At 57.7% G+C, this 115,343-nt stretch carries 105 protein-coding genes and 1 tRNA gene (2 of these 106 cut by a window edge); 52 read left to right on the plus strand and 54 right to left on the minus strand.

All coding sequences use genetic code 11. From position 1 onward, the window contains the following. Positions 1–920, minus strand: partial view of an urea ABC transporter substrate-binding protein gene (gene urtA / locus ACR0JX_RS13050; protein ID WP_480544236.1) — the 5' portion only. It extends 361 nt beyond the left edge of the window; only the first 920 of its 1,281 coding nucleotides appear in the window; the start codon lies at positions 918–920; its stop codon lies beyond the left edge, outside the window. 403 nt (positions 921–1,323) lie between these two features. Here urtA and ACR0JX_RS13055 point away from each other — a divergent pair, with 403 nt between their 5' ends. The 9 genes from ACR0JX_RS13055 to ureG all read left to right on the plus strand — a co-directional run bounded on the left by ACR0JX_RS13055 (position 1,324) and on the right by ureG (position 6,793). Beyond that, on the plus strand, positions 1,324–2,133 hold the full coding sequence (locus tag ACR0JX_RS13055) for an urease accessory protein UreD (RefSeq protein WP_480544237.1): 810 nt from the start codon (positions 1,324–1,326) through the stop codon (positions 2,131–2,133). 1 nt (position 2,134) lies between these two features. Continuing rightward, positions 2,135–2,437 (plus strand): urease subunit gamma, encoded by a 303-nt coding sequence (locus ACR0JX_RS13060; RefSeq protein WP_480499696.1) that lies wholly within the window; start codon positions 2,135–2,137, stop codon positions 2,435–2,437. Positions 2,438–2,452: 15 nt separating this feature from the next. After that, entirely contained in the window at positions 2,453–2,614 is a 162-nt protein-coding gene (locus ACR0JX_RS13065; RefSeq protein WP_480544238.1) for a hypothetical protein, read from the plus strand. After that, entirely contained in the window at positions 2,611–2,916 is a 306-nt protein-coding gene (locus ACR0JX_RS13070) for an urease subunit beta (RefSeq protein ID WP_480544239.1), read from the plus strand. The genes ACR0JX_RS13065 and ACR0JX_RS13070 overlap by 4 nt, the downstream gene beginning before the upstream one ends. Next, entirely contained in the window at positions 2,916–4,676 is a 1,761-nt protein-coding gene (ureC, locus tag ACR0JX_RS13075) for an urease subunit alpha (RefSeq protein WP_480544240.1), read from the plus strand. The genes ACR0JX_RS13070 and ureC overlap by 1 nt, the downstream gene beginning before the upstream one ends. 130 nt (positions 4,677–4,806) lie before the next feature. Next, a complete protein-coding gene (locus ACR0JX_RS13080) occupies positions 4,807–5,031 on the plus strand; it encodes a DUF1127 domain-containing protein (RefSeq protein ID WP_480544241.1) in 225 nt (74 codons plus the stop codon). A gap of 28 nt (positions 5,032–5,059) precedes the next feature. Further along, positions 5,060–5,512 carry an urease accessory protein UreE gene (locus ACR0JX_RS13085; protein ID WP_170536142.1) on the plus strand — a complete coding sequence of 151 codons (453 nt, stop codon included), beginning with the start codon at positions 5,060–5,062 and terminating at the stop codon, positions 5,510–5,512. Continuing rightward, entirely contained in the window at positions 5,496–6,149 is a 654-nt protein-coding gene (locus ACR0JX_RS13090; protein ID WP_480544242.1) for an urease accessory protein UreF, read from the plus strand. The genes ACR0JX_RS13085 and ACR0JX_RS13090 overlap by 17 nt, the downstream gene beginning before the upstream one ends. After that, a complete protein-coding gene (gene ureG / locus ACR0JX_RS13095) occupies positions 6,146–6,793 on the plus strand; it encodes an urease accessory protein UreG (protein ID WP_480544243.1) in 648 nt (215 codons plus the stop codon). The genes ACR0JX_RS13090 and ureG overlap by 4 nt, the downstream gene beginning before the upstream one ends. Before the next feature lie 143 nt (positions 6,794–6,936). Here ureG and ACR0JX_RS13100 read toward each other — a convergent pair whose 3' ends face one another. Next, positions 6,937–9,219: an adenosylcobalamin-dependent ribonucleoside-diphosphate reductase gene (locus ACR0JX_RS13100; protein ID WP_480544244.1), complete on the minus strand. Its 2,283-nt coding sequence runs from the start codon at positions 9,217–9,219 to the stop codon at positions 6,937–6,939. A 113-nt stretch (positions 9,220–9,332) separates the two neighbouring features. On the opposite strand from ACR0JX_RS13100, the gene ACR0JX_RS13105 reads away from it, so the two are divergent. Then, positions 9,333–9,764: a DUF1489 family protein gene (locus ACR0JX_RS13105; protein ID WP_480544245.1), complete on the plus strand. Its 432-nt coding sequence runs from the start codon at positions 9,333–9,335 to the stop codon at positions 9,762–9,764. Here ACR0JX_RS13105 and hisG read toward each other — a convergent pair whose 3' ends face one another. From hisG to hisS, 3 genes are read right to left on the minus strand one after another with little or no spacing between them, the layout of a single operon-like run. Beyond that, positions 9,765–10,454, minus strand: coding sequence for an ATP phosphoribosyltransferase (gene hisG / locus ACR0JX_RS13110; protein ID WP_480544246.1), 690 nt, complete (start codon positions 10,452–10,454; stop codon positions 9,765–9,767). It lies immediately after the preceding gene. Then, positions 10,451–11,539, minus strand: a complete 1,089-nt coding sequence (locus ACR0JX_RS13115; protein WP_480544247.1) for an ATP phosphoribosyltransferase regulatory subunit — start codon at positions 11,537–11,539, stop codon at positions 10,451–10,453. The genes hisG and ACR0JX_RS13115 overlap by 4 nt, the downstream gene beginning before the upstream one ends. 3 nt (positions 11,540–11,542) lie before the next feature. After that, complete coding sequence (gene hisS / locus ACR0JX_RS13120; RefSeq protein WP_480544248.1) at positions 11,543–13,030, minus strand: histidine--tRNA ligase; 1,488 nt, start codon at positions 13,028–13,030, stop codon at positions 11,543–11,545. Positions 13,031–13,155: 125 nt separating this feature from the next. Here hisS and ACR0JX_RS13125 point away from each other — a divergent pair, with 125 nt between their 5' ends. Beyond that, positions 13,156–13,350, plus strand: coding sequence for a SlyX family protein (locus ACR0JX_RS13125; RefSeq protein WP_170536130.1), 195 nt, complete (start codon positions 13,156–13,158; stop codon positions 13,348–13,350). 77 nt (positions 13,351–13,427) lie between these two features. Next, complete coding sequence (locus ACR0JX_RS13130) at positions 13,428–14,186, plus strand: SDR family NAD(P)-dependent oxidoreductase (RefSeq protein ID WP_480544249.1); 759 nt, start codon at positions 13,428–13,430, stop codon at positions 14,184–14,186. Positions 14,187–14,202: 16 nt separating this feature from the next. Here ACR0JX_RS13130 and ACR0JX_RS13135 read toward each other — a convergent pair whose 3' ends face one another. The 3 genes from ACR0JX_RS13135 to dnaE form a co-directional block, all read right to left on the minus strand. Further along, a complete protein-coding gene (locus tag ACR0JX_RS13135) occupies positions 14,203–14,571 on the minus strand; it encodes a hypothetical protein (protein ID WP_480544250.1) in 369 nt (122 codons plus the stop codon). Between the two features lie 5 nt (positions 14,572–14,576). Beyond that, positions 14,577–14,684 carry a hypothetical protein gene (locus ACR0JX_RS13140; RefSeq protein ID WP_480544491.1) on the minus strand — a complete coding sequence of 36 codons (108 nt, stop codon included), beginning with the start codon at positions 14,682–14,684 and terminating at the stop codon, positions 14,577–14,579. Between the two features lie 188 nt (positions 14,685–14,872). Further along, positions 14,873–18,373, minus strand: coding sequence for a DNA polymerase III subunit alpha (dnaE, locus tag ACR0JX_RS13145; RefSeq protein ID WP_480544251.1), 3,501 nt, complete (start codon positions 18,371–18,373; stop codon positions 14,873–14,875). Between the two features lie 343 nt (positions 18,374–18,716). On the opposite strand from dnaE, the gene xdhA reads away from it, so the two are divergent. The 7 genes from xdhA to ACR0JX_RS13180 all read left to right on the plus strand — a co-directional run bounded on the left by xdhA (position 18,717) and on the right by ACR0JX_RS13180 (position 28,097). Beyond that, positions 18,717–20,078: a xanthine dehydrogenase small subunit gene (gene xdhA / locus ACR0JX_RS13150; protein ID WP_480544252.1), complete on the plus strand. Its 1,362-nt coding sequence runs from the start codon at positions 18,717–18,719 to the stop codon at positions 20,076–20,078. After that, positions 20,075–22,477 (plus strand): xanthine dehydrogenase molybdopterin binding subunit, encoded by a 2,403-nt coding sequence (gene xdhB / locus ACR0JX_RS13155; RefSeq protein ID WP_480544253.1) that lies wholly within the window; start codon positions 20,075–20,077, stop codon positions 22,475–22,477. Before xdhA ends, xdhB begins: the two co-directional genes overlap by 4 nt. Beyond that, positions 22,477–23,412: a xanthine dehydrogenase accessory protein XdhC gene (xdhC, locus tag ACR0JX_RS13160; protein WP_480544254.1), complete on the plus strand. Its 936-nt coding sequence runs from the start codon at positions 22,477–22,479 to the stop codon at positions 23,410–23,412. Before xdhB ends, xdhC begins: the two co-directional genes overlap by 1 nt. Further along, positions 23,409–24,926: an ABC transporter ATP-binding protein gene (locus tag ACR0JX_RS13165; RefSeq protein WP_170536122.1), complete on the plus strand. Its 1,518-nt coding sequence runs from the start codon at positions 23,409–23,411 to the stop codon at positions 24,924–24,926. Before xdhC ends, ACR0JX_RS13165 begins: the two co-directional genes overlap by 4 nt. 63 nt (positions 24,927–24,989) lie before the next feature. Further along, positions 24,990–26,072: an ABC transporter permease gene (locus ACR0JX_RS13170; RefSeq protein ID WP_170536120.1), complete on the plus strand. Its 1,083-nt coding sequence runs from the start codon at positions 24,990–24,992 to the stop codon at positions 26,070–26,072. Further along, entirely contained in the window at positions 26,072–26,992 is a 921-nt protein-coding gene (locus tag ACR0JX_RS13175; protein ID WP_170536118.1) for an ABC transporter permease, read from the plus strand. The genes ACR0JX_RS13170 and ACR0JX_RS13175 overlap by 1 nt, the downstream gene beginning before the upstream one ends. Positions 26,993–27,023: 31 nt before the next feature. Then, positions 27,024–28,097, plus strand: coding sequence for a BMP family ABC transporter substrate-binding protein (locus ACR0JX_RS13180; RefSeq protein WP_480544255.1), 1,074 nt, complete (start codon positions 27,024–27,026; stop codon positions 28,095–28,097). 85 nt (positions 28,098–28,182) lie between these two features. Here the strand turns inward: ACR0JX_RS13180 and ACR0JX_RS13185 are convergent, their stop codons facing one another. The 7 genes from ACR0JX_RS13185 to ACR0JX_RS13215 all read right to left on the minus strand — a co-directional run bounded on the left by ACR0JX_RS13185 (position 28,183) and on the right by ACR0JX_RS13215 (position 41,730). Then, positions 28,183–32,010, minus strand: coding sequence for an amino acid adenylation domain-containing protein (locus tag ACR0JX_RS13185; RefSeq protein WP_480544256.1), 3,828 nt, complete (start codon positions 32,008–32,010; stop codon positions 28,183–28,185). A 1-nt stretch (position 32,011) separates the two neighbouring features. Then, positions 32,012–36,130, minus strand: coding sequence for an amino acid adenylation domain-containing protein (locus ACR0JX_RS13190; RefSeq protein WP_480544257.1), 4,119 nt, complete (start codon positions 36,128–36,130; stop codon positions 32,012–32,014). Positions 36,131–36,134: 4 nt separating this feature from the next. Next, entirely contained in the window at positions 36,135–36,398 is a 264-nt protein-coding gene (locus ACR0JX_RS13195) for an acyl carrier protein (RefSeq protein ID WP_480544258.1), read from the minus strand. Beyond that, positions 36,379–37,884, minus strand: coding sequence for an amino acid adenylation domain-containing protein (locus ACR0JX_RS13200; RefSeq protein ID WP_480544259.1), 1,506 nt, complete (start codon positions 37,882–37,884; stop codon positions 36,379–36,381). The genes ACR0JX_RS13195 and ACR0JX_RS13200 overlap by 20 nt, the downstream gene beginning before the upstream one ends. A gap of 12 nt (positions 37,885–37,896) precedes the next feature. Next, positions 37,897–39,123: a HupE/UreJ family protein gene (locus ACR0JX_RS13205; RefSeq protein WP_480544260.1), complete on the minus strand. Its 1,227-nt coding sequence runs from the start codon at positions 39,121–39,123 to the stop codon at positions 37,897–37,899. Continuing rightward, entirely contained in the window at positions 39,120–40,271 is a 1,152-nt protein-coding gene (locus ACR0JX_RS13210; RefSeq protein ID WP_480544261.1) for an acyl-CoA dehydrogenase family protein, read from the minus strand. The genes ACR0JX_RS13205 and ACR0JX_RS13210 overlap by 4 nt, the downstream gene beginning before the upstream one ends. Positions 40,272–40,410: 139 nt before the next feature. Beyond that, positions 40,411–41,730 (minus strand): glycosyltransferase, encoded by a 1,320-nt coding sequence (locus ACR0JX_RS13215; protein ID WP_480544262.1) that lies wholly within the window; start codon positions 41,728–41,730, stop codon positions 40,411–40,413. Between the two features lie 156 nt (positions 41,731–41,886). On the opposite strand from ACR0JX_RS13215, the gene ACR0JX_RS13220 reads away from it, so the two are divergent. Then, complete coding sequence (locus tag ACR0JX_RS13220; protein WP_480544263.1) at positions 41,887–42,885, plus strand: LacI family DNA-binding transcriptional regulator; 999 nt, start codon at positions 41,887–41,889, stop codon at positions 42,883–42,885. On the opposite strand, the gene ACR0JX_RS13225 is transcribed toward ACR0JX_RS13220, so the two are convergent. Together ACR0JX_RS13225 and ACR0JX_RS13230 are read right to left on the minus strand one after the other, a co-directional pair. After that, positions 42,886–44,019 carry a Gfo/Idh/MocA family protein gene (locus tag ACR0JX_RS13225; RefSeq protein WP_480544264.1) on the minus strand — a complete coding sequence of 378 codons (1,134 nt, stop codon included), beginning with the start codon at positions 44,017–44,019 and terminating at the stop codon, positions 42,886–42,888. It lies immediately after the preceding gene. 37 nt (positions 44,020–44,056) lie between these two features. Further along, positions 44,057–45,160 carry a Gfo/Idh/MocA family protein gene (locus ACR0JX_RS13230; protein ID WP_480544265.1) on the minus strand — a complete coding sequence of 368 codons (1,104 nt, stop codon included), beginning with the start codon at positions 45,158–45,160 and terminating at the stop codon, positions 44,057–44,059. A gap of 112 nt (positions 45,161–45,272) precedes the next feature. Between ACR0JX_RS13230 and iolC the strand changes: the two genes are divergently transcribed. Genes iolC through ACR0JX_RS13250 form a run of 4 tightly spaced genes read left to right on the plus strand, consistent with a single transcriptional unit; the run spans position 45,273 to position 48,824 of the window. Further along, complete coding sequence (gene iolC / locus ACR0JX_RS13235) at positions 45,273–46,253, plus strand: 5-dehydro-2-deoxygluconokinase (protein WP_480544266.1); 981 nt, start codon at positions 45,273–45,275, stop codon at positions 46,251–46,253. Between the two features lie 9 nt (positions 46,254–46,262). Next, on the plus strand, positions 46,263–47,099 hold the full coding sequence (locus ACR0JX_RS13240) for a 5-deoxy-glucuronate isomerase (RefSeq protein WP_480544267.1): 837 nt from the start codon (positions 46,263–46,265) through the stop codon (positions 47,097–47,099). Continuing rightward, a complete protein-coding gene (locus tag ACR0JX_RS13245; protein ID WP_480544268.1) occupies positions 47,096–47,959 on the plus strand; it encodes a class II fructose-bisphosphate aldolase in 864 nt (287 codons plus the stop codon). The genes ACR0JX_RS13240 and ACR0JX_RS13245 overlap by 4 nt, the downstream gene beginning before the upstream one ends. Before the next feature lie 52 nt (positions 47,960–48,011). Then, positions 48,012–48,824, plus strand: coding sequence for an ImmA/IrrE family metallo-endopeptidase (locus ACR0JX_RS13250; RefSeq protein ID WP_480544269.1), 813 nt, complete (start codon positions 48,012–48,014; stop codon positions 48,822–48,824). A gap of 33 nt (positions 48,825–48,857) precedes the next feature. On the opposite strand, the gene iolB is transcribed toward ACR0JX_RS13250, so the two are convergent. From iolB to ACR0JX_RS13305, 11 genes are all read right to left on the minus strand, one after another. Continuing rightward, positions 48,858–49,664 (minus strand): 5-deoxy-glucuronate isomerase, encoded by an 807-nt coding sequence (gene iolB, locus ACR0JX_RS13255; RefSeq protein ID WP_480544270.1) that lies wholly within the window; start codon positions 49,662–49,664, stop codon positions 48,858–48,860. 45 nt (positions 49,665–49,709) lie between these two features. Next, on the minus strand, positions 49,710–50,891 hold the full coding sequence (locus ACR0JX_RS13260) for a phytanoyl-CoA dioxygenase family protein (RefSeq protein WP_480544271.1): 1,182 nt from the start codon (positions 50,889–50,891) through the stop codon (positions 49,710–49,712). Between the two features lie 49 nt (positions 50,892–50,940). After that, complete coding sequence (iolE, locus tag ACR0JX_RS13265; protein ID WP_480544272.1) at positions 50,941–51,840, minus strand: myo-inosose-2 dehydratase; 900 nt, start codon at positions 51,838–51,840, stop codon at positions 50,941–50,943. Then, complete coding sequence (gene iolD / locus ACR0JX_RS13270) at positions 51,837–53,669, minus strand: 3D-(3,5/4)-trihydroxycyclohexane-1,2-dione acylhydrolase (decyclizing) (RefSeq protein ID WP_480544273.1); 1,833 nt, start codon at positions 53,667–53,669, stop codon at positions 51,837–51,839. The genes iolE and iolD overlap by 4 nt, the downstream gene beginning before the upstream one ends. Before the next feature lie 149 nt (positions 53,670–53,818). Next, entirely contained in the window at positions 53,819–54,637 is an 819-nt protein-coding gene (locus tag ACR0JX_RS13275) for an ATP-binding cassette domain-containing protein (protein WP_170536080.1), read from the minus strand. 1 nt (position 54,638) lies between these two features. Beyond that, positions 54,639–55,763 carry an ABC transporter permease gene (locus ACR0JX_RS13280; RefSeq protein ID WP_480544274.1) on the minus strand — a complete coding sequence of 375 codons (1,125 nt, stop codon included), beginning with the start codon at positions 55,761–55,763 and terminating at the stop codon, positions 54,639–54,641. An 86-nt stretch (positions 55,764–55,849) separates the two neighbouring features. After that, entirely contained in the window at positions 55,850–56,791 is a 942-nt protein-coding gene (locus ACR0JX_RS13285; RefSeq protein ID WP_170536076.1) for a sugar ABC transporter substrate-binding protein, read from the minus strand. Positions 56,792–56,914: 123 nt separating this feature from the next. After that, positions 56,915–57,928 carry an inositol 2-dehydrogenase gene (gene iolG / locus ACR0JX_RS13290; RefSeq protein WP_480544275.1) on the minus strand — a complete coding sequence of 338 codons (1,014 nt, stop codon included), beginning with the start codon at positions 57,926–57,928 and terminating at the stop codon, positions 56,915–56,917. Positions 57,929–58,401: 473 nt separating this feature from the next. Further along, a tRNA-Arg gene (locus ACR0JX_RS13295) sits at positions 58,402–58,478 on the minus strand. A 21-nt stretch (positions 58,479–58,499) separates the two neighbouring features. Then, positions 58,500–58,976 carry a GNAT family N-acetyltransferase gene (locus ACR0JX_RS13300; protein WP_480544276.1) on the minus strand — a complete coding sequence of 159 codons (477 nt, stop codon included), beginning with the start codon at positions 58,974–58,976 and terminating at the stop codon, positions 58,500–58,502. Beyond that, positions 58,977–59,288, minus strand: coding sequence for an ETC complex I subunit (locus ACR0JX_RS13305; protein ID WP_480544277.1), 312 nt, complete (start codon positions 59,286–59,288; stop codon positions 58,977–58,979). It lies immediately after the preceding gene. Between the two features lie 142 nt (positions 59,289–59,430). On the opposite strand from ACR0JX_RS13305, the gene ACR0JX_RS13310 reads away from it, so the two are divergent. Both ACR0JX_RS13310 and uvrB read left to right on the plus strand, forming a co-directional pair. Beyond that, positions 59,431–60,387, plus strand: coding sequence for a thermonuclease family protein (locus ACR0JX_RS13310; RefSeq protein ID WP_480544278.1), 957 nt, complete (start codon positions 59,431–59,433; stop codon positions 60,385–60,387). A 282-nt stretch (positions 60,388–60,669) separates the two neighbouring features. Beyond that, on the plus strand, positions 60,670–62,856 hold the full coding sequence (gene uvrB / locus ACR0JX_RS13315) for an excinuclease ABC subunit UvrB (protein WP_480544279.1): 2,187 nt from the start codon (positions 60,670–60,672) through the stop codon (positions 62,854–62,856). Between the two features lie 290 nt (positions 62,857–63,146). Here uvrB and ACR0JX_RS13320 read toward each other — a convergent pair whose 3' ends face one another. Next, positions 63,147–63,674, minus strand: a complete 528-nt coding sequence (locus ACR0JX_RS13320; RefSeq protein ID WP_480544280.1) for a hypothetical protein — start codon at positions 63,672–63,674, stop codon at positions 63,147–63,149. A gap of 487 nt (positions 63,675–64,161) precedes the next feature. Between ACR0JX_RS13320 and ACR0JX_RS13325 the strand changes: the two genes are divergently transcribed. Then, positions 64,162–64,590 carry a hypothetical protein gene (locus tag ACR0JX_RS13325; protein ID WP_480544281.1) on the plus strand — a complete coding sequence of 143 codons (429 nt, stop codon included), beginning with the start codon at positions 64,162–64,164 and terminating at the stop codon, positions 64,588–64,590. 27 nt (positions 64,591–64,617) lie between these two features. Here the strand turns inward: ACR0JX_RS13325 and ACR0JX_RS13330 are convergent, their stop codons facing one another. The 6 genes from ACR0JX_RS13330 to ACR0JX_RS13355 all read right to left on the minus strand — a co-directional run bounded on the left by ACR0JX_RS13330 (position 64,618) and on the right by ACR0JX_RS13355 (position 71,460). Continuing rightward, a complete protein-coding gene (locus tag ACR0JX_RS13330; RefSeq protein WP_480544282.1) occupies positions 64,618–65,043 on the minus strand; it encodes an excalibur calcium-binding domain-containing protein in 426 nt (141 codons plus the stop codon). 101 nt (positions 65,044–65,144) lie between these two features. After that, positions 65,145–65,471, minus strand: coding sequence for an antibiotic biosynthesis monooxygenase family protein (locus ACR0JX_RS13335; RefSeq protein WP_170535997.1), 327 nt, complete (start codon positions 65,469–65,471; stop codon positions 65,145–65,147). Positions 65,472–65,593: 122 nt separating this feature from the next. Beyond that, positions 65,594–67,879 carry a glycosyl hydrolase family 28-related protein gene (locus tag ACR0JX_RS13340; RefSeq protein ID WP_480544283.1) on the minus strand — a complete coding sequence of 762 codons (2,286 nt, stop codon included), beginning with the start codon at positions 67,877–67,879 and terminating at the stop codon, positions 65,594–65,596. 137 nt (positions 67,880–68,016) lie between these two features. Continuing rightward, complete coding sequence (locus ACR0JX_RS13345; protein ID WP_480544284.1) at positions 68,017–68,418, minus strand: DUF4864 domain-containing protein; 402 nt, start codon at positions 68,416–68,418, stop codon at positions 68,017–68,019. A gap of 47 nt (positions 68,419–68,465) precedes the next feature. After that, a complete protein-coding gene (locus ACR0JX_RS13350; protein WP_480544285.1) occupies positions 68,466–70,040 on the minus strand; it encodes a lysine--tRNA ligase in 1,575 nt (524 codons plus the stop codon). 265 nt (positions 70,041–70,305) lie between these two features. Continuing rightward, on the minus strand, positions 70,306–71,460 hold the full coding sequence (locus tag ACR0JX_RS13355; protein WP_480544286.1) for a zinc ABC transporter substrate-binding protein: 1,155 nt from the start codon (positions 71,458–71,460) through the stop codon (positions 70,306–70,308). A gap of 56 nt (positions 71,461–71,516) precedes the next feature. On the opposite strand from ACR0JX_RS13355, the gene ACR0JX_RS13360 reads away from it, so the two are divergent. From ACR0JX_RS13360 to ACR0JX_RS13375, 4 genes are all read left to right on the plus strand, one after another. Further along, complete coding sequence (locus tag ACR0JX_RS13360) at positions 71,517–72,029, plus strand: Fur family transcriptional regulator (protein ID WP_480544287.1); 513 nt, start codon at positions 71,517–71,519, stop codon at positions 72,027–72,029. 2 nt (positions 72,030–72,031) lie between these two features. Continuing rightward, complete coding sequence (locus ACR0JX_RS13365; protein WP_480544288.1) at positions 72,032–72,787, plus strand: ATP-binding cassette domain-containing protein; 756 nt, start codon at positions 72,032–72,034, stop codon at positions 72,785–72,787. Next, positions 72,787–73,581, plus strand: a complete 795-nt coding sequence (locus ACR0JX_RS13370) for an iron chelate uptake ABC transporter family permease subunit (RefSeq protein ID WP_480544289.1) — start codon at positions 72,787–72,789, stop codon at positions 73,579–73,581. The genes ACR0JX_RS13365 and ACR0JX_RS13370 overlap by 1 nt, the downstream gene beginning before the upstream one ends. A 94-nt stretch (positions 73,582–73,675) precedes the next feature. Next, a complete protein-coding gene (locus ACR0JX_RS13375; RefSeq protein ID WP_480544290.1) occupies positions 73,676–74,098 on the plus strand; it encodes a tellurite resistance TerB family protein in 423 nt (140 codons plus the stop codon). 13 nt (positions 74,099–74,111) lie between these two features. On the opposite strand, the gene dacB is transcribed toward ACR0JX_RS13375, so the two are convergent. The 3 genes from dacB to ACR0JX_RS13390 all read right to left on the minus strand — a co-directional run bounded on the left by dacB (position 74,112) and on the right by ACR0JX_RS13390 (position 76,780). After that, a complete protein-coding gene (dacB, locus tag ACR0JX_RS13380; protein WP_480544291.1) occupies positions 74,112–75,590 on the minus strand; it encodes a D-alanyl-D-alanine carboxypeptidase/D-alanyl-D-alanine endopeptidase in 1,479 nt (492 codons plus the stop codon). 66 nt (positions 75,591–75,656) lie between these two features. Beyond that, positions 75,657–76,277, minus strand: coding sequence for a nicotinate-nucleotide adenylyltransferase (locus tag ACR0JX_RS13385; protein ID WP_480544292.1), 621 nt, complete (start codon positions 76,275–76,277; stop codon positions 75,657–75,659). A gap of 32 nt (positions 76,278–76,309) precedes the next feature. After that, positions 76,310–76,780, minus strand: coding sequence for an MOSC domain-containing protein (locus tag ACR0JX_RS13390; protein WP_480544293.1), 471 nt, complete (start codon positions 76,778–76,780; stop codon positions 76,310–76,312). A gap of 138 nt (positions 76,781–76,918) precedes the next feature. Between ACR0JX_RS13390 and ettA the strand changes: the two genes are divergently transcribed. From ettA to ACR0JX_RS13410, 4 genes are all read left to right on the plus strand, one after another. Continuing rightward, positions 76,919–78,586: an energy-dependent translational throttle protein EttA gene (gene ettA, locus ACR0JX_RS13395; RefSeq protein ID WP_480544294.1), complete on the plus strand. Its 1,668-nt coding sequence runs from the start codon at positions 76,919–76,921 to the stop codon at positions 78,584–78,586. A gap of 56 nt (positions 78,587–78,642) precedes the next feature. Beyond that, on the plus strand, positions 78,643–79,230 hold the full coding sequence (locus tag ACR0JX_RS13400; protein WP_480544295.1) for a hypothetical protein: 588 nt from the start codon (positions 78,643–78,645) through the stop codon (positions 79,228–79,230). Between the two features lie 655 nt (positions 79,231–79,885). Beyond that, on the plus strand, positions 79,886–80,092 hold the full coding sequence (locus ACR0JX_RS13405) for a cold-shock protein (protein ID WP_170350547.1): 207 nt from the start codon (positions 79,886–79,888) through the stop codon (positions 80,090–80,092). Between the two features lie 166 nt (positions 80,093–80,258). Then, complete coding sequence (locus ACR0JX_RS13410; protein ID WP_480544296.1) at positions 80,259–80,813, plus strand: L,D-transpeptidase; 555 nt, start codon at positions 80,259–80,261, stop codon at positions 80,811–80,813. Positions 80,814–80,817: 4 nt separating this feature from the next. Here ACR0JX_RS13410 and ACR0JX_RS13415 read toward each other — a convergent pair whose 3' ends face one another. Both ACR0JX_RS13415 and ACR0JX_RS13420 read right to left on the minus strand, forming a co-directional pair. Next, positions 80,818–81,432, minus strand: coding sequence for an SOS response-associated peptidase (locus tag ACR0JX_RS13415; RefSeq protein ID WP_480544297.1), 615 nt, complete (start codon positions 81,430–81,432; stop codon positions 80,818–80,820). 9 nt (positions 81,433–81,441) lie between these two features. Continuing rightward, on the minus strand, positions 81,442–82,077 hold the full coding sequence (locus tag ACR0JX_RS13420) for an arylesterase (protein WP_480544298.1): 636 nt from the start codon (positions 82,075–82,077) through the stop codon (positions 81,442–81,444). Positions 82,078–82,127: 50 nt separating this feature from the next. Between ACR0JX_RS13420 and ACR0JX_RS13425 the strand changes: the two genes are divergently transcribed. Next, complete coding sequence (locus ACR0JX_RS13425; protein WP_480544299.1) at positions 82,128–82,823, plus strand: ABC transporter ATP-binding protein; 696 nt, start codon at positions 82,128–82,130, stop codon at positions 82,821–82,823. After that, positions 82,820–85,348, plus strand: a complete 2,529-nt coding sequence (locus ACR0JX_RS13430) for an ABC transporter permease (protein ID WP_480544300.1) — start codon at positions 82,820–82,822, stop codon at positions 85,346–85,348. Before ACR0JX_RS13425 ends, ACR0JX_RS13430 begins: the two co-directional genes overlap by 4 nt. A 2-nt stretch (positions 85,349–85,350) precedes the next feature. Here the strand turns inward: ACR0JX_RS13430 and ACR0JX_RS13435 are convergent, their stop codons facing one another. Continuing rightward, positions 85,351–85,797, minus strand: coding sequence for an RrF2 family transcriptional regulator (locus tag ACR0JX_RS13435; RefSeq protein ID WP_480544301.1), 447 nt, complete (start codon positions 85,795–85,797; stop codon positions 85,351–85,353). 92 nt (positions 85,798–85,889) lie between these two features. Here ACR0JX_RS13435 and ACR0JX_RS13440 point away from each other — a divergent pair, with 92 nt between their 5' ends. Further along, entirely contained in the window at positions 85,890–86,501 is a 612-nt protein-coding gene (locus tag ACR0JX_RS13440; protein WP_480544302.1) for a gamma-glutamylcyclotransferase family protein, read from the plus strand. 21 nt (positions 86,502–86,522) lie between these two features. Here the strand turns inward: ACR0JX_RS13440 and gltX are convergent, their stop codons facing one another. Next, positions 86,523–87,848: a glutamate--tRNA ligase gene (gene gltX / locus ACR0JX_RS13445; RefSeq protein WP_480544303.1), complete on the minus strand. Its 1,326-nt coding sequence runs from the start codon at positions 87,846–87,848 to the stop codon at positions 86,523–86,525. A gap of 216 nt (positions 87,849–88,064) precedes the next feature. Between gltX and ACR0JX_RS13450 the strand changes: the two genes are divergently transcribed. Further along, on the plus strand, positions 88,065–88,997 hold the full coding sequence (locus ACR0JX_RS13450; RefSeq protein ID WP_480544304.1) for an MBL fold metallo-hydrolase: 933 nt from the start codon (positions 88,065–88,067) through the stop codon (positions 88,995–88,997). A gap of 4 nt (positions 88,998–89,001) precedes the next feature. Here the strand turns inward: ACR0JX_RS13450 and ACR0JX_RS13455 are convergent, their stop codons facing one another. From ACR0JX_RS13455 to ACR0JX_RS13465, 3 genes are all read right to left on the minus strand, one after another. Beyond that, positions 89,002–90,333 carry an NAD(P)/FAD-dependent oxidoreductase gene (locus ACR0JX_RS13455; protein WP_480544305.1) on the minus strand — a complete coding sequence of 444 codons (1,332 nt, stop codon included), beginning with the start codon at positions 90,331–90,333 and terminating at the stop codon, positions 89,002–89,004. 144 nt (positions 90,334–90,477) lie between these two features. After that, positions 90,478–90,738: a hypothetical protein gene (locus ACR0JX_RS13460; RefSeq protein WP_480544306.1), complete on the minus strand. Its 261-nt coding sequence runs from the start codon at positions 90,736–90,738 to the stop codon at positions 90,478–90,480. 263 nt (positions 90,739–91,001) lie between these two features. Further along, positions 91,002–92,660, minus strand: a complete 1,659-nt coding sequence (locus ACR0JX_RS13465) for an NAD+ synthase (protein ID WP_480544307.1) — start codon at positions 92,658–92,660, stop codon at positions 91,002–91,004. 153 nt (positions 92,661–92,813) lie between these two features. Between ACR0JX_RS13465 and ACR0JX_RS13470 the strand changes: the two genes are divergently transcribed. Beyond that, positions 92,814–94,292, plus strand: a complete 1,479-nt coding sequence (locus ACR0JX_RS13470) for an MORN repeat-containing protein (RefSeq protein ID WP_480544308.1) — start codon at positions 92,814–92,816, stop codon at positions 94,290–94,292. Positions 94,293–94,296: 4 nt separating this feature from the next. On the opposite strand, the gene ACR0JX_RS13475 is transcribed toward ACR0JX_RS13470, so the two are convergent. Beyond that, positions 94,297–94,962, minus strand: coding sequence for an SDR family NAD(P)-dependent oxidoreductase (locus tag ACR0JX_RS13475; protein ID WP_480544309.1), 666 nt, complete (start codon positions 94,960–94,962; stop codon positions 94,297–94,299). A gap of 274 nt (positions 94,963–95,236) precedes the next feature. Here ACR0JX_RS13475 and ACR0JX_RS13480 point away from each other — a divergent pair, with 274 nt between their 5' ends. Continuing rightward, positions 95,237–96,805 carry a 2-isopropylmalate synthase gene (locus ACR0JX_RS13480; protein WP_480544310.1) on the plus strand — a complete coding sequence of 523 codons (1,569 nt, stop codon included), beginning with the start codon at positions 95,237–95,239 and terminating at the stop codon, positions 96,803–96,805. Positions 96,806–96,889: 84 nt separating this feature from the next. On the opposite strand, the gene ACR0JX_RS13485 is transcribed toward ACR0JX_RS13480, so the two are convergent. Then, on the minus strand, positions 96,890–97,762 hold the full coding sequence (locus ACR0JX_RS13485) for a LysR family transcriptional regulator (protein WP_480544311.1): 873 nt from the start codon (positions 97,760–97,762) through the stop codon (positions 96,890–96,892). 90 nt (positions 97,763–97,852) lie between these two features. Between ACR0JX_RS13485 and ACR0JX_RS13490 the strand changes: the two genes are divergently transcribed. Next, entirely contained in the window at positions 97,853–98,158 is a 306-nt protein-coding gene (locus ACR0JX_RS13490) for a YciI family protein (protein WP_480544312.1), read from the plus strand. Positions 98,159–98,237: 79 nt separating this feature from the next. Here the strand turns inward: ACR0JX_RS13490 and ACR0JX_RS13495 are convergent, their stop codons facing one another. Continuing rightward, positions 98,238–99,023 carry a 23S rRNA (adenine(2030)-N(6))-methyltransferase RlmJ gene (locus tag ACR0JX_RS13495; protein ID WP_480544313.1) on the minus strand — a complete coding sequence of 262 codons (786 nt, stop codon included), beginning with the start codon at positions 99,021–99,023 and terminating at the stop codon, positions 98,238–98,240. A 155-nt stretch (positions 99,024–99,178) separates the two neighbouring features. Here ACR0JX_RS13495 and ACR0JX_RS13500 point away from each other — a divergent pair, with 155 nt between their 5' ends. The 6 genes from ACR0JX_RS13500 to ACR0JX_RS13525 are packed head-to-tail and all read left to right on the plus strand — an operon-like array spanning position 99,179 to position 105,745. Next, positions 99,179–100,225 (plus strand): rod shape-determining protein, encoded by a 1,047-nt coding sequence (locus tag ACR0JX_RS13500; RefSeq protein WP_170535929.1) that lies wholly within the window; start codon positions 99,179–99,181, stop codon positions 100,223–100,225. Positions 100,226–100,283: 58 nt separating this feature from the next. After that, complete coding sequence (gene mreC, locus ACR0JX_RS13505) at positions 100,284–101,186, plus strand: rod shape-determining protein MreC (protein ID WP_480544314.1); 903 nt, start codon at positions 100,284–100,286, stop codon at positions 101,184–101,186. Continuing rightward, positions 101,179–101,715 (plus strand): rod shape-determining protein MreD, encoded by a 537-nt coding sequence (locus tag ACR0JX_RS13510; RefSeq protein WP_480544315.1) that lies wholly within the window; start codon positions 101,179–101,181, stop codon positions 101,713–101,715. Before mreC ends, ACR0JX_RS13510 begins: the two co-directional genes overlap by 8 nt. Continuing rightward, positions 101,712–103,661 carry a penicillin-binding protein 2 gene (gene mrdA / locus ACR0JX_RS13515; RefSeq protein ID WP_480544316.1) on the plus strand — a complete coding sequence of 650 codons (1,950 nt, stop codon included), beginning with the start codon at positions 101,712–101,714 and terminating at the stop codon, positions 103,659–103,661. The genes ACR0JX_RS13510 and mrdA overlap by 4 nt, the downstream gene beginning before the upstream one ends. Then, on the plus strand, positions 103,658–104,797 hold the full coding sequence (rodA, locus tag ACR0JX_RS13520) for a rod shape-determining protein RodA (RefSeq protein WP_480544317.1): 1,140 nt from the start codon (positions 103,658–103,660) through the stop codon (positions 104,795–104,797). Before mrdA ends, rodA begins: the two co-directional genes overlap by 4 nt. A gap of 15 nt (positions 104,798–104,812) precedes the next feature. Then, positions 104,813–105,745, plus strand: coding sequence for a 2-hydroxyacid dehydrogenase (locus ACR0JX_RS13525; RefSeq protein ID WP_480544318.1), 933 nt, complete (start codon positions 104,813–104,815; stop codon positions 105,743–105,745). Between the two features lie 13 nt (positions 105,746–105,758). Here the strand turns inward: ACR0JX_RS13525 and ACR0JX_RS13530 are convergent, their stop codons facing one another. From ACR0JX_RS13530 to ACR0JX_RS13555, 6 genes are all read right to left on the minus strand, one after another. Beyond that, on the minus strand, positions 105,759–107,774 hold the full coding sequence (locus ACR0JX_RS13530) for a M3 family metallopeptidase (RefSeq protein WP_480544319.1): 2,016 nt from the start codon (positions 107,772–107,774) through the stop codon (positions 105,759–105,761). Between the two features lie 77 nt (positions 107,775–107,851). After that, on the minus strand, positions 107,852–108,889 hold the full coding sequence (locus tag ACR0JX_RS13535) for a HesA/MoeB/ThiF family protein (RefSeq protein WP_480544320.1): 1,038 nt from the start codon (positions 108,887–108,889) through the stop codon (positions 107,852–107,854). Beyond that, positions 108,889–109,344, minus strand: coding sequence for a dUTP diphosphatase (dut, locus tag ACR0JX_RS13540; RefSeq protein ID WP_480544492.1), 456 nt, complete (start codon positions 109,342–109,344; stop codon positions 108,889–108,891). Before dut ends, ACR0JX_RS13535 begins: the two co-directional genes overlap by 1 nt. A 31-nt stretch (positions 109,345–109,375) precedes the next feature. Further along, positions 109,376–110,572, minus strand: a complete 1,197-nt coding sequence (coaBC, locus tag ACR0JX_RS13545; protein WP_480544321.1) for a bifunctional phosphopantothenoylcysteine decarboxylase/phosphopantothenate--cysteine ligase CoaBC — start codon at positions 110,570–110,572, stop codon at positions 109,376–109,378. Between the two features lie 63 nt (positions 110,573–110,635). After that, the gene (locus ACR0JX_RS13550) at positions 110,636–111,460 is read right to left on the minus strand and encodes a ChaN family lipoprotein (RefSeq protein ID WP_480544322.1); all 825 of its coding nucleotides are present in this window, start codon (positions 111,458–111,460) and stop codon (positions 110,636–110,638) included. Next, entirely contained in the window at positions 111,457–112,335 is an 879-nt protein-coding gene (locus ACR0JX_RS13555) for an RNA polymerase factor sigma-32 (RefSeq protein ID WP_170535908.1), read from the minus strand. The genes ACR0JX_RS13550 and ACR0JX_RS13555 overlap by 4 nt, the downstream gene beginning before the upstream one ends. A 100-nt stretch (positions 112,336–112,435) precedes the next feature. On the opposite strand from ACR0JX_RS13555, the gene cobU reads away from it, so the two are divergent. The 4 genes in view from cobU to ACR0JX_RS13575 are tightly spaced (at most 58 nt apart) and all read left to right on the plus strand, a layout consistent with a single transcriptional unit that may run on beyond the window. Further along, positions 112,436–112,957: a bifunctional adenosylcobinamide kinase/adenosylcobinamide-phosphate guanylyltransferase gene (gene cobU / locus ACR0JX_RS13560; protein ID WP_480544323.1), complete on the plus strand. Its 522-nt coding sequence runs from the start codon at positions 112,436–112,438 to the stop codon at positions 112,955–112,957. After that, on the plus strand, positions 112,954–113,532 hold the full coding sequence (locus ACR0JX_RS13565) for a histidine phosphatase family protein (RefSeq protein WP_480544324.1): 579 nt from the start codon (positions 112,954–112,956) through the stop codon (positions 113,530–113,532). The genes cobU and ACR0JX_RS13565 overlap by 4 nt, the downstream gene beginning before the upstream one ends. Before the next feature lie 58 nt (positions 113,533–113,590). Further along, positions 113,591–114,475, plus strand: coding sequence for a glutathione S-transferase (locus tag ACR0JX_RS13570; RefSeq protein ID WP_480544325.1), 885 nt, complete (start codon positions 113,591–113,593; stop codon positions 114,473–114,475). Between the two features lie 47 nt (positions 114,476–114,522). Beyond that, positions 114,523–115,343: the 5' portion of a YifB family Mg chelatase-like AAA ATPase gene (locus tag ACR0JX_RS13575; protein ID WP_480544326.1), read on the plus strand. It continues 694 nt past the right edge of the window; the window shows 821 of its 1,515 coding nt (coding positions 1–821); it begins with the start codon at positions 114,523–114,525; the stop codon falls past the right edge of the window.

Genomic DNA, 115,343 nt, shown 5'->3' on the forward strand with positions numbered 1-115,343 from the left:
GTCACGCGGTCTTCACCCATGGTGGCTTTCCACGTCTCAACGAATTCGGCGTTCACGTCGGTATCTGCCGACTGGAAATAGTTCCACGCGGCCAGGTGACCGACGAGGTTGGTCGTATCCAGACCCGAGAGTTCTTCCTCACCGACCGAGAAGGCTACGACCGGGATGTCATCCGCCGAAACGCCCGCAGCCGCCAGTTCTTTATAGAACCCGATATTCGCGTCACCATTGATGGTCGAGATCACGCCCACTTTCTTACCGTCGGCGCCCAACGCAACAACGTCCGCGACGATCTTGGACCAATCGGAATGGCCGAAGGGGGTGTAGTTGACGAAGATATCCTCGTCCGCGATGCCTTTACCCTTCAGGTAGCTTTCCAGAATATTGTTGGTGGTACGCGGGTACACATAGTCAGTGCCCAGCAGCGCGAATTTCTCAACACCCAGCTCGTCCAGGAAGTAGTCAGTCGCAGGGATCGCCTGCTGGTTCGGGGCGGCACCTGTGTAGAATACGTTTTTCGAAGATTCTTCGCCCTCGTACTGAACCGGGTAGAACAGAAGGCCGTTCAGCTCTTCGATCACAGGCAGAACCGATTTCCGACTGACCGAGGTCCAGTTGCCAAAGATCACGTCCACCTCATGCACAGTCAGCAGTTCGCGCGCTTTTTCAGCAAATAGCGGCCAGTCAGACGCCGGGTCGACCACAACCGCTTCAAGCTGTTTGCCCAGCAGGCCGCCCTTGGCGTTTTGCTGGTCGATCAGCATCAGCATCGTGTCTTTCAGCGTGGTTTCCGAGATTGCCATCGTGCCGGACAGCGAATGCAGAACGCCAACCTTGATGGTCTCTTCATCCGCCAACGCAGCGGTCGCCATAGCTGCAAAAACAACCGATCCGGCAAACGTGGATTTGAGCGATTTCATGTAATCCTCCTGACGGGGCCGGGAGAGAGGGCTTGCACAGAGGCGCGCTTCTCTTCTACCTGATCCCCGCAACTGTTGTTGCGTTACGTGTGGCGGTTGTGTTCGAGGTCCAATTCGCGCAGCCGTCACACACCCTTGGTTTTTCCCAAGTGGGCACGCTTACGGTTTCTGCATTGCAGCATCATTATCAATTCGTGGATTGATCATTTCCGTAGATCAGTCCTATCTGGCTATTTTTTAATCAGTCAGGCGGCGTGAAGCCCAAAATTTAGACACCCCTTCAGGAAACGCTTCGAATTCTGACCCTTGGAATAGAGTCCCGGCGCTCAAAAGGGAAAACAGACGACACAGTTCTTTGCGTTGCAGGTCCGCTATCACACATCACGCTCCGATACCGCCCCCTATGACCGCCGCGCCGCCGCGCGCGCAGGGATCGGTTCGTCTCAGCACAAAGCGTTTGGGCAAAACCTCGGTTCTGAATGCATTTCGCCAATCCGGTTCATTCAAGTGTCTTTTCCCCCGGACAGATGGGGATGGGCTGGATGCAGTCCTTTTGAACACCGCCGGAGGGATCACCGGCGGGGATGTGTTCAAATTTCAGGGTCACGCAACCGAGGGCACGGCGCTGTCGCTTACGACACAAGCCTGCGAACGCGCCTATCAGGCTAAACCGGGGCCGCCGGGCCAGATATCAAACCTGTTGAAGGTCGATGCTGGCGCCCGGCTCACTTGGTTACCGCAAGAGACAATTTTGTTCGAAGGCAGCGCGCTCGATCGTCATCTGAATATCGATCTGACCTCGGGGGCCTCGGTTTTGATGGCAGAATCCTGGGTCTTTGGGCGCGCAGCCATGGGCGAGGTACTGACCGACATTCGCCTGCGCGACAGGATCGAAATTCGAAGGAACGGCAAACCCATCTTTCTGGATGCGATGCAGTTCAACTGCGATCTGAATGCTCATTTGGCCAGACCCAACATCGCCAACGGCGCCGGCGCAATGGCGCTGGTCGTCTTTGTTTCGTCAGCTGCCGAAGGTCAGCTGGATGCGATCCGAAAGATGCTGCCGGAAACGGTTGCGGGGGCCACGCTGGTAAAAAATGACCTGATGGTCGTCAGGATACTGGCGCCAAACAGTTTTGAGTTACGCCGCGTGCTGATCCCGATCCTGCGGCGATTGAGCGACGATACCTTACCCCGATGCTGGATGATCTGAGATGAATCTGACCCCTCGTGAAAAAGACAAGCTGCTGGTTGCCATGGCTGCCGAAATTGCCCGCAAACGGCTGGCGCGCGGCGTCAAGCTGAACCACCCCGAGGCGATTGCCCTGATCACTGACGCAGTGGTCGAAGGGGCGCGCGACGGTCGGTCCGTCGCCGATATGATGCAGGCCGGGGCCGAGGTGATCAGCCGGGCGCAATGCATGGAAGGCGTGCCCGAAATGATCCACGAAGTTCAGGTCGAGGCCACCTTTCCCGACGGCACCAAGCTGGTGACTGTCCACAACCCTATTCGCTGACAAAGGAACCCTGATATGACCCGTATGCTCTTTCCCGCCTTCATACTCGCTGGCCCTGCAGCGGCACATACCGACACGCATATTCACGCCCATGGCACGGACTATATCGCTCTGGGCGTTGGCCTGGCTCTCATCGCGCTGGCCGCCATCGCGGTGATTGCAAAGCTGAACAAATGATCCCCGGCGAGCTGTTCCCGGCCGAAGGCCAGATTACTCTGAACGCAAGCACAACGGCGCTGACGCTGATGGTGGCCAATACCGGTGACCGACCGGTTCAGGTCGGCTCGCACTATCATTTCGCCGAGACCAACCCAGCGCTCGACTTCGACCGCGCCGCCGCGCACGGGACGCGCCTGGACATCGCCCCAGGCACCGCCGTGCGGTTCGAACCGGGCCAATCGCGCGAGGTTTCGCTGATCCCGATAGGTGGTGCGCGGAAGATCTATGGGTTCAACCAAAAAGTCATGGGGTCGCTTTAATGCCCGCAACAATCCAACGCTCTGACTATGCCGCGATGTTCGGCCCCACCACAGGCGACAGGCTGCGGTTGGCTGATACCGATCTGGTGATTGAGGTCGAACGTGACCTGACCGCCGAGCGCGCCGGGGCGGCCGCGACCGGAGGGACCGGTGACAACGCGCTGCTCTACGGAGAACAGGTCAAGTTCGGCGGTGGCAAGGTGATCCGCGACGGGATGGGGCAATCTCAGGTTACGCGCGCCGCAGGGGCCGTGGATACAGTCATCACCAATGCTTTGATCGTCGACCACTCGGGCATCTACAAGGCTGATGTGGGCCTCAAAGACGGGCGCATCGAAAAGATCGGAAAGGCAGGAAACCCGGATACGCAGCCGGGCGTCGATATCATCATCGGCCCGGGAACCGAAGCCATTGCTGGCGAGGGGCGCATCCTAACAGCAGGCGGGTTCGACAGCCACATCCATTTCATCTGCCCGCAACAGATTGAGGACGCGCTGCATTCCGGCCTGACCACGATGCTGGGCGGCGGCACCGGTCCGGCGCATGGCACCTTGGCCACCACCTGCACACCCGGCCCCTGGCACATCGGACGGATGCTGCAAGCAGCAGATGCGTTTCCCATGAACCTGGCATTTGCGGGCAAAGGCAACGCCTCTCTACCCGCCGCTCTTGAGGAACAGGTCAAAGCCGGGGCTTGTGCGCTGAAACTGCACGAGGATTGGGGCACAACCCCTGCCGCCATCGACTGCTGCCTCTCGGTCGCGGATGCGATGGACGTACAGGTGATGATCCACACCGACACGCTCAATGAATCCGGCTTTGTCGAAAACACAGTGGCCGCCATGAAAGGCCGCACGATCCACGCGTTTCACACCGAAGGTGCAGGTGGGGGCCACGCACCAGATATTATCAAGATCTGCGGCGAGAACCACGTGCTGCCCTCATCCACCAACCCCACGCGCCCCTTCACCGTGAACACGGTCGAGGAACATCTGGATATGTTGATGGTTTGCCATCACCTCGACAAATCCATCCCTGAAGATGTGGCCTTTGCCGAAAGTCGCATCCGGCGCGAGACCATCGCCGCCGAGGATATCCTGCATGACATGGGCGCCTTCAGCATCATCGCCTCGGACAGCCAGGCTATGGGCCGGGTCGGAGAAGTTCTGATCCGCACCTGGCAAACAGCCGACAAAATGAAAAAGCAACGCGGCCGTCTGCCAGAAGAAACCGGCGAGAACGACAATTTGCGTGTCCGGCGTTACATCGCCAAATACACCATCAACCCCGCCATTGCGCATGGGTTAAGCCACGAGATCGGCAGTATCGAAGAAGGCAAACGCGCCGATCTGGTGCTGTGGAACCCGGCCTTCTTTGGCGTGAAGCCCGAGATGGTATTGCTGGGCGGCACCATTGCGTGTGCGCAGATGGGGGATCCCAATGCTTCGATCCCGACACCGCAGCCAGTTTACAGCCGCCCTATGTTCGGGGCTTATGGCAGGTCGGTTGAGAACTCTGCCATCACCTTCGTCTCTCAAGCGGCTCAGGCCGACGGGATTGGCGATACGCTGGGATTGGCAAAGCAAACCGTTGCCGTTCAAAACACGCGGGAGATCAGCAAACAGGATCTTCTGCTAAACAACGCGACCCCGCATGTCGAAGTCGATCCGGAAACCTACGAGGTCCGCGCGGATGGCGAGTTGCTGATCTGCCAGCCAGCCGAAAGTCTACCTATGGCACAGCGATACTTTCTATTCTGATCAATATTTGCGCTGCAATGCAGCATGTGCAACGCGGCCATGACAAAAGGCCCTCTACTCACCGAGGACGAAATGACCAAGTATGAAAACCAAGGGAGGACCAACTTAGACCAGTTTACTGGAGGTCCTGATGGCACATTCAACAACCAACCCACGCACTGGCTTTTCGATTGCTGGCTTCTTCCGCTCTGTTGGCGAGGCATTTTACAACGGGATGATAGCCTTGGCCGAAGCGCGATCACGCTCGAAGCAAATCGAGTTTCTGCAATCGCTCAGCGACGAAGCTTTGAAAAAGCGCGGCATCTCTCGCGACCAAATCGTGTATCACGTCTTTTCGGACTCCGTCTGGCGCTGAACACCGCAACTGCAGATGGGGCGTTGCTATGACCGCCCTGTTCTGCACTGCCCACCGATATTCGGATCATCTTCACGGTGATCCCACTGATGAACTGTCGCTAACATATGACGACAGGTTCTTGCGCCGTAAAATGCTGACCTGCGAAAGCGGTATGCAAGTTCTGGTGGATCTGGCACAGACCACCTCTCTGAACCATGGCGGCGCGCTGGTTCTGGACGATGGTCGCCAAGTGAAAATACAGGCGGCACCCGAAGCCCTGCTGGAGGTTACAGCCCCGGACCTGGCGCGCATTGCATGGCATATTGGCAATCGCCATACACCCTGTCAGATCGAAGCCGAACGTCTGCTGATCCAGATCGATCACGTTATCCGCGACATGTTGCTGAAAATCGGCGCAACGGTGCGAGAAGTGCGAGAACCCTTCACACCCGAAGGCGGCGCCTATGGTCATGGCAGGACACATGGCCACGCCCACTGACGCCGATATCCTGACGCTGACCCAATGGCTATCCCCGGCCTATCCGGTAGGCGGCTTTGCCTATTCGCATGGGTTGGAGTCCGCTATCGACGCTGGCACCGTTGCATCTGTGCAGGATGCCAAGGCCTGGATTTGGGATGTGCTGGAACATGGGTCCGGTTGGAACGATGCCTTGTTCCTTTTGGCGGCCTACAACGCGCAAGACGTCGACGCGTTGGGTGATATCGATTCGATGGCCCGGGCCTTTTGCGCATCGTCCGAACGGGTCATGGAAACCGATCTGCTGGGTCAGTCGTTCGGGCAAGTAACAGGGGACGTGTGGGCAGTAGAGCTTACCCGACTCTCCTACCCTGTCGCGGTTGGACGCGCCGCACATTTGCAGGGTCTGCCGATCCTGCTAACGGCCAAAATGTTTCTGCAGGCTTTCGCCAGTAATCTGGTCGCTTGCGCGACGCGGCTGGTGCCTCTGGGTCAGACGGATGCACAAAAGCTGATCCGCGACCTGACACCACTTTGTGAACAGATCGCCCAGAATGCATACTTGGCTGGCTTGGACCAGCTGACCTCAACCGCGTTTCTGTCGGACATCGCGTCGATGACACATGAAACCCAATATTCAAGGATGTTTCGCACATGACACAGATGAACGGCCCTTTGCGCGTCGGGATCGGCGGCCCTGTTGGCGCTGGCAAGACCACTTTGACCGCCGCCCTATCCGAAGCGCTGCGTGATGTCTGTTCAATCGGCGTCATCACCAATGACATCTACACTCAGGAAGATGCCGAAGCGCTGATGCGCATGCAGGTCTTGCCACGGGATCGGATCATCGGTGTTGAAACAGGAGGTTGCCCGCATACAGCGATCCGCGAGGATGCCTCGATCAATCTGGCGGCCGTTGCCGAAATGCGAACGCGTCATCCTGATCTCGACGTGGTTTTGATCGAAAGCGGTGGCGACAATCTCTCAGCCACGTTCAGCCCGGAGCTTGCAGATCTGACCATTTATGTCATCGACGTTGCCGCTGGCGAGGAGATCCCCCGCAAAGGAGGTCCCGCGATTACAAAGTCAGACATCTTGGTGATCAATAAAACCGACCTTGCACCTCATGTTGGCGCGTCGCTGGACGTAATGGAGCGGGATGCCGACAGAATGCGCAACGGGCGGCCATTTTTATTCTCATCACTTCGTCACAGGCAAGGAGTGGACGCAATAGTCGATCATTTGGTCAAGATCGGCGGATTGAGGACAACTGAATCGCAAGATATCTCGCTGCCTGCCTGAGAAGGATTGGTCCCTGCGAGAGATTCAAACAGCTTTTGAAGAACGCTGCCGCCGTTTCTGATAACCACCCGCTAAGACAGTCTTATTGGGCCGCTTAGCTCATGTCGCGTGACACGTCGCTCGATGGTTGGCTTCTGCACAGCCTATCCGCATTTGGAGTGCCCGCAACTTCTGCAGGTCATGCACCCCTCAATCATCACCATGTCAAACTGCCCGCAAGAAGGGCAGGCCTTGCCGCGTGGGGCATCCATGTTGACAACCTGCGCCTGAGGGTCGGATTTCAGCCCCATCCCCTCGCCTTCCAGAAAGCCGATATTAACCATATGCTGTTCGATGACACCGCCAATAGCGGCCAAAATCGAAGGGATATACTTGCCTTTCACCCAGGCCCCGCCACGGGGATCGAAGACGGCCTTTAACTCTTCCACAACGAATGACACATCCCCGCCTCGGCGGAACACGGCCGAGATCATTCGAGTCAGGGCAAGGGTCCAGGCGTAGTGCTCCATATTCTTCGAGTTGATGAACACCTCAAACGGCCGGCGACGCCCAGCGATTACGATATCGTTGATCGTCAGATAGATCGCGTGTTCGCTGTCGGGCCATTTTAGCTTGTAGGTCGACCCTTCCAGAGATTGCGGGCGGTCCAGTGGCTCGGACATGTAAATCACATCGCCGCCATCCACCTCATGCGGTGCGCTGGCGCTTTCACCCGGTGCAGTGTCTTCGCTCTCGGAAACGGTAAGAACCGAGCCAGTCACATCGTTGGGTCGATAGGTAGTGCAGCCTTTGCAACCCTGATCCCAGGCCTGCATGTAGACGTCCTTAAAGGCGTCAAAGCTGATATCTTGCGGGCAGTTGATCGTCTTGGAAATTGAACTGTCGATCCATTTCTGCGCCGCCGCCTGCATTTTCACATGATCAGACGGCGACAGAGTCTGCGCGTTGACGAAGTAATCCGGCAGTTCGGTATCACCAAACTTGTCGCGCCACATCTGGACGGCATAATCCACCACTTCTTCCTCGGTGCGTGAGCCATCTTTCTGCAGCACCTTGCGGGTGTAGGCATAGGCAAAGACCGGTTCGATCCCTGACGACACGTTGCCAGCGTAAAGAGAAATCGTCCCCGTCGGCGCGATCGAGGTCAGCAGCGCGTTTCGGATACCGTGTTCGCGGATCGCATCCCGCACATCTGCGTCCATCTGCAGCATCGTGCCACTGGACAGATACTTCTCAGCATCGAACAAGGGGAAGGCCCCTTTTTCCTTTGCCAAATCCACTGACGCCAGATACGCGGCGCGGGCGATCGCGTGCAACCAGCGTTCGGTCTGACGCGCCGCCTCGTCCGAGCCATAGCGCAGGCCCAGCATCAACAGTGCATCGGCCAGCCCGGTGACGCCCAATCCGATGCGGCGTTTATCCTGCGCTTCAGCCTCTTGCTCGACCAATGGAAACTTCGATGCGTCCACCACGTTGTCCATCATGCGGACAGCGGTGGCGACCAACTCTTGCAGGGCCGCTTCATCCAGATGCGCCGCCCCCTCAAACGGCTCTGCAACCAATCGGGCCAGATTGATCGAACCCAGCAGGCACGCACCGTAGGGCGGCAGAGGCTGTTCACCACAGGGGTTGGTCGCGGCGATGGTTTCGACATAGCTGAGGTTATTGGCCTGATTGATCCGGTCGATGAAGATGACACCAGGCTCGGCATAGTCATAGGTGGCCTGCATGATCTTGTTCCACAGATCACGCGCTTGCACGGTATGATAGACCTTGCCATCGAACACCAACTCCCATGGTCCATCGGTCTTGACGGCTTCCATGAAGGGATCAGTCACCAGAACGGACATGTTGAACATGCGCAAGCGCGCGGGGTCAGATTTGGCGGTGATGAACTGCTCAATATCCGGATGATCGCAGCGCATGGTGGCCATCATCGCCCCGCGGCGCGAGCCTGCAGACATGATGGTCCGACACATAGCATCCCAGACATCCATGAATGACAGTGGGCCAGAGGCATCCGCAGCCACCCCATGCACATCCGCGCCACGCGGGCGAATGGTCGAGAAATCGTACCCGATCCCGCCACCCTGCTGCATGGTCAGGGCCGCCTCTCTCAGCATGTCGAAGATACCGCCCATGCTGTCCGGTATCGTGCCCATGACAAAGCAGTTGAACAGGGTCACCTGACGCGCGGTGCCTGCCCCAGCAGTGATGCGGCCGGCGGGCAGATATTTAAAGTCCTCCAACGCCTCGTAGAACTTGCCTTCCCATTGCGCGGGGTCTTTTTCCACCCGGGCCAGATCGCGGGCGATGCGCCGCCAGCTGTCTTCGACCGTCTGATCGATGGGCGTGCCATCCGCTTGTTTAAAGCGGTATTTCATATCCCAGATTTGCTCGGCGATGGGGGCGGCAAAGCGGCTCATTGGTGATTCCCTATCTGAAAGAGGTATTCAGAGTACCATCCACAACACCTTGATGACAATCGTACATGAGCTACAATGGCTTGATAGTCGATGGACGACTCTGTGGGCAAGCTGTGGATAAATACGTTAACCTCATCAAACTTTCGGTCGGGTCGGAGAGTGTCGACACGTTGATCGCGTGGCAGGACAGTCGCAAACCGCTGTATGAGGATGGCTGCCCGCGCCATGTCACCCGAATGTGGCCCAAGCGCGAAGCCGAGATTCTGAACGGTGGGTCCATCTACTGGGTCATCAAGGGTGTCGTTCAGTGCCGCCAACGTATCCTTCGGCTGGATGAAGTGCGCGGCGAGGATGGTATCCGTCGCTGCGCCATAGTGCTGGACCCCGAGCTACATCGCACCCAAAACGCCCTGAAACGTCCGTTTCAAGGCTGGCGTTATCTCAAACCGGAAGACACACCCGCCGACCTACCCAAAAACCGCGCGCAGGAGGACGCCCTGCCCGACGATCTGAACCGCGCGCTCGCTGAAATCGGCGTTCTGTAGCTACTGCAACCGCTCCAGCAATTCGCTCAGAACCGCTTTGTCGGCCGCATCAAGCTTGGCCACTCGGCTGCGCCACAACGTCGCCTGCGATTGCAAGATCAGCCCATCCGACAGAACCTTGAGGTGGTTGGCCCGCAGTGTTTCTCCGGTGGAGGTTATATCGGCGATTGCTTCCGCGGTTTCGTTCATCACCGTGCCTTCGGTCGCGCCCTGACTATCAACCAGAGTGTAATCCGCGACGCCCGCATCGGTCAGAAACTCGCGCACCAGCCGGTGGAACTTGGTGGCAATCCGCAGCCGGTGGCCATGCACTTTGCGGAATGCGGCTGCCGCCGCGTCCAGATCATCCAACGTATCTACATCGACCCAGCAGGCAGGCGTCGCAATGATCAGATCGGCCCGGCCAAAGCCCAGCGCTGAAACCTCGGCAACCTGCTGTTCCCAGCGCGGCAGCTTTTCTTGCACCAGATCGTTGCCGGTCACGCCTAGATGAATACGGCCCGAAGCCAGTTCGCGCGGGATTTCACCGGCAGAGAGTAGGATCAGAGAAACCCCTTCGATGCCGCCCACCGTTCCGGCATATTCCCGATCCGATCCACTGCGCGACAGGGCAATGCCACGCTTTTTGAACCACGAGAATGTCTTGTCCATCAACCGGCCCTTCGAGGGAACGCCCAGCTTCACACTCATTGCGCGGCCCCCTCGATTTCCAGCATCAGGTCGGGTCGGATCACGCCACCAATCGCTGGAATTTCAGACCCGTCACCCAATTGCCGTGTCAGCGCATCATAGCGCCCGCCCGTGGCAATCGGCGGCAGATCAGGTCGACCCTCGGCATAGAAGCCAAAAACAAACCCATCGTAGTATTCCATCGATGTCCGGCCATAGGACGCCTCGAAATCCAGCCGTTCGACATCCACGCCGCGCGCCTGCAGGGCTGCAATCCGCACCTCAAGTCGGTCCAGCGCCGGGGTGATCTGCGGCAGATCGACCGCCACATCCCGCAGCTGTTCCAGCGCGAAGGGCATCGTCTCGCGTACATTCAACAAGGTCTCCAGCCCGACCAACTCATTGTCAGAAATGGGCGGGGTATCGCGATCCTCGCGCAGCGCTTCGATCCGTTCGGCAATCTCAGGCGCTCGGCGCTTTCCGATCATCGGAAAATCGAACGACAGCGGGTCAGTGGAATCTAGCAGAGCATCGCGCCCTTCAGACCCAGACTTGCGGCCCGCGTACCGATCCAGCAGAGCGCGGAACCGGCGCGGCCGCCACAGATGGCGCATCAACGCAGCCTTTCGCCGATCAGTTGTGCGCAGCCCTTCGACAGCGGCAATCAGTATCCCGATATCCCCGGTGGCAGCCCGCAAAGGCAACCCGCGCAATTGCAAAGCGATAAGCGAGAACACCTCGGCATCCGCCCCGGCCGGATCGTTGCGGTCAAACACCTCATAGCCGACCTGAATATATTCATTGGATCGATCCGGATCGTGTTCCTGCCTGCGAAACACTTCACCCGAATAGGTATACCGCGCAGGTTCAGCGCCGTCGCGCATGTGCATTTGCACCACCGGCAAGGTAAAGTCCGGGCGCAACATCTGTTCGCCCCGCAGCGCATCCGAAGTGATGTAAGCGCGTCCGCGAATATCCTCACCGTAAAGGTCCAGCAGCGTGTCTGCCGGTTGCAACAGAGGCGTATCCACCACCTGAGCGCCCGCAGCCTCAAAACGGACACGCATCATCGCAGCGCGGGCCTGTATCTGGGAACGGTTGGCCATGGGTCAGTCCTGACTGTCCAAAATTTCACGCACCTTGGCGACCAGATCAGTACGCGGCACTTCGAACTGGCTGGGCCTTTCTTTCCATTCCTCAAGCGTGGCGCTTTCGGCGATCTTGGCCCCGAGGATCAGGTCCTTGATCTGGACGATCCCATTGGCCTTTTCGTCGCCACCTTCGATCACTGCAATCGGAGAGTTCCGCTTGTCCGCATACTTTAGCTGATTGCCGAAGTTCTTGGGGTTGCCCAGGTAGACTTCGGCCCGGATACCCGCGTTGCGCAGCTCGGCAACCATCGCCTGATAGTCGGCCATGCGGTCACGATCCATGACGGTTACGACCACGGGACCGGTGGCCTGCGCACTTATCCGACCCTTCTCACGCAGAGCGGCCAGCAGACGGTCGACGCCGATAGAGATACCGGTCGCAGGCACTTCCTGTCCGGTGAACCGCTTGACCAGGTCGTCATAGCGCCCGCCGCCTGCAACTGACCCGAATTGGCGCTTTCGACCTTTCTCGTCGAAAATCTCGAAGGTCAGTTCAGCTTCGTAGACCGGACCTGTGTAATAGCCGAGACCGCGTACGACCGAAGGATCGATCACGATGCGATCACGTCCGTAGCCACCTGCATCCAGCAGCGCACCAATCTGTTCCAGTTCGGCAATACCGTCTGCACCGATCGTGCTGTCGCCTACAGCGGCGCGCAAGTTGGCCAGCGTACCGGATGTATCTTCAGCTTTGGACGTCAGGAAGGCAATGACCGGCTCAGCCTGGTCTTCGCTGAGACCTACACCATCAATAAACGCACCAGAGGCATCCAGTCGCCCTTTGGTCAGCAGCTCGCGGACGCCCGCCTCCCCCACCTTGTCGAACTTGTCGATGGTGCGCAGGACATTGTCGCGGGCAGTAACATCTTCGCCCAATCCCATCGCCTCCAGCACACCGTTCAGCACCTTGCGATTGTTCACGCGCACCAGATAGTCGCCGCGCGGGATGCCGACTTCTTCCAACGTATCCGACAGCATCGCACAGATCTCGGCGTCGGCAGCCATCGAGGCCGTGCCAACCGTATCCGCATCGCACTGATAAAACTGACGATACCGCCCCGGCCCCGGCTTTTCGTTGCGCCAAACCGGACCCATCGCATAGCGGCGATAAGGCGTCGGCAGGTCGTTACGGTGCTGCGCATAGACGCGGGCCAAAGGCGCGGTCAGGTCATAGCGCAGAGCCATCCAATCGCCATTGCCGCCTTCGTCGACTTCCTGCCACGCGAAGACGCCTTCGTTCGGACGGTCCACGTCGGGCAGGAACTTGCCCAGCGCCTCAACCGTCTCAACCGCGCTGCTCTCCAAGGCGTCGAACCCGTAACGATGGTACACGCCCGCAATCGTCCGCAGCATCTCGGTGCGCTGCGTGACTTCCTCGCCGAAATAGTCACGGAACCCTTTTGGCGTTACGGCCTTGGGGCGGGGCTGTTTCTTGGGCTTGGCCATGTGGGGCGTCCTTGGGGCATAGTGTTCCGCGCGCGGTCTATCTCATGGCCCGCATCGGGGCAAGGCGGGGTTTCGCTGGCATTGGGTCTTGCGGAGGGCTATGACCAACCCCGAAGGAGACCACAATGCAGCATCTGGAAGAACAGATCGCCCATCTGTCGCGCACGGTTGAGGAGTTGAATACGGTTGTCACCCGGCAGCAAAGCGAGATCGACCGCCTGACAAGACGGGTTGAGATGCTGTTACAGCGCGAGGCGGAACGAGCACAGGAAGGCTCGGGTGGGGTCGTGTTCGGAGATGAGCGGCCCCCGCATTATTGACCCTTGATTGAGCGTCAAACAGTGCGCTTGCCCACATCCCAATGAACCCGCCGCGCTTCACTGACAGGAGAGACCCCATGGTACAGAAACTCGCGTTGGTAACGGGTGCCGCACGTGGCATCGGTCTGGCAACCACCAAACTGTTTCTGGCGGACGGGTGGAATGTTGCGATGATCGACCGGGACGCAGAAACATTGGCTCTGGCAGCACGCGATCTTGAGGGCGCAATGCCCATTGTTGCCGATATTTCGGACCCCGATCAGGTCGACGATATGATACAAACCGTCATGGCGGAATTCGGTCGAATAGACGCCGTGGTGAATAATGCCGGGGTTGCGGATTTCGGACCGATCGAACAACACGGCTTTGAGATGTGGCGCCGGGTTATGGAAACAAATCTGGACGGGGTCTTTTTGGTGTCTCAGGCCGCGATACCCGCACTGAAAGAAAGTCGAGGCGCAATCGTCAACATCGCGTCAATCTCGGGCCTGCGGGCCAGCACCCTGCGCGTTGCTTACGGAACCTCAAAGGCCGGCGTGATCCATCTGACCAAGCAGCAAGCCGCTGAATTGGGCGAATATGGCATTCGCGCCAACTGCGTCTGTCCCGGTCCGGTCCGCACCAAGCTTGCCATGGCCGTTCACACGCCCGAAATCATCGCTGCCTATCATGACGCCATACCACTGAACCGCTACGGCTCGGAAGACGAGATCGCGCAGGTGATCTTTTTCCTATGCTCAGACAGAGCCAGCTATGTGACAGGTCAAGTGATTGCATCAGATGGTGGCTTCGACAGTACAGGCGTCGGCTTGCCTGCCTTACGAGCGACCGACTGAACGGCCGGCCCCAAGTTTACAACCCCAACGTCGTTTTTACCGCATTGTCGACCACACCGCCGAGCAAAGCATCCTTATCCTCGGCACATCCTTCTCTCAAAGCAGCAATGAACGTCTCTCGCAGCTGGGCTTTGTCCTCATCCGAACCGGCGTGATCATTGATATCGATCTGACGGTTATAGATCGACAGAGCTGTCATCTTTTCGACGATCCCATAGATAATCGTCTCATCGCCATCCGCCTCTTCCACCACAGTGGCGCAGGTGTGATACATCAGAGGCAGCGCATCCTGCACCATCTGTTCCGCGGCTTCGTCGGCAAGGGTCATAGACGGCAAAGACAAGCAAAAGCTGGCCAACACGTACTTTGATAGGTTCAAACGCATAGCTCTCATTTCCAGTTATGCCCGATGAAGGCCCCGGCCACGCCACCAATCGCCGCGCCCTTGCCATCACCCAGCAACGCGCCAACGCCCGCGCCGATCAAGGCGCCTTCGATGGTGTTCTTTTTCTACTTATCATCCGCCACTGCCGTCGAAGCCAGCGCCAGCGACGCCACAACTGCCAGTGCAAGTGATCGAATCATCAGGCCTGAAACCGCCATGAGGATGCCCTCCTGTATAACTTCAAAATCAATCTGCAATTCAGCCTAGCGGGGCGGGTCTTCTCTGGCAACAAAAGCCGAGGTCAGAATTCCTCGACTGACATCACGCCTTCCAGGGATTTGATCGCGCCTTTGATCTGTGGATTGATCGGGAAAACCTGCCCCAGGTCCATTTCAACTTCGCCCGGCAGGCCGGGATCCAGAAGGCACAGTTGAATTGGCCCCTTCGTGGCCCCTTTGGCTGCGCTTGCTGCATCCTCAAGCACTTTGGCAACAGTGGGCAACACCTGAGGCTGATCCACGAAGATACGCAACCCGGTTGCACCAGCATCGGCCACGACAGAGTCGACTGGCCCAACAGACCTGCCCAGCAGCTTCAACTGATCGGCCTCCATCGTCGCTTCGGCTGTCAGCACCACTTGCGCCCCGGTTTCCAGAAACTCGCGACATTTTTCCAGCGTGTCTGAAAACAGCGTAACCTCGTAGGCTCCGGTCGGATCGGAGAGTTGAGCAAAGGCAAAGCGATTGCCGCGCGCAGACTTCCGTTCCTGCCGCCCGGCAACGACACCGGCCATCTTGGCGATCAACGGCCCCGAACGCGCCTTTTCAGCGACCTCGTCCAAGGTCAACACCTGCTTGCGCTTCAAAGCAGGCATATAGTCATCCAGCGGATGGCCCGAAAGGTAGAAGCCAATCGCCTTGAATTCTTCACTCAAGCGTTCCGCAGGCAACCAATCCGGCGTCGGGGACAGGCGCGGTTCGGGCAAGTCATCCCCCGCCTCGCCAAACAACGACACCTGGTTCGAGTTCTTCTGTTCGTGGATCGCCGCTGAGTACTGCACCAGCGGGTCGAGGCTTTCGAACACGCGGCGGCGGTTTTTATCAAGCTCATCGAAGGCCCCGGCGCGCGCCAGCATTTCAAGCGGGCGTTTGCCAACCCGTTTCAGATCGACCCGACGCGCAAAATCAAACAGGTTCACGAACGGTTTCTCGCGCCGCCCTTCGACCACCAAGTTCATCGCCTCGACGCCCACGTTTTTCAACGCGCCCAGCGCATACACCAAATGCCCATCCACAACATCGAAGGTCGACTGAGACCGATTCACGCAGGGCGGCACATAAGGCAGTTCCAACCCCTTGCGGACCTCTTCGAAATAGACGGCCAGTTTATCGGTCAGATGGATATCGCAGTTCATGACACCGGCCATGAACTCAACCGGATGGTTCGCCTTCAGCCAGCCTGTCTGATAGCTGACCACCGCATAGGCGGCGGCGTGGGATTTGTTGAAGCCATAGTTGGCAAACTTGTCCAGCAGGTTCCAAACCTCGGTCGCCTTGGCCTCATCCACGTTATTCTCGGCGGCACCTTTGAGGAATTTGGGCCGCTCAGCGTCCATCGCCTCTTGAATTTTCTTGCCCATCGCGCGCCGCAACAAGTCCGCGCCGCCAAGGCTGTAACCCGCCATTTCCTGCGCGATCTGCATCACCTGTTCCTGGTAGACGATGATGCCTTGGGTTTCGTCCAGGATATGATCAATCGACGGGTGCAGCGTGTCCCGTTCACTGAGTTTGTTCTTGACCTCACAGAACTTGGGGATGTTCTCCATCGGGCCAGGGCGATACAGCGCGACAAGGGCGATGATGTCCTCGATACAGTCCGGTTTCATCCGCTTCAGCGCGTCCATCATGCCCGAGGATTCCACCTGGAACACCGCCACCGTCTTGGCTGCGGAGTAGAGCTTGTACGTCGCCTCATCATCCAGCGGGATCGCGTTGATCTGATTCACGGCTCCTTCCGCCGGCTCGTACAATTCCGTGCCATCCGGCGCGATGTGCAAATCCCGCCCGGATTTGAAGATCAAATCCATCGCGTTCTGGATCACGGTCAGCGTTTTCAAACCCAGAAAGTCAAACTTCACCAGCCCGGCCTGTTCCACCCATTTCATGTTGAATTGGGTGGCCGGCATATCCGAACGCGGATCCTGATAAAGCGGCACCAGCGCGTCCAAAGACCGATCTCCGATCACGACCCCCGCAGCGTGGGTCGAGGCGTTGCGCAAAAGCCCTTCGACCTGCTGGCCGTAATTCAGCAGGCGGTCCACGACCTCCTCGCTGCGCGCCTCTTCGCGCAGGCGGGGTTCGTCTTTCAGCGCCTTTTCGATCGAGACGGGTTTGACCCCTTCAACCGGGATCATCTTGGACAGGCGGTCGACCTGCCCATAAGGCATCTGCAGCACCCGCCCGATATCGCGCACAGCGGCCTTGGACAGCAGCGCACCAAAAGTGATGATCTGCCCCACCTTGTCGCGGCCGTATTTCTGCTGCACATAGCGGATCACCTCTTCACGTCGGTCCATGCAGAAGTCGATATCGAAGTCGGGCATCGAGACCCGCTCGGGGTTCAAGAACCGCTCGAACAGCAGTGAATAGCGCAGCGGGTCAAGGTCGGTGATCGTCAACGCATAAGCCACGAGCGATCCAGCACCCGAGCCCCGCCCTGGTCCCACCGGAATGTCCTGGTCCTTGGCCCATTGGATGAAATCTGCAACGATTAGGAAGTAGCCCGGAAAACCCATGCCTTCGATGATGTCCAACTCGAAATCCAGCCGTTCCTGATATTCCTCAGGCGTCACCGCATGGGGGATCACGGCCAGACGTTTCTGCAAACCCTCATTGGCAATGCGGCGCAGTTCGGCCACTTCATCATCCGCGAATTTCGGCAGGATTGGATCGCGGCGATAGGCCATAAAGGCGCAACGGCACGCGATCTCGACCGTGTTCTCGATGGCCTCAGGAAGGTCGGCGAACAAGGTCGCCATCTCCTGCTGCGATTTGAAGTAATGCTGCGCGGTCAGTCGGCGGCGACCATCCTGCTGATCGACATAAGCGCCCTCGGCGATACAGATCAGCGCATCATGCGCCTCATACATATCCGAAGTCGGGAAATAGACATCATTGGTGGCGACCAAGGGCAGATTTTTGGCATAGGCCATTTCCACGTGACCACGTTCGGTCAGGCGCTCGGCCTCGGGTTGGCCGTCCTCGCCGGGATGGCGCTGTAATTCGACATACAAACGGCCGGGGAACATCCCCGCAAGCCGGTCTACCAGTACCTCAGCCGCAGGGCGCTGCCCTTGCTGCAACAGCCTGCCCACCGGCCCTTCAGGGCCACCGGTCAGGCAGATCAGGCCATCAGCCCGCTCTGCCAGCTCGTCCAACGTCACTTGTGGCAACTGCCCGCCCTTGTCCACGTATAGACAAGAACTGAGCTTCATCAGGTTCTCATACCCCGCTTCGGATTGCGCCAGCAGCACCAGCGGTGCAGGCGCCTTGGGCTTTTCGCCTGGCTGCGCCTGAAGATAGGTCAGATCGACCTGACAGCCCATGATCGGCTGTATCCCGGCCCCGCTGGCCGAGACCGAGAACTCCAAAGCCGAGAACATGCTGTTCGTGTCAGTGACGGCGACCGCGGGCATCTCCATTTTCTCGCACAAGGCGGGCAGCTTTTTCAGCCGCACGGCCCCTTCCAGCAGAGAATATTCGGTGTGAACGCGGAGATGAATGAATCGAGGGGTACTGCTCATACCCTCTACGCTATCGCAGCCAGCAGTCGCACAAAAGCGGGAACCGACGCTTTGGGATGCCTAAAAAATCAGCGCGGATTATTCGGCTTTTTCAGAAGGTGCTTCGGGGATGGCGACAAGTTAAGCGCAGAAAACGGTTTAATATCAACGGTCTGAACACTACTGAGCACCGATGTTTTCACACTGTTCGGCTGCAATGGTACATTATATAGGCAGTTTTTCTTGCCAGATAAGCCACGCTGTTTCTAACATCACACGGCAAGCACTCCGCCCGCCACTCTTTCTACGTCGCATCGAAGGAGGGCCGAAAGGGCGCAACTGGGTAAGGCGACGGGTTTCTCGAATGAATATCACGTTTCTTCTGAACGGAGAGACAGTGGAATTGGCGGATGTCGATCCGACAGCCACCCTGCTGGACTGGCTGCGCGAAGATCGCGGCCTGACCGGCACCAAAGAGGGCTGCAACGAAGGTGACTGCGGCGCCTGCACCGTTATGGTGACGGATGCGGATGGCCACAGGGCGCTCAATTCCTGCATTCTGTTCCTGCCCCAGTTGCACGGCAAAGCGGTCCGCACCGTCGAAGGGGCAAGCGGCCCGAACGGCGAGACGCACCCGGTGCAACAGGCCATGGTCGACCTGCATGGCTCGCAATGCGGCTTCTGTACGCCGGGCTTTGTGATGTCCATGGTAACAAGTCACGCCACCGGCGCCACGGACCACGACACGCAACTGGCTGGAAACCTCTGCCGCTGCACCGGCTATGCGCCAATTATCCGCGCAGCGAAGGCAGCCGAGGAGCAGCCTGTACCGGTCTGGGTCAAAGACAAACCCGTAGCTACGCCAGCCGCGTCGCCGATGCTGCCCGCATCGTCCGACGAACTGGCGGCTGTCTATGCCGAGAACCCTGATGCCACTCTGGTTGCAGGCGCTACCGATGTTGGCCTTTGGGTCACCAAGCAGTTGCGTGATCTGGATCCAGTGATCTTTCTCAATCGTTGTGACGACCTGAAGAGAATCTCCATCACCGAGAGCGAAATCCGTTTCGGAGCTATGGTCGACATGAACCGCATGGGCGAAGCGCTGGCGGACCTGCACCCCTCGTATGCCGAGATGATCCGGCGCTATGCCAGCGTTCAGGTGCGCCACGCGGCGACCGTCGGCGGCAATATCGCCAACGGCTCGCCCATCGGGGACAACCCGCCCGCCCTGATCGCTTTGGGTGCAACTTTGCATCTGCGCAAGAGCGGCGAACGGCGCTCGATCCCGCTTGAGGATTTCTTCATCGAATACAGCAAGCAAGACCGCGCCCCTGGCGAGTTCGTCGAGGCCGTGAGCTTCCCGCGTCAGCCCGACAGGCTCAAGGCATACAAACTCAGCAAACGGTTCGATCAGGACATCTCGGCCGTGTGCGGCTGTTTCAATATCACCGTTACGGACGGCACCGTAACGCAGGCACGTATTGCCTTTGGTGGCATGGCAGGAACTCCGAAACGGGCAACCCATGTCGAGGCCGCACTGATCGGCAAACCCTGGTCGCGCGCGGTGATTGACGCCGCGCTGCCCAGCTTTGCGGACGATTATTCACCACTCACGGACATGCGCGCCTCGGCCACCTATCGTCTGGAGACCGCCAAAGCGATGCTGGAACGGTATTTCCTGGAAGATCAGGGCGAAGTGACCGACGTGCTGAAGGTGACGGCATGAGCGTGACCAAACCCCTCCCCCATGACACGGCCCCGCTGCATGTGGCCGGTGCCGCGCGTTATGTGGATGACATCCCGACGCCGAAAGGCACCCTCCATCTGGCCTTTGGTCTGAGCCCGATTGCCAAAGGCACGATCAACGCGATGGACCTGTCGGCCGTGAAAGCTGCGGATGGCGTGATGCAGGTGGTGACGGCCGAGGATCTGCCCTTCGCCAACGATGTCTCGCCCTCGATCCACGACGAGCCACTACTGTCGGATGGAACGGTGCACTATATCGGTCAGCCCGTGTTTCTGGTCGTCGCCACCAGCCATCTCGCCGCCCGCAAGGCCGCGCGGTTGGGCAAGATCGACTATGCCGAAGACACCCCGATCCTGACCATCGAAGACGCTCTGGCTGCCGACAGCCGGTTCGAGGATGGCCCCCGCATATACTCCAAGGGCGACGCTGACGCCGCGATCGCTAGCGCGCCCCATATAATCGAAGGAAGCTTCGAGCTTGGCGGGCAAGAGCATTTCTACCTCGAAGGTCAAGCGGCGCTTGCCGTGCCGAATGAAGGCGCGGATATGCTGGTCCACAGTTCCACCCAGCACCCGACCGAGATTCAGCACAAAGTAGCCGATGCGCTGGGCGTTCCCATGCACGCGGTCCGGGTCGAGACCCGCCGGATGGGCGGAGGGTTCGGCGGCAAGGAAAGTCAAGGCAACGCTCTAGCAGTGGCTTGTGCTATTGCCGCGCGCGCCACCGGCAAGGCTTGCAAGATGCGCTATGATCGTGATGACGACATGATCATTACCGGCAAACGCCATGCCTTCCGCATCTCCTACAAAGCCGGGTTTGATGAGAACGGCCACATTCAAGGCGTCTCGTTCCTACACCACGCGATTTGTGGCTGGGCGCAGGACCTGTCTCTGCCCGTCGCCGACCGAGCGATGCTGCATTCGGACAACGCCTACCTGCTGCCCAATGCTCGGATCGAGAGCCACCGGCTGAAAACCAACACCCAATCCGCCACCGCCTATCGCGGGTTCGGCGGCCCTCAGGGCATGGTCGGCATCGAGCGCGTCATGGATCACGCCGCGCATGAATTGGGCCTGGACCCGGTCGAGCTGCGTCGCCGGAACTACTATGAACCGGCACATAAAGTCGCCGAGACGCGGCCAGAAGAGAAACCACTGGGTCACCCCGATCCGCACGAAGACCTGACAAGCCGGGGCGCAGTTGAGATGGGCGACGCACCCGTGCGCCCTCTGCCCGCAGGCGGCAACACCACGCCCTACGGCATGGAGGTCAGCGATTTCGAACTGCATGGCATGACCGAAGCGCTGCTGAAATCCAGCAACTACGCTGCGCGTAGAGCCGCCGTCGAAAAGTGGAATGCCGAGAATAGCGTAGTCAAAAAGGGCATCGCCTTTTCCCCCGTCAAGTTCGGGATTTCCTTCACGCTCACCCACCTCAATCAAGCAGGTGCGTTGGTGCATGTGTATCAGGACGGCTCGGTTCATCTGAATCATGGCGGCACCGAGATGGGTCAGGGCCTGTTCCAGAAAGTCGCACAGGTCGCTGCGTCGCGCTTTGGCATTCCGCTGGAGATGGTCAAGATCACCGCAACCGACACGGCCAAAGTACCGAACACATCGGCCACCGCGGCGTCTTCGGGCAGTGACCTGAACGGCATGGCGGTCAAGGCGGCCTGCGACACGATCCGCGACCGCATGGCCGACTATCTGGCCGAGCGTCATCAGGCGGACCCGTCGACTGTTACTTTCTCGGATGGTCACGTCTCGGTAGGTGCCGAACGCTATACCTTCGCAGAAGCCACCGCTTTGGCCTATCAGGGGCGCATCAGCCTTTCGGCAACCGGGTTTTATAAGACACCCAAAATCGAATGGGACCGGATCGCAGGCCGTGGGCGGCCGTTCTTTTACTTCGCCTATGGGGCCTCGGTGACCGAAGTGGCGATCGACACGCTGACCGGCGAGAACCGCATTCTGCGCACTGATATCCTGCACGACGCGGGCGCATCGCTGAACCCGGCACTTGATATCGGTCAGGTCGAAGGCGGCTATGTGCAAGGCGCGGGCTGGCTGACGACCGAAGAACTGGTCTGGGACGGCAAGGGCAACCTGCGCACACACGCACCCTCGACCTACAAAATCCCCGCCTGCTCGGACCGGCCCGATATCTTCAATGTCGCGCTTTGGGATGGCGAAAACCGCGAGGATACGATCTATCGCTCAAAAGCGGTAGGTGAGCCACCTTTCATGCTGGGAATATCGGCATGGTTGGCCCTGTCGAATGCGGTCGCAGCTTGTGGCGACAGCTATCCGGCGTTGGATGCACCCGCCACGGCCGAGGAAGTCTGGCGCGGCGTCCAGCGGATGAAGGGAGGCATCTGATGGGCTTTGACCTGGAGGCTTTGAGGGAGGCGGTTAAAACCCACGGTAAGGTGACTCGGGTCGTCATCGCGGCGATCAAGGGCTCGTCCCCACGCGAGGTTGGCGCCGCGATGTTGGTCTGGCCGGATGGCCAGAGCGGAACGATCGGCGGCGGCACGTTGGAGTTTCAGGCCGCAGAAGCCGCGCGGTCCCAATCCCTCCCCACCCGTCTGACCCAACACGCGCTTGGACCCGATATGGGCCAATGCTGCGGCGGTGCAGTCTCGCTGTTCAGCGAGGTCTTTGATCTAAAGGCACTAGAAGCACTCGACGACACGGTCATAGCGCGATCTGCTTCTGAAGACGAAATGCCTCTGTCAGTGAAACGGTTGCTGGCAACTGCGCGCGGTCAGGGGATTGCCCCCGAACCGCAGCTGATCGACGGTTGGATGGTGGAACCCATTCACAAGCCAAAGCGGGACCTGTGGATCTGGGGTGCTGGCCATGTAGGCCGAGCACTGGTGGACGTTCTTTCCCCCTTGCCCGACATCGCGATCACCTGGGTCGATACCGGACCCGAGCGCTTCCCGGCCTCGCTGCCGACAGGTGTCACCACAGTTCCAGCGGCCAAACCAGCCGAGCTGGTTCGCCATTCACCGCCCGATGCCGAGCATCTTGTGCTCACTTATTCACACAATCTGGATTTAGAGCTGTGCAACCGGCTGCTTTCGCATGATTTCCGCTTTGCGGGGCTGATCGGCTCGGCTACGAAATGGGCGCGATTCCGGTCGCGGCTGGCAGCTCTTGGGCATTCGCCTGAACACATCAGCCGGATCACCTGTCCAATCGGCGATCCCGCTCTGGGCAAACACCCGCAAATGATCGCCGTTGGCGTCGCCGCGCAGCTTCTGCGCCCGGCCCGACAGACTGAGTTGAAGAAGGACCTGAGCGCGTGACCACTCCACTCTTAAGCCTGCAAGGGCTAACCAAAGCCTATCCCGGTGTCGTGGCCAATGATCAGGTGTCGTTCGACATCGGCGAAGGCGAAGTACATGCCCTGTTGGGCGAAAACGGCGCGGGGAAATCCACGCTGGTCAAGATGATCTATGGGCTGGTGAAGCCAGACAGCGGCACTATGATGCTGCGTGGCCAGCCCTTCGCCCCTGCGGAACCCCGCGCGGCGCGGGCGGATGGGATTGCGATGGTGTTCCAGCACTTCTCGCTGTTCGATGCGCTGAACGTGGCTGAAAATATTGCGTTGGGGATGGAAAACCCTCCGCCCATGGGCGATCTGGCATCGCGTATCCGAGAGGTGTCTGAAACTTACGGCCTGCCGCTGGACCCGTACCGCACGGTCGGCGACCTGTCCGCGGGAGAGCGTCAGCGGGTCGAGATCATCCGCTGCCTGCTGCAGGACCCCAAGCTGCTGATCATGGACGAACCAACCAGCGTGCTGACCCCACAAGAGGTCGAAATCCTGTTTGAGACGCTGAACAAGCTGCGGTCTGAGGGCACCTCGATCCTTTATATCTCGCATAAACTCGAAGAGATCCGCACGCTTTGCGACCACGCCACGATCCTGCGTTTGGGCAAGAATGTGGGGGAATGCGTGCCTGCTGAGACGTCGGCTCGTGATATGGCCGAGATGATGGTGGGATCAACGCTGCAAACTCCGGAACGGTCGGGCCGCGCCTTCGGTGAAGTTGCGTTGGATGTCAGCGGTCTGTCGGTGCCTTCCCCTTCGGAATTCGGAACTGCGCTGAAGAACGTTCATATGACCGTCCGCAAAGGCGAGGTTCTGGGGATCGGCGGCGTCGCTGGGAATGGGCAGGATGAATTGCTGGGCGTGTTGTCTGGTGAAATCCAAACCGCCGCTGATGCGATCAAGTTCAACGGCCAACCGATTGGTAAGCTCGGCCCCACCGCGCGCCGCAAGCTGGGCGTACTGACCGCGCCCGAGGAACGGCTGGGTCATGCCGCCGCACCCGATATGAGCCTGACGGAAAACGCCCTGCTTACTGGATCGGTAAGGGAGGGGCTGGAAAGCAACGGCTTTCTGAAATGGGCCGATACCAAAAGCTTTGCCGAGAAAATCATCAGCGCGTTCGATGTGCGCACGCCGGGGCCCGAAAACGCCGCACGATCGCTGTCGGGCGGAAACCTGCAGAAATTCGTGATCGGCCGTGAGGTGCTGCAGAACCCAGATGTTCTGGTGGTGAACCAACCGACATGGGGTGTGGATGCGGCGGCTGCGGCCTCGATCCGGCAAGCCATTTTGGACCTGGCGGCCAAAGGAACTGCGGTCATATGCATCAGCCAGGATTTGGATGAGCTGATGGAAATCTCGGACAGTTTCGCCGCACTGAATGAAGGCCGCCTGAGCGCGCCGCGCGAGACCACAGGCCTGACGGTGGATGAGATCGGCCTGATGATGGGCGGCGCGCATGGCATGGAGGTGGCCCATGTGTGATCCGATGCCCGCCTTCGGCAAAAGAGACAAAAAACAAACGAGAATGCGCAGGGGGATGGGCAGATGATTGTGTTGGAGAAACGGCCACAGCCGTCCAAGGCGTGGTCTTATGCGACCCCACTGGTGGCTGTCTTGGCGACGATGGTGTTTGGCGGTGTCCTGTTCGCCATTCTGGGAAAGAACCCGGTCGAAGCGATCGGCACGATCTTCTGGGAACCGCTGTTCGGTGAGTTCGCGTTCTACTACCGTCCACAGCTTTTGGTGAAAGGCGCGCCTTTGGTGCTGATCGCCATCGGCCTGTCGCTGGGTTTTCGCGCCGGCATCTGGAACATCGGGGCCGAGGGGCAGTACATCATGGGGGCCATTTTCGGCGCGGGTGCAGGATTGGCTTTCTACCCGATGGAAGCGTTCTACATCTTTCCGATCATGGTACTTGCCGGGGCGTTTGGTGGCTGGCTCTGGGCGATGATCCCAGCCTTTCTGAAGGTTCGTTTCGGGACAAATGAAATCCTTGTGTCGCTGATGCTGGTCTATGTGGCCGAGCAGATGCTGGCCTCGGTCTCGCTGGGTCTGCTGAAAAACCCCGAAGGGTTCGGCTTTCCCGGTTCGCGCAACCTGCAATCCTATGACAGCGCGCATAATGCCGAGTTGATCGCAGGGTCGGGGATGCATTGGGGTGTTGTCGCGGCCTTCGTTGCGGTGATCTTCTCCTATGTGCTGCTGAACCGACATATGCTGGGGTTTCACATTCGACTTACCGGCGAAGCACCACGCGCTGCGAAATTCGCAGGGGTAAACCCGGCTCGTCTGATCCTGTTCTGCCTTGGCATGTCTGGTGCATTGGCCGGGCTGGCGGGGATGTTCGAAGTGTCTGGACCTTCTGGGCAGGTCAGCATCGATTTCAACGTCGGCTATGGCTTTACGGCGATCATCGTGGCCTTTCTGGGCCGCCTGCATCCGGTGGGTATACTGCTGGCCGGAGGTCTGATGGCACTGACATATATCGGCGGTGAGATCGCGCAGTCTCAGCTGGGTCTGCCTGCCGCCGCCATTCAGGTATTCCAGGGAATGCTTTTGTTCTTCCTGCTGGCGTTCGATCTTTTGACAAACTACCGCATCCGTGCGGCCCGTAGCGAGGTGGCATAATGGACCTTGGTGAAATCAATCCCGTCCTTCTGATCGCCTCGCTGATGGTGGCAGCAACCCCGCTACTGCTGGCCGCGATCGGAGAATTGGTTGTCGAAAAGGCGGGCGTTCTGAACCTCGGCGTCGAGGGGATGATGATTGTCGGTGCGATCAGCGGCTTTGCGATCTCGGTCGAAACCGGCTCTCCGTGGCTCGGCTTTATCGCTGCAGCGATTGGAGGTGCGGTGCTATCCCTTTTGTTTGTTTTGCTGACGCAAGTGGCGCTGGCCAACCAGGTGGCCAGCGGACTGGCGCTGACCCTGTTCGGCCTCGGCTTCAGCGCGCTGATGGGACAAAGCTATGTGGGCATCAAGCCGCCCAGCATGGGGGATATCCATATCCCAATACTCAGCGATATTCCTGTCATTGGCCCGATCCTGTTCCAGCATGACCCGATCCTCTATGTTGGCATCGCGCTTACGGCGGCGGTCTGGGCCACGTTGAAATACACCCGTGTGGGTTTGATCCTGCGCGCGGTGGGTGAAAACCACGATGCAGCCCATGCCTTGGGCTACAAAGTCATAAAGATCCGCATTCTGGCGATCCTGTTCGGGGGTGCCTGTGCGGGTCTCGGTGGCGCCTATATCAGTCTGATCCGAGTACCACAGTGGACCGAAGGCATGACCGCCGGTGTGGGATGGATTGCCCTGGCGCTGGTGGTCTTTGCCAGCTGGAAACCATGGCGCGCCTTGCTGGGTGCCTATTTGTTCGGCGGCATCACCGTGTTGCAGCTTAATTTGCAGGCAGCGGGCGTTGCCATCCCGGTCGAGTATCTGGCAATGTCGCCCTACATCATCACGATCCTTGTGCTTGTGATCCTTTCGGCCGACAAGAGCAGCGCACCTGCCTCACTGGGCCGAATATTCCATGCCTCACACTAGGGGCCAACTGAACCAACTTGGGGAGTAACACATGAAATTCACTACACTTCTGGCAAGCGCCGCCATGGCGCTGGGTCTGGCCTCGGGGGTCATGGCCGAAGACAAGACAAAGGTCGGCTTTGTCTATGTTGGTCCCGTGGGCGACGGTGGCTGGACCTATGAGCACAACAAGGGTCGGCTGGCAGTTGAAGAACACTTTGGCGACAAGGTCGAAACCGTGTTTGTTGAATCAGTACCCGAAGGCCCGGATTCCGAACGCGTCATGACCCAGATGGCACTGGAAGGGGCCGATCTGATTTTCACCACCTCGTTCGGCTATATGGACCCAACCATCAACGTGGCCAAGAAGTTCCCGGACGTGAAGTTCGAGCATGCAACTGGCTATAAGACCGCCGACAACGTCTCGGTCTATTCGGCACGTTTCTATGAAGGTCGCGCCGTTCAGGGTCACATCGCGGGCAACATGACCAAGTCGAACATCATCGGCTATATCGGTTCTTATCCGATCCCCGAAGTGATCCGAGGTATCAACTCGGCCTTTATTCACGCGCAACGGGTCAACCCGGATGTCGAGTTTAAAATCGTCTGGGCTTACACTTGGTTTGATCCCGCGAAAGAAGCTGACGCTGCGAAGGTTCTGATCGAACAGGGCGCCGATGTGATCCTGCAGCACACGGATTCGACTGCGCCGCAGGCGGCTGCGCAAGAGGCGGGTAATGTTGTCACCTTTGGCCAGGCCTCGGACATGAGCGAATATGCCCCGTTCCCGCGCGTCTCATCAATCATCGACGACTGGGCGCCCTACTACATCGCGCGCACACAGGCCGTGATGGACGGCACCTGGGAATCTGTGAACACCTGGGACGGTATCCGCGAAGGTATGGTCGCCATTGGCGAAATCTCTGACGCCGTTCCGGCGGATGTCAAAGAAGAAGCGCTGGCAATGAAAGCGGCCATGGCTGCGGGCGAGTACCACCCCTTCACTGGCCCGATCAAAAAGCAGGATGGCAGCGATTGGTTGGCTGACGGTGAAGTGGCCGATGATGGCACTCTGGCAGGCATGAACTTCTATGTCGAAGGTCTGGAAGGCGAGATTCCGCAATAAGCCACTGGCGTAGAACCAAAATGAAAGCCCGCGCTTGGCCGCGGGCTTTTTTCATGTCCACGGCGCACCTGTGCTTAAAAACACTTCAGCCTTGATTGCCAGTCTCTAAGTCAGAACACTCTTTGAGAGCCGCCGCAATCGGCGCAAAGGCATCCGGCCGCCCCATCAGCTCGATATGTTTCATATCCAGATTGTGCAGCGTTTTGTGTCGCAGATGCGTATCCAGTACATCCCCTGTCTCAAGCGAGGGGTTGCCACGGGACAAAAACACATGCGCTGGTCGGTCGAAGCGCGGGACGCGAAACGCGCTGATCGCCAGTTCATGTGCAATCTCCACCCCGCGAATGCGCAAGGCTTCAGCATCCGGGTTTTGCGACAACGTTTTCTTGATCTCGGGCAGTGTCTTTCGGGCTCTAAAACGACGTTTCCAACCTTTGATGATGTATCTCAATCGCTTGTATGTGCGATAGTAAATCGGCTGCAAGCCCGGTTCCGCCCCCACCATCTTGAACGGCGGATCCAGAAGAACCATCCCTTTGATTTTATCCTCGCCAATTTGCCTGGCCATCTCCATGACCATCGGCGCTCCGGCCGAGTATCCGCATAGAACAAAGGGGCCATCGATTTCTGACTGCTCAAGTTGCGAGATCGCAGCAGACGCAAGTTCCGGATAGGATTTGTCGAGTGGAATTGGTGTGCCCTGCGCACGATGGCTGGGAATATGAACCACCGAATGATCCGGACCAAGGTAGCGGGCCATGTACCTGCAAAACTGTATCGAACAATGTGCAATGAGTACTGTGGTTTTGCCCGAGCCCGGATTAGAAATTTGAAACGTGCTTTCAGGTTCGGAAAACGAAGCTTCTGACCGGCGATCTGAGACGCGTTGGGCAAGTTCTGCGACAGTCGGACAGCTGAACAAATCAGTGGGTTCAAAGTGAACACCCCTTTCCTGACCCATCGCATAGGCTTTGATGGTCGACAGGCTGTCCCCGCCCAGATCAAAGAAATTCGCATCGCGCGACTGGCACGGCGTATCTAGAACCTCTGCAAAAAGCTCAGCGACTTGTGCCTCAAGCCCCGCGCTAGGAGCTTCGCCCCGTTGGGATCCGAAGTTCCGCATAAGGTCTGATGCCAATGTCTTTTGGTCCAGCTTCCCGTTAGGCAATTCTGGAAAGGCCGCAACACCGACAACCAAGCTCGGATGGAATGGCTTCGGCAGGCTCGCCACTAGGTGGCTTTGCACCCGCGCACAGAGCATATCGCCGGACGGGCACTCAAGTGCCAGAGCGATCTGCTTTGATCCACCTGTGTCGAGTACAAGCGCTGCAACCCTCACGTCACCCGCAATACTCTGCGCTACCGCCTCGATCTCGGATAATTCAACGCGATGACCGCGAATTTTGACCTGTCTGTCCCTTCGACCCAGAAACGAGATACAACCGGTTTCATCGGCAACCCCAAGATCCCCGGTTCGATAAGCGCGTAAACGGTGTGGGCCCAGTTCGAAGAAATGAGCCTGGGATTGTTCCGGGTCGCGGAAATACCCCTCTGCCACCGTCGGACCAGCAACCACAACTTCCCCAACCACGCCTGGGGCTGCGGGGTGTCCATCGCGGTCGAGGATACCGACCCAAGCCCCGGGAATTTCCCTGCCAATCGGCACGTCCTGCCCGGCGCCGATCTCGGTCGCGTCGAAAGAGGTGCACCAGACCGTACCCTCGGTCGGGCCGTACTCATTGATCAACCGACAACCGGGCAAAAGCGCCCTCAGCTCCTGTGGCAAGGATGTGTTCAGCGACTCACCGGCGGCAATCAAAACCCTGAGGCTGCGCAAATCGCGTTTCGGAACAGAGGCCAGCAAAACACGCGCAAGTCCGGGCAAGCACAGCGTATGTGTCACCCCATGTCGGGCCATTAGAGCTCCGAGCTTGGCGGGCTCCTGTTCAAGGTTCTTGGTGGCGATGACGAGGTGACCGCCTGTGCAGAGCGTCCAATAAAGACCGGCGACCGAACTATCAAATGCCAGTGAGGACAGCAGGAGGTAGGCCCCTGGTTTATCTCGATAAACAGTGTCGCGCGCGGAAGTCGATACTGCCAAGGCCCCCTGCGAGATCACTACCCCTTTGGGTCTGTTTTCTGAGCCGGATGTAAACATGACATATGCAGTGTCTCCTGTGGTGACGTCATCCGGATCAACGGCCTCTGTCAGCGTGTCTATAAACACTGGTCGCGCCTGTGTATTCGGCAGGGTTGATAAGCAGGCTTCTGTTGTCACAATCAGTTTCGGCTGAATTGTGTCCAGTACATGCGCGATGCGGTCAGCAGGGTAGTCCAGATCAAATGGCACATATGCCGCGCCCGACATCATCACACCTAGGAACGCCGACACCGCATCTGACCCGCGAGGCAACGCAACAGGGACGACATCACCACTCCGGGCACCGGCCTGTCGCAGGGCATATGCAATCTGACGCGCGCGCAATGACACCTCAGAATAAGTCAGGGTTTTTGCGTCATCAGTAAGCGCGATGGACTGAGGTGTCGTTCGCGCGCAATGCAGAAAGCGCGTCACAACATGCTCTGCCATCGGGCTCGCAATACGAGGCACAATATCGCTCTGAGGTTTCAACAAGTCTCGGACAAGGCAATCGGGGTCTTTTGTGATCTCTGACAGTATCCGCTCGTAGTCAGAAACAACCCCTCGAACAGCTGCATCGGATATGCGACCCGAATCGAAGTAGATCTCTATCCCAAGATCGGATTTTGGTGTGACCAGAAACGACAACGGATAATTGCTGTATTGCATGCTGGTCAGGTCGGATATCCGGATCTCATCAAAATCGTAACTTGTCTCAGAGACGCCTTCATTGACGAACAAAGTGTCAAACAGGGCGGTTCCGCTTGGAAAAGGGGCGCAGTTCTGAACCTCGGCCAGCGCGGCAAATTCGTGCTTGCGGCGTTCGATCTCGGCCTGTCCGTGCTTTCGCAGGAAGGCACCGACAGAAATTGATGGGTCAATCCTGCACCGAACCGGCAAAGTGTTTACAAAAGCTCCGATGGCGCTGGCGATGTTGGGAATCTCCGGTGGCCGCCCAGCGGTTGTTGTGCCGTAGACTATGTCGTCCTGCTGTAGCAACCGCCGTAGCGAGAGCGCCCATGCCCCGGACAGAACGGTATTTGGTGTGATTTTCAACTGTACGGCAACGCGTTCGATCTGTCGCATCAGGTCTTGGCCGAGTGACGCAGATAACGATGTCTGTGTTTGCGCAGACTCCATATCGGCATCGGGCAGCAAGCTGGGCTCTTTCAGACCGTCGAATTGATCCGTCCAAAACTCCGTTTCCGTCAGCTGGCCCTGCGTGCGCAGCCAAGCTAAATGGCTTTTGAAACTCGGAATATCCTTCGGCACGTCTTTCCCGCTGTACCGATCAAAGAGGTCCCGCAAGGCAACGCCAGTGGACCAGCCATCGCTGATCAGGTGGTGAACCGTCCAGACCAGCCGCCACTGCGTGTCAGAGAGTTTGATCAGCGTGGCGGCCATCAATGGTGGTGTTTTCAGATCGAATTGGCGGGTTTGTTCCAACTTGATCAGGTCTTTCAGGCTCTGCTCAACATCTGTTCGGGCAGTCCAATCCAACTCATTCCACGGCAGAGATACATTTTCGCGCAGTACTTGAACTGGTTGTTTGACGCCTTGCCATAGAAACCCGGCACGAAATGCATCGCGTGTATTCAGCACAGCGTCCATTGCCGCCATCAGACGCTTAGTATCCAACGGGCCGTTCAACACGCAGCTGATAACCGCAACATATTGCCCGCGCACTTCATTCTCGCCCTCAGAATGAAACAGCATGCCCCGCTGTGCAGAGGTCAAAGGAAGTATATCAGCGACGCCCTCCGGATACCCCATCTCAACCTAACGCCTTTGCGATGCTTGAGAGGTCGTCTTCATCCAGCTCAATCAAAGCGTCGTCAGCATCTCCGACGGAGTTTTCTTCGGGCAGGGTTTCCGCATATCCGGCCAACGATCTGAGCGTTCTGTATTCGAACAAAGCCGTGGCGGGCAAAGGGACCCGGCATTCATTGGCTTTGATCGCGATTTCGATCGCCGCCAAACTATCGAGACCCAGATCAAAGAAATCTGCTGTCACACTGATCCGCGAAGTTTTCAAAACCTCGGCCACGATCCCAGACAGGCGCTGTTCCATGTCTGTCTCGGGGGCAACTAACTGAATAGGCTGGCCCGTCCGACCGCGCCGCCCGGTGGGTAACCGTGCCACATCAACCTTGCCATTGTTGGTCAGAGGCATCTCGTCAAGCACCACCACATGTTCTGGCAACACACTGCGTGAAAAATGCGCCTGCAGGGTTTGCCAGACCTTCTGTTCGCCCACGCCCTGACCTGCGACATAGACAGTTAGTTTTGTCGGCGGCTCAATCGGCTCGTCAAATCCGATCTCGTTCAGGATTGATTGAACCCGATCTGTGTCAATCTGATCATCCAGTTCGTCCAAAGCCTGTGCACGCGTTTTGTGGCCCATACGCACATCCCACGCATAGGGAAGTGCGTAGTTATGATACCCTTTACGGGTTTTGTGCACGTGAATGCCTGCATCGTTGATCAGGCAATTGGTGGACCGTCCGGTATCCGAGGGTCGCCGCCAAGCGGTATGGTGTTCGAGGAACGCGTAAATCTCGGAAACGGGTACATCTATATAGCGATAGATATCCAAGACGGCGACCTGATCTAGAAACTGCCCGTCCTTCAAGTCGTCCGTTTCAAGCAGGCGTGACAGCGCGTCATCCTCGGCGTGGTAGGCCTTGCGTGCTTTGGTGACCATATCATCCAGCTGCGCGCAGGTAGGGGCGGCGTTGCGAAACAGATCAGGGGTTAGGCGGGTTTCAAAAAACTGTCCCCGGGACAGGCCGGTCACAATCAATGGTGCGCCTTCAGCAAGTGCGGTTCGGAAGGCCAACGTATAAAGCGCTTTGAAGCATCCCTGACACACGTTTGAATGCATCTTCAGGCTGTCGACAAAGATCTGGTTCATCTTATCTGTACTGAGATAACGATGCGACCAGCCCAGATCAGCGGCAACCCTTTGGATGTTGTCCTTGGACTGATCCGAGATATAGCCATTGTCCAGGGTCACCGCCAAAACGCGCGAAGTATACCCTGCTAGGCGATATGCGGCATATGTACTGTCCTTGCCGCCACTTAGCATCATCACGGCGTCGTATGGGCCGGTGCTGGATCGGGTGGCCTTTGCGATCTCGGCCCTAAGATCGGGTTCATCCCGGAAGTAGACGGCGGCGCGGTCTTTGTAGCGATCGAACTCAGCGCAAATCCCGCAAAGATCGCGTTCCGAAAACGCGATCCCTGGAACAGCGCTGGTTACACCGCAGTCGCTGCATCTTTGCTCGTTGGCATCAGACTTGCGCACAGATCCGGTGGCCACATGTACCGCGCTTACGGTTGGCAATTGGCGTAAGACATGATCAATCTCGGCCACTTCGAAACGAACGCCGCCGATCTTGATCTGTTGGTCAAGGCGACCAAGATATTCGCAACGCCCGTCACGTGTGATCCGGCCCAGATCGCCGCTGCGATAGGCCCGGCCTTGCAGCTCGACAGGGTCGTCGCAGAATTTTGCAGCAGTTTCCGCAGGCGATGCCAGATATCCTTCTGCCAATCGGCCGCCAATCACAATTTCCCCAGTCACACCCAGTGGACAGATGTTCATTCCTTTGTCGCGGATGCTGATCGACATACCGCTGGCGGGCTGGCCGATCTGAACCGAAGTCGCGGTATCAGCGCGCGCATCGAACTTGTGATACATAGCCCCAACCACAGCCTCGGTCGGCCCGTATTCGTTGATCAGCGCAAGACTTGGTGAAAGCACCTGTTTAGCCGTCCGACACAACTGCGATGTCAGGTTCTCGCCCCCTAGGACAAGCGTCCGAATACGCTGGACTGCCCGCCCCTGTTTGCACACCAGCGCCAGATGAGACGGGGTGAGTTTCACAAGATCGACCGCATCTTCTGCGAACACATCCAGAACCGCCAAATCTGGATCGGTTCGTTCTGGATAGATGCGGATAGACCCCCCGCTTATCAGGGGTACAAACAGTGAGGTCAGCGTCAGATCAAAAGAAACAGACGAGAAAAACGCATAATGTGCTGGTTCGGGGCCACTGAACGTATCTGTCGCCCATTGGGTATAGCGTGATAGGCTTTCGTGGCTTACCTCGACACCCTTTGGGGTTCCAGTCGAACCTGATGTAAACAGAATATAGGCCAAATCGGTGCGGTCCGGCGCGTGAACGATCGGATCAGACTCTTTGGCAATGTGCGCGACATCTAAGCTCTGACACGCAAAGCTACGGGTGTCACCTGACACCAGGACCACAGCACGCGCACCCGAAAGGCTGATGATTTCATCGGCACGCACGAAGGGTGTATTGGCCGCAATGGGCACAAAGCTGCACCCCGCCTTTAGAATTCCTAGCAAGGCAAAAACAAACTCAAACGACCGCGGCATATGGATCGCAATGCTTGATCCGGGGGTGATGCCTTGACGGGCGATATACGCGGCAATCTGATCGCTGCGCAGATCAAGTTCCCCGTAGGTCATGCGCGCCTCGGCCTGAGACAGCGCGACCGAGCCAGGGGAGTTTTCGACCTGCGCGGCAAAGGCCTGCAACACTGTTTGCCGAGGCGGGCATTCGACCGGGCCAAACAGGATCGCTCTGTCGTTATCATCGGTAGCGAGATCAAGCGCCGCGATCTTAGTTTCAGGCGTCTTCAAAGCTGCATCCAATATCGCAAGGAAATGCGATTGCAGCGCGTCTGGTGAAACAGCGTCCAGTACCTCTGATTGTACATCCAGTTGTAGATCGGGCCTGCCGCTGGCCGAAAAATCCATGACATGCAGGCGCATGACGTGGGCCGCGTCATGAGCGCCGCTGTGGAGCCACTGAACATCTGCAGGATGGCCTGCAAACTCTCCGAATTCGGCCTGAATGTAGTTCAGGACCGCACTGATGGCGGATGTGTTCCCGGCTGCGGCTGCCCCCGGCTTTGCGCGCCTCAGAAACACGCCCAGCTCAGATTTAACCTTCGTATGCAGATCCAGAAATGTGTCATCTGCACCGAACTCGATCTCAAAAGGAAGCACCTCGACAAAGGGACCCAGTGTCGCCTTGTCGACATCTGACAACCTGTTGTGGGACGGCAGGCCAATTGTGATCCGATCGTCGCCTGTCACCCGATGGAGATAGGCAATGTAAGCAGTCAGGTAGCAGGCCAAGCGGGATAAATCTGGCGTAAACAACCGGAACGCAGGGCGCGTGATGGCGTTTTCCATTTGCTCGGTAAGTGACGGTTCTGCGGCGATGCTCAGCCGTTTGGAAAAGGACGAGCGCTTCGGCACGCTGCCATAAGGTGGCGTTGCCGACTGCGCAGGTGAAGTGGGCTCGGTACCGGCTGTCTGCGCCTTCATCGGAGCGCCATCAAAAAAGCTTGGCGAAGGGTCGACCTTTGTCACCTCACCGCTTTCAAGCGCTGCGTATCTGCGCGACATCTGGTCGAACAACAACGCACCGGATTGGGCGTCACACACGATATGATGTTGGCACACAGCCCAAACCCAATGATGGTCTGAAAGCTTATGCAGTTGGCTACGTAAAGTGCTGTGCGACAGATCAAACGGAGACCGGATTAACTCGTCCAACTGCTGATCCAGTAGACCCTTGGCGTCGGGCTGCGTGCTAAGGTCGAAACACTCAAGCAACTGCATGTTCGGCTCAGCCGCAAACTGAACGGGACTATCATGCGGGCCCTGGAATACCGTTCTCAGGACCGCGTTTTCCTGCACGGTCTCGGCAAAGGCTTGTTGAAACAAATCTGCGTTCAGATCAAAGCGCAGATCAAAGCGCCACGCCATGTTGTAAAGCGGCACATCCGGCTGTAGCTGATGACCTTTCCAAAATCGCTGCTGGCTATCTGACAACGGGTAGGACATGGTCATTCCCTCAGCACCGCGCCGCTTGCCGGGCATCGGCATAGCGCAGGATGGCGTCGATTGAGCTGAGGTTCTCAAGCGTCACATCTTCGAACGGTATGTCGATGCCATAGGTCTCTTCGACAAAACCCACCAACGACATTACGCCCAGCGAGTCGATCATCCCGCTGAGCAGTAGCTCATCCGTATCAGTGATAAGGCGCCCTCCCAACAGCGTCTGCTGCACGTAGTTGCGCAGCGCGTCGGTTTGGCGTTCAGGCTGCACGGTCTTCATCGGCTTTCCTCACAAGCTTCGCCCGGTCGATCTTACCTGTCGACGTGCGAGGCATACTCTCTAACCATTCAATGTGTTGCGGCACCGCGTAGGGGGGCAACACAGCTTCTAATTGACGTTTCACCTGCCCAAGATCGCACTTGGATGCGCCCGTGACAAAAGCCCGGAGTGCCTGATCCCTGGCAATCACAACCGCTTCGGTCACAAAAGGCGCGTTCACCAAGGCAAGCTCGACCTCGTCCAGTTCAATCCGGTAGCCGCGCAGCTTGATCTGCCGGTCCTTGCGCCCGATCAGCATCAAGGCTCCGGTTTCGGTTCTACGCACGATGTCACCTGTGCAATAAAAACGCAGCATCTGCCCTGAGGAATCAGGCAAGGTACAAAAGGCCGCCGCGGTTTGATCCGGAGCATTCCAATACTGAGACATGACCTGGTCGCCGGCGATCAGAAGCTCTCCGTTAGTTGCGTCTGCAGAATCAGGCCCGATCCGCGCGGTTACACCCACATCCGGAAGGCCAATAGGCAGAGGGCTGGTTCCATCCAGATCGTCATGCTTCAGAACTGACGTGCTACAATGGTTGGTTTCTGTCGGCCCATAGGCGTTCAGAAACACTGCATTTGGCGCATGGTTGGAAAACGCCTTCAGCGCAGCAGGGGGCATTTTCTCACCCGCAAACATGACAATGCGTAAAGCGCTCAGATCACGTTCGGCCAAGGCGCCACGTTCGACCATTTGGATCAATGCGTAAGGAACTGAATACCAGACGGTGATACCCTCGCTCTGCGTCAGCTCCGACAGGCTGGCAGGCAGCTTTGCATGCATTTCTGGAATGATGACCACGCAAGCCCCAGCCAAGGCAGTGCTGAACATGTCAAAAATCGACATGTCGAAATGTGCGGGCGTGTGGTGGCTGACGCGATCAGAGGAACGCAGCGCGCACAGGTTTGCCGCCATCTGTGCGTAGGCCAAACCGCTTTTGTGGGTATGCACAATACCCTTGGGGGAACCCGTCGTGCCGGATGTCATCAGAATATATGCAGGGTCATCAGCGGAGCGTTTTGCGCTCCGATCACGCAATTTGTCGGGTGATGTTTTGCCCGTCATTGGTTGCCCAAGGTCCAGAAGAGGAACATTGTACGCGCTATCCGCAAACGCCCCTAACCGCGTTGCGTCGGCGATAATCAGCACCGGAGATACGTTAGCAATCTGCGCCGCCAGACGCTCGACCGGGGCGGCGGGATCAATTGGCACATATATCGCCCCAATACGCAGGACTGCATAAATCGCAGCAATCGCCATCGGGCTTTTGGCTGCGCAGATAATGACGCGGTCGCCCTTTGCGACAGACCGTTCCAGCAGTGCGGTGGCGATCTGATCAACCTGCTCGTTCAACGCGGCATAGGTTATGCCTTGGCCAAGCATACATAGGGCCTGAGCATCTGGCGATGCTTGCGCGTTGTGAGTTATCGGGTCGTCCAGAAACACAGCCTCGACTCCCTAGTTCACAATCATCACGACCGATTGGCTAAACTTTGGAAACCAATCAACCGTACGCTCAAAAAACCAAAGCACCGTCATTGCCACAAGCGCCACTGACCCAAATTGCAGTGCTACGGTACGATAGGCTGGCAAACGACGCAGGGCGAAGAAGATCGGAAACAGCACAAGCACAATAGCAAGCTGTCCAATCTCAATCCCAACATTGAAAGTCGCCAGTCCAAGCATTTTGCGCTCTGGATCCAACCCCAAAGGCTCCAGAACAATTGCAAAGCCTAGGCCGTGGGAAATGCCGAAGATGACGACTGCGATCCAGACCTGCGCATGATAGCGAGGTAAAAGGTTGCCTATGGCAACGGCAACGATCGACAAAGCTATGACCGCTTCAACAAAAGTAACCGGCAACGTGATCACTTCGAACGTCGCCAAACAAAAAGCAACAGTGTTCGCGATGGTAAAGAGAGTCACGATCTTGACAATGTACCAAAGGCTTTGGCGGATGCTTTCAGATGGGACCCAGCGCTGGTTGTCGATCCGCATAACTGCGCCCAACAGCAGGGTCACAAGAAACAGGATGTGGTCAAAACCCAACCAGATGTGCCAGACCCCGCGCTCAAAAAAGGCGCGTGCAATGTCTTTGGACGGCTCATCATTCAGATACAGGTCTTTCGTGCCATCACCCGGTGCAAAGACTAGCGAGATATAGGCCTCATTCTCGTCCATCCCGTTGCGCGCGTTGCTGGCAATCAATGCATATCCGCGATGTTCTGGATCGATATCCGAGAACACCCCGTCATAGTACATCTGGATGGTCGTCGGCGTTGTTTCGACCCCTGGAATGTCAAAATGCAACTGAGCAAACGTGTCGACCGAGGTGTCAAAAAACGTGATCTGTTCAAACTCCACCTGATACGGCGCGTCCTCAAAGGACAACTGCAGGTGCTTCTCGAAATAGTCGAAGAACGCGTCCTTACCGGCAAGAACTTCAGCCTGATCCAGGCTTTCTGAAACCTTTTCTTGACCTCGCTGTATGCGCGTAAGGTCGGTCAGCGTGACTTCGATCCGCCCGCCCAAACTGTCTTTGGTGACATCAAAATAGACGTAACTTTCGTTCACGCGATGCGCGTTGGCCGTTGTCGCAAAGAATAGCAGACCGAGCCAAAGAACGGCGTTAAGCGTTACGGCCGAGCGCCCAGAAATTAGATTTGCACCAGACCAGAGATTCATTGGGGTCGCTCCCTCAATGCGCGCGCCTGTTGAAGCTCCATCTTGGAAATGATCTCACGTTGGATGTCCGATGTTCCGGAGTAGATCACGCCGCCGATTGCATCGGCGACATCCGACCCAGCGGTTGATTCCGCTAAATACCCCTGCCCTCCCATCAAGCGCATGGCATCCATGCCCGAACTTAGTAGTGCCTCTGAGATATGAAGGTTGGCCATCGCAGCAAATTGGGTCAAAGGCTGCCCGGTGTCGTACAACTGTGCCGCGCGCCTTAGCATCAACTGGCATGTTTCCAACCGGGTCCGCATATCTGCCAGACGATTGGAGACCGACTGGAACGCGGCAATAGGTTTACCGAATTGAATGCGCGTCGCTGCATGCTCAGCGCAGTCTCGCAATTGACGCCGCATAGCACCAACTTGCGCGGACAGAATAAAGCAACGCTCCAAATCCAATGTCGACTGGATAATTGAAGCACCCGCACCTTCGGGACCCAGCCTACGGGTTTCGGGCACCCAACACCCATTGAATTCCAATTGACCAAACGGCGCCGAATTCAACCCCAGTTTCATTTGCCCTGGATGGCGGGTAAAACCTTCGTCGTTAGCATGAACCAAAAAAGCAGATAGTCCCCAGCGCCCTTTATCCGGCGCGGTTCTGGCGAATACGATCGCCAGATCGCAAACCGGGCCCATGCCGACATACGCTTTGGCCCCGTTGATCAGATACCCTCCATCCGCATACTCGGCCCGGGTCTTCAGCGACAGCGCATCAGAGCCCGCTTCGTGCTCGGTCAACGCAAAGGCGGCCAACAGCTCTCCGGCAAGCAAGCGCGGCAGATAGGTTGTCTTCTGGTCAGGCGATGCGAATTGATGCAGCGGATTTTGCACAGTCAGGACTTGCGAGATGATCGCCATCGCGAAACCGTTATCAGAACAGTTCTCTCCAAATGACAACATCGCTTCGACGAAGGTTTCGGCAGAGCCGCTGTAATCTTGCTGATCCGACATGAGATAAGCAAAAGCACCATGCTGACCGACCAAAGACCATACATTCCGGAAGTTTTGTGAGGTCACATCCGGAAGACTGCTCGCCAGGCCAGCCAGATCGCTGGGCCGAGCGTGATCCATGAGTTTGGGCGTTTCGTCCACTGGTTCTTTTTCTTTGTTGTCTTGCAGATTCTACGGGCGCGCCTGCCGTATGGATCAAACAAACTGATTGCCCGCCTGAAACGGCGGACGTTTTGGATGAACGCATCACTCTCGTTTCAGCCACAACCTGTTGAATTTTCTAGTCGCGCGACATCAATCCTCGCAGATAGCCTGCCAGATGACCCTCGCTATGCTCACCCCGGCATCGTGCTTGCATTTGGATACAGTTTTGCTTGACCTTCGCAGAGTTCAGCAAGCTCCGGATGTCATCTTCGATCTTTTCGACTGGATCATTCCGATCCCCAGCGCGGCCGATTTCATGAAACACGACGCGTGCTGCGCTACCGTGTTGGTCATTTACATGCGGATACAGCAACATCGGCGTGCCTGCATCCACAGCTTCGACCAAGCCGCCCGTTCCACCATGCATGATCGCCAGATCGGCGTGTTTCAAAACATGTTGCTGCGGAGCCCAGGCCACGACATCGACATTTGCGGGTAACTGTGTCTCAGCCATGCTGTCCCAGTTCGGCCCCGCCGCAAAAAGAAACCTCCAGTCGGGATGATTGGCGGCGACTGCCCACAGGTTTGGCAGCAGACCACTGTCTAACTTCATGATCGTTCCGAACCCCACGAAGATTCGTTTTTCCCAAGCGCTGGCCTTGCAGAACTGTGTGATCTTATCGTGGTCATGCGGGTGTTCAGGGCGATCTTGCAATATCGTTGGGCCCAAATAGGTCAGATCGACCCGCGAAGATGTGGGCAAATCCAACGCACGGGGCAACAGCAGCAGGGTCGGTAACCGATAGGTCCAGGGCATCTGCCAACAGACCAGGCGCAACACTCGAGACAGCGGAACATCATGACGCCTGGCAAGTTCGATTAGGGTCGAGGCATAATCCACCCCGCGCTCGGACAGTCTTTTGCGCACTATCTTTGACAGTTTCCAAAGCAGGAACCGACACCACAGCAGCGCGATGCCCAGTCTGCTGCCCCGCAGCCCGCGACCAGGAAACGCGCGTTTGTTCAGCGGTGGAGCCTGTGTGCCCGGTGGGGACAGGAACATGTTACTGTACTGCACAACCGGAATGTTCAAAGACATTGCAACGATGATCTGCGCATGCATCTCGCAATCGATAAACACGATATCCGGCCGTGCATTTAGCAACGCTTCTGCAAACTCGTCGACCCCGAACGCCTTGATCGCGGCATCCATCCAACCTTCGCGCTGCAAACTGCGCCTGTTCTCTTTCGAAATCAGCGCGTCGAATGCATTTACACGCGGGTTTGGGATGACGTGATAGGCAAAACCACAGTGTTCAATCAGATCGTGCGCCGAGGCCGGAGCAAAGATCGATACCTCATAACCCAAAGCCTTGATGCGTTTGGCAAATTCCAACGCACTGTTGAGAGGGCTTGAAATGCCACTCGATACGATTGCCACGCGTTTTGCGGTCATGATCCAAACCTGAAGCAGCGAAGAAATTCGTCAAGCCCAACGCAAGCGATCTCAGATCCTGCACCCCCATTGCAATCGGTTGCAAAACCGTCGCTTAGCTGCATAATAGCCTGCAATGACAATCCCAACGCCTGCACGGCACAGACGGTATCAATTTTGAGCGTTACACTGAAAGACGTCGCCGCACTGGCAGGCGTATCCCGGTCCGCAGTTTCGCGAACCTTTACCGAAGGCGCCTCGGTCTCGGCCAAGACCCGCAGCAAGGTCGAAAAAGCCGCGCAAGAGCTGGGGTACAGTCCAAACGCGCTGGCCTCATCGCTGACAACCGGGCGGACCAAGCTGATTGGTTTGATTTCCAACAACTTTCACAACCCTATTTTCCTTGAAGTGTTCGACCAGTTCACCCGCGCGTTGCAGGAACGCGGGCTGCGACCGCTGATCGTGAACCTGACTGATGAGACTGAGCCGGCCAATTCCGTCCGCATGCTGCGCCAGTATTCAGTCGATGCGGTCATCGTGGCCTCTTCGACCCTACCCCCCAGCTTTGCCAAAGCGTTCCACGATGCTGGTGTGCCCGTGGTGCACACGTTTGGGCGTTCAGCAACGTCGCCTGAGGTGCATGTGGTTGGTATCGACAATGTCGAATGTGGGCGCATGGCGGCGCGCGAGCTTGTCGCGCGCGGATACAAGCATATCGGATATCTGGGCGGGCCAAAAAGCGCGACCTCGGCTTTGGATCGATACCGCGGGTTCATTGAGGAAGCCGAGCAGCATCCCGAGCTGCAGATTTCGTATTCCTTCGCAGACAACTATTCGTTTGAGGCCGGACGGGCCGAGATGCTGCGCTTGCTAAGTGGCGCTCCGGCAGACGGGTATTTCTGCGGTGACGATATCCTGTCTGTCGGTGCGTTGTCCGCCCTTTCAGATCATGCGCTGGAACCGGGCCAGGATATTGGCATCATCGGCCTGAATGACATGGAAATGGCACGCTGGGAAAGCGTTGATCTGACGACTATTCATCAGCCAATCAAGCAGATCATTACGTCCTCGGTCGACCTGGTCGAAGAGATGCTGAAAGAGCCTCAAAGATACCCTGAGGCGCGGATATTCCCCTGCCGCGTGATCGAACGGGGCACGTTGCGGCCCCGCCCCTGATTAGCGGAACATTGGCGGACGCGCGTCTTTCCACGCGCCGTCCTCTTTGCCCGACGCAACAGCAGCATGAACGGCGGCTATCGAACGCACACCGTCTGAGGCGCCTGGCAGACCATTCCGAACCTCACCGCGGATCGCGTCTGCCAGATCGCAATAGATATTGGCCACGGCCAGCGGGAAACCTTCAGGATGGGCGATGGCGACGCGTGACAGACGCCGCGCTTCGTCATGCAGTCCACCTTCACCCTTTTCGATGATCTGAGTGCGCCCGCCGACCGGTGTATAAATCAACTGGTTCGGCTGCTCGGACGCCCAGCGCAGACCGCCGGTTTCGCCAAAAACCTGAATATCAAACCCGTGCTGCCGCCCAATCGCCACCGACGAGGTCCAGAGCCGCCCAACCGTGCCACCTTCCATCCGGAAATTGACCATTGCGTCGTCTTCCAGTTCCCGGCTGGAGATGGTCGAGGCCATATCGGCGGACAAGGACTTTACCTCGTCGTCGCAGATGAAGCTGGCCATATGCAGCGCGTGAATGCCACAGTCCGCGAATTGGCCCGAGACACCCGCCATCGCCGGATCATAGCGCCAGCGCACGCGCGGATTGTCGGCATCCGTGGCATCGCCGTGGTGCCCATGGCTGAAATTGGTGACAACCAGACGGACCTTGCCAATATCACCCGCCCGCACCATGGCACGGGCCTGGCGCACCATCGGATAGGCCGAATAGCAATAGTTCACTGCACATATCTTGCCGGACGCCTCGGCCACGCGCACGATCTCTTCGCCTTCTTCCACCGTCATGGTCATCGGCTTTTCGCACAGAACGTTGAACCCGGCCTCCAGATAGGCTTTGGCAATCTCGAAATGAGTGGAGTTGGGCGTGGCTATCGTGACCAGATCGATCCGGTCGGGGCGATCTTTTTCACCTGCCAGCATGTCCTGCCAGCTGCCATAGGCACGATCAGCAGCGATCCCGAGCCTTTTAGCATATTCCCTGCCCACATCCGGGCGATGATCCAGCGCACCTGCGGCGAATTCGAACATCCCGTCTGCTTGCGCACCCAACCGGTGGGCAGGCCCGATCTGGCTGCCTTCGCCGCCACCAATCATGCCCCATTTCAGCTTTGCCATGGTCTTAAGTCTTTCTTCAGAACGTGTCGTTGAGCGATCAGAAATCGCTGATGTCTTTCCACTGTCGCTGGTCCGAGGATGCCAGCGCCGCCGCCAGTACCCGGTTCACCTCATGCCCGTCGCGGAAGGTTGGCCAGATCGCCTCGCCGGTGTGGATGGCATGCAGGAAATCCTTGGCCTCGATGATAATCTGGTCCTGATATCCGGTGCCGTGACCGGGGCCCTGGCAGAAGGGTTCATAATCCGGGTGGGCCGGGCCGGTCAGGATCTTGGTGAACCCCCGCTGCGCCTCAGGGCCTTCGCGTCGATACAGCCACAGGGCATTCTGATCTTCCTGGTCAAAGCGGATCGCCCCTTTTGTGCCAGATATTTCATAGGCATAACCCATCTTGCGGCCCGTTGCGACACGGCTGAAATAGAGGTTGCCCATCACATCGTTTTCGAACCGGCACATCATCTGAGCGTGATCGTCGTTTGTGACCTCACCACCCGGACGCGTGCGATGAACAGTTTCGACATCGGCCATGACCTGTGCAATCGGCCCAATCAGGGCCAACGCGCCATTCACCATATGTGGGGCCAGATCTCCGATGGTGCCGTTTGCCATACCTGTTGTCCGCCAGGTGGCTGGGGCCTGCGGGTCGGCATAGAAATCCTCGGTGTGCTCTCCGCGAAACCAGGTGACATCACCGATCTCACCATCGGTGATCAGCTTGCGCGCGTATTGGCTGGCAGGGGTGCGGATATAGTTGAAGCCGACCATGTTGACGACACCCGCTGCTTCAGCGGCATTGACCATCGCCTGACTATCCTCCAGCGAGGCGCCCAAAGGCTTTTCGCACAAAACCGGCTTCCCCAAAGCAAAGGCCGCTTCGGCAATGTGACGATGGGTTTCCTGGGGCGACGCGATGGCTATGGCCCCGACTTTCGGGTCATCGACCAAGACCCGCCAATCGTCGGTTGCGCGCTGGAAGCCGTATGCTACGCGGTAGCGCTCGGCGCTTTCGGGGGTTGAGGCGCAGATCACCTCAAGCCGTGGTCTGAGTGCTGTGTTGAACACCGCGCCCACTGCAGACATAGCGACGGAATGCGCCTTGCCCATATAGCCGCCACCCACAATTCCAATTCCGATCTCAGGCATCTTTTGCGGCTCCGAACATTGTATTTGCAACCGGTTGCAAAATGAGTATCGTGTGAATCGATTCAGCGCAAGGTCCAAACTTTGCCATTATCTCTGTCGGAGGACTAAAGACGTGAGCGCCCTGATCGACGGCATCAAAGGAAACCGATTTGCCATTCTGGGGCGCGCGGGTATGGATTTGACCGCAGCGCCCATTGGCGCAAAAAGCGAAGAAGCCGATACCTTTCACGCCGACCTGGGCGGATCATCTGCCAATATCGCGGCCGGCCTGGTCAAGCTGGGCAGTCAGGCGGCGCTGATCACTTCAATCTCGGATGATGCGATCGGACGGTTCTGCATGAATCGCCTGCACCACTACGGCGTAGACACGTCTTGCATTCGCACCATCGGCGGTGAGCATCGCATGTCGCTTGCGATCTATGAAAGCCGGACGGACGATTTCCAGAACGTCATCTACAGAAACAACGCGGTCGATTTTCAGGTCACCGAAGAGGATATGGATCGCGTTGATTTCAGCAGATTCACCGCTGTGGTGTCCGCCGGTACTGTTTTCGCTGCCGAACCCTCGCGCAGTGCGACGTTCCGCGGGTTTGAAAACGCGCGAAAGGCCGGTCTGCCCATCATCTTCGATATCGATTATCGGCCCTATAGCTGGCCCTCGCCCAAAGTTGCCGCAGAAGTTCTTTCGCGCGCAGGTGAAGCAAGCGATCTGATCGTAGGCAATGATGAAGAGTTCGGCTTTATGGCGGGCGGTATCGAAAAGGGTTTTGCCAAAGCTCAAGAACTCGCAAAAAAACCGGGCCGGGTCGTCATCTACAAGATGGGTGAAAAAGGTGCCGTAACGCTGGCAGATGGGCAAGAAACCCAAACCGGTATCTACCCGGTCGACGCGATCAAGCCGGTGGGCGCGGGTGACAGCTTTATGGCCGGGCTCTTGGCCTCAATCGCGGCAGGGTATCCGCTGAAAGACGCCGTGATGCGCGGATCGGCCTGCGCATCTATCGTGGTCTCAAAACCCGGTTGCGCCCCGGCCATGCCTACGACTGCCGAACTCGACGCATTTCTGGCCGATCATCCCGGCCCGACCACATAGGAATATCCCATGCATATTGCGCCATATGACAACAAGAACACCGCCATCGTTGATATCGATGACCCGATGGTTCCCCTGAACTATTTCAACATCGTGAAATTGCGAAAAGGTGAAGCGTTCGAATATCAGGTTCCCGGCTACGAAACCTGCATCGTGCCCGCAACTGGCACCGTAGATATCTCTGTCGAAGGGGTGCAGTTCCTCCAGCTTGGCAACCGGGGGGAGGATGTCTGGGACGGTGATCCAGAGGGTGTTTATATCCCCGTTGGTGCAAAGGTGCAGATGGTCTGTGTCTCGGACGCAACCGAAGTTTTCGTTGCAGGGGCGAAGTATAACAAGGTACTGGACCCTTTTGACGTGCGTGAACACGATCTTGTGCAATATGGCAGCGACGACACCAAAACGCACCGCAAGATCAAGCACATCCTCGGACAGAAACAACATGACAAAGTTGGGCGTCTGCTGGTCAGTGAGCTGTTCACCGTGGGTCAGGGCGGCTGGTCCGGCTTTCCCAGCCACAAGCACGACACCAACCGGCTGCCAGATGAAACGCGCCACGACGAGACCTATAATTTCCGCTTCAAACCCAACTGGGGCTCGGGCTTGCAAATGCTTCAGCGTGAAGACAATGAACCGGGGGATGCCTATCACATCGTCGATGGATCGACCGTTTGCATCGACAAGGGGTATCATCCCTGCTGCGTATTGCCGGGGTATGAGATGTACTATTTCACCATCCTTGGCGGGCTGACGCAGCGCTCTCTGGTACAGTATTTCCAACCCACCCATGCCTATCAGGTCGAGACGATCCCGGGCATCAAAGACATGATTGCAAAGTTCATATGACGCTCGTGACATTGAAAGACGTGCTGCAACCCGCCTATCGGCAGGGCTATGCGGTAGGCGGGCTTGTGACCCTGGGCTGGGAAGATATGCGCGCCTATGTGGCCGCTGCCGAGGCCGAGAACGCGCCCGTTATCTTGCAAGCGGGGCCCAGCTGCCGCGAGCACACGCCTCTGCCCATTCTGGGCAAGATGTTCCGCCATCTGGCCGAAGGGGCCTCTGTCCCCGTCGTCGCTCATCTGGATCACGGCTATACGTTTGAAGAGTGCAAGATCGCGCTGGACAGCGGCTTTACCTCACTGATGTTCGATGGCTCGCGCAAGCCGCTGCAACAGAACATAGACGAGACCGCAGCCATTGCTGAAATGGCCCACGCGGCAGGGATCTCCTGCGAAGGCGAGATCGGGTTCGTGGGCTATGCTGGCGGCGAAGGATCCAACGGAACCGACCCGTCCGAAGCCGCACAATTCGCCCGCGACAGCGGTGTGGACGCAATGGCGATCTCGGTTGGCAATGTCCATTTGCAGCAGGACAAAGAGGGCGGTCTGGACGAGGACCGTATCGCTCAGATCGATGCCAAGACCGATGTGCCTTTGGTCATTCACGGGGGCTCGGGTGTGCCGGTCGAACAGCGCGCACGCCTTGCCCGCGAAACATCCATCTGCAAGTTCAACATCGGAACCGAGTTGCGCATGGCATTCGGTCAAGCGCTGCGCGAGGCCGTGAACGCTGACCCCGAGAGGTTCGACCGTGTGACCATCCTGAAAGAAACGCACGACCCGGTTGAGGCCGCCGCCCGCGTGGTTATCCGCGCATTCGGTGCGCCGCCGCAGGATGGGTGGGCAGGCGTTTCAGCTCGTTAAACATCCGGAAGCACATCAAAATTCTGGCACAAACCCGCACTAGTCATAGGATATGACCCAAAACACCAGCCAACTTGTCGATAAGTTCCTGCGGGGAATTTCGACGCACCATATCGAGACCATCCGAGATACTTGGCGGGCGCTCATGCAATGTCGTGAAAGCGCGGTGCCTGAAGTTCAAAAAAGGCTCTCGTCCAATGCCTGGAAAGACAACCCACGCGGGCCTTCACCCAGATACTTCGGCGCGCTCCTTGCACTTCTTGACGAATTGGACCCCGTTGTTTTCAGACAAGAAATCTGTCGTCTTAAGGGGGTAAAATTACATCCCATCCATCGTCGGACGCTGAACATTCTGGCAAAACGTCTTGATGACCAACCAGCCATTGTCCTAAGCGACAATACCCCGGTATTCATCAGCGATGACATCGTAGATCGCGCGCAGGTCATTAAAAACCTGACGAAATGGAGTAGGACCAAAGGCGTCACCCTTGAACAGGTAACCCGGATAGATGTGATCGCCCGGCGGGCCGACATGGACTATCTCGGCAAGTACAATCTGTTTTTCTCTTACATTGTCCTGACCTGGCCATCTCCATCCCCCAAGGGCCTGCGCTTGTGGTGGGCGCGCATCACGGCAGAGTTCACCTTCTACCATGAAGTCGGGCATCACATTCTGGGGCACGGCGAAGGCGGTCAGGTGGCTAAGCAAGAAAAGGAAGCCAACGAATTTGCAAGTTCGATGCTACGCAATTCGAGGCCTGTTTTCGTTCTGAGCGGGCGCGCGATCATTTGGCCGTTCAAACCTCTGCTCCGACGCCTATTGAAGCGACCGGCGCGCGATAGAGCAGAAAACACTCGGGTATAGAACAATTTCATCCGGCTTTGGACGCATTGGGGCCTATCCATCACGCTCCATGATCCATTCGACCTCCGGGGCCGGGACGAACCGCCATTTCCGCAGGGGTCCGGCCATGACGTTAAGGTAGTACATCTCAAACCCATAGGGCGCACCGCAAGGGTGATGTCCACGCGGCACGATCACAACATCGCCATCCGAAACCGCCATCGTTTCATCCAACTGACCGTCATCGGTATAGACCCGCTGTACGCCAAACCCGTTGGCCGGGTTGAGACGGTGGAAATAGGTTTCTTCCAGATAAGTGATCCGAGGGTAATCGTCTTCATCATGGCGGTGGCTGGGATAGGAGGACCAGTGGCCGTTCGGCGTGAAGACCTCGGTCACCAGCAGGCTGTCGGCGTAGTCTTCATTTTCCATCGCGATGTTGTTGATATAGCGCGTGTTCACGCCCTTGCCGCGTTCAGTCAGGGTAATACCATCGGGACCGATCCGCCGTGCCTCGTGCCCGCCATTGCCCGGTGCCGAACACACAGCGATGACGCAATCGGTTTCTGCGACAGCCTCCCATTCGGTTCCGTTAGGCAGATAAAGGCAATGCGGCGGTGTCTTCTCGAACACATCCATCCGGTCACCCAGAACGCCCCATTCCTGCCCCGCCCCGGTGATCTGCGCCTTGCCCTCGACCATCACCAGAATGACCTCTCGATCCCCGGTGAGTTCTGCCGCCTTGTCACCTGCGCGCAGGTGATAAAGACCGAAACCCACATAACGCCACCCGGCGCTGGCCGGGGTGATATCGTGAACTTTCCCGTGCGTGCCGAGGGGTTTTTTGTGCAAATCCGCCATCTTGTTCTCCTTGCGGGCGACCCCATAGGCCGCCCGGCTATTGTTTCAGGCAGCTTGCCTTTGGGTCAGGGCCGAGAGTGTTTGGACCAGTTGCGCCTTGGTCCATCCTTCTGCAACCGCACGTCGCAGGATATCCGCCTGACTTTCCGGCGCGTTGCCGCCGACCGGAGGGTCCGTGTCCAGATTGGTTGGGAACGGATAACCCTCTGCAGTGGCCGCTATCGCGGCCTCCAACTGCGCCGTATCCAACGCCCCACGCTGTTTCAAGGAAACCAGCGATGGGAAAACCGCCAGAGACATCGCCTGGCGATCCACAGCCTCCATCGCGCGCCCGAAAGCTGATGAGATTTGCAGCAGGTTCGCCATTCGGTGAATATCAGCGCTGCTGTTCTCCCCCGCAGCATGGAACAGCGCCGGATTGAAGAACACCGCGTCGCCCTTCTCCAGCGGTAACTGGATATAGCTGTCCTCGAAATGCGCCCTGTGGGCTTCGTCATGGAACGCCAGATAGCCCGGCTGATAAAGCTGCGAGAAGGGTAGTAGTTTGGTTGGGCCGCTTTCCACAGGCATATCGCAATGGGCCACTGCGCCCTGCAAGGTCAGCGAGGCTGTTACCAGATGCGCATGGGCCGGATACTGCGCCGCACTGTCCGCGCTTTGAAACCCTAGGTGATAGTCCCGATGCGCCTGCTGCGCCTTGCCTCCGGGTCGCACCTGATTGACTTGGGCAGTCATCTGATAATTCGGACCTAGCCATGCCTCACAAGCCGCAGCGATAGCCGTGTTCCCAAAGTAAAGCGCGAAGCCCTCGGGATCACACAGGCACTGTTTTTGCAGCGCATTCCAAATCCGGTCGTTGGCGCCTGAGGCAGCGAAGTGGTCGCCTTCGCCAGATCCGCTTTGACGTTCCTCGTCAATAATCTGGCGAAACACATCCGTCGCTCGGTCGATAACAGCGGTATCCGGATAGGCCCTTTTCAGCGCGATCACCCCGGCGGATTTGTCCAACACCCAGCCCCATTCCGCCAGCAATGCTTGCCGCGCGTCGGGCCGCTCCAGCATCGGGCGTAGTACCTGCATGTCATAGACCGGCACGTTCTTTTTGACCGTTGCCGCGTGGGGCACCGCATCAACCAAAAGGTTCTGAGAAGTCAACACCTTGAATTCATCCAGATCACAGGATTCCCGGTCGAAATAGCCGACATATCCGAGGTCTTGAGTTACCATGACAGACTCCTTTCTCATGGCCTTCGGTGTTGCCCCTTGGGGCGGTGTACTACGCGGTTATCTCCAATCCTGCCTTGCCGCAGACATCAACGATGTGGTCGTAACCCAGTTTGGAGTATTCACAGGGCGGAGCTTTGGCCGGGTCCTGTTCCGCCTCGACCACGATCCAGCCGCTATAGTCCATCGCCTTCAGCGCGTTTGCGACGGCCTGAAAGTCGATGCAGCCGTCACTAGGCACGGTGAAGGCCCCAGCGATGACCGCATCCAAAAAGCTGCGATTATTCTCGCGCACATCCTGCACAACAGCAGGGCGGATATCCTTGAAGTGTACGTGACGCACTCGGTCGCCCCAACGGTTCAAGGTTGCCATCACATCGCCGCCGCCAAACAACAGATGACCGGTGTCAAAACACAATCCCACCTCGGGACCTGACCCTTCCATCAGCCAGTTCACATCATCTTCGCTTTCGATGATGGTGCCCATGTGATGGTGATAAGCCATGGGCATGCCCTGATCGGCCATCCATTTTGCCAGTTCGGTGATCTTGGCGGCGTAGGCCAGCACCTCATCTTTTGACAGTTTGGGCCGGTGATTGACCGGCGTACCTGCCTCCGTCTGGATGGTGTTGGAACATTCCGCATAGACAATGCACGGGCTGTCCAGCGCCACGAACTGCTCGACCTGTTCGCGGACGGCTTCACGCTCGGTTGCGAAGTCATTGAGCAACGATGCGCCGGAACACCAGCCGCCACACAGGGCAATATCGCTGGCATCCAGATAAGCCCGCAACCCTTCGGTATCGCCGGGCATCCGTTGGCCGCGCTCGACGCCCGTATAGCCAATCTCTCGCGCCTCTTTCAGCGCCTGTTCCATAGTGTAGGCCGCCGTCAGGTCGGGTAAATCATCATTCTGCCACGCAATCGGAGAGATGCCGATCTTCACGCTCATTTCGTGTTTCTTTCCTTGATCGCAACTTCATAGGCTGCGCGTTTTTCATTGACTTCGGGACGGATCGAGACCTCGGGCACGGCGACCTCCCACCACGTGCCGCCAAATTCGGTGGACGGGTATGGATCGGTGTCGATGACAACCACGTAGGGCCCTTTGATGTCGGCGCGTTTGGCCAGCGCATCCTCCAATTCCGCAATCGAACTGACCTTGACCGAGGTCGCCCCCATCGCCGCCGCGTGGGCGGCAAAATCAATGGCCGAGGGCGTTTCGTGCACCGCGTGATCCAGAAGGTTGTTAAACTCAGCCCCGCCAGTGCCCATCTGCAAGCGGTTGATACAGCCAAATCCACGGTTGTCGGTGATCACCACGGTGAACGAGATACCCATCATCGCGGCAGAGGCCATTTCCGAGTTCGCCATCATATAGGTGCCGTCGCCGGTAAAGCAGATCACGTCGCGATCCGGCTGGGCCATCTTGATGCCCATCGCACCGGCGATCTCATACCCCATACAGCTGAATCCGTATTCCATGTGATAGGCCCCGGGGCGCGGGGCTTTCCACAGCTTGTGCAGCTCACCCGGCATGGTGCCTGCCGCACACATCACCACCGTGTCGTCATGCGAGGCACGCTGAACCGCGCCGACCACTTGCATGTCGGTAGGCAGTGCATTCCCGTCTCCGGGCGCGTCGGTCAGCTTGTCGACCTTGCCAAACCAATCCGCTTTGAGCGTGTCAGCCACAGGGTCAGCGCTGTAACCCTGTAGGCTTGCGCCAAGTTCTTCCAAACCAACCCGAGCGTCGGTTTGCAGGGGCATTGCCCCGTGCTTTTCGGCGTCATAGGCGGCTGTATTCAGGCACACCATCTCGCGCTCGGGGTTCGAAAACAGGCCCCAGGATCCGGTGGTGAAATCCTGCAACCGCGTACCGACCGCTAGGACCAGATCAGCCTCGGCGCAGACGTCGTTGGCAGGCTCTCCACCGGTCACGCCAATGGGGCCCAGATTTAATGGATGGTCCCAGGCCAAGGCCGACTTGCCCGCCTGCGTTTCAGCGACGGGTATATTGTGGGTTTCAACAAAGCTTTGCAGCGCATCGGTCGCACCCGAGTAATGCACCCCGCCTCCGGCCACAATAACGGGACGCTTGGCGGCTTTGATCGCGGCGACAGCGCGCACCAGTTCGCCCTCATCCGGGCGAATGCGGCGCTGATACCAGACGCGTGTTTCAAAGAAGCTTTCAGGATAGTCATAAGCCTCGGCCTGCACGTCCTGACAGAAGGCCAGCGTCACCGGGCCGCAATCAGCCGGGTCCGTCATGGTGCGGAAGGCGCGCGGCAGCGCGGTCAACAGATGTTCGGGGCGCGAGATACGGTCATAGTACCGGCTGACCGGGCGGAAACAGTCATTGGCGCTGACGGTACCATCGCCGAAGTTTTCGATCTGTTGCAGCACCGGATCGGGCCCGCGCGTGGCGAACACGTCACCGGGGATGATCAGAACTGGCAAGCGGTTGGCATGGGCTAAAGCCGCCGCTGTCACCATATTCGTGGCCCCAGGCCCAATGGACGACGTCACCGCCATCGCCCGCGTGCGGCGCATCTGTTTGGCATAGGCAATCGCACAATGGGCCATCGTTTGTTCGTTGTGACCACGATAGGTAGGCAGGCTGTCTCTGACGGCATGCAAAGCTTCACCCAACCCCGCCACATTGCCATGGCCAAAGATGGCCCAGACACCTGCGATATAGGGCTCCCCGGCCTCATTTAACTGCGCCCCGATATAGCGCACCAGAGCCTGCGCCGCGGTCAGTCGGACTGTCTTGCTCATCATGATCCCTTTCCACACGAAGCCGCCATCGGCATTCCGTCGGTATTCACATTTTTGAAGGTTCCAGGCCAACCGAATGGACCTGACGATTTGTGGTTTTGCACCACCACTTAGTTCGATACTCCGCATGTCTGCGGAGCATCGGTGGTTTAAACTGTTCCGCCCAGCGAGCCTTCCAGCTGGGCCAGCTCCTGACCCCCTGCCATCAGGTCCTGAAGCTCTTCTGGCGTGATCTCACCCCGTTTCGCAGTGCCCAGTGTTTGGCCCCGGTTCAAAACGGTAAATCTGTCGCCGACAGCCAGCGCGTGACGCACGTTGTGACTGATGAACACGACGCCTACGCCCTGACTTCGCACCTTATCGATAGTCGCCAACACGTTCGAGGTTTGACGCACCCCAAGGGCCGAGGTCGGCTCGTCCAAAATCAGGATCTTCGCTCCGAAATGCACCGCGCGCGCGATCGCAACGGTCTGGCGTTCGCCGCCCGACAATGTGCCAACCGCCTGATCCGGTCCCCGCAGGTTGATGCCCATCTTGCGCATCTCTTCCATGGTGATCTCATCCGCCAGCTTCTTGTCGAAGAAGTTGATACCGGCCACCTTGCGCGTGGGCTCATTACCCATGAAGAAGTTGCGGCTGACGCTCATCAACGGGATCATGGCCAGATGCTGGTGCACCGTGGCGATGCCCGCAGAAATCGCGTCTCGCGGATCTTCGAAATGCATAGGCTTGTCTTCGAAGAAAATCTCACCCGCAGTTGGCTTGTGCACACCGGACATCGTTTTGATGAATGTCGACTTGCCCGCGCCATTGTCGCCCAGCAGGCAGTGGCATTCGCCCGGCTTGAGGTCGAAACTGACACCGGCCAGCGCAATCACAGACCCAAAGTGTTTTTGAATATCGACCATACGGATGATCGGCTTTCGCTCTTGTGCGTCGCCATGGTGGAATTTGGTGTCTTCAGTCATCTCAGTGTTCTCCTGTGATGATGCGACGAATATAGGTGTTCAATATCACCGCACCCAGCAGGATCACACCCAGGAACACCCGGAACAGCGAGCTTTCGACCCCGGCAAAGAACAGCCCCTGCTGCACTACGCCAAAGATCAGCGCGCCGAGCGCCGCGCCCAGAACCGAGCCATAGCCGCCGGTTAGCAGCGCACCGCCAATGACCACCGCGATGATCGCCTCGAACTCTTTCAGCAAACCACGATCCGCACCAGCCGAGCCGAACTCCATCACCTGACAGGTGGCGAAAACAGTGGCGCAAAAGGCAGTGAACATGAACATCAGGATTTTCACCTTGTTCACAGGCACACCCGAATTCCGTGCGGCCTCGGCGTCTCCACCTGCGGCAAAGATCCAGTTTCCGAACTTGGTTTTAGTCAGCAAAACATGGCCAAAAATGATGATGCCGATGGCCCAGATGATCAGCATCGGAATGCCGTCCACCACTGGTTCGCCTAGGCGCGATCCGCGCTCGAACGTGGCAATAATCCCATTGTCACCCAGCCAAACGAATAGGCCCTGAAACACCTTGCCGCCAAAGACCGAGGCGAGCCAATCGCCTTCTGCTGCATCCTTGATGCCGCCGATGATGGTCTTGCGTTCAATCGTCTGCGGCAGAAAGATCGTAAAGCCGCGCAGAATGAACAAGAACGCCAACGTTACAATAAAACTGGGCAATCCGGTGCGCACGACGATAAAGCCATTGAGTGCACCGATAGAGACACACAGAACAAACGTGACGATGATCGCCATCCAGACCGGCCAAGTCAGCGTGACCGAGAAGATGGCAATCATCATCCCGGCAAAACCAATCATCGACCCGACGGACAGGTCAAACTCACCCGCGATCATCAACAGGCAAGCCCCTACAGCGATGATCATGAACTGAGCCGAAACGATCGACCAGTTCATCACGCCCTGCGAGTTGAACATGCCGCTGTCAAAAGCGAACAGCAGGAAAAAGGTGAAAACGGCGACGGTCCCGACCATGCCACCCAGTTCCGGGCGGATCAGGGCGCGGCGCAACGGCGAGATCTCTTTGATCCGTTCGTCGCTGCCTGCCGTGGATTGAGCTGACTCTGACATAAAGGTCCTCCCCTCGCGGGTGATCCCGAAGAATAAGAAATTTGGGTTGAGCGGGCGTCAGATCACGCCCGCTCGACTATTGAAGATCAGCGGTATTCGCCCGCGAATTCTTCGATTTTCTCAAGGCCGTCAGCAGTTACAAAACCGGGGCCCGAGTTGATGTTGTTGCCGGGCAGAACGCCATAGCGGTGGTAGTTGGTCATCACAACAACCGGCAGGTAGGCCTGCAAGAAGGGCTGCTGGTCGATCCCCCACTGAATGGTGCCGTCCTTGATGCCTTTGACAATTTCACCACCCAGATCGAAGGTGCCGAAATAGATGTCACCGGCCATGCCGTTTTCCTGCAGGGCTAGGATGGTCGGGTCAGCCGATGTCGGACCAAGCGTCAACACGGCATCCGTATCCGGATTGGCCGACAGATAGGCCAGTACGCGGTTCTTGATTTCTGCCGGGTCCTGACCCGCATCGATCATCTGCTCGCCCAGCTCAATACCCAGACCATCTGCGAAACCCTGGCAGCGCTCTTGGCTGGACGGCTGAACGATATAGTGGTTCACGCACAGGAACGACCCGATGCCATCGCCTTTGGCACGTAGGCCAGCGGCATACCCCGCATCATATTCGGGCTGCCCGACATACATCAGCGCACCCACTTCGCGCGCCTTTTCGGGCGTGCCGGTGTTCATAATGATCACGTCGATACCGGAATCCACAGCGGCCTTGATGGGGCCTTCCAGAATATCCGGGTCAGCCAGAGTGGTGATGATCCCGTTCGGACCCGAGGCTGCCGCCTGATCGATGATCCGCGCCATGTCGGCAAGGTCTCCGGTGGGCGGGTTGCGGTATTCAACCTCAACACCCATCTGATCACCCGCAAGCGCGATCCCGTTTTTGATCGTGTTCCACCAGCTGTCACTGTCAGGCGCGTGGCTGACCAGAATGTACTTCTCGCCTTCTGCGGCAGCACCTGTCGCGGCTGCAACCGCAAGCGCGCTGGCCGCAAGAACACTTTTTACAAATTTGTTCATTTGGTTTCCTCCCATAAAAACCGTCGATTTTTGCTCTGGGCGTTTACCCCTGTTCATCCGGCCAGGCCGAATCTCCGAGGCTCGGGTTAGGTTCCGAGCTGCGTTCAGTTTGAATAAATTCACTCATTTTGCAACCGGTTTCAAAATATCGCTAAGTTGAACCGACCTTCCGGACCGGGCGGACTGGGTCGCTGCCTCGGCCATGGCCAGCGCCGCGACACCGTCTTCCAGCGTGACTGGCACAGCTTGACCTGCCGTGATCGCATCGACAAAAGCGGCCCATTCAGCCTTGTAGGCAGTCATGTACCGCTCAAGGAAAAAATAGGTTGGCTTTGCACCAACAACGCCATCGGCGGTGGATTTGATCACGGTATTTTCCAGCACGTTCTGGGCCTGCAACAGACCTTCAGACCCCAGCATCTCGACCCGCTGATCATAGCCATAGGCTGCGCGGCGCGAATTCTTGATGACCGCGATCCGACCATCCGAATAGGTCAGTGTCGCGACAGCTGTATCAACATCCCCGGCCTGTCCGATTTCGGGATCAACCACCGCAGAGCCAACGGCGGAAATCGCCAAGGGCAAGTCACCCATAAGGTAGTTCGCCATATCAAAATCGTGGATCATCATATCCCGAAACAACCCACCAGACACTTTGATGTAGCTTACAGGTGGCGGTGCCGGATCGAAGGATGTGATCGAAAGCAGCTCGGTCTTGCCGATCTCTCCGGCGTCTGAAGCGGCTTTCATCGCTGAAAAATTCGGGTCAAACCGGCGGTTGAACCCAATCATGATGGGCTTTTGATGATCCGCCACGTTGGCCTGACACGCCATCGCTCGCTGCAAGTCCAGATCCACCGGCTTTTCGCACAAAACCGCCTTGCCGGCTTGCGTCGCCGCCTCAATCAGGTCCGAATGCGTATCAGTTGGGGTCGCGATCAGAACGGCATCAATCGCAGGATCTGCGATGATGTCATCCGAACTGCGTACCTGCGCGCTATATTCGCCCGCAAGCTGGCTGGCAGCGTCGGCGACTGCGTCTGATATCGCAGAGAGGGTGCTGTCGGGATGCGCCGTAATCGCCTGCGCATGAACGCGCCCAATCCGACCGGCCCCAAGCAGTCCAACACTCAGCATGCATCTCTCCCGAATCCTGTTGCGCTTCACAATGTGAATTTTTGCAACCGGTTGCAAGATGTTTTTTAACAGCTGTCTCTACATATCAACAAAACGCCGGAACCACTTGGAAATTTCAGGCCTTTGGGGCGCGACAGCCTGTTGGATTCTCGATGTTTTCCCACAGGATTTTCGAGAGATCACACAAAAATCGTCTGTTCTACGGGAATCCCCCAATTTCGCGGATCGTCGGCTTTCGCTAGATTGTGAATCAGCGGTTAACATTACCACTGAATAACCCCCTTGCGAGGGGCTGGCCCAAACCCCCTCACCCAGCCCCTCGAACCCTCACCTGATTTTTCGTTCTTTTTGGCCTTTCGAGATGTGCCGCCGCTTAGCCCCGCACCTTTGTGCGACCGTAGGAATGAAAAAGCGTTTTGAGGCCGTGCCCCTGTCCCGTAAGAAAAACGGGCGATTTCATAGAGTTTTGGAAATGGCGATCCCTGAAGGACTCGAACCCTCAACCTGCTGATTAGAAGTCAGCTGCTCTATCCAGTTGAGCTAAGGGACCGCTGCGCCCTTCTTGCGGTTTTTATAAGCGGGGTTCAAGGGCCAAGCGCATGAACGCGCTGTTGGGATCTTCTTCATAGCCAAAGATCGGGCCGCAATAAGAATATCCCAGCGCCTCATAGAGTTTGCGTGCCGCGTCGTATTCGGAAAGATGGGCCGCGCCGGTTTCCAGTACAAGCGCGGAAACTCGCTCGGCTTTGGCCAAGTCAGCCAGATAGGTCATGATCTCACGTGCAAGGCCACGACCGCGTGCCGCCGACACGACATGGACCGATTTCACCTCGGCCGTGCCATCGGGAAGAGTTTTGAGCGCACCGCACCCAAGCGCCACATCATCTTCGAAAACGCCCCAAAACCGAATCTCGGGCGCGCGCAGAGCCTCGACGTCCAGAGTGTGATTTGAGGTCTGCGGCGTTGCCTCCCAACTATGGGCAAGATGGGCCTCAATAATCGGGCGCAGAGCCTCTGATCCGGGATCAGCGGCGCGAATCTCGATCATTTAGTGGGTCCAGGGCGAGCGGCGGTCGGTGGCAAAATTCTCACCATAACCGCGTTGCCGCAGGTTGGGTTTGCGCTTGTGCGGCTCGCTTACCTGTGCGTCGATGCCATTGTCTTTGGCATAATCCAACGCCTCTTCCTTGGTGTCGAACTTCAGACGCACCTGGGTCTGGGTATCGTTGGATGAGGTCCAGCCCATCAGCGGATCAACCTCGCGCGCTGAGGCGGGCGCATATTCCAGCACCCATTTGCGGGTCTTGGCCATGCCCGAGGTCATCGCATTTCTGGCGGGCTGGTAAATCCGTGCGCGCATATCGCCTCTCCGTACTCACTTGGCTGGCGTGTTTATGCGCCAGTGCGGCGTCAGGGGCAAGACTGCACGCACAGCAGTTAACAAACTGTCGCGCAAACATGGTATGCTGGGCGTGTTTGTTTCAATTGATTGGAGAAGCCCGATGTCAGGGACATCTTTTACCGCCCGTGTAGACCGAGTTGTTGATGGGGATACCGTTCGTGTCTTTCTTGAGGACGATGCCGATAAAAGCGAAAGCTTGCGCATTCTGGCGCTTGATACCGAAGAAGTATTTGCTGGCAGTAAACCGGTTACCCCGCTTGGTCACGCCGCCTCCGACCGTGCCAAGGAACTGATTACGCCCGGGGATACGGTCAAACTGATCCTGCCCGGAAACGAGCCACGTGCCGAAGCCTTGCAGAAGTACCGAGGCAATTTTGGTCGGGTTCTGTGCTATCTCGAACTGGAAGACGGCACCGATTTTCAGCAGGTGATGATTCAGGAAGGTCTTTCACCCTATTTCCAGAAATACGGCTATGCCGAATTTGCCCATTTGCATGACCGGTATCGCGAGGCCGAACGCATGGCGCAATCCGGAACGTTGGGCATTTGGGACCAGGTGGCCAACAATGGCTCGGTCATGCGCAACTACGCCGCCCTGACAACCTGGTGGGACCTGCGGGCACGCATCATTGAAGGCTACCGCGAAATCAAGCGCAGGAACCCCGAGATCAACATGTTCAACACCCGTCTGGACTATGATCGCCTGGTTGAGATCGCCAAAGCAGGCCAGGAAACCACAGTGTTCATAGAACTGCGTGACTTCACACCCACCTCTGGCGATCATATCCTGTTTCACACCGGCAGCCTGACCCAGCCGTATCAGTTGTTCATTCCAAATGGGAACGTGGGCGGTGGCGAAGATGTAATGAACCTGATCCTGAACCGCTACCGCGCGGATGGAGAGGAGCAACCGCGCCGCTCCTATGCGTATGTCACAGGCCCCACCAAGATGTTCCCCGACAATGACACCGGGCGGCCCGAGATTATCGTGACCGATCCCGCACAGATTACGGATTGGCCTGATCAGGCTTTGGAACGCGCTGGCGTATCCGGGTAGATCCGCGTCAGCATATTGGCCCGCCCGTTTCGATAGGGCCGACACTTTTCGACCGCCGGAAACTTCGGATTCATCTGATGACAAAATATGTCATCAGATGAGTCTATACGATCACGCGAACCCAGTTTTCAAGATCAATCCAGTCTATCCCTGAATACGATATGGGCATCGCTACACCGCAGCAGCCTGATTTCAGCCGCATAAGTCCACATCATACTCGGATCAGCCCTTGCAGATGGACAAAATAAGAACAAATGTAGGGACCTGACCCGGAGCCTACCCATGCCATACGCCCATTCCGACAAGACCCAACTGACCGCAGAAGACGTGCGCGCCCGCCTGAAACTGGAAGGCGGCAAGCAGTTTGTCATGCACACTGAATTTGCGCCTGCAGGTGATCAACCAACAGCCATCAAAGAACTGGCAGGTGGGGTTCAGGACGGAGAGCGAGATCAGGTTCTGCTGGGTGCCACAGGCACGGGCAAGACCTTCACCATGGCAAAAGTGATCGAGGAAACGCAGCGCCCTGCCATCATCCTTGCACCCAACAAGACGCTGGCGGCGCAGCTCTATGGTGAGTTCAAGGGCTTCTTCCCCGAGAACTCAGTCGAGTATTTCGTGTCTTACTACGATTACTACCAGCCCGAAGCCTACGTGCCGCGCTCGGACACCTACATAGAAAAAGAATCGCAGATCAACGAACAGATCGACCGGATGCGCCACTCGGCCACGCGCGCGCTGCTGGAGCGGGATGACGTAATCATTGTCGCCTCGGTCTCGTGCATCTATGGTATCGGCTCGGTCGAGACCTACGGGGCGATGACGCAGGACCTGAAGGTGGGCAATGAGTACGACCAGAGGCAGGTGATGGCCGATCTGGTCGCCCAGCAATACCGCCGCAACGATCAGGCGTTTCAACGCGGTTCTTTCCGGGTGCGCGGAGATTCCTTGGAAATCTGGCCTGCCCACCTTGAGGATCGCGCGTGGAAGTTCTCGTTCTTCGGTGAGGAGTTGGAAACCATCACCGAGTTTGACCCGCTAACCGGCGAACGCGCCGCCACGATGGAGCAGGTGCGGGTCTATGCGAACTCCCATTACGTCACGCCGAAGCCGACGATGAATCAGGCAATCATCGGCATCAAAAAGGAACTGCGCATTCGGCTGGACCAACTGGTCGGCGAGGGCAAGCTACTGGAAGCGCAGCGCCTTGAGCAACGCACCAACTTCGATCTGGAAATGCTGGAGGCCACGGGCGTTTGTAACGGGATCGAGAACTATTCGCGCTATCTGACCGGTCGCGCGCCGGGTGAACCGCCCCCAACCCTGTTCGAATTCATCCCCGACAACGCCATTGTGTTCGCCGACGAATCCCATGTCAGCGTCCCGCAGATCGGCGGCATGTACCGGGGCGATTATCGACGCAAATTTACGCTGGCCGAACACGGGTTCCGCCTGCCGTCGTGCATGGACAACCGCCCGCTTAAGTTCGAGGAATGGGACGCCATGCGCCCGCAATCCGTCTTTGTCTCGGCCACCCCCGCGAAGTGGGAGATTGAACAGACCGGCGGCGTTTTCACCGAACAGGTGATCCGCCCCACCGGCCTGCTGGACCCCGAGGTCGAAATCCGCCCCGTCTCGATGCAGGTGGACGACCTGCTGGACGAGGTACGCAAGGTCGCCGCCGATGGGTATCGCACGCTGGTCACCACGCTGACAAAGCGCATGGCCGAGGATCTGACCGAATACCTGCACGAACAGGGAATAAAAGTCCGTTACATGCACTCGGACATCGACACGCTGGAACGCATCGAAATCCTGCGCGACCTGCGGCTGGGCGCGTTCGACGTGCTGGTCGGCATCAACCTGCTGCGCGAAGGGCTCGACATCCCCGAATGCGGGCTGGTCGCCATTCTGGACGCGGACAAGGAAGGTTTTCTGCGCTCTGAAACATCCCTGATCCAGACCATCGGCCGTGCCGCGCGTAACTCTGATGGCCGTGTAATCATGTATGCCGACAAGATCACCGGTTCCATGGAGCGTGCCTTGGGCGAGACCAACCGCCGCCGCGCCAAACAGCTCGCCTATAATCAGGAACATGGCATCACCCCCGAAACGGTGAAGAAGAACGTCGAGGACGTTCTGGCCGGTCTCTACGAAGGCGACGTAGACATGAACCGCGTCACCGCCACCATCGACAAACCGATGCACGGCGCGAACCTCGAGGCGCACTTGGACGGGCTGCGCGACCAGATGCGCAAAGCGGCCGAGAACCTGGAATTCGAAGAGGCCGCCAATATCCGGGATGAGATCAAACGTCTGGAAGCGGTCGATCTGGCCGTCGCCGACGACCCTATGGCACGCCAATGGGCGGTCGAGAAAGCCTCGGAGGTTGCGGTGAAATCGCGCGGACGATCAACGGCAGGCCGACCGGGGCAGCGGGGCGGGAATGTGAAGCGGCGGAGAAGGTAGCGTCAATGCCGGGCAAAGCTTTCAACTACAACCAAGTCATTTACCGTCTTTATTTCGCACTCAAATAGTATTCCGCAGGGCAGTTGAAATCTGCGCCTTGCACCAAAGCCTGCGACTACTTGGTAGCCAGCCTTGTGCAACGAAACAACAACATTTGCTACAACCTCCAGTGCCAGCTCACAAACATCGCAAAAGTCTTCGACTTGATCGGAAATTTCTGAACACAAATTTTGAGTTTCAGCAGGGAGGCACAATGATCCCGGCCTAGGTCTTCTTACTACAACAGACAATCAACTCTCCCGGGTCAAAACTACCAATTTGCGAGACATACGCTCGTCAAGACTATGTCGTCGGTCACGCAATGGGTTAATAACAGATTTCGCAATATAGGAGGCATATCCTATCAGACATAACAATGGCAAATTCACGCAAATTGCAATCCATGCGACAATTGTGTTGTTTGAAGAACCAAAAATCGAAGCGATCACCAGAAACGTAAACGATAAAAGTGCGCATACTAGCGCAATAGTTCTAGCAGAGCCATTGAACATGCCGTCGTATTTTGCCTCCGCTTCCGTGACATTGTTTCTCAACTCCGTCACTTCGCGAAACCCCGCTCGATCCCTCGTACTCAAGGGAGAACCAGCCTCTTTAGTCATGTCCCTAATTGCTTTGGAGGTTTCAAAAAGTAACTCTACCTTTTCCTTCTCCTTGGAAAGAGTATTGCCCATAAATGTCGCTATTGCTGCGAAACCTACGTTTAAAGCTACTGCAAGCTGCAATAGACTCTGAAAAGATTCGTTTTCCACGACGCTCAAACCTGTTTCCTGCCCCAATTACGCCAAGGATACACTAAATATGGGGCGGATTGAAGAATTTTGTCAAAATAAGGTATGCTAGCATAGATGCGGTGCACCCCGTTGACTTCTTTCTTCCTTGTAGCGCTCTAATGCCGCCTATTCCTTCCCGATCAATCCGGTAGCTACCGTCTTCATAGGGCGTTAAGGTATTCTCACGCTGTGGAACTCCACCCTTGCACCCCGCCCTCTCCTCCACGTTTGAAATCACAAATTGTGATTCCAAACGGTTGCCATGACGAACCCAAAACCTCCCCTCTGCGAATGAGGTCCAAAACGCCATTCACAGAGTGCGCGGCACTCGAGTAGTGCCAGCCGAAGATCTGGTACGCCTCTCAGGAAAATCCGTCTGCGCCTTCAATCAGGCCGTGTCACTTAAGCTCAGCCTCAATCGTTGAAGCGGACCACCATCCTTGCCCGAGGCCGATTGGCACCTAGGTTACCGCTCATGCGTACCGTCCTGCTCTCAATAATCCTTGCCACCCCGGCCTCAGCCTGGGAGGCGACAGTCGGGCAAATCTGCACCTTGTCACACAGCACCGACCAAGCAGAAATCTTCCTGACCTACGATCCGTCTCAGCCGCTTTATACGCTGACCGTCACCCGTAAGACCGAAGGTTGGACGCAAACCCCATGGTTCGCCATGCGCTTTGACGGCCCGAGGCCCATCGAAATCGCCACGCCGCGCCACGTGTTGTCGGACAATGCGGCCTCGCTGACTGTCACGGATACCGGGTTTGGCAATGTTCTGGACGGGCTGGAATACAATCAGACCGCCCATGCCTTTACACAAGACGGTCTTGCCGAGTTTCCCTTGGACGGTGCAGCGCCCGAGGTGCGCATCTTTCGCGAATGCGCGGGCGCGCAGCTTTCATAGAGGTCGCAGGTCACTCCGCCCAACGGATCACGGCCGCACGAACTTCGCGTTTCCGACCGAGCGTACAGGCGCATCAGTGCTGCGTTGCGCGGGGGTGCTTTGAACCTGCACCGACCCCCCCGATCTTTCACAGGAAACCCCGTTGCCATCCGGGTCATAGCGTTCGTGATAGCCTGCATAGCCTTTGCGGAACGGGCCAAAGCCAATCGCCTCGGGCGCTGAACAGCCGGTTAGGGCGATCAGGTGCAGGATCGCTCCGTTGCGGTCATACTCAGACGTCCGGATATAGATATTCACCGCCAGCAGAAGCGTGGTCACAGGCAACGCAAGCAGCATGAGCGAAATCCGAAACGGCGACAGCGCCTTACGGCGTGTCGCTTCGGCCCGCAATTGCCGCTTGGTCGGCTTCGAGGTCTGACCCGAGGGCTTTTGCACTGTGTTGTCCAAATCCATGACCCGAATCTAAACCACATTTGTGGCGAAGCCGAGGCGATCCGCATTGAGCATATCAAAGCTGTGGCACATTGGTCGTCAGGCTCTAGGAAGATTGCCCACTAAGGGCGATCAAATGTGTCGGCCACATCATACATGACCGGCTCAAAGCTCTTGCACATCTCGTTGATCTTACGGTTCCGGTTGCGCATCTCAGGCGTGCGCAGCATGGCAAGAAAATCCTCGCGCCGTTCCCATTGCGAATAGTTCGCGATCCGGGTCTGGGCGTCGTTCACATGCAACCCCGCCGAGATAAATCCGGGTTGCTTCGAAATGAACTCAGCATAAGCATCCGTCAACGCATCGAGCAGATCGTGACAGGTGCCCGGGGTCATTTCAAATGTAGTGATGACAGTCTGTACGCTGGCATTTTTTGCTATGGTCGGCATCTGCTCCTCCTGTGGCTCAATCAAGCGTAGCACAGAGAACTGATATGTCGTCCATTTCCTGGCCAATTAACAAGCGCAACCCGAAAGAAGGACGGCCTCCCTTTGGGCGGCCGTCCAGATAGTTATTGCTCCATACGGATCAAAACAGATGCAGTGCCCCTCAAGCTTTCCGGCCATCTCAGACGAATGCTGCTGCCATCGCTACCTTGCTCGAGTTCAACATAGGGCTCAAAAAACCTGGCAGAACCAAAGGTGCTGAGGATCGGACCCAACATTGTGACGGCATCACAGCTACGGGCTTTACTTTCAAACGGCAGCTGTTCAGAGGTCGCTATAACCCATGCACTGCTGGCTGTATTTTGATCGTGACGCACCCGCAGTGGGTTCGCCGCCTTCTTATCAATCCCGTGGTATGTGTTGTTCTGAAACGTCACATTGATGTGACTATTCTTGTTGAAATCGGCAAAGGTCGTATCCACCCTTTCAGCGCGTTCAATATCGCTGCTGCTAGACCGGAACTTATTCCCCGTCACCGCCAAACCATTCAGGAAGTGGCCGGGACCATGCGGGCGGATCACGATATAACTGAACCAAGGCGGTGCCTCGCTGGAATAGAAGATGTTGTCCGTGATGCTCATTGCACTGAAAGAATAGCCAGAGACGTAGCTGGGTTCTGCATCCCGCTCATTCGTCCATTGGATAAAGCAGTTATCTACATAGTTCTCGGCAATCGTCGAACTGTTATAAGTCCCGATCATGATCAGACCAGCCGTTCGTACGCCTTGCGGGATGCTATCGCCCTGGAAGAAGTGGTTGCCTAGGATCATGTTGTTGTCGCCACCGACAACGGCAAAGTGCTTGAAGCGAACGATACGATTGTGGCGCAGTTTCACATCATTCGCGTTTGTGTTCAGCGCGATCGAATTCCGGTCGGGGACGATAAAGGATTCCTCGGCCGACAAGAACTGGCAGTTGTCGATCAGCATCCCTTTGCAGCCCGTGCCAATGGATGAGATGCCACGATCCTTGGGACGACTGACAAAGCAATCGGTCAGTGAAAACGTACTGCCCGATGGGGCCAAACGAATGGCGCTGCATCGGCTGTTACACTGGAATTCAATCTGCTCCATCCCGAATTTGCGCAAGGTGCTGAAGCCGCTGAAATCCAGCAGGTATTTGAAGGATTGAAAGGTATATGTCTGCGTTCCCGAAGCATCATAAAGCGGTGCGCTCAGTGTGATTTCACCTGCGCCCACATCCTTGGATCGCACATAGATCTCGCGCCCGACGCCTGCACCCTGAACTAACGAACCAACGGGAATATTCGCCACATTCGCCACATCTGTCAGGCGGGTGGCATCCAAAGGGTCATATGTGGCGACCGACGTGAAGGTCTCGGTGTCCCAGTCCGAACTGCTTTTGACATCAAACTGGCCGTTCCTGATAACCCGGCGCGTGGAAAAACCCTGTTTGTTGGGCACCGCAGCGGCCATATCAATCGGGCCCGTGACCGAGATCTTCCGGCCCGCCAAATCCAACGAGTCGTGATCAGCATTGTTGAGCAATGCCTGAAACGCCTTCTTAAAGGCCAACTCCTCGTCGCCGAAAGCCGTGATATATGCGGGCAGGTCAAAGTTTTTGGTCAGCAACAGCATCTTGTCGTCAGGCATCGTAACCGTGCCTTCAAAATCCATCTCAGAGGCTATGCTGGTGTTTTCACCCAGATGGTATGTGCCCTGCGGGACATAAATCCGACGCCCGCCAGCCGCTTGGTCCGCGGCCTCGAACGCAGCCGAATCATCGGTGACGCCGTCACCAATTGCACCGAAATCCCGTACATCGACGATGCTGATCATCTCGCGCAGGAAAACACCTGTCACATCAGTGATTTCTATATCGTCCACACGGACCAGCGCGCCATTTGCACCCTCAATGTCCAGGCCGAAATGCCCGTACAAGGCCGAAACGCCCCAGGGCATATCGACACCCGGTCGGCGCCCGGTCCCGACGATGGCGGTGATTTCATGCACTTCGCCATAACCGGACAACTGCGTGGCGGGTCCCTCTTCGATCACACCATCGATATGTGCATCCCCGGCACCACCTGCCCAGGCTGCGATCCGCACCTCGGGCAAAGGACCACTGATCGCCTTCACGCGCGCTTTGATCTGTAAGTAGCAGCCTGGCAGCAAAGGTGTCTGCCCCATATACCGCAATTGCTGCGTCGGATTGACCTTCAGAATTTCAAGGCAGCCGCCAAAATCTGCATCCGCTGGGACAAACACACCGGTACCGGACCCGGCATAGGTTGGCGTACCCGGGGTGCCATCCCCTGCGGACCATACGTCCAACCCGTTGGCGAACTGTGGCGGCATGAACACGATGCCGTCGGTGATTGCCTTATTCATAGAAATCCCTTTCCCAATCGCGCCGCGCATCACAGCGGCACGTTCAAACCCGGTGCTCGGGTCCAGCCCGAACGCGAAAGTCTGAGTATCGAAAAGGAATTAACCGCAGTTCATTCCACCGTTACGGTGGTGTTGCGTCACGCTGAGGGATCAGAATTGCCCAACAGCTGTACCCCATTGATCTTCCAGGCATTGTCCAGCTGAACCATCTGGTAGTCCAGTATGTGGGTCTGGCCGTCTCCATCCACAATCATCACCTTTTGCCAATGCAATCCCGCGATTTTGCGCAGTTCCAGAAACCGAACTTCGGCCGGTCGCCAAACCATCGGATATCCACCACGCACCATCGCGCCGAAATTGTCGGGGTTTTGGAACAGCCTTTGAATATTGGGGCTGGCATAGGTGAATGCGATGTCAAAATCATCCGCCTTGAAGGCCTGTATCTGAGCCGCAATATTGGCTTCGATCTCGGCATTCTGGGCCGCCGCGATCGGGGCCAATCCAAAGCTTAGAAACAAAATAAGCAGAATACGACGCATGGGGCACCTCCTGAACGAAGGGTAGCCCCATGCGGTTTCAGGTCAAATCAGACCAATTCTCCGGCCAGCGCCTTGTCGATCAGGGCAATGGTTTCGGCCACGCCGTATAGCGCGATGAAACCACCAAAACGCGGCCCCTGCGAGGCACCTAGCAGCACCTCATAAAGCGCCGTGAACCAGCCACGCATAGGGTCGAACCGCTCGCGCCCGATGGAATAGACCACCGATTGCAGCGCCTCATCCTCGACTGGGCCGTCGTAGGCTTCCAGCGCGGCTTTCAGCGCCTCCAGCGCTTCGCGTTCCTGATCGGTCGGTGCGCGGTGCTCGCGGGTCGGTTTGACGAAGTCATTGAAGTAGCGCACGGCAAAGCCCGCCGCCAGATCCAGATCGGGATGGCTTTCCGCAGTCGCGTCGGGCGCGTAACGGCGGATAAAGCCCCACAGCGCCTCTTTATCCTCAGCCCCCGATACCAAGGCCAGATTCAGCAGCATTGCAAACGGCACCATCAACGTGGATTCAGGAACATCCCCACCATGGATATGCCACACCGGGTTGTTCAACTGCGCCTTGAGGTCCTGTCCCGGATAAGCCCGCAACTGCTGATGATACTCATCATAGGCTTTCGGTATCACATCGAAATGCATCCGTTTCGCGGTCTTGGGCTTTTGATACATGAAATAGGCCAGCGACTCGGTGGGCGCATAGGTCAGCCATTCGTCAATCGATACACCATTGCCCGACGACTTCGAAATCTTCTGCCTGTTCTCATCAAGAAACAGTTCATACGAGAAATGCTCGGGCGCCCGCCCTCCCAAAGCGCGGCAGATCGCGTCATAGATTTTCTCGTTGGTGGCATGTTCCTTGCCATACATCTCGAAATCCACGCCCAGCGCTGCCCAGCGTGCGCCAAAATCCGGCTTCCACTGCAGCTTGACGTTGCCACCGGTGACAGGAACGGTCCATTCCTTGCCCGTCTCATCATCGAAGGTCACGGTATAGGTCTCGGCGCAGACCTTTTTCATCGGCACATACATCACACGACCGCTTTCGGGATGCAGCGGCAGGAAGATCGAATAAGTTTGCTGGCGCTCTTCCCGCAGGCTTTTCAACATGATCGCCATGATCTCGTCATAGCGTTCGACCGCACGCTTGAGAATCTCATCAAACTGCCCGGATTCGTAATACTCCTTGGCCGAATAGAACTCGTATTCGAAACCAAAAGTATCGAGGAACCGCCGCAGCATCGCGTTGTTATGCGCGCCAAAGCTGTCGTATTCACCGAACGGATCAGGCACCGAGGTCAGCGGGCGCTGCAAATGCTGTTCCAGAATCTCCGGGTTCGGCACGTTGCTGGGCACCTTGCGCATCCCGTCCAGATCGTCCGAGAAACAGATCAGCTTGGTTGGAATATCCGATAGCGCCTCAAACGCGCGCTTGACCATCGTGGTCCGCGCAACTTCGCCAAAGGTGCCGATATGCGGCAGCCCCGAGGGGCCATAGCCCGTCTCGAACAGCACATATCCCTTCTCTGGAGCACCTTGTTTGTACCGTTTGAGCAACCGGCGCGCCTCCTCAAAAGGCCAGGCCTTGGACGTCATGGCGGTATCGCGCAGTTCAGACATTTTTTGGTGTGCTCCATAAGGGAAAACCGTCCCGATCGCCCCATGCCATCGGACCGACCCCTCCTATTGTGCGAGCGCAGCATGAGTCAATAACGACACGTGCTTTTTCCGGTTCGTCACAACTGCGCCGGGCAATCGGAACAGCCTGCCAAACTGGCGAATTCGGACATGAAAAGGGAAAACTGGAAACCGTGTTCAACAGCGACGCGACTTCCAGCAGGATATCCCGACCGAATTTACGGATCCGGTCGGGATCGGTGCTACTTTAGAGGCACTCAGCCAAAGTCTTGGCCATGTTTTGAATGAGCTGTGGATAAAGGTCCTTGCCCGGCTCAAGTTCTGAGCCCAGCGGGTCAATCACACCCGTATTCGCCTCGGTTCCAGCCAGAACCGTTTCGATGATCCCTGGGTTGAACTGCGGTTCCGCCAAAACGCAATCCACACCTTCGCCGGTGATGCGACCCTGGATTTCAGCGATACGCGCCGGGCTTGGATCAGCCGCATCCCCCAGCGAAATGGCCCCCGCCGCCGGAAAATCATAATCGTTTTCGAAGTACTGATAGGCGTCATGGAAAACGATAAAGCTTCCACCGCGCACTGGTTCGAGCGTCTGTGCAACTTCAGCAGACAGCGCCGCCATCTCTTCACGAGCCGCCGCAGCATTTGCAAAATAGGTGCCCGCATTGTCCGGGTCAGCAGCCGACAGTTGTGCCGCGATCAGGTTTAGCCATGTGCTCGCATTTTCAGGCGATAGCCATGCATGTGGATCATGCGCACCGTGATCATGCCCATCATGATTGTCGTGGCCTGCGTGGTCATCGTGTTCATGATCGTCATGGTCCGCGTGTTCTTCGCCGTGGTCATGATCATCATGATCTTTCGCATCAGCATGATCGTCATGATCGTGGTCGTCATCTTTGGCATGATCATGGTCATCATGTTTTGCGTGATCATCCCCGTGGTCATGATCGTCGTGCCCTTCGTCCGCATGATCGTCGTGGCCCTCATGATCGTGATCGTCATGCCCATGGTCATCATGGTCATCGTGGGAGTGCGCTTCAAACAGCGCGTTTTCACGGAAATCCAGCAGGACCGTGCCGTCTGATTCCAGCAAAGTAGTAACGGTCGCGCCGGCTGCCAGCGTCTTGACCGCGCCTTCCATCCAAGGCGTCAGATCCTCCCCCATCCAGAACACCAGGTCGGCTTCTTGCAACGCGGCAGCTTCGGACGGGCGCAGGCTGTATTCATGGGGGGATGCGCCTGCTTGTACAATCAGGGCTGGCTCACCAACACCGTCCATCACACGTGCGACAAGCGAATGAACCGGAGCGATATCGACGGCGACATTGGGGACCTCGGCCAAGGCCGTCCCCCCCATCAAAACCGCCGTGATCGAAACAGGAAGAAGCTTTCTGGACATCAGACACCCTATGTGATTTTATAACGTCAGCAGCGACATACATGATATATAATAACATGACAAGCGAGACACCCTCGACCCCGGCCGACAACGCCGACCTGATTGGCTTTGCCAAGCACGATCACGCCTCCTGCGTTGAAACCGGGCTGGCCACCGCGCAGGCACGGTGTGAGGCAGAAGGGCTAAGACTAACGCCTGTTCGCCGCAAGGTGTTAGAGATGCTGCTACACGAACATCGCGCACTTGGTGCATATGCCATTCTGGATCGTCTGCGCGACGAAGGGTTCGGATCACAGCCACCGGTTGCGTACCGCGCCCTGGATTTTCTGGTGGAGAATGGTTTCGCCCATAAGATCGAACGCCTCAACGCCTTCGTCGCCTGCGCCCATCCCGGCGGCTCCCATTCGCCCGCCTTCATGATCTGCCGCAAATGCGATGCTGTGGCCGAGGCCTATTCGGCCCCTGCCAAGGGTGCGCTTGGGGCCGCTGCACGCGCCGTCGGGTTCGAGATCGAACGCACGGTCGTCGAGGCCGAAGGCATTTGCCCCGATTGCATCGAGAAACGCTGATCATGGCCCTCGTCTCCGTCAAAGACCTTGGCGTCAGTTATGGCGCGAACACCGTGCTGAGCCATGTAAATATGGTCATCAACCCAGGCGAGATCGTTACCATTGTTGGCCCCAACGGCTCGGGTAAAACCAGCTTATTGCGTGCAATCATCGGCGCCACACAACCCGCAGCCGGGCGCGTCGAGCGCAAGCAAGGGCTACAAATCGGGTATGTTCCGCAAAAACTGCATATCGACCCAACTCTGCCCATTTCGGTTGATCGCTTCATGCGCCTGACAGAACGGGTATCGAAGCAGGATTGCGCCGAAGCTTTGAAAACAGCGGGCGTACCGGACCTGCTGAAACGCCAGATGTCGCAGCTATCCGGTGGTCAGTTCCAACGGGTCCTTCTAGCCCGCGCCCTGATCAACCGTCCCGAGCTCTTGCTGTTGGACGAAGCGACCCAAGGGTTGGATCAGCCCGGCTCTGCCGCGTTTTATCGCCAGATCGAAGATGTCCGGCGCAATACCGGCTGCGCTATCCTGATGATCAGTCACGAACTGCACGTGGTGATGAGCGCCTCGGACCGCGTGATCTGCCTGAATGGGCATATCTGCTGCGAAGGCTCGCCTGCAGTGGTCGCCTCGGCCCCTGAATACCGCGCCCTGTTTGGCACGGGCACCGGCGGCGCACTGGCCCTTTATCGCCATGATCACGATCATCACCACCACGACCACGATCATCACGACCACGCAAACCCGCAGGAAGCCGCTGAATAATGCTTGATGATTTTATGACTCGGGCAACGCTCGCCGGGATTGGCGTGGCTATGGCAGCTGCGCCTTTGGGGTGTTTCGTCGTTTGGCGTCGGATGGCCTATTTCGGCGATGCAACCGCGCATGCCGCCATCTTGGGCGTCGCTTTGTCTCTAACTTTCCAGATTTCCGTGTTTACCGGAGCGCTGGCTGTAGCTTTGATCATGGCAATGACGGTGACTCTATTGGCGGGCCGAGGGTATGCAATGGATACTCTATTGGGCGTACTGGCCCATTCTGCGCTGGCTTTCGGTCTTGTTGCCGTCTCGTTCCTGTCGGGTGTTCGCATTGATCTGATGGCCTATCTGTTTGGCGATATCCTTGCCGTTTCAAAAGCTGACCTGATCGTCATTTGGGGTGGGGCCGCACTGGTTGTGGCCTTGATCACTTGGCGCTGGTCTCCGCTGCTAACAGCGACCCTGAACGAAGAATTGGCCTACGCGAGTGGCTATAACCCCAAACGCGAGCAGCTAATCCTGACTCTGGCTCTTGCCGTTACGGTTGCCGTCGCAATCAAGGTTGTGGGTGTTCTGCTGATCGCAGCCATGCTGATTATTCCAGCCGCCGCCGCGCGCAGCCTAGCCCGCTCGCCAGAATCGATGGCACTAATTGCCGCCGGGATTGGCGCTCTGTCGTCGGTAGCAGGCCTCCGGGCCGCCTATGTATTCGACACGCCCGCCGGCCCTTCTATTGTTTGCGTGGCCGCACTAGTATTCGCCTGTTTTAGCCTGCTGGGCTGGCAGGGTCGGCGCACCTGAACCAACGGCAAAGAATGCGACCAAACAAGCTGTTGAACCCGCACGCGCGCGCACATATCGTACAGCCTTGAAAACCTTCACGCAGGACGCATTCATGCCCGATCAAACCCCTCATCCCATGTCTCCGCAGGATTGCCTTGTGGCGATCATGGTTGCGATCTCCGCTTCGGACGAAAACATCCGCACAGCTGAGCTGGTCAAGATTCAGGGCGCCGTGAATATGCTACCGGTTTTTGCGGGCTATGATGCCGATCGCATGCGCCATATATCGCAAACCGTGTTCGATCTGTTCGAACAGGAAGATGGTCTGGACGCTCTGTTTGGTCTGATCCGCGACAACCTGCCCGAACGCCTGAACGAAACCGCTTACGCTCTGGCCTGCGACGTGGCCGCAGCAGACGGGTCATTGGCCGAGACAGAGCTGCGGCTGTTGGAAGAAATCCGGTACGAACTGAGTATTGACCGCCTGCACGCCGCCGCAATCGAACGCGGTGCACGCGCCCGTCACGTGGTCTGAGCTTGGTTTAGGCTCAACTGCCGTAGAGCGCGCCCCATCGTTCGATCAACGCGCGTTGCAGCTTGCGCGACCGCCGATTCCAGGCGCGCGCACCTTCGGGGCGTTCTCGTTGCGCACGTGTGATCGTGGCGCGATGGGCCTCATCTGCGGTGAAAATCGCAAAAGCCAACTCTGACCCGTCCGCCGTTGTCAGAAAACCACCCAAGCCCGATACGAAGTTCAAAGTGCCGGTTTTGGCGTCAACCTTGATCGGGTGATCCTTGACCGGTCGGCCTTGGCCGTCGGTCAAGGCAAAGGGTTTCAGCAAAGGTCTCAACGCCCCCGTTTTATGCGCCTGCACCAGGGCCGAGACCAGATCCCCCGGCGCCATGCGCGACGCATCACCCAAGCCGGAATGATCCACCATTGCAATTTGATTGACTCCATAGGTCTCCGACGCCCACAGATTCATCTCGGCCGCTGACTCAGCGAGCGAGTGCGGCATCACCCCCCGCGCCCGGGTCGCAGCCATCCCCACAGTTTCAGCCGTCAGGTTCGTGGAATACTTCAGCATCCCACGCAAGATGCTGTCCAAACGATCACTTTGATGCACGACCAGAACAGTGCCTTTGGGCGTTTCTCGGGTGACCTCAACCCGCCCCAGCACAATCCCATTGGCCCGTGCCAGCGTTTTGAACACATCCCCGGCATAAAGCGCAGGCTTGCGCACCGGCAACCAACGCGACCCTTCATTCCCCAACGCTGCTTTGGCAACGGTCCAGCGGTCCTGACGTGCACTGGCCTGATAGGTGTAGATCGGCAGGCTGCGCCCCTCGACCCGCATCGCGGCCATATCCACATCTGGTCGATACTTGGCAGTTCGAGCATCCATAGTGACAGCGTAATCAGTGCCCTCCCGCTTCCATTCAAAATGTACCCGGTTGAAATTCAACGAAATCCCGCTGATCGCCGGGCTATAGCCCAGATGGTCCGGCTGACCCGGATCAATACTGAAAACAAAGGGCAGCGCGCCGTCATAAACTTTGAACGCCCCGCGCACCTCGGTGATCCCGGCACTCCGCAAGTTGGCCGCCATATTGGCCAGACCGTCCGTAACCAACAATGGGTCGCAACCGCCCGCCAGGATCAGATCACCCTGCAAAACCCCGTTTAAGACTGGCCCATCCGCCAGCAATCTGGTCTCAAACCGATGATCGGGTCCCAACACGTCCAGAGCATATAGCGCGGTTAGAGCTTTGCCGACACTGGCTGGGGGTAGCCCAAGCTCTCCCCTATAGCTTTCAAGCTGCGCGCCTGTATCCACATCGGCCACGGCGAATACAACCTCTCCGCGCAGCCCGGCGGCCTGAACCAGGCGATCCGTGCCGGTCAGCTGTTTGCCGCGCAACTGTGGGCGAAGCGACGTCAAAGGCGCCTCGGCCAGACCCATCGCCGGGATCAAAGACGCCCCAACACCCCCTAAAAACAAACGACGCGAAATACGATCGACCATGGGTCAATTAAAATCCCAGAGATGAAAATCAGACAACCATTGCATGAGAATATGCAGATAGTGTGGCTATTCCGGCAACACCTGAACGCTCCAACCCCCACGCTTGCGGATCTGGGTCGAGCTCATATCCACCATCGGCACGTTCACAAAACACCAGGCCGGGGCTTTCGCCCGCCCCAGCAGGTGCCGCGCCTGCCCGTCGATCCGGTATTTGGCATAGAGCCGCGCCGCAGGCGACATCCGGGCCGAGATCCGATCCCCCGGCCGCGCTACAACGCCTACCGGTACGCTGTCCATGATCCGCCGCCAATCCTTCCAGTGATGAAACTGCGCAAGATTGTCAGCCCCCATCAGCCAGACGAATTTGACTTGCGGATAGAGCCGGTGCAACGCCATCAGAGTATCCGCCGTCGCCCGCGTTCCTGTCAGCGCCTCGATATCCGTGATCTCGACATCCGGGTGCTGTATGACCCCCCGCGCGGCCTCAACCCGCTGCGCCAGAGGGGCCGGTCCGTGCTCCTTCAACGGATTGCCCGGAGACACCAGCCACCACACCCGATCCAGCCCGAAGGCCTTCATCGCCTCAAGCGTCACGTGCACATGTCCTTTGTGCGGCGGATCAAAAGACCCGCCGAACAACCCAATCACCTGCCCGGGCCGCGCATATGGAATGTGGTATCGCTCCATCCCACGCTGATGTTCAGAACTGGCGGGCGTTGTCAATCAACCGGTTGCACCGCATCACCCAACTTGACGCGCCCGGGCCGGAGGACTTCCGCACACCAGCCCCCATGCCCGCGCACGGCGGAATAGCCGCCGCTACCCAGCGCCTCCTCCATCCGACTGCATGGCGCACAGATCACAGTGAATCGCAAGATCGCCTCCCCCACCTGTACCTCGCGCCCCTTGAGCGCCGCCAGATTGATCCCCGAAACCACCAGATTACGCCGCAGGATTGCGGGTGTAACCGGCCCCTGCCCTAAATACGACCCAATCGCTGCCAGATGCTCCTGCTGAACCAACGTCACCGCCCTCTTGCCCGCTCGACTGCGATCTCCATCCAAGCCATCAGCGGAAATCATAGCGTCGCCTAAGGTGACGATCTCGACCCGACGGGCTGGACGCACTCCGATCCAATCGACCCGACCTGGTTTTGCCCAACCAGCAATCAATTCCGCAAGTTCTGACATCTCACGCGCCTCTCAAACCGAAGCCACTCTAGCCCGCCCAAGGTCTCAGCAAAAATCACGAAACCACCAGCTTGCCCCGCCCGCCCCGCTTGGATATCAAGCGTTTCAACCCAATTTCCCCGACCCAGAGGACGCGACATGGCCGCCTATCAATATGTCTACCACATGCAGGGTGTCTCCAAGACCTATCCCGGTGGCAAGAAGTGCTTTGAAAACATTCACCTGAGCTTTCTGCCCGGCGTGAAAATCGGTGTCGTCGGCGTTAACGGCGCGGGTAAATCGACACTGATGAAGATCATGGCTGGCCTCGATACCGACTTCACCGGTGAGGCCTGGGCGGCTGAGGGCGCCAAGGTTGGCTATCTGCCGCAGGAACCGCAGCTGGATGAATCGCTGACCGTACGCGAAAACGTCATGCTTGGCGTCTCGGCGAAAAAGGCCAAGGTCGATCGCTTCAACGAGATCGCCATGGAAATCGCCGAGAACTACTCCGACGAGCTGATGGAAGAAATGACCACCCTGCAGGACGCGATCGACGCGGAGAACCTGTGGGACCTCGACAGCCAGATCGATGTCTCGATGGAGGCGCTGCGCTGCCCGCCAGACGATGCCAACATCGCCAACCTCTCGGGTGGTGAGAAACGCCGCGTGGCGCTGTGCAAACTGTTGCTGGAAGCACCTGACATGCTGCTGCTGGACGAACCGACCAACCATCTGGACGCCGAGACCATCGCCTGGCTACAACAGCACCTGATCGACTACAAAGGCACCATCCTGATCGTCACCCACGACCGATACTTCCTGGATGATATTACGGGCTGGATCCTCGAACTCGACCGTGGTCGGGGTATTCCTTACGAGGGCAACTACTCCGCATGGCTGGAACAGAAAGCTAAGCGGCTGGAGCAGGAAGCGCGCGAGGACAAGTCTAAGCAGAAGACCCTTCAGCGCGAGCTGGAATGGATGCGTCAGGGTCAGAAGGCCCGTCAAGCCAAATCCAAGGCCCGGATTAACGCCTATAACGAGCTGGCGGAACAGTCCGAACGCGAAAAATTGACCCGCGCCCAGATCGTCATCCCTAACGGCCAGCGCCTTGGCGGCAAGGTGATCGATGTCGAGGGCCTGTCGAAACACATGGGCGACAAGCAACTGATCGAAGGGCTGGACTTTGCCCTGCCGCCAGGCGGCATCGTCGGCGTCATCGGCCCCAACGGTGCCGGTAAATCGACGCTGTTCAAGATGCTGACCGGTCAGGAACAGCCCGACAGCGGCACCATCACGCTGGGCGACACGGTCGAGCTGTCCTATGTCGACCAGTCCCGCGACGACCTGAAAGACAACGATACCGTATGGGAGGCGATCACCGGCGGCGCCGAGATCATCCAGCTGGGCGACGCACAGGTCAATTCCCGCGCCTATTGCTCGTCCTTCAACTTCAAGGGCGGCGACCAACAGAAGAAGGTCTCGCTGCTGTCAGGCGGTGAGCGAAACCGCGTCCATATGGCCCGCCTGCTGAAAGAAGGCGGCAACGTCCTGCTGCTCGACGAACCGACCAACGATCTGGACGTCGAAACCCTGCGCGCGCTGGAAGACGCCCTGGTCGATTTCGCCGGCTGCGCCGTCGTCATCTCGCACGACCGCTTCTTCCTTGACCGGATTTGTACACACATTCTGGCCTTCGAAGGCGATGCACATGTGGAGTGGTTTGAGGGCAACTTCGAGGACTACGAAGAGGACAAAAAGCGCCGTCTGGGACCGGATGCGCTGGAGCCCAAGCGGTTAAAGCATAAGAAGTTTGCGCGGTAACAATGGATGGGCGGCAAACATGCTGCCCTTTCTATTTCTTAAGTCGGTTCAAGAACATGAATAGATTCAAAGAACTTCGCTTTTGGCTGAAACATGCACTTTGGTTCGTGCCTTGCGCCTATTTGACAAACTTTGTTTACGCCATTCTAGCAGACCAAACTGGCGGTACATTTGGTGATACATTTGGTGCTGCGAATGCACTTTTTTCGGGAACCGCGCTCTTGATGCTTGTGCTTGCTGTAAGCTTACAACGAGAAGAACTTGAGCAAGTCAAAGAAGAACGAAATGACACACGCGAGCTTCTCAAAGGTCAAGAAGAGATCAATCAAACTCAAAAACTTGCCCTAGAAAAGCAGGTTTTTGAAAACTCATTCTATTCTCTTTTGTCGATGATCAACGACGAGAAAGCTCGGCTTCTCGAAAGAGAAGGCACACAAGCACACGAAAAACTGCGGATGGTAAATTGTCGTGAAGCTTGTGAGAAGCTTCTTGAAAACAAAGCTATTGAAACCGAGTTTGGGCCAGAGCAAAAAAGCTATTTAGACTTGCGCGCAGACAAAAGTTTCAATCTCATCAATCTCATTGTGGCAGGCGTAGCACTTGTCAAGAGCAGTGGGTCGAGCGAGTTAGACGCGGTCTTCTAGCTCTCGCTAGTCCAAGGCGTTGTCGATTTCGATGTTGCTACATGTTTTGCTTGGTTTCATGCTTCAGCCAATGATCCAGAGGCTAAAATCTCATCGGCATACACCGTCCTCCAGATTGAACAAGCCTTAACCCAGCATCACAGGAATTGCGTAAGGCAAATATTAATGAAGAACGCCGGTTCAGCGGTGTAGCCAGTGCAGGATGGGGTTTCACCCCATCACTCACTCAAAAACCCTACCCAAACACCCGCACTATCTGTTCCCGCGCACCAAACCACTTCCAAAGTCCGCCCCCCAAATTATGGGGTGAAACTCCATCCTACGGCTCTCCGAACATGCCCTCGGTGACCACAGCGCTCCACTCCGCATCAACCCGACCCGCACGAACATCATGATTGATTGACGAATACTGGCGAGAGGGCGGTTAATTTTCACTCGGCGGATTTCCGTTCAAAACACCCGTTGGACCCTGAAAGCAAAGTATATTCCGCACACTCCGCCCTTGCCACATGCCCTCGTCAATGCCATATGCAAAGGGCTTACGTTTTTCTATTTCGACCCACTGTCTCCGATTCCGGCGCTCAGTCTATCGATACAGACAACGACGCCGGGCTGCCGCAACACCGTGGGCAGCACCAAACAGGAGACAACGGATATGCCAGCAGGCACCGTAAAATGGTTCAACACCACCAAAGGCTACGGCTTTATCGCACCTGAAGATGGCGGCAAAGACATCTTCGTCCACATCTCGGCTGTCGAGCGTTCGGGCCTCACCGGTCTGGCCGACAACCAGAAAGTCACGTACGAGCTGCGCTCGGGTCGTGACGGCCGCGAAAGCGCCGACGATATCCAGCTGGCCTAAGCCAAGCACAGGGTGAGGGGAAATCCTCACCCTTTTTCCGTTCCGCGCTTCGGTATGCAGCCGGAACAGATCATTTTTTCGCGACATCTGCCCTAGAATTGACCAGATTTGCTATCATCCTGACAGCATAGTCATGATTGCATTGGTCAATTGAAGGGGTTCACCCATGTTCACACGCCGCGTGTTTCTTGCCGGTACGGCTGTCAGCCTGATGCCCGACATTGCTAGCGCCAAGAAGGCGGTGGAGTATGATCCGACGCCGCAATATGTGCGGATCAAAAAGCAATTTCAGCCCGGTCAGTTGCTGGTCGTGCCCCGATCCTTCTACCTTTATTTCGTGACCGAACCCCGAAAGGCGATCCGCTATGGCTGCGGGGTCGGCAAGGCGGGGCTGGAATTCACGGGCACCGCGACCATAGACGTCAAGAAGGAATGGCCCACGTGGCGCCCTACGAATGAGATGATCGAACGCGACCCGGTCGCATATGCTCGTTTCAAGGACAACGACTATGTGCAACCGGGCGGAGGCGACAACCCGTTGGGTGCCCGCGCGCTCTATTTGTTCCAAAACGGGGTCGATACCTATTTCCGTATTCATGGCACAACGCAGCCGCAGACCATCGGACGGGCGGCCTCGAACGGGTGCATCCGGATGCTGAACGAACATGTGGTCGATCTATACAACCGTGTTCCGATTGGAACGGTGGTGACAGTGGTCTGAGCCCCTACGGCGCGGTCCAATCTACATCGGTCGCTTCTTCGATATGCAACAACCCGTCCGGCAAGGGACGGGTCAATTCCTTGGCCTGATCCTCGGAGCCGGTTAGCCAAGTGTTAATATCTGCAGGTTTCAACAGGACACCCATCCGGTGGTGGATCGGTTTCACATCACCATTCGGCTCACAGGTGACGGTCGCAAACTGATCGACCTGCAACCCGCCTGGGGCCTGCCATGTATCTGTGATCGCTGCTAAAAACAGCGGGGCTCCGTCGGCGGAACAGATACGCCATGCAGTCTTGCGGCGCTTCTCACCTGTCCATTCGTACCACCCGTCGACGGGGACAACGGCGCGACCAACGCCTTTGAATGCGGTTTTGTCGAACACGGTCTCAGAGCGGGCGTTGATGATCGTTTCCATCACCGGGCGACCACGCGCATTGACCCGACCAACCGGGATCATGCCCCAACGCATCGGCACAAGACTCGATTGGGTCAACACCAACATCTCTTGCCCGGGTTGGATATTGCGGCGGGCAGTTTGCGCCGGAACGTTGCCCGAAACGCCAAGCACATCGGCAATGTCGGAGATTGGTCGCGTCAGAAAGAATCGCCCAGGCATATGCCCCCCTTAATCTGTAGTCGCGTTGACCAATTCCAGAACCGTGGGCCCCAAAGCCTCGACAATAAGAGCAACACCCCTGGCGTTGGGGTGAATACCATCGGACTGCATGAATTCTCCAACAGTATTAGGATCGCCATCCGCTACCAAACCTTCGAAGAAGCTGGTGGCATAAAGCGTATCGTATTCCTGCGCTAACTCGGGGTACATATCATCGAAGCTTTGCTTGTATGCAGGCCCGTAGTTGCCCGGGGCTTGCATGCCCACTAACAGGACCTCAACATCCCCTGCCTGCGCGACCATCAGAATTTTCTCCAGGTTGGTGCGCGACACATCCGGGTCGATCCCGCGCAGCAAGTCATTGCCGCCCAGCGCCACGATCATACCATCCACCTCGGGGGTCAGGGTCCATTCGACCCGTGCCGCACCCCCGGCCGTCGTATCGCCAGAGACACCTGCGTTGATTACGCGAACGTCTGCTCCCTCAGCCGCAAGCCAACGTTCCAGCTGCGGGACAAACCCGTCCTCTTCGACCAGCCCATAGCCTTGTGTCAGCGAGTCCCCCAAGGCTGCGATGACAACAGGTTCTGCTGTGGCCGCAAAACCGCAACAGGTAAACAGGCCCGCCAGCAGACCCTTGCGCATTCTCGTAAGTGCTCCATATCCCAAGATGTTGCTCCTATATGGAAAGTCTTATGCCACAGACCGTTCTCTCCCTCCAAAATGCTGCTTTGTCATTGGAAGGCAATGCCGGTCGGGTGGATATTCTGCACGGCATTACGCTGTCGGTAAACAAGGGTGAGACACTGGGTTTGGTCGGGCCATCAGGGTCGGGCAAGTCCTCGCTGTTGATGTTGATGGGCGGCTTGGAACAGGCGACCGGAGGCTCGGTCACAGCCTTGGGTCAGGACCTGACCGGGATGGACGAAGACCACTTGGCACGGTTCCGCCGGGATACGATGGGTGTGGTGTTTCAGAATTTTCACCTGATCCCGACGATGACTGCATTGGAAAACGTCGCCACGCCTTTGGAATTGGCCGGTCACAAGGATGCCTTTGCCCGGGCCGAGGCCGAACTTGACTCGGTCGGCCTGTCGCACAGGCGCGATCACTATCCGGCGCAACTGTCCGGGGGTGAGCAGCAACGCGTGGCGCTCGCCCGCGCCTCGGCACCGCGCCCTCAGATCCTGCTGGCGGATGAGCCTACAGGAAATCTGGATGAGGCAAATGGTGCGGCTATCGTAGACCTGCTGTTTGGCTTGCGTGACAAACACGGTGCGACACTGGTTCTGGTGACCCATAGCCACACCCTGGCCGACCGCTGTGACCGGGTAGTTCGGTTACGCGATGGGCGCATTGCCGAGGATGCACAAAAAGAGGCGGCAGAATGAGCCTGCGACTGGCCGGACGGCTGGCGCGATGTGAACTGCGAGGTGGCCTGCGCGGGTTTCGCATATTTCTTGCCTGTCTGGCGCTTGGCGTCGCCGCAATCGCTGCGGTTGGTTCGGTTCGATATGCAATTCAAACCGGGCTGACGCAGGAAGGTGCAGCCTTGCTCGGGGGTGATGCCGAGCTGGAGTTCACCTATCGGTTCGCCACCCCTGAAGAACGCGCTTGGATGAAAAAAGAAGCCCAGGCGGTATCAGAGGTCGTGGATTTTCGTTCACTTGCCGTTGTTCAACAAGAAACAGGCCCCGAACGTGCACTGACGCAGATAAAGGCTGTTGACGCTAGCTATCCTCTGCTAGGCGAGGTTGGACTGAAGCCAGACATGCTGTTGTCCGATGCTCTGGGCGGTGACATCAATCTGCCGGGCGCCGTGATGGAACAGGTCCTGATGGATCGGCTGGGGCTTTCAATTGGAGATACCTTTGCCTTGGGCACGCAGGAATTCGTCCTGATGGCTGCGCTGACTGCAGAACCTGATGGCGCGGCTGGAGGCTTTGGCCTTGGTCCCAGAACGCTGGTCCGAACCGAAGACCTAAGCGCCTCGGGCCTGTTGGAACCGGGCACTCTGTTCTCGACCAAATACCGGCTGGATCTGCCGGATGCGACCGCGCTGGAGGTGATCTCGGCTGAGGCTGCAGAAACGTTTGATGGCACGGGAATGCGCTGGACGGATGCGCGTAACGGCGCGCCGGGCATCGCTGAGTTTGTGGGTCGGCTCAGCGCCTTTCTGGTCCTGGTCGGCCTGTCCGGGCTGGCTGTGGGCGGCATCGGTGTTTCCGCCGCTGTCCGGGCGTATCTGTCACAGAAAACGGAAACCATCGCTACGCTGCGCACATTGGGGGCAGATCGGGCAACCGTGTTTCAGACCTATATGATTCAGATCGGGTTGTTGTCCGGGGTTGGTATCGCAATAGGTGTTGTCCTCGGCGGGCTTGCTCCTGTTATTTTGGCTCCGGTCATTGAAAGCCAGCTGCCCGTGCCTGCTGTGTTTTCGATCTACCCCCAACCCCTGGCCGAAGCCGCGCTCTACGGGCTACTCACGGCGTTCCTGTTTACCCTCTGGCCGCTCGCCCGGACTGAGGAGGTCCGCGCCGCCACCCTGTTCCGCGACGCCTTGACCTCGGCCCGACAGATTCCCCGGCTGTCCTATGTGATGGCGACAGGACTGGGGCTGGCAATCCTGATCGCAGCCGCTGCCTGGTTCAGCGGCTCAACCGAGCTTACGCTTTGGACAAGCGGCGGATTGGTCGGGGCGCTGGTCCTTCTGTCCGTGGCCGCCATCGCCATTCGCTGGCTGGCGCGAAGGGGCGTTCCATGGTCGCGTGGTCGCCCTTCATTGCGGTGGGCCCTGGCCGCCATCTCTGACCCCCGCGAAGGGGCCGGTTCAGTGGTCTTGTCTCTTGGCTTGGGCCTCTCGGTCCTTGCAGCGGTTGGTCAGATCGACGGCACATTGCGCAATGCCATTTCAGGCAACCTGCCCGAGGTCGCGCCCTCCTACTTCTTTGTGGACATCCAGAAAGACCAAATGCCCGGTTTCACTGAACGGTTGGAAACTGACCCCGCTGTCAGCCGTCTGGAAAGCGCGCCCATGTTGCGCGGCATCATTACCAAGATCAACGATCAACCCGCGCGCGAGGTCGCGGGGAATCACTGGGTTTTGGAAGGCGACCGAGGCGTCACCTACTCTGTCCGCCCCCCAGAAAACGCACGGATCACAGCGGGGGAATGGTGGCCGGAAGACTATGCAGGCAGCCCTCAGATCAGTTTTGCCGCCGAAGAGGCCGAGGAAATGGGTTTGAACATCGGCGACAATCTGACCGTGAACATTCTGGGCCGGGATATCACCGCTACCGTCACATCCCTGCGGGAGGTGGATTTTTCGACGGCGGGCATGGGCTTTATCATGTCGATGAACCCTTCGGCCCTGGCCGGCGCACCGCATAGTTTTATTGCAACCGTCTATGCCGAAGAACAGGCCGAAGCCGCCATTCTGCGCGATCTGGCAGGCCAGTTCCCCAATATCACTGCAGTACGTGTACGTGACGCCATCGACCGGGTCTCGGGCCTGTTGGCAGGGCTTGCCTCGGCAACATCTTATGGCGCGGGCGTGTCGCTGCTCACCGGTTTCCTTGTTCTGATCGGTGCTGCGGCAGCGGGCGAACCAGCCCGCCGGTATGAGGCGGCTATCCTCAAAACAATCGGTGCTGATCGCCGTCGTATTTTGATGAGCTTCACGCTGCGCGCCATGCTGCTGGGGGCTGCTGCGGGCTGTATTGCCTTGCTGGTTGGCATCCTCGGCGGCTGGGCCGTTGCCACCTATATCTTCGACACGGGGTTCCAGGTGATCTGGCCCTCAGCATTGGGCATCGTGATCACAGGGGTCGTTGTCACGCTCGGCGCAGGGCTGATCTTCGCATTGCGGCCCCTATCTGTCAGACCGGCCCGCATATTGCGCGCCAGCGACTGACCCTAGCGCGCGCAGGCCACAGGCTGCAGGATTTTCAGCAACGGATCATTGTCACAGATCAGCGCGTCCAGCGTGACATCATCAAGCGATGCATAAAAAACCTCGGCCGCATCCCGCAATGCCACACGCAGGCGGCAGGCATCGGTCAGCGGGCAAGTGTTGTCGGCATCCGCGAAACATTCGGCAATTGGCAGCGATCCCTCCACATGCCGAAACACAGCGCCGATCCGGATTTGATCTGCGGGACGCGCCAGCGACATGCCCCCGTTTCGGCCGCGCTGCGTGCTCAGATAGTTCAGCTGGCCAAGTTGATTGATCACCTGCGCCAAGTGGTTTTCCGAGATGTTGCACACCTCAGCAATCTCGGATTTCGTCACCAGCCGATCCGGATGCGCCGCACAATACATCAGCAGACGCACAGCAATATTCGTTCGTTTGGTAATCCGCATGGGAACCTCCCTCACTCAACTATGCAGCCTTATTGCATGTCGGGCGAAAAAGCGGTTTGACATACATCAATTGACCGAAAGGCCCCAAGCAGATGGCAAACCCCTATTTCTTTGGCTATGGCAGCCTTGTGAACCTGGCCACTCATGATTTTCCAGATCCAAGCCCGGCAAAGCTCAAAGGGTGGCGACGGGCTTGGAAGCACACAGATTTGCGGTCTGTTGCCTTCCTGACTGCCGTGCCCGATCCAGACTCTGAGATCGAAGGCATGATCGCGCATGTTCCCAAGAACGACTGGGCCGCGTTGGATGAACGGGAATGGGCCTATGATCGCATCCCGACAACGCAGTCAGTCTCCCATCCGCTGACCCACGACGTCGAAATCGCGGTCTATGCGGTGCCAGAGGAGCGTCATAATCAGCCCTCGTATCACCACCCCTTGCTGCTCAGCTACATCGATGTGGTTATACAGGGATATCTGCGCACATTCGGGCCAGACGGGGCCGACCGTTTCTTTGCTACGACTGATGGCTGGGACGCACCGGTGCTGAATGACCGGGCAGAGCCAAAGTATTCACGCCACCAACCGCTCAAACCAGATGAGACCGCATTTGTGGATGACCGCCTGCAGCGAGCATCGGTGACGATCCTTCAGCCGCAGCACCAAAAAGAGGCAGACGCACTGCCTGCCTCTTTCAAATTCTAGTTTGCTTTCGGTTCAGCGCATTCAGCCCCGCGCGCGGATCACCTGAAGTAGCGGCAACAAAGCCGCCATTTCCGGCCCCCGCTCCATCCCTGTCAGCGCCTTGCGCAGCGGCATGAACAGGCCTTTGCCTTTACGGCCCGTCGCCTCTTTCACAGCTTTGGTCCAGCTGCCCCATGTTTCAGCATCGAACGGCCCGTCGGGTAACAGCGCAATCGCCTCAGCGATGAAATCGCGGTCTTCATCGGCGATCAGCGGCTCAGCCCCATCGCGGCACAATTCCCACCAGCCTTTTAGATCGGCCAGAGTGGTGATGTTCTCACGAGCCATCGCCCAGAACGGCTCGGCCAATTCCCCCGGAACGCCTGCCTCGGCCACGGCATCTGCAACTTCTGCCAGCGGCAGCGATTGCAAGTGCTTGGCAGTCAGCGGGAACAGGTCCTGCACGTCGAACTTGGTCGGGGCGGCGCCAAAGCGGTTTACATCGAAGCCTTCGATCAGCTCGGCCATGTCCGAGCGAAGTTCAACTGGATCAGACGACCCCAAACGCGCCATCAGGCTCAGCAAGGCCATCGGCTGTACACCCTGTTCACGCAGATCGCGCAGGGCGAGCGTACCAAGACGTTTGGACAGCGCTTCACCTTGCGGGCCAGTCAGCAATGAATGATGCGCAAAGCGGGGGCACGTTCCGCCCAGCGCCTCGATGATCTGAATCTGGGTCGCCGTGTTTGTTACATGGTCCGAGCCGCGCACCACATCGGTCACGCCCATCTCGGTATCGTCCACAACAGACGCAATCGTGTAGAGAACCTGACCATCGCCCCGGATCAGCACCGGATCAGACACCGAGGCCGCATCGATCGAAATGTCGCCCAGAATGTCGTCATTCCACTCGATCCGCTCGTGATCCAGTTTGAACCGCCAGACGCCATTGCCACGTTCAGCTCGAAGCTCTTCTTTTTCAGCATCCGAAAGGTTCAAAGCGGCGCGGTCATAGACCGGGGGCTTGCCCATGTTCAGCTGCTTCTTGCGCTTGAGGTCCAGCTCGGTCGGCGTCTCAAACGCTTCATAGAACCGGCCCATCTCGCGCAGCTTGTCAGCGGCTTCTGCGTAGCGGTCCAGACGTTCGGACTGACGCTCCACCCGATCCCAGTGCAGGCCCAGCCACTCCATATCCTCCTTGATCGCATCGACATATTCTTCCTTCGACCGCTCTGGGTCTGTATCGTCGATGCGCAGGATGAACGTTCCGCCCGCCTTGCGAGCGATCAAATAGTTCATCAATGCGGTACGCAGGTTGCCCACGTGGATGTAACCGGTGGGCGACGGGGCGAAACGGGTGGTTGTCATGGGTGTCTCCTGTTGGCGCGGCTCTTGTCACAAAGGCGCGTTTTTGTCCAGCAGGCGTTTCGGATTGCCCAAGTTCCGCAGGCATTCCAGATCGCAAGATGAACAAATATTAACACGCATTGTTCATCCACGAAGACTAAGTACCGGTGTATAAAGTGGCACGCGATCCGAAGCGAACTACCTTTTTCGCTGGCATTCTGACAGGGAGACTAAGAAATGGCCATCAATTTGACACGCAGAGCGGCCCTTGGCGCCGCTGCAGCCCTTCCATTTGCATCCGCAGCGACCCCACTTTTTGCGGCCGGAGCCGAGACAAAGGCGAACTCGACCATCGCAAAATCATTCCAGCTGGGCGACTTTACGGTCACAACCCTGCTTGATGGCAGCCTGCCACGCGACGGCGCGCAGGAGATCTTCGGGGGCGGCGCCTCGGATGAGGAATTCGCGAAAGTATCGGCCGAAAACTTCATCTCGCCTGACGTGGCACAATTCTTTTTCACGCCGACTCTGGTGAACACAGGTTCGGAACTGATCCTGTTCGACACCGGGCTTGGTCAGGGTGGCATTCAGGCCGCTTTGGCAGATGCAGGTGTCACGCCCGATCAGATTGACGTGGTCGTGCTGACCCATATGCACCCGGACCATATCGGTGGTATGACCACGAATGACGCGCCGACATTCGCAAATGCGCGCTATGTCACCGCGGCACCCGAGTATGACTTCTGGTCCGCTCAGGAAGCCGGGAACCGGGTCGGCGATCTGGTTTCTGCCAAAGTCACGCCTCTGGCAGAAAAGATGACCTTCATCGAGGATGGCGGTGACGTGGCCTCGGGTGTGACGGCGATGGCGACATTTGGACATACCCCCGGTCACATGGTCTATCACTTGGAAAGTAACGGCCAGCGTCTTATCCTGACAGCGGATCTTGCCAATCATTATGTCTGGTCCTTTGCGCACCCCGAATGGGAAGTTCGGTTCGACATGGACAAAGCTGCCGCAACGGAATCACGTCGTAAGATTTTGGGCCTGCTGGCCGCCGACAAGGTACCGATGATCGGCTATCACATGCCCTTCCCCGCTGCCGGTTTCGTGGAGACACGTGGCGACGGCTTCCGCTTTGTTCCGGTCAGCTATCAGATGATGGGCTAAGCGCTCAATAACCTGGGTCCGGCCGCACTTTTGAACCATCGCTGAACCGCGACAAGCGAAAAGCGGCCGGATCCACGCAAGGCGCACACTGGGTTACCAGATCGGCTGCCAAACGCCCGGCCCCCGGTCCAATCCCAAAGCCATGCCCCGAGAACCCTGTGGCAATGACCAATCCAGGGACGTCATCCACTGTGGAAATCACCGGGATCGCATCTGGAGTGACATCGATCAACCCAGCCCAGCTTTGCACGATTTCAGCCTTTTGAAAGGCGGGGAATCCTTTTGTGGCGCTGGCCCAGGCATTGCGCAGAACCTTTTGCGATGGCTCTGGGTCCAGAACCCTGCAATGCTCGAACGGGGTAACATCAGTGGGTAGCCATTTCCAATCTTGCGCGGCTTCAACCTTCCAACGGCCAGACAGGCGAAAGCGCAACGACCTCCATTCCTGAACAAACGCTGGTAGAAACTGCAACGCCAGCCGGAAACTATCGGGCACAAGGTCATAGGTGTTTTCATGGCCCGACGCGATGGTGTATCCCCCATCCGCGCGCTTTCGGATGGCAAAATCATCTGACCAAAGCGCAGCTTCGGGACCATCCTCAACAGGCGAACTGCGCATGACGGTGTTCAGGACTTTTAGCTGCGGCAAATCGATCCCGGCATTGCTTGCAAACAGCCGCGACCACGCCCCACCTGCCAGCACCACCTGGTTGCATGCAACGCGCCCGCGTTCGGTAAATACACCCGTGATCCGACCATCCTGCAGATCAAGACTGCGAACAGCACAATTGGTCATCACCGCAGCGCCTTTGTCTCGCGCACCTTCGGCAATCGCAGGGGCCGCAAGCTGTGGTTCCGCGCGCCCGTCCTGCGGCATGTATAGCGCGCATTTCAAGTCGGTTTCTTGCCCGTGCAGCAGCTCTGCCAGTTCAGGTCCTGAAACCATCCGTGCCCCGGTCTGCAGCCCGTCAACGTTGCGCAACCAGCGTTCCAGATTGCCCGCGTCCCGCGCTCCAGACGCTCCGAACAGGATGCCTGCCTGTGTGTAGCCAGTCGGTCGCCCAATGCGCGCATCCAAATTCGGCCAGATGCGCAAAGCCTCTTGCATCAACGGAATCTCACGCGGGTCACGCATGCCAAGCCGAACCCAACCCCAATTGCGAGAGCTTTGTTCCCCCGCAATCTGACCTTTTTCGCACAGCAAAACCGAAACTCCACGTTCGGCCAGTTCCAACGCGGTGGACGCGCCAATAATGCCGCCGCCGATCACGACAACATCAACAGTTTTTGGCATCGAAAGATCAGGTTCAAATGGAGTTGGCTTTGGGCCTGGCATCAATGACTCGTTCTTACGATATACGAGCCCTCAAGATGCCAGAGAGGAATGCTCTGACAACGGAAATCAGTAGCTATCAGACCGATAGTGCAATCCTGTGGCAAAGGTGCCAGCAGGCGAAGTGCGTGATAGATTTGGCAGCGCTTAAGCTGCGCCGGACAGTTCAGCCCATTTCTGGCGCAACACTCCGGACAATCCACCGTCTTTGGCAGTGTCCTTGGCAGAAATTTCAGGCTGTGACTTTAGATCAGGGAATTCCAGCCGCTGCGAAGGTTCCGCCTTCTGCTCGCCGATCAAATCTGCAATTGCAGCGTCTAGCTTTACCTCATCCAGCTCTTGCGCCGGAGATTCCATCGTTCTGTACTGCCACGGCTTGTGCAGAGACTTATCGTATTCCTCGTACATGTTAACACCACACCATTAACTCAGACATCCAACCCCGGATGCACCACACAGACAAAACACTTGTCGAAAACTGCGAACTCTACAGCAATGCGTCACATCCGCCCCATATGAGGCAACTTCTAAGCATAAATGTGGCAGAAAAATGTCAGTCAAACAAGCGCTGACATCGGCAGAGTCGCTTGAAACTGCTTGGATTTATTCGATTTGTGGAAACGGTTGCGGCATTGAGGAGTTACTGTTTCCAAATTCAGAAACCGCAGCGCTTAACCACGATCCCGCCAGCGATTCACAATTGGGTACCGTCTGTCCAACCAGAATGCGCGGCTGGTCAAACGCGTGCCAGGGGCGGATTGGAAACGCTTGTATTCGCTGATGTAGACCAGATGTTCAACCTTGCGCGCATCCTGTTCATCATATCCTGCGGCAACGCAATCGGCGATAGATCCATCCTGATCCACAAGAATATCAAGTATGCCGTCCAGCACGGGATAATCCGGCAGGCTGTCGCTGTCTTTCTGATCTTTTCGCAGCTCAGCGCTTGGAGGTTTATCGATGACCGAAGGGCGAATGACCTCACCTTCCGGTCCCATCATCCAATCGCGGTGATTGGCGTTGCGCCAGCGGCAGGTTTCAAACACGCGGGTTTTGTACAGGTCCTTGATCGGGTTATAACCGCCATTCATGTCGCCATAGATCGTGGCATAGCCCACCGCGACTTCAGATTTGTTGCCCGTGGTCAGCAACATCTCGCCAAACTTGTTCGAGATCGCCATCAGCAACACACCGCGCAGGCGAGACTGGATGTTTTCTTCTGTTAAATCAACCTCATGCCCCACGAACAATGGGGCGAGTGTATCCGTCACGGCAGCGCGACTGTCCGAGATCGGAACAAACTCATAGTGAACGCCCAGCGCTTTTGCGACCGCCTCAGCATCATCAAGAGATGCCTGGCTGGTGTATTCCGATGGCAGCATCACGCAGCGCACATTCTCGGCCCCTATCGCGTCCACCGCAATCGCTGCAACAAGGGCAGAATCCACACCACCTGACAGGCCCAGCAACGCCTTTTTGAAACCGGTTTTCCCCATGTAATCACGCAAGGATTCCACCATGGCGCGATAGTCCTGCTCCCACGCATCGGGCTGCGGCACGATTTCGGCAGGAACAATCCGCCAACCGTCATCGCCACGCTCCAGATCCACATGAGTCACCGTTTCATCAAAAACCGGCATGCGAAACGCCAGTTCTCCACCCGGATTCAGGCCAAATGTAGCCCCATCGAACACCTGATCGTCCTGCCCGCCGACCATATTCAAGTAAATCAGCGGCAGACCTGTCTCGACCACCCGCGCGACCATGTGGTTCAAACGCACATCGTATTTGTCGCGGAAATAGGGCGAACCATTGGGGATCAGCAGAAACTCAGCCCCGGTTTCTTCGAGCGTTTCGGCAACATCCGGATGCCAGCTGTCCTCACAAATCGGGCTGCCGATGCGCGAATTGCCAACCGAATACGGCCCACCTAGAGGGCCTGAATCGTAAAGACGCACCTCATCAAACACCGTTTCATTGGGCAGATGATGTTTCAGCACTTTGCTGGTGATCCGCCCGCCCTTGAGGATCAGATAGGCGTTGAACAGGCTGTCGCCTTCGGCCCAAGGACCGCCGATGGCCAGTGCCGGGCCGTCGGCGCATTGCTTGGCCAGGTCCTCAACCGCAGCCATTGCCGCACGGTGAAACACCGGCTTCATGATCAGGTCCTGCGTATTGTATCCGGTGATGAACATCTCGGGCAGCGCGACCAGATCAGCTCCGGCCTCGCGACCTTGTTCCCAAGCCGCAAACGCCTTGGCTGCATTGCCTTCAAGATCGCCCACAACAGGGTTGAGTTGCGCCAGTGTGATACGGAAACGGTCGGCCATGCTGCCCTCTTGCCTTCGCCAGTCCTACTGCATTTAGCAGATCATTGCGCGAGTGGAAGACCAATGGCTCAAAAGCCGTTGCTCTGATCTGTGCGGTCCCCTATTTTTGCCCAAACGCATATGAAACCGATGATCGGGCAGGCAGGACAAACCATGAAGCTGATCCGCAATTCTCTCACGGCCGGGATTCTAAGCCTGTCGATCACGGCGGCATGGGCCCAGGACGGTACAGTGATCGTCAAAGATGACGAACTTGGCGGGGTCTATGAGGGCACGTTTGAAAACGGGCTACGCCACGGCACAGGCACATACCGGTTGCCAGACGGGTTTGAGTATTCCGGTCAATGGGTCGAAGGCGAAATTCAGGGCCAAGGCACGGCCCGGTTCGCCAACGGGTCTGTTTATGAGGGCCAATTCGCGAAAGGGCAGCCCGAAGGGCAGGGCAAAATCAGCTATGCCGATGGCGGGACCTACGAAGGCGAATGGCGTGATGGTGCGATCAATGGCTCGGGCATTGCTGAATATGCAAATGGCGTGCGCTATAAAGGTGGGTTTCAGAACGCCCGCCACCACGGCAAGGGCACTCGCACTGACCCAAATGGCTATATCTACGACGGGGATTGGGTCGACGGCGCACAGCAGGGCGCGGCGCGGATCACCTACCCGGACGGGTCGGTCTATGAGGGCGATGTGCAGCAAGGCCAACGCCACGGGCAAGGCCGTTTGGTCCAATCGGATGGGTTGGAATATGACGGGCAGTGGGTTCAGAACCTGATGACCGGAACCGGGCGGCTGACACTGGCCAACGGTGATGTTTATGAAGGCGAGGTCGCCGAAGGTCGCCGTCAAGGCAAAGGCAAAGAGACCTATGCCAATGGCAATGTCTATGAAGGCGACTATCAAGACGACCGCCGCCATGGCAAAGGCACCTTCATCGGGACTGATGGCTACCGCTATACCGGCGAGTGGTCCGAGGGTCAGATCGAAGGATTTGGTGAGATCACCTACCCCGACGGCTCGGCCTATATCGGTGCGCTCAGCGCCGACCTGCCGCATGGCAAGGGCCAAAGCACCTATGCGGACGGGACCGTCTATGACGGAGAATGGATCGCGGGAGTGTTCGAGGGGACCGGCACGGCAACCTACCCCAACGGGACGGTTTACAACGGCGAGTTCCGCAATGCGGTGAGCCATGGAACCGGCACCGTCACTTTCGCCAATGGATATCGTTACGAAGGTGAATGGGTCGATGGTGTCCGTCAGGGCAAAGGGAAATCCACCTTTGCCGATGGCACGGTGTACGACGGCGACTTCATCAACGGCGCACGCCACGGCAAAGGGACTATAACCGCGCCCAGTGGTTTTACCTATACAGGCGATTGGGCTGACGGAAAGATCACCGGAGTTGGCGTGGCAACCTATCCGTCAGGCGATGTTTACGAGGGCGGTTTTTTTGAGAACAAACGTCAGGGTCAGGGCACAATGCGCTATGCCAATGGGCAGGAACAAGCGGGTGTCTGGGACAATGATGCCCTATCATCCGAAGAGACACCTGAAACCGGTGGCGAAGAAGCAAACGCACAGGAACCTGCTCCAGACGACGAAAGCCCCGAACCGCCTGCAGACAACTAAGCCCCTACCACGGTACGCGCGCTCCTGACCAGTCGAAGAACCCGCCCGTGTCTTCGGGCGTCAGCCCGTCAATCACGCTCAGAAGGTTTTTGGCAGCTCTATCCGGCTCAACAGCGGGATGGCGGCCAAGATATTTCTGTGTGAACGCCGTTTTGACCGTGCCGGGATGCAGCGCGACGCAGATCGCTTGTTTATGCGTACGGGCCAGTTCAATTGAGGCTGTGTGAACCACCTGATTAACCGCCGCCTTAGACGCGCGATAGCTGACCCAACCGCCCATGCGATTATCCCCGATCGAACCAACTCGCGCCGAAAGCACCGCAATCACTGACGGCCTGTTTCGAGTCAGCAGCTTATGCGCCCGGCTCAAAACCAATGCCGGTCCAACCGCGTTCAAGGCGAACTGATCCATCATGGCCTGCGCTGTCACCGCGCGCATGGTCTTTTCAGGCTGCGCGCCGTTGATTTCTAAAGCTCCGGACGCGACCAGAACCAAATCGAACGGATATTGAAAAGCATCGAGTGTTTTTAAGGCTGCCTCGGGTTCAGTCAGATCGAACCCATCACCTGAACGCGACAATCCTGTCACCGCCACCTGCTGCGAGGTAAGCTGATGTCTCAGCGCACTGCCGATGCCACCTGATGCGCCAATGATCAAAGCCGTTTTCATATTGGGCGACCTAGCGGTCTGGCCCCTGAGGTCAATAAAACGATCAAATCGCCCCCATCCTAATTTTGGTTCTTTTCATTCGCCGCATGCTCTGTATAACCTCATCCCATGATCAACCACGCAGATATCCTTGTTGCCGACACCGCCCTTCGCGGTGCGTCGCTGCGTGGCCTACTGATCCTAATCCGCCTCTGAGCGTGCCATCCGGCGCGCCCGCTCAGAGGAGGACGCCAGCGCGCCATAGGCTTTAGGACAGAAGAAGAAAGAGAATCCCATGACCAACGTGACCGACCAAGACCGCGTCTTGATCTTCGATACCACTTTGCGCGACGGCGAGCAGAGCCCCGGCGCCACCATGACCCATGAAGAAAAGCTGGAGATCGCCGAACTGCTGGACGAGATGGGCGTCGACATCATCGAGGCGGGTTTTCCCATCGCCTCGGAAGGCGATTTCAAAGCCGTCACCGAAATTTCCCAGCGCGCCAAGAACAGCCGCATCTGTGGTCTGGCCCGCGCCAATTTCAACGATATCGACCGGTGCTGGGAGGCGATCAAACACGCCGAGAAAAGCCGCATTCACACATTTATCGGCACCTCTCCGCTGCACCGCGCCATTCCGAACCTGACCCAGGACGAGATGGCCGAGAAAATCCACGACACCGTCACCCATGCCCGCAATCTGTGCGAAAACGTGCAATGGTCGCCGATGGATGCAACGCGGACCGAGTGGGACTACCTGTGCCGTGTGATCGAGATTGCGATCAAGGCGGGTGCGACCACGATCAACATTCCCGACACGGTGGGCTACACGGCACCGCTGGAATCGGCTGATTTGATCAAGCGTCTGATCGCAACCGTCCCCGGCGCGGATGAGGTCGTGTTTGCGACCCACTGCCACAACGATCTGGGCATGGCGACGGCGAACTCGCTGGCGGCCGTCATCGGCGGCGCGCGTCAGATCGAATGCACCATCAACGGTCTGGGTGAGCGTGCGGGCAACACCGCGCTGGAAGAGGTCGTGATGGCCATGCGCACGCGCAACGATATCATGCCCTACCACACCGGTATCGACACCACCAAGATCATGCATATCTCGCGCCGGGTTGCCACCGTGTCGGGCTTCAACGTGCAGTTCAACAAGGCCATCGTCGGCAAGAACGCCTTTGCCCACGAAAGCGGCATCCATCAGGACGGGATGCTGAAGAACCGTGACAATTTCGAGATCATGCGCCCCGAAGATGTCGGCCTTACCGGCACATCCCTGCCGCTGGGCAAACATTCGGGCCGCGCCGCCCTGCGCGACAAACTTGAGACACTGGGCTTCGAGGTTGGCGACAACCAGCTTCGCGATATCTTTGTCCGCTTCAAGGACCTGGCCGACCGCAAAAAAGAAGTGTTCGACGACGACCTGATCGCGCTGATGACTCTGGATGAGGCGGATGACCATCTGCAACTGGTGTCGATGAAAGTCACCTGCGGTACCGGCGGACAAGCCGAAGCGACGGTCGAGCTGGAAATGGATGGCAAGGACATTATCGCAACCGAACATGGCGACGGCCCAGTTGATGCCGCGTTCAAGGCCATCCGCGCGATCCATCCAAACACAGCACGGCTGCAGCTCTACCAGGTGCATGCGGTGACCGAAGGGACAGACGCACAGGCGACGGTTTCGGTACGTTTGGAAGAAGATGGCATGATCGCCACGGGCCAATCAGCGGATACTGATACGGTCGTGGCCTCAGCCAAGGCCTATATCCACGCCTTGAACCGTTTGATCGTCCGTCGAGAAAAAGCCGGCCCGGGTGCTGATGCGCGCGAGATCAGCTACAAAGACCTGACCTGAGCAAAGTCTTCCAAACATGGAGCTCCCGCACCCGCGGGGCCCAGCTGCTACGAAACGAATGAGCGACGCCTCGTGCGTCGCTCGTCAAACCCAGTCTAAATTGCCAAGCCAGTCTTTAGCCGCGTTGATTGATAGTCTTGAAGTCTGATCGACATGTGACAGCAACCAGATTTCCCGAGTTGGGGGTCTAGCGCCACCATCCAGTTCTACTTCTCGAAATCGCGGATCGTTAGAGACAACCGCACTTGGAAGCAACGTTTTCCCAATCCCCGCCGCAACAGCCTGCATCCCGGTCTCGATATCGGCGATTTTCAGAGTGGCACGCAAATTGGAGGACTTCGCAGCGTTTTCGAGCCAACGTGCTTGTGGCAAATTCAAATGTGCGTCGTCATAGGTGATCCAACCCAGATCACTAACTCGGGTCGATGAGAGTGAGCTTGCCGCGTAGGCTGCGAATGATAACTCGCCCAGCTTTTGCGCTTTGGTTCGCAATCCTCCGGCATGCGGGCGCGCGAAGCGCACCGCAAGATCGGCCTCGCGCTTGGACAGATCCAAATTGTCAGAAGTTGGAACCAACTCAACGGTCAGGCACGGGTGCAAACGTGCCAAGGCTGCCATGCCAGGCACCAAAAAATGGTTCACGACAAACGGCACCGAACTGATGCGGACGCTACCCGAGACCTTACGCGCGCAATCACCTGACATTTCTCCGATTGTAACATTCTCTGCCTCGATGGATTCAGCATGAGTCAGGATTTGCAGCGCCGCATCTGTCGGCTCGTATTGTCCGTTGGCACTGCGCAAGAACAAATTGGTTTCTAGCGCCTGCTCCAGAGCCTTGATCCTGCGGGCAACCGTCGTTTCGCTGACACCGAGCGCGCGTCCTGCGCGTGCAAGCTTTCCTTCGCGGCGAAGGGCCAGAAGATACTTGAGATCGTTCCAATCATGATCCTGCATTTTTGCAGGTTAAGCTGTCATTTTTACTGGCTCAACTTTCGATTTTGATGTGGCAGTCTATTTGGGCACGCAACTCAGTGGAGGTTCAAAATGAAATTCATTATCCTTTTCGAAGATGCACCAAATGCCGACCCCAACATACGCAAAACACATATGTCAAAGCATCTGGATTTTCTTGAGTGGAACTCCGACAAGATCGAAGCAGCCGGCCCTTTGTCAGATACAAACGAGCAAGGGCGCGATGGTTTGTGGATCATTGAGGCGGGCTCAGAGAGTGATGTAGATCAACTCGTTCACGAAGATCCATTTTGGTCGACAGGTCTCAGAAAGTCTTACTCGATCATCAAATGGAAACAGGTTTATGCGAATGGCATGAGGCAGATCGAACCAAGCTGACGCATTGCACCGTGCAGGGTGTAACACCGTTTGAGGCAATCGTCGCAACAAAGCGCTTCGCAGCGCACCACCCTTGCGTCTAAAGAGACGCGAACCGATGTGAAAGGCGAGCCATCTCTCGCTCAATCCCAAACGGTGCGTTCAGGATGAACATCCCTGAACCGACCATCCGGTGCCCCTCGCGTGCGGGTGGAAATCTCACTTCGTGAAACACGGTCTTCGGGTAGTTTTGCGACCTTAGCGCCTCGATCATGGAAGCGTGGCGCCCATCGGTCAGGATCGGGTACCACAAGGCGATTACACCCACATTCCATTTGCGATGGAATTTAGTGATGAGCCCCGGCAGGCGTGCATAGTCGGCTTTCACCTCGTAGCTGGGATCAATCAGCATCAGCCCACGCCGCGGGGTCGGCGGCAGCAGGGATTGCGCCAGTTCAAATCCATCCTGCTGATAGGTCTTCGCCCCATAAGATGACACTGTCAAAGACAGGGCCGCAAACTCCTGCGGGTGCATCTCTGCGAAATGCAGCGCGTCCTGATCCCTCAGCAGTTGCGCCGCGATCAAGGGTGACCCGGGATAGGCCGGCGCACCATGTCGCGCCTGTGTCGTCTGCAGCACCTGGGTCATCGGATGATCAGCCCCGAACCATGCCTCACGCCGAGCGCGCTCGATCCCGGCTGCTGCTTCGCCGGTTCGAACCGCTTCTTCCGCGTCCAACTTGTACAGACCGCGCCCGGAATGCGTTTCGATATAGCTGATCGGCTTGTCCTTGCGGGTCAGATATTGCAGCACCCACGCCAACAAAGCGTGCTTTTGTACATCAGCCAGATTTCCAGCGTGGTAAATATGTTGATATGAGAGCATTTTGCCTTCTAAAGTCCCTATCAATGAGGCGAAAAGGTGCTGATTGTCGCGGAATCAGCCCTTTTACCGGGCGAGTTGGCACCCTATAAGTCATCCGTCCCGGAACCGTCGAGTCGCGGGCAGTAGAAAAACTGACATACAGGATCAGGGGAAACATGGGGATCTTAGGCAATCTGGGCGGCCTGTTCACTTCGGACATGGCCATCGACCTTGGGACAGCGAACACGCTGGTTTATGTCAAGGGTCGCGGTGTGATCCTGTCTGAGCCCTCCGTTGTTGCCTACCACGTCAAGGACGGGGTCAAAAAGGTTCTGGCCGTTGGCGAAGACGCCAAGCTGATGCTGGGCCGGACCCCCGGTTCGATCGAGGCCATCCGCCCGATGCGCGAAGGTGTGATCGCCGATTTCGACACCGCTGAAGAAATGATCAAGCACTTCATTCGCAAAGTGCACAAACGCTCGACATTCTCTAAACCCAAGATCATCGTCTGCGTCCCCCATGGCGCGACTCCGGTTGAAAAACGTGCGATCCGTCAGTCGGTTCTGTCTGCCGGTGCGCGCCGCGCCGGTCTGATTGCCGAGCCGATTGCGGCGGCGATTGGTGCTGGGATGCCGATCACAGATCCGACCGGAAACATGGTCGTAGATATCGGTGGCGGTACCACCGAGGTCGCTGTTCTATCGCTAGGTGACATCGTATACGCCCGTTCGGTCCGCGTGGGCGGAGACCGCATGGATGAGGCCATCATCTCGTACCTGCGCCGCCAGCAAAACCTGTTGGTGGGTGAATCCACAGCTGAACGGATCAAGACCACAATCGGCACCGCGCGCATGCCCGACGATGGCCGCGGCCAGTCGATGCATATCCGCGGTCGCGACCTGTTGAACGGCGTTCCCAAGGAAATCGAGATCAGCCAGGCTCAGGTTGCAGAAGCGCTGTCAGAACCTGTGCAGGCCATCTGTGAGGCCGTGATGACCGCCTTGGAAACCACGCCGCCCGATCTGGCAGCGGACATTGTGGACCGGGGCGTAATGCTGACGGGTGGGGGTGCTTTGTTGGGCGATCTTGATCTGGCACTGCGCGAACAGACCGGTCTGGCGGTGTCGATCGCCGATGAAAGCCTGAATTGTGTGGCTTTGGGCACCGGCAAAGCGCTAGAATACGAAAAACAGCTGCGCCACGCGATTGACTACGAAAGCTAAGGCGCGCACCCTTTGAGCATTGGGTGAATTCGGCACGAGCAGCACGGGAAGGTAACCTGTGGCAAAAGACCGATCACAGCGCGATGACTACACGGCCCCGCTGCGCCGACTGTTGCTGGGGATTGTCGTACTGTGCCTGCTGGGCATTTTCATTGTCTGGCGCATTGACAGCCCAAGGGTCGAACGGTTCCGCGCACAGGTGGTGGACGCTGTTGTCCCATCAATGGAATGGGCGATGGTCCCGGTCACGGCAACGGTCAATCTTGTTCGTGACTTTCAAAGCTACCAAAGCCTCAGCGAACAAAATCAAGAGCTGCGCAGCGAATTGCGCCTGATGCGGGCGTGGAAAGAGGCCGCGCTGCAATTGGAGCAGGAAAACGCGCGCCTTTTGGATCTGAACAATGTGCGTCTTGATCCGCGCCTGACTTACATAACCGGCGTTGTCATGGCCGACAGCGGCTCTCCGTTTCGGCAATCGGTTCTTTTGAACGTGGGCGCCCGGGACGGAATCGTTGATGGCTGGGCCTCGATGGACGGGATTGGGCTGGTGGGCCGCATCTCGGGCGTGGGGCCTGATACTGCGCGGGTCATTTTGCTGACCGATGCGTCCAGCGCGATACCGGCGTCCATCCAGCCTTCTGGGCAAACAGCCTTGATTGCGGGTGACAACACCCCCGCTCCTGCCGTCGAGTTTCTGGAAAACCGGGAACTTGTGCGACCCGGGGACCGAGTGACTACGTCGGGGGACGGAGGCGTTTTTCCGGCCGGACTACTGATCGGGCAAATCGCGGAGGACCCGGGGGGCCGCTTGCGCGTGCGCCTGTCCGCCGATTTCGAACGGTTGGAGTTTCTTCGCGTTCTACGCTTCAACGCAGCCCCGACCATTCGGGATCCCGGCACTGTTGTCGGGCCAACACAGCCCGAAGCGGCCCTAACATCCGGGGAAGCCGGCGATGGATAGACCCGCCTCTTACAACTGGGCCATGCGCGGGCTTTATGTCCTGATAGCGTTTCTTGTTCTTTTCCTGCACCTGCTGCCACTGAACGCACAGCCGGATCGCTGGCCTTTTCCCGACATGATAATCGCGCTGACCTTTGCCTGGGTGCTGCGCCGCCCGGAATATGTTCCAACCTTGTTGATTGCCGCTGCGATGCTGATGGCCGATCTGTTGTTGCAACGACCTCCAGGGTTGCTGGCGGCTTTGGTCGTGCTTGGCGCCGCCTATCTGCACGGGGCCGCGTCGAGCATGCGAGATGCTGGGTTCGTCGGTGAATGGATATCCGTTAGCGTGGTCACTGCCGCAGTCTTTCTCGGCAATCGTATTATCTTGGCGATCGTGTCGATCGACCAAGCAGCCTTCGGGTCCGTTTTGTTCCAGTTGATCGTGACGATAGCAGCCTATCCTGTGATCGTCCTTCTCAGCCAATCCGTGTTCGGCGTACGCAGGGTATCAGCAGCGGATGCAAGTGTTGCGGGGGCGCGGGCATGAAGCAACGCAATCCCAAGGCGCAAGGCCTCGCCTATAAACGCCTCCCACGCCGAGCCTTGATTTTGGGCGGGTTGCAGGCCGCCTTCGTCGGCGGGCTGGCCGCGCGAATGCGGTTCATGCAAGTCGAACAGGCCGATCAGTACCGGCTTTTGGCTGAAGAAAACCGCATCAACCTCCGCCTGATCCCACCGACACGTGGCCGAATCTATGACCGCAACGGTCAGATCATCGGGCAAAACACGCCATCATATCGCATCGTTATCGTTCCCGAAGACGCAGGTGATCTGGACAAGGTGATCGCCAAACTATCCAACTTGATCCCATTGACCGAGGACGAGATCGAGCGCGCCAAGACTGAGATACGCCGCTCGGCTCCGTTCTTGCCAGTTACTCTGGCGGATCAGGTGACGTGGGAGGACATCTCGAAGGTCGCGGTGAACGCACCTGCCCTTCCTGGCGTGACACCCGAGGTGGGCTCGACCCGGCAATATCCCAGATACGAGGATTTCGCCCATATCGTCGGTTATGTTGGCCCGGTCAGCGACTATGACCTCAGCCAGATCGAAGACCCCGAACCGGTGCTGCGCATCCCACGGTTCCAGATCGGGAAGGTCGGATTGGAGGCGAAACAGGAAATTTCGCTGCGTGGTCGGGCCGGGTCCAAACGGGTTGAGGTCAATGCCACGGGCCGCGTCATGCGCGAGTTGGATCGGCAGGAGGGTCAGCCCGGTGCCGACCTGCAATTGTCCGTCGACGCGGACCTGCAACAATACGCACAGGCCCGGCTGGCCGGGGAAAGCGCCGCCGCTGTTGTGATTGACTGTGAAACCGGCGATCTGCGCGCCATGGCCTCGGCCCCCAGCTTCGACCCCAATCTGTTCGTGCGCGGTATCTCGGTCGCAGATTATCAGTTCCTGACACAGGACAAGTATCGCCCGCTGGCCAACAAGACAGTTCAGGGCACTTATCCGCCTGGGTCGACCTTCAAAATGGTCACCGCACTGGCCGCACTAGAAGCTGGTGTCGTGGGCCCCGGAAATACGGTCTATTGCCCCGGTCACCTAAAAGTCGGCAGCCGCCGCTTCCACTGCTGGAAACGCGGTGGGCACGGAATGGTGGACTTGAATACATCTCTGAAACGCAGCTGCGACGTGTATTACTACGACGTGGCGATCAAGGTCGGGATCGACAAAATTTCTGAGATGTCCAACATCCTTGGTTTGGGGATCAAGCATGACATTCCAATGTCTGCCGTGCGCGCCGGGCTGGCGCCCAATCAGGCATGGAAACAGCGGGTCCATGGCGAGGAATGGCTGATCGGTGATACGGCCAACGCGTCCATCGGGCAGGGCTTCATGCTCGCTTCGCCCATGCAACTGGCCGTTATGACCGCAAGGATCGCCACTGGACGCGCCGTTGCGCCCCGACTGGTACGGTCGATCAACGGGGTCGAACAGCCCTCGGGCGCGGGCGAACCGCTTGGGATCAGCCCCACAAACCTTCGTTACATTCGCGAGGCGATGTGGACGGTGTCGAACGACCGACGCGGGACGGCATATCGCAGTCGGATTATTGCCGAAGATTTCCGTATGGCGGGCAAGACCGGCACAAGCCAAGTCCGCAACATCACCAAGGCCGAACGGGCCGCTGGGGTGATCCGCAACGAAGACCTGCCATGGGAACGACGCGATCACGCCCTGTTTGTCAGCTTTGCACCCTATGACAATCCCAAATACGCGATTGCCGTGGTGGTGGAACATGGTGGCGGCGGATCAAAAGCCGCTGCCCCGGTCGCGCGGGATATCATGCTGCAGGCGCTCTACAAAGGCACCCCGCCGCTTGAGGCGTATCCGGTTGCCGACCGCGACCGCATTAAGGAACAGCAAAAACGGCTTGAGGGGGATCGCCGCCCCAAAGCGCGTCCTGACGAAAAGGACCGCGCATGAGCTATCTTGAGTATAATGTCAAATCCACGCCATCGGGGCTCCGTAAGTTTCTGTACATGAACTGGCCCCTGACCCTGTTGCTGATCAGCACGGCCAGTGCCGGGTTCCTTATGCTGTATTCCGTGGCAGGCGGGTCGTGGATGCCCTGGGCCGAACCTCAGATGGAACGGTTTGGTCTTGGCCTCACGGTCATGTTCATCGTCGCGCTGGTGCCGATCTGGTTCTGGCGCAACATGTCGGTGCTGGCCTATCTGGGCGCTATCGTACTTTTGATTTTCGTAGAACTGTTTGGCACCGTTGGTATGGGTGCTCAACGCTGGATCGATCTGGGTTTTATGCGACTACAGCCGTCCGAGGTCATGAAAGTCGCATTGGTTATGGTTCTTGCGGCTTACTATGACTGGTTGCCCTCCAAGAAAACCTCCCACCCTCTTTGGGTATTGATCCCGGTCGTACTGATTGTCGTTCCTACGTTAATGGTCTTGAAACAACCCGATCTGGGGACTTCAATTTTGCTGCTTGCAGCTGGAGGCGGGTTGATGTTCTTGGCTGGTGTGCACTGGGCCTATTTCGCAGCCGTCATCGCTGCGGTTGTCGGCCTAATTGCGACTATATTCAACAGTCGCGGCACCGAGTGGCAATTGCTGAAAGACTATCAGTTCCGCCGCATTGATACATTTCTTGATCCTTCATCTGACCCGCTTGGCGATGGCTATCACATCACCCAGTCCAAGATCGCTTTGGGTTCTGGTGGCTGGAACGGTCGGGGCTTTATGCAAGGCACCCAGTCGCGCCTGAACTTCCTGCCCGAAAAGCACACTGATTTCATCTTCACCACACTGGCCGAGGAATTCGGCTTTGTCGGTGGCATCACGCTGTTGGTGCTCTACGCGCTGATCCTGATTTTTTGCATGGTCACGGCGCTGTCGACCAAGGATCGGTTCTCGTCATTGGTCGTGCTCGGGATCGCTCTGAACTTCTTCCTATTCTTCGCAGTCAACATGTCGATGGTGATGGGGCTGGCACCAGTTGTGGGCGTACCGTTACCAATGGTCAGCTATGGCGGATCGGCCATGCTGGTTTTGATGGCCGCTTTCGGTATTGTCCAAAGCGCGCATATCCACCGCCCCCGCTAATCTGAAAGGCCCCTCATGACCGTCAACGTCCTGTTCTCTGCGCGCCCTGAATTGTGGCCGGTCTATGAGCCGCTTTTGTCTCAGGGTCTGGCCGAAGCCGGATTGGACGTGTATCTGGCCACAGATATCGAACCCGATCAGGTGGACTATGTCGTCTACGCGCCAAATGACGGCCTGCTGGACTTCAAACCCTATTCTCGGCTGAAAGCCGTCCTGAGCCTTTGGGCCGGGGTCGAAAGCATCGCCGACAACGAAACTCTGACCGTTCCATTGGCCCGTATGGTGGATCACGGATTGACTCAGGGCATGACTGAATGGGTCGTTGGCCACACCTTGCGGTATCATCTGGGCATGGACACCCATATCAGCGAACAGGATGGCGTGTGGACCCCAATAGCGCCCCCCCTTGCGACCGAGCGCACGGTCTGCGTGCTGGGGTTGGGAGAGTTGGGTCAAGCAGCAGCGCAGGCGTTAGCCGCGCTCAACTTTCACGTTTTGGGGTGGAGCCGTACCGAGAAAGACATTCAAGGCGTAACCTGTCTGTATGGAACAGAAGGTTTGCGAACCGCCTTATCGCAATCCGAGATCGTCATACTGCTGTTGCCGGACACGCCCGCGACTGAGAATACCCTGAATGCCGCGACTTTGGCACTAATGCCGACAGGGGCAAAGATCATCAATCCGGGACGCGGCCCTTTGATCGATGACGACGCCCTGCTGGATGCGCTGAGCACTGGGCAAGTCGGACACGCGACCCTGGATGTGTTTCGGGTCGAGCCCCTGCCGCCGGAACACCTCTATTGGACACATCCGAACGTCACAGTCACCCCGCATATCGCGTCCGAGACCCGGCCTGTCACAGCGGCGCAAGTGATCTGCGAGAATATCCGGCGCGGCGAAGCCGGTGAGCCGTTTCTGCATCTCGTGGACCGCCAGTTGGGATACTGACGGCCCGATCCGGTCAGGCCGCGATCAACCCGCGCCCTTTCAACAAAGCCTCGACGCCCGGCAGGCGACCGCGGAACGCCAGATACAGATCTTCGGCCTCGCGCGAGCCGCCAGTGGAGAGGATATTGTCTTCCAGCGCTTTGGCCCGTTCGGGATCAAAGGCCCCTCCGGCCTCTTCAAACGCGGCGAAGGCGTCGGCATCCATGACCTCGGACCACATGTAACTGTAGTAGCCCGCGCTGTACCCGTCGCCCGCAAAGACATGGGCGAAATGCGGGGTGGCATGACGCATACCGATGGCCTTTGGCATCCCGATTTCAGCCAGAACCTCAGCCTGCTTGGCCATCGGGTCCGCGGGGGCTGCGCCTTCGTGAAACGCCAGATCGACCAGCGCCGAGGCCACATATTCGACCGTTTGGAACCCTTGATCGAAATTGGCCGCCTTCAGCACCTTCTCCAACATCGCCTGAGGCATCGGCTCACCCGTCTCAGCATGGGTGGCGTATTCCGCCAGAACCTCGGGCACTTCCAGCCAATGTTCATAAAGCTGGCTGGGCAGTTCGACGAAATCCCGCGCGACGGACGTGCCCGAGATGCTTTCATAGGTCACATTCGACAGCATCTGATGCAGCGCATGACCGAACTCGTGGAATAGAGTTCGCGCATCGTCATAAGATAGCAGTGCGGGATTACCCTTGGCGAAGTTGCACACGTTGATCACGACGGGCGCTTGTTCTTCGGGGAACTTCGCCTGCGCGCGCATGGCGCTGCACCAGGCCCCTGACCGTTTCGAGCCTCGGGCGAAGTAATCGCCAATAAAAACCGCCACGTGCTTCCCGTTGCGCGTCACCTCCCACGCCCGGCAATCGGGGTGATAGAGGGGCACGTCGAGCGGCGCGAACTCCAGCCCGAACAGACGGTTGGCACAGGCAAACGACGCCTCAATCATCCGATCCAGTTGTAGGTACGGTTTCAGCGCCGCCTCATCCAGGTCATGCTCAGCCTTGCGGCGCTTCTCAGCGTAATAGCGCCAGTCCCAGGCTTCCACGGGGCCGTTCACGCCATCGTCTTGCATCATACTGGTCAGAATCTCGGCATCCGCATCGGCGCGGGTTTTGGCGGGTTCCCAGACCTGCATCAACAGTTCGTGCACACGGTCTGGCGAGCGGGCCATCTCGGTTTCCAGTTTGAACTCCGCGAAGCTGTCATAGCCCAACAACTTGGCGCGTTCTTCCCGCAGGGTCAGGATTTCGGCTGCAATCTCGCGGTTGTCGGTCTCGTTCCCATTCGCCCCTCGCGCAGCCCAAGCGCGATAGGCTATTTCCCGCAGGTCGCGGCGGGATGAGAATTGCAGAAACGGCACAATCAATGAGCGGGACAGGGTCACAACCGGCCCGTTCGCACCCTTTTCCTCACCCGCAGCGCGCGCCGCAGCGATCACGAAATCGGGCAGACCGTCCAGATCATCCTCGGCCAGTTCCATGAACCAGTCACGCTCATCCGCCAGCAGATTCTGGGTGAAAGAAGTGCCCAACGATGCGAGGCGAGACTTGATCTCTTGCATCCGGGAATCGGCCTCACCCTCCAGCGCAGCACCGGCGCGGACAAAGCCGCGATGGGTCAGCATCAGAACGCGCGCCTGTTCATCGCTCAGGTTCAGATCATCGCGCCGCTGCCAAAGATCGGCCACCCGGTGAAACAAATCCTTGTTTGATGAAATGCCCGAGAAATGCGCCGAGAGCTTCGGTGAAAACTCCCGCTGCAATTCTTCGCGTTTCGGGTTGCTGTCAGCGCCCGCCACTGTAAAAAACACCGACAGGACCTTGTCCAACTGCTCACCCGCCGCTTCAAGCTCTTCGATTGTGTTGGCAAAGGTAGGCACGTCCGGGTTTCCGGCAATCGCGTCGATTTGTGCGTTGTGCGCGGCCATCGCTTCGTCCAACGCAGGTGCGAAATCCCCATCTGAAATCGCGGAAAACGGGGCGATCTCAAAGGGCGTGGTCCAGTCGGACAGGATCGGGTTGGTCATGCAGGTCTCCTTTGACCCTCAAGCTATGTAGAGGGTCGCCAATGGTCCAGAGGGGGGTGTGAAATTACAGCCCCGACTTAGCCGCAAATCGGGCAATCGGCGCGCTTCGATAGGGTGATCTTGCGGCTTTCGCCATAGAGCGCATCATAGATCAGCATCTCACCGCGCAAGGCGGCACCGGCACCTGTGATCACCTTGATCGCCTCGACTGCCATCATCGACCCGACCACGCCCGGAAGCGGCCCGATCACCCCTGCCTCGGCACAGGACGGGGCGAGTCCGGCGGCAGGCGCTTCGGGGAAGATACACTGGTAACACGGGCCTGAGGTTGCGGGATCAAAAACGCTCAATTGCCCCTCCCATTGCGATAGGGCACCGGAAATCAGCGGTTTGCCCAGCGCGACAGCCGTTCTGTTGGCCAGATAGCGGGTATCGAAGTTGTCCGTTCCGTCTAGGATCAGATCGAAATCAGCGAACAGATCAGCGGCGATTTCTGCAGTCAGGCGGCGGTTGTATGGCAGTACCGTCACGTTCGGGTTCTGCGCTTCCATAGCCTGCTGTGCGGAAAAAACCTTGGGCATTCCGATATCGGCATCGCGGTGAATGACCTGTCGTTGCAGATTGGCGTTCTCGACGACATCGTCGTCGATCACCCCGATGGTCCCCACGCCCGCAGCGGCCAGATATTGCAAGGACGGGGCACCCAGACCACCCGCGCCAATCACCAGCACGCGCGCCTGTTTCATCTTCTTCTGACCCGGTCCGCCCAATTCGCGCAATACGATGTGGCGAGCATAGCGGTCGAGTTCCGTTTCCGAAAACCGATCCGGGCGCACCTGAGGGTCTTGTTCGGACGCGGATGTGACCCGGCTGCGCAGGGCCTTGAGAATCTTGCCATAGCCCAGAACCAACCCGATGCATCCCGCCAGCATCAGCCACATCGCAGCAGATCCGCCTGTCGCCTCGCGCAGTGGGTTACCATCCGGCAGAACCAGCTGCGCTAGGATAACACCTAACAGCAGTACGCCCACAGAAACGATCCGCGCACTGCGGGAAACGCCCGCAATATAGCCGACGCCCCAAAGCCCAGCGGCAAACAGCAGAACCAGCAGCATCAGCCGCGCCCGGTGGACCCGAACCCGCCTGATCCGCGTTCGGTTTCGCTGAGTTCATATGCAAACTGGAAATCTGCCTGTACCACCGGGGCAACGACCAGTTGCGCAATGCGTTCGCCATGCGCAACTTCGAAACTCTCTTGCCCCGCGTTCATCAGGATCACACCCAGTGGCCCGCGATAGTCGCTGTCGATTGTACCTGGCGTGTTTGGCAGGGTAATACCGTGTTTCAACGCAAGCCCGGAACGCGGCCTGACCTGCACTTCATATCCTGCAGGAATCTCGATCCGCAGCCCCGTCGGGATCAGCGCACGCTGTCCCGGTTCCAAAGTCACTGAGACACCATCCGGCAGGTTTGCACGCACATCCGCCCCAGCCGCTCCGCTCGTCTCATAAGATGGCAAAGCCACCAAGGCGTCTGCGCCCGCATCGCGGATTACCCGGATTGCAACCATCATTGCACCTCTTGGTTCAGGGCTATGGGCATCAGTTACCCAAAGCCTCAGCAATCTTTTGCGCCAGTCGCGCCGCAACCGCATCCTTGCCCATGCGCGGCCATTCTTCGGCGCCCGCATCCGAAATCAGCACAACCGAATTCTCAGTGCCACCCATGATGCCGGTCGCAGGGCTGACATCATTGGCAACGATCCAATCGCACCCTTTGCGCTGGCGCTTTGCCGTTGCATTTTCAAGAACGTCGTTGGTTTCTGCGGCAAAGCCAACAACCAACGTCGGACGTCCGTGATCCATGTGTGAAACACGTTTCAAGATGTCCGGATTTTCGGCAAACTCAAGCGCGGGCAAGCCATCCTGCGTTTTCTTCAGCTTCCGATCTGATGCACTGGTCACACGCCAATCCGCCACCGCTGCAGCAAACACACCTGCATCTACCGGTAAAGCCGCATCCACCGCGTCTGACATCTGCTGAGCTGTTTCGACGCGTACAACCTGCACGCCTTCGGGTGGCGGCACATCTGCGGGACCGGTGACAAATGTCACATCTGCCCCAAGCGCCGTCAATGCCCGTGCCACCGCCGTACCCTGTGCGCCCGAGGATCGGTTGGCGATGTAGCGCACGGGATCGATCGGTTCATGGGTGGGGCCTGATGTCACAAGAATGCGTTTTCCCTGCAGCGGACCATCTGCCAGTTGCGCTTCTATAGCCGCAACAATCTCCAACGGTTCAGACATTCTGCCGGGGCCGTATTCGCCACAGGCCATATCACCTTCATTCGGTCCGACAAAACGCACGCCATCGGCCTGTAATTGCGCAAGATTGCGTTGTGTCGCCGGGTGATCCCACATCCGCACATTCATGGCGGGCGCGCACAATACGGGCGTATCCGTGGCCATCAATAGGGTCGAGGCCAGATCGTTCGCCAACCCCGCCGCCATCTTGCCCATCAGATCCGCCGTCGCCGGGGCGACCACAAGCAAATCGGCAGAGCGCGACAGCTGAATATGGCCCATCTCAGCCTCATCTGTCAGATCAAACAGGTCGCGATAGCATTTCTCGCCCGCCAAGGCAGACACGGACAAAGGTGTGACGAATTCCTCGGCAGCGCGGGTCAGAACTGGCGTCACGGCAGCGCCACGCTCTTTAAGGCGGCGGATCAGGTCCAGCGACTTGTAGGCCGCTATCCCTCCGCCAATGATCAGCAGGATACGTTTGGAAGCCAGCATGTTCAGCCTTTCCCGTTCTGGTCGGCGCTGACATTAGGCAAGGCCACGGCGTTGTACCAGCGGTTAATTCTGCACCTCAAAGGCTTGGCAGGGGTCTTCGCGATCTACTGCTGGGCTATCGATGACCACATCAAAGGTTCCTTCGATCTGCCCGTCTTCGGATTGACCAAGGACAAAAACCTTCAATCCGGGACGTAGACGAGACAGGAAGGTCGGGATACCGCGATCCTTACGCGCATGACCGTTGCCAGTGATCACGGCAACGGGCCCACCGGTATCGTCCATCGCTTGCAAGATCGATCGTGTCAGCACCGCATCACGCAGGCGTTGTATCGCAACCATCTGCGGCAGCACCTGTTCGGGCAGTGCATTGCAATGCGCCACAAGTTGATCCGCTTCGCGCGCCGCTTGTTCCTGCGCAGGTAGCGGCACCGTCAAACCATAGCGTGCCGCATCTGCGCCAAGCGCGGTTGCCGCGCCGCGATCCATAGCAGCCCGCGCTGCCGCGCGCGGCACCATCCCACCGTAAACCGGTGCGTCTGTGGCCTGGAAGATAGGATAATACATGCTGAGCGGTGGCCAGCCCGTTTCCGCCCAGCGCAGAATACGGCCCAGCTCTTCTGGGTTCGAGACCGCCGTCTGCGCCAAGCGTTGTGCGCCCTCTTCGGTGACCATTTCCCAAACGACAGCAGAAGGGGCAATCACCTCAATCGCCTCGGTCTGAACCTTGTGATGGTCCGGATTGTCATGAATCTCACCCAATATCACGACATCCGCTGCCTGCATCGCAGCAATCACGTCGTCAGGGATAAGGTGAGCAGCAATACCCTGGCGCGCCGGGATTGCCGTAACTGTCAGAGCAAAAAGAAGAATCGCAAATCGTGTCATGCGATGAAGTGTTGCACCTCACGCGATTGGGCTTCAAGGTTCTTACGCATCTTCGTGAAGGCGGCAGCCTCAAGCTGGCGCACGCGTTCCTTTGATAGACCAAGCTCGTCACCCAAGCTTTCAAGAGTTCGTGCCGGTTCCCGCAGCTTGCGTTCACGCACGATGAACCTTTCCCGATCATTCAGCGACTTCATCGCAGTCAGCAACCATTCGCGCAATTGCTCGGTATCATGGCTGTGTTCTACCGCTTCAGCGGCCTGCTCGCGATCATCTTCCAGCGCGTCAATCCACTCGCGTCCGTCCTCATCGGCAGATTGCACCGCATTGAGCGAGAAGTCCGACCCGGACAGGCGACCTTCCATCATCTCGACATCGCGCAGCGGCACACCAATCTCGGTCGCGATCATCTGGTGCAATTGATGGCGGTCCAGCTCAAGACCCTCGGTTGCGGCCTCACGCTCCAGCCGCGCCTGAACACGGCGCATATTGAAAAACAAGGATTTCTGGGACGAGGTCGAGCCGGTGCGCACCATCGACCAGTTGCGCATCACATAGTCCTGAATGCTGGCCTTGATCCACCAGACCGCGTATGTCGAAAAGCGCACGCCCCGGTCGGGGTCGAACTTGTCGGCGGCTTTCATCAGGCCCAAACCGGCCTCTTGGATCAGATCGTTCATGGGCGCGCCGTAGCGCTTGAACTTAGCCGCCATCGAAATAGCTAACCGCATATAGGCGGTGATCAAACGGTGCAGGGCTTGTTCATCGCGTTGGTCTCGCCATGCATAAGCCAGCTTTAATTCAGTCTCCGCGTCAAGCAGTTCCGCCTTCATCGCTCGCCGGGACATCGAAAAGTCGGTCGCGTTGTCAAGTGCCATGAAACTCTCCCTATTTGATATTCGATGGCCGGGCTTGCCTTGCCGACCTATGGTCGATACGCAGAACCCAACAGACCGGATCACTTGAAAGGTAAGAATTGTGCTTCCCGATTTAACCTTTGTTCTGGGTGGGGCTGCATCGGGAAAGTCCGCCTTTGCCGAACAACTGGTTGTTTCATCGGGCAAAAGCCGCGTTTATCTGGCCACTTCACAAGTGTTTGATGATGAGATGCGCGCGAAAGTCGATCACCATATCGCGCAGCGTGGGCCGGATTGGCCAACGGTCGAGGCCCCGCTGGATCTGGCACCTGTATTGGCTGATCTAAACCCCGAACAGATCTGCTTGATCGATTGCGCCACCATGTGGCTGACCAATCACCTGTTGGCTGAGAGCGATCTGCATACTGCGCAGACTGACCTACTACAAGCCGTTAAAAACTGCCCGGCCCAGATCGTCATCGTATCGAACGAGGTGGGGCACGGAATCGTCCCCGAAAACACTTTGGCCCGCCGGTTTCGTGAGGCACAGGGCCGATTGAACATCGCCTTGGCGGCACAGGCAGAGTTGGTGGTTCAAGTGACAGCAGGTCTACCGAGTGTTCTGAAAGGCGCACTGACGTGACGCGGTTGCATCTGGTCCGGCATGGCCCAACCCATGCCAAAACCATGGTCGGGTGGTCAGATCTTCCCGCTGATCTCAGCGACACCGCCGCCCTGAAGCGGCTGCATGACTATTTACCTCATGACGCCGTCGTTGTCTCATCAGACCTGTCGCGCGCCGTTGATACCGCATCCGCTATTCAAGGCACGCGTGCACGCCTGCCGCATCATCGTGATCTGCGAGAGATCAATTTTGGCGCATGGGAGTTGCGCGGTTTCAAAGAGATCGAGGCCGAGGACGCTGAACTGGCTTTTGCTTATTGGGACAATCCCGGTGACGTGCGCCCACCAGACGGGGAAAGCTGGAACGAGGTCCGCGCGCGCGTCGACCGCGCTGTTGACGCCCTGATCGCGAATCAACATGGCCGCGATATTGTGATCGTCGCCCATTTCGGGGTGATCCTGACGCAGGTTCAGCGGGCACTTGATCTGGACGGACAACAGACTTTTGCCCATCGTATCGACAACCTGTCCGTCACCCATTTGACCTTTGAGGGAACAGGCTGGTCCGCAGGGGCGATCAATCACCGTCCGTGATCCCACTGCGCACAAATCACTGATTTACCAAACGCCGACCCGACGCCATCGTGGGCCCATGACCTATGATCTCTTTATCGGTGACAGGCTGTTTTCCAGCTGGTCCTTGCGTGGTTGGCTAATGCTGGAAAAGTTTGGCCTGCCCTATCGAAACCATATGATCGGGCTGTATTCCGGCACGATGGCGCAGGATATGCAGACCATCGCACCTGCGCGCCTTGTGCCCGCCTTGCGCATGCCCGACGGAACGGTCGTGGGTGAAAGCCTGGCGATGGCCGAAACGCTGGCTGAATGCCATCCGGATGCCGGGCTCTGGCCAAAAGATGCGGCAGAACGGGCGACAGCCCGGTGGCTCTGCGCCGAGATGACCGCCGGCTTCAGCGCTTTGCGTGAAGATTGCCCCATGCAGTTGAAACACACCTGGCAAGACTTCAACCCATCAGAGGATACGCTGGCAGATTTGGAGCGTGTTGAAACGCTGTGGGCTCATGCCCGCCAGATATCCGGGGCTGCAGATGGCCCATTGTTCGGAGCCTATTCACTTGCGGATGTGTTCTACACCCCGGTCGCGGCAAGGATTGTGGGCTATGGTCTGCCGGTGTCTGCTGCCAATCTCGACTATTGCCACTTTCTGCTTGGCCAGACCTCGGTACGGCAATGGCGAGCCATGGGACTGACAGTTGAGTACGATCCATTTCCCTACAATCATGGCTCCGTTTCTTCGCCCTGGCCCATCGGTGGCATATCAACCGCCAAAACTGTCGAAACCGGCCCCTCATTGAACGCGCACTGCCCGTATTCCGAGGAACCGGTGACGGATTTTCTGGAACTCGATGGGCAATGCTGGGGTTTCTGCAACGCATTCTGCCGCGATAAAACTGCCGCAGACCCCGAGGCCTGGCCAAAATTCATCGCCATGCGAGACGTCGTTAACGATTCCTAAACCGCAACCATGGCAGCAACGTCCTGTTAACCAAGAACAGGATTGCCATGGTCGCCCGCGCCCATACCGTTGCGTTTCAAGGGGTTGATGCCCGCCCAGTTGAGGTGCAATGCGCCGTTTCGCCCGGACTGCCGGCATTTTCCATCGTGGGTCTGCCCGACAAGGCGGTCTCGGAAGCGCGCGACCGGGTGCGTAGCGCGCTCAGCGCTATGGCTATCGCGCTGCCTTCGAAACGGATCACCATCAACCTGTCCCCGGCGGATTTGCCGAAAGAGGGCAGCCATTTCGACCTGCCCATTGCCGTCGCATTGCTGTCAGCGCTTGAGATCATCCCCGCCGACGCGGCAGAAGGAACGGTCGCATTGGGGGAATTGTCGCTGGATGGGTCACTGGTTCCTGTTGTCGGGGCCCTGCCTGCCGCGATGACCGCCGCGTCCGAAGAACGCGCCTTGCTGTGCCCCCGCGCCTCCAGCGCCGAGGCGGCTTGGGTCGATGCAACCCAGGTGATCGGGGCTGGTTCATTGGGCGATGTTGTGCGCCACTTTTCGGGCCAGACGCCGCTTGCCGCCGCAAAACCGGGTGAGGTGACCCTTGCAGCCAACCCACGTGATCTGCGCGATGTTAAGGGTCAGGAACGGGCCAAACGCGCGTTGGAGATTGCGGCCGCTGGCCGACACCATCTGATCATGATCGGTACGCCCGGATCGGGGAAGTCTATGCTTGCGGCCCGCCTGCCCGGGATTCTTCCCCCATTGACCCCGATTGAGGCTTTGGAAACATCAATGATCCAATCCCTATGCGGGCTGTTAAATGAAGGTGGGATCAGCCGCACTAGGCCCTTTCGGGAACCACATCATACGGCCTCGAT

The organism is Ruegeria sp. AH7, from assembly GCF_056541325.1.

What these genes read in the sequence shown, in the direction of transcription:
- ACR0JX_RS13055 (WP_480544237.1), top strand. Translation starts at nt 1,324, where the DNA reads ATGACCGCCGCGCCGCCGCGCGCGCAGGGATCGGTTCGTCTCAGCACA.
- ACR0JX_RS13060 (WP_480499696.1), top strand. Translation starts at nt 2,135, where the DNA reads ATGAATCTGACCCCTCGTGAAAAAGACAAGCTGCTGGTTGCCATGGCT.
- ACR0JX_RS13065 (WP_480544238.1), top strand. Translation starts at nt 2,453, where the DNA reads ATGACCCGTATGCTCTTTCCCGCCTTCATACTCGCTGGCCCTGCAGCG.
- ACR0JX_RS13070 (WP_480544239.1), top strand. Translation starts at nt 2,611, where the DNA reads ATGATCCCCGGCGAGCTGTTCCCGGCCGAAGGCCAGATTACTCTGAAC.
- ureC (WP_480544240.1), top strand. Translation starts at nt 2,916, where the DNA reads ATGCCCGCAACAATCCAACGCTCTGACTATGCCGCGATGTTCGGCCCC.
- ACR0JX_RS13080 (WP_480544241.1), top strand. Translation starts at nt 4,807, where the DNA reads ATGGCACATTCAACAACCAACCCACGCACTGGCTTTTCGATTGCTGGC.
- ACR0JX_RS13085 (WP_170536142.1), top strand. Translation starts at nt 5,060, where the DNA reads ATGACCGCCCTGTTCTGCACTGCCCACCGATATTCGGATCATCTTCAC.
- ACR0JX_RS13090 (WP_480544242.1), top strand. Translation starts at nt 5,496, where the DNA reads ATGGCCACGCCCACTGACGCCGATATCCTGACGCTGACCCAATGGCTA.
- ureG (WP_480544243.1), top strand. Translation starts at nt 6,146, where the DNA reads ATGACACAGATGAACGGCCCTTTGCGCGTCGGGATCGGCGGCCCTGTT.
- ACR0JX_RS13100 (WP_480544244.1), bottom strand. Translation starts at nt 9,219, where the DNA reads ATGAGCCGCTTTGCCGCCCCCATCGCCGAGCAAATCTGGGATATGAAA.
- hisG (WP_480544246.1), bottom strand. Translation starts at nt 10,454, where the DNA reads ATGAGTGTGAAGCTGGGCGTTCCCTCGAAGGGCCGGTTGATGGACAAG.
- ACR0JX_RS13115 (WP_480544247.1), bottom strand. Translation starts at nt 11,539, where the DNA reads ATGGCCAACCGTTCCCAGATACAGGCCCGCGCTGCGATGATGCGTGTC.
- hisS (WP_480544248.1), bottom strand. Translation starts at nt 13,030, where the DNA reads ATGGCCAAGCCCAAGAAACAGCCCCGCCCCAAGGCCGTAACGCCAAAA.
- ACR0JX_RS13125 (WP_170536130.1), top strand. Translation starts at nt 13,156, where the DNA reads ATGCAGCATCTGGAAGAACAGATCGCCCATCTGTCGCGCACGGTTGAG.
- ACR0JX_RS13130 (WP_480544249.1), top strand. Translation starts at nt 13,428, where the DNA reads ATGGTACAGAAACTCGCGTTGGTAACGGGTGCCGCACGTGGCATCGGT.
- ACR0JX_RS13135 (WP_480544250.1), bottom strand. Translation starts at nt 14,571, where the DNA reads ATGCGTTTGAACCTATCAAAGTACGTGTTGGCCAGCTTTTGCTTGTCT.
- dnaE (WP_480544251.1), bottom strand. Translation starts at nt 18,373, where the DNA reads ATGAGCAGTACCCCTCGATTCATTCATCTCCGCGTTCACACCGAATAT.
- xdhA (WP_480544252.1), top strand. Translation starts at nt 18,717, where the DNA reads ATGAATATCACGTTTCTTCTGAACGGAGAGACAGTGGAATTGGCGGAT.
- xdhB (WP_480544253.1), top strand. Translation starts at nt 20,075, where the DNA reads ATGAGCGTGACCAAACCCCTCCCCCATGACACGGCCCCGCTGCATGTG.
- xdhC (WP_480544254.1), top strand. Translation starts at nt 22,477, where the DNA reads ATGGGCTTTGACCTGGAGGCTTTGAGGGAGGCGGTTAAAACCCACGGT.
- ACR0JX_RS13170 (WP_170536120.1), top strand. Translation starts at nt 24,990, where the DNA reads ATGATTGTGTTGGAGAAACGGCCACAGCCGTCCAAGGCGTGGTCTTAT.
- ACR0JX_RS13175 (WP_170536118.1), top strand. Translation starts at nt 26,072, where the DNA reads ATGGACCTTGGTGAAATCAATCCCGTCCTTCTGATCGCCTCGCTGATG.
- ACR0JX_RS13180 (WP_480544255.1), top strand. Translation starts at nt 27,024, where the DNA reads ATGAAATTCACTACACTTCTGGCAAGCGCCGCCATGGCGCTGGGTCTG.
- ACR0JX_RS13185 (WP_480544256.1), bottom strand. Translation starts at nt 32,010, where the DNA reads ATGGGGTATCCGGAGGGCGTCGCTGATATACTTCCTTTGACCTCTGCA.
- ACR0JX_RS13190 (WP_480544257.1), bottom strand. Translation starts at nt 36,130, where the DNA reads ATGACCATGTCCTACCCGTTGTCAGATAGCCAGCAGCGATTTTGGAAA.
- ACR0JX_RS13195 (WP_480544258.1), bottom strand. Translation starts at nt 36,398, where the DNA reads ATGAAGACCGTGCAGCCTGAACGCCAAACCGACGCGCTGCGCAACTAC.
- ACR0JX_RS13205 (WP_480544260.1), bottom strand. Translation starts at nt 39,123, where the DNA reads ATGAATCTCTGGTCTGGTGCAAATCTAATTTCTGGGCGCTCGGCCGTA.
- ACR0JX_RS13215 (WP_480544262.1), bottom strand. Translation starts at nt 41,730, where the DNA reads ATGACCGCAAAACGCGTGGCAATCGTATCGAGTGGCATTTCAAGCCCT.
- ACR0JX_RS13225 (WP_480544264.1), bottom strand. Translation starts at nt 44,019, where the DNA reads ATGGCAAAGCTGAAATGGGGCATGATTGGTGGCGGCGAAGGCAGCCAG.
- ACR0JX_RS13230 (WP_480544265.1), bottom strand. Translation starts at nt 45,160, where the DNA reads ATGCCTGAGATCGGAATTGGAATTGTGGGTGGCGGCTATATGGGCAAG.
- ACR0JX_RS13240 (WP_480544267.1), top strand. Translation starts at nt 46,263, where the DNA reads ATGCATATTGCGCCATATGACAACAAGAACACCGCCATCGTTGATATC.
- ACR0JX_RS13245 (WP_480544268.1), top strand. Translation starts at nt 47,096, where the DNA reads ATGACGCTCGTGACATTGAAAGACGTGCTGCAACCCGCCTATCGGCAG.
- ACR0JX_RS13250 (WP_480544269.1), top strand. Translation starts at nt 48,012, where the DNA reads ATGACCCAAAACACCAGCCAACTTGTCGATAAGTTCCTGCGGGGAATT.
- iolB (WP_480544270.1), bottom strand. Translation starts at nt 49,664, where the DNA reads ATGGCGGATTTGCACAAAAAACCCCTCGGCACGCACGGGAAAGTTCAC.
- ACR0JX_RS13260 (WP_480544271.1), bottom strand. Translation starts at nt 50,891, where the DNA reads ATGGTAACTCAAGACCTCGGATATGTCGGCTATTTCGACCGGGAATCC.
- iolE (WP_480544272.1), bottom strand. Translation starts at nt 51,840, where the DNA reads ATGAGCGTGAAGATCGGCATCTCTCCGATTGCGTGGCAGAATGATGAT.
- iolD (WP_480544273.1), bottom strand. Translation starts at nt 53,669, where the DNA reads ATGAGCAAGACAGTCCGACTGACCGCGGCGCAGGCTCTGGTGCGCTAT.
- ACR0JX_RS13275 (WP_170536080.1), bottom strand. Translation starts at nt 54,637, where the DNA reads ATGACTGAAGACACCAAATTCCACCATGGCGACGCACAAGAGCGAAAG.
- ACR0JX_RS13280 (WP_480544274.1), bottom strand. Translation starts at nt 55,763, where the DNA reads ATGTCAGAGTCAGCTCAATCCACGGCAGGCAGCGACGAACGGATCAAA.
- ACR0JX_RS13285 (WP_170536076.1), bottom strand. Translation starts at nt 56,791, where the DNA reads ATGAACAAATTTGTAAAAAGTGTTCTTGCGGCCAGCGCGCTTGCGGTT.
- iolG (WP_480544275.1), bottom strand. Translation starts at nt 57,928, where the DNA reads ATGCTGAGTGTTGGACTGCTTGGGGCCGGTCGGATTGGGCGCGTTCAT.
- ACR0JX_RS13300 (WP_480544276.1), bottom strand. Translation starts at nt 58,976, where the DNA reads ATGATCGAGATTCGCGCCGCTGATCCCGGATCAGAGGCTCTGCGCCCG.
- ACR0JX_RS13305 (WP_480544277.1), bottom strand. Translation starts at nt 59,288, where the DNA reads ATGCGCGCACGGATTTACCAGCCCGCCAGAAATGCGATGACCTCGGGC.
- ACR0JX_RS13310 (WP_480544278.1), top strand. Translation starts at nt 59,431, where the DNA reads ATGTCAGGGACATCTTTTACCGCCCGTGTAGACCGAGTTGTTGATGGG.
- uvrB (WP_480544279.1), top strand. Translation starts at nt 60,670, where the DNA reads ATGCCATACGCCCATTCCGACAAGACCCAACTGACCGCAGAAGACGTG.
- ACR0JX_RS13325 (WP_480544281.1), top strand. Translation starts at nt 64,162, where the DNA reads ATGCGTACCGTCCTGCTCTCAATAATCCTTGCCACCCCGGCCTCAGCC.
- ACR0JX_RS13330 (WP_480544282.1), bottom strand. Translation starts at nt 65,043, where the DNA reads ATGGATTTGGACAACACAGTGCAAAAGCCCTCGGGTCAGACCTCGAAG.
- ACR0JX_RS13335 (WP_170535997.1), bottom strand. Translation starts at nt 65,471, where the DNA reads ATGCCGACCATAGCAAAAAATGCCAGCGTACAGACTGTCATCACTACA.
- ACR0JX_RS13340 (WP_480544283.1), bottom strand. Translation starts at nt 67,879, where the DNA reads ATGAATAAGGCAATCACCGACGGCATCGTGTTCATGCCGCCACAGTTC.
- ACR0JX_RS13345 (WP_480544284.1), bottom strand. Translation starts at nt 68,418, where the DNA reads ATGCGTCGTATTCTGCTTATTTTGTTTCTAAGCTTTGGATTGGCCCCG.
- ACR0JX_RS13350 (WP_480544285.1), bottom strand. Translation starts at nt 70,040, where the DNA reads ATGTCTGAACTGCGCGATACCGCCATGACGTCCAAGGCCTGGCCTTTT.
- ACR0JX_RS13355 (WP_480544286.1), bottom strand. Translation starts at nt 71,460, where the DNA reads ATGTCCAGAAAGCTTCTTCCTGTTTCGATCACGGCGGTTTTGATGGGG.
- ACR0JX_RS13360 (WP_480544287.1), top strand. Translation starts at nt 71,517, where the DNA reads ATGACAAGCGAGACACCCTCGACCCCGGCCGACAACGCCGACCTGATT.
- ACR0JX_RS13365 (WP_480544288.1), top strand. Translation starts at nt 72,032, where the DNA reads ATGGCCCTCGTCTCCGTCAAAGACCTTGGCGTCAGTTATGGCGCGAAC.
- ACR0JX_RS13370 (WP_480544289.1), top strand. Translation starts at nt 72,787, where the DNA reads ATGCTTGATGATTTTATGACTCGGGCAACGCTCGCCGGGATTGGCGTG.
- ACR0JX_RS13375 (WP_480544290.1), top strand. Translation starts at nt 73,676, where the DNA reads ATGCCCGATCAAACCCCTCATCCCATGTCTCCGCAGGATTGCCTTGTG.
- dacB (WP_480544291.1), bottom strand. Translation starts at nt 75,590, where the DNA reads ATGGTCGATCGTATTTCGCGTCGTTTGTTTTTAGGGGGTGTTGGGGCG.
- ACR0JX_RS13385 (WP_480544292.1), bottom strand. Translation starts at nt 76,277, where the DNA reads ATGGAGCGATACCACATTCCATATGCGCGGCCCGGGCAGGTGATTGGG.
- ACR0JX_RS13390 (WP_480544293.1), bottom strand. Translation starts at nt 76,780, where the DNA reads ATGTCAGAACTTGCGGAATTGATTGCTGGTTGGGCAAAACCAGGTCGG.
- ettA (WP_480544294.1), top strand. Translation starts at nt 76,919, where the DNA reads ATGGCCGCCTATCAATATGTCTACCACATGCAGGGTGTCTCCAAGACC.
- ACR0JX_RS13400 (WP_480544295.1), top strand. Translation starts at nt 78,643, where the DNA reads ATGAATAGATTCAAAGAACTTCGCTTTTGGCTGAAACATGCACTTTGG.
- ACR0JX_RS13405 (WP_170350547.1), top strand. Translation starts at nt 79,886, where the DNA reads ATGCCAGCAGGCACCGTAAAATGGTTCAACACCACCAAAGGCTACGGC.
- ACR0JX_RS13410 (WP_480544296.1), top strand. Translation starts at nt 80,259, where the DNA reads ATGTTCACACGCCGCGTGTTTCTTGCCGGTACGGCTGTCAGCCTGATG.
- ACR0JX_RS13415 (WP_480544297.1), bottom strand. Translation starts at nt 81,432, where the DNA reads ATGCCTGGGCGATTCTTTCTGACGCGACCAATCTCCGACATTGCCGAT.
- ACR0JX_RS13420 (WP_480544298.1), bottom strand. Translation starts at nt 82,077, where the DNA reads ATGCGCAAGGGTCTGCTGGCGGGCCTGTTTACCTGTTGCGGTTTTGCG.
- ACR0JX_RS13425 (WP_480544299.1), top strand. Translation starts at nt 82,128, where the DNA reads ATGCCACAGACCGTTCTCTCCCTCCAAAATGCTGCTTTGTCATTGGAA.
- ACR0JX_RS13430 (WP_480544300.1), top strand. Translation starts at nt 82,820, where the DNA reads ATGAGCCTGCGACTGGCCGGACGGCTGGCGCGATGTGAACTGCGAGGT.
- ACR0JX_RS13435 (WP_480544301.1), bottom strand. Translation starts at nt 85,797, where the DNA reads ATGCGGATTACCAAACGAACGAATATTGCTGTGCGTCTGCTGATGTAT.
- ACR0JX_RS13440 (WP_480544302.1), top strand. Translation starts at nt 85,890, where the DNA reads ATGGCAAACCCCTATTTCTTTGGCTATGGCAGCCTTGTGAACCTGGCC.
- gltX (WP_480544303.1), bottom strand. Translation starts at nt 87,848, where the DNA reads ATGACAACCACCCGTTTCGCCCCGTCGCCCACCGGTTACATCCACGTG.
- ACR0JX_RS13450 (WP_480544304.1), top strand. Translation starts at nt 88,065, where the DNA reads ATGGCCATCAATTTGACACGCAGAGCGGCCCTTGGCGCCGCTGCAGCC.
- ACR0JX_RS13455 (WP_480544305.1), bottom strand. Translation starts at nt 90,333, where the DNA reads ATGCCAGGCCCAAAGCCAACTCCATTTGAACCTGATCTTTCGATGCCA.
- ACR0JX_RS13460 (WP_480544306.1), bottom strand. Translation starts at nt 90,738, where the DNA reads ATGTACGAGGAATACGATAAGTCTCTGCACAAGCCGTGGCAGTACAGA.
- ACR0JX_RS13465 (WP_480544307.1), bottom strand. Translation starts at nt 92,660, where the DNA reads ATGGCCGACCGTTTCCGTATCACACTGGCGCAACTCAACCCTGTTGTG.
- ACR0JX_RS13470 (WP_480544308.1), top strand. Translation starts at nt 92,814, where the DNA reads ATGAAGCTGATCCGCAATTCTCTCACGGCCGGGATTCTAAGCCTGTCG.
- ACR0JX_RS13475 (WP_480544309.1), bottom strand. Translation starts at nt 94,962, where the DNA reads ATGAAAACGGCTTTGATCATTGGCGCATCAGGTGGCATCGGCAGTGCG.
- ACR0JX_RS13480 (WP_480544310.1), top strand. Translation starts at nt 95,237, where the DNA reads ATGACCAACGTGACCGACCAAGACCGCGTCTTGATCTTCGATACCACT.
- ACR0JX_RS13485 (WP_480544311.1), bottom strand. Translation starts at nt 97,762, where the DNA reads ATGCAGGATCATGATTGGAACGATCTCAAGTATCTTCTGGCCCTTCGC.
- ACR0JX_RS13490 (WP_480544312.1), top strand. Translation starts at nt 97,853, where the DNA reads ATGAAATTCATTATCCTTTTCGAAGATGCACCAAATGCCGACCCCAAC.
- ACR0JX_RS13495 (WP_480544313.1), bottom strand. Translation starts at nt 99,023, where the DNA reads ATGCTCTCATATCAACATATTTACCACGCTGGAAATCTGGCTGATGTA.
- ACR0JX_RS13500 (WP_170535929.1), top strand. Translation starts at nt 99,179, where the DNA reads ATGGGGATCTTAGGCAATCTGGGCGGCCTGTTCACTTCGGACATGGCC.
- ACR0JX_RS13510 (WP_480544315.1), top strand. Translation starts at nt 101,179, where the DNA reads ATGGATAGACCCGCCTCTTACAACTGGGCCATGCGCGGGCTTTATGTC.
- mrdA (WP_480544316.1), top strand. Translation starts at nt 101,712, where the DNA reads ATGAAGCAACGCAATCCCAAGGCGCAAGGCCTCGCCTATAAACGCCTC.
- rodA (WP_480544317.1), top strand. Translation starts at nt 103,658, where the DNA reads ATGAGCTATCTTGAGTATAATGTCAAATCCACGCCATCGGGGCTCCGT.
- ACR0JX_RS13525 (WP_480544318.1), top strand. Translation starts at nt 104,813, where the DNA reads ATGACCGTCAACGTCCTGTTCTCTGCGCGCCCTGAATTGTGGCCGGTC.
- ACR0JX_RS13530 (WP_480544319.1), bottom strand. Translation starts at nt 107,774, where the DNA reads ATGACCAACCCGATCCTGTCCGACTGGACCACGCCCTTTGAGATCGCC.
- ACR0JX_RS13535 (WP_480544320.1), bottom strand. Translation starts at nt 108,889, where the DNA reads ATGCTGCTGGTTCTGCTGTTTGCCGCTGGGCTTTGGGGCGTCGGCTAT.
- dut (WP_480544492.1), bottom strand. Translation starts at nt 109,344, where the DNA reads ATGGTTGCAATCCGGGTAATCCGCGATGCGGGCGCAGACGCCTTGGTG.
- coaBC (WP_480544321.1), bottom strand. Translation starts at nt 110,572, where the DNA reads ATGCTGGCTTCCAAACGTATCCTGCTGATCATTGGCGGAGGGATAGCG.
- ACR0JX_RS13550 (WP_480544322.1), bottom strand. Translation starts at nt 111,460, where the DNA reads ATGACACGATTTGCGATTCTTCTTTTTGCTCTGACAGTTACGGCAATC.
- ACR0JX_RS13555 (WP_170535908.1), bottom strand. Translation starts at nt 112,335, where the DNA reads ATGGCACTTGACAACGCGACCGACTTTTCGATGTCCCGGCGAGCGATG.
- ACR0JX_RS13570 (WP_480544325.1), top strand. Translation starts at nt 113,591, where the DNA reads ATGACCTATGATCTCTTTATCGGTGACAGGCTGTTTTCCAGCTGGTCC.